This window comes from Hymenobacter psoromatis, assembly GCF_020012125.1.
Lineage (GTDB): Bacteria > Bacteroidota > Bacteroidia > Cytophagales > Hymenobacteraceae > Hymenobacter > Hymenobacter psoromatis.
The window spans coordinates 3,382,554-3,497,896 of record NZ_JAIFAG010000001.1 but is presented as its reverse complement, the minus strand read 5'-3'; the positions used below and the strand labels follow the sequence as shown (position 1 = coordinate 3,497,896).

The window sequence follows — 115,343 nt, the reverse complement described above, 5'->3', positions numbered from 1 at the left end:
AAACCGTGGATAAAGCTCTGGCCGCTCAGCCCTCGCCTTTTGGGGTGCAAACGGGGCCCGCCGTGCGCCACGACGCGCCCACGCTAGCCGCCCACGCGGCGGCCCTGGCGGCCCACCCGGCCTGGCAGGCGCTCTACGCCGGGCTCACGGCCAGCATTCAGGCCGCCGCCGCCGCAGGTGAGCCACCGCCGCAAAAATCGTAACTTTGTGCTTTCTGCGCACTCATGCAGGAGTGAGCCAGCTGCTTATTTTCGACAATCTGTTGTTGGTCAAATATGAAAGCTGGCAGCTACTAGCTAAGGGCCGCTTAAAGGCCTCCGCTTACGGCTTATTACTTAAAGCCCACCGGGCCTTCCAATTTTGACTCCTTCGACTATCATTTTTCAGTTTCAGGACGGCCAGCCCGCCCAAACCCACGTGGCCGCCAGCGGCGAGTCGGTGCTCGACGTGGCCCTCAACAACGGCATTCAGCTGCAGCACAACTGCGGCGGCGTGTGCGGGTGCAGCACCTGCCACGTGTACGTGGACCAAGGCGGCGACGAGCTGCCCGAAATCTCCGAAAAAGAGGAAGACTTCATCGACCGCGCCATCAACCCGCGTCTCAGTTCGCGCTTGGCTTGCCAGTGCGTGCTACCCAACGCGGCGCTGGCGCTCGTCGTGACCCTACCCCCCCAGCACTTCTTGGGGCATTAATTTTTTAGTGATTAATGGTCAGGGCTTAGTGGTTAATGAACCATTGGCTACCTACTACCTGCTGAATATTACTCATTAAACATTGACCACTAATTATTAAAAAATGAACCACTACGAGCCGCCTATTCAATGGGCCGACCACGAAGACGTTGCCATCGCGCTGTATGAAAAGTTTGGCGACGACTTTGGTGAGTCCAAAATCTATCGTATTCGCTTTACCGAGCTGCTGGATTGGGTGCTGACGCTGCCCAATTTTGAAGGTACCCGTGAGCAAGCCAACGAAGGTCATCTGGAGCAGATTCAGGCCAAGTGGGTGTACGAATGGCGCGACCACCAGTAGCCCCGGTAAACCACAACGGTGCAGGTTGCGTATGAAGAAGCCACGAGCGGGCGCGCACATTGCCCGATACTTTTCCCCGCGAGTGGCTGACTGTTTTTTTTTCTTTGCCAACCACCATGAAAACGGGGACCGTAAAATTCTTTAACGAAGCCAAAGGCTTCGGCTTTATCACCGACGACACGACGAAAGAAGATTTCTTCGTGCATATCACCGGCCTCAACGGCGGCCAGATTCAGCAAAACGACCGGGTAGAATTCGAGACCCAGGAAGGCCGCAAGGGCGTAAATGCCGTGAACGTGCGCCGCGTATAGCTCGGCTTTTCCAACCGCTAACACCTTGTATAAAAGCCCTTACCAATTGCTGGTAGGGGCTTTTTGCTGATAAGGGCCAGTGGTGGCTAGCGGCCGGTGTGGCGTACCTTCGCGGCCCAGCCCCACTGCCATGCCTAGCGCCCCTACCCCCCTGCCCGCCGCCGGGCCCTCGCCCGCCGGTGGGGGCGATGAGCTGCCCCTGGCTGGCCCCGGCCAGGCGGGTCGCCTGGCGCGGGCCGTGCCGGGCCTGGTGCGCTGGCCCAACCTGGCTATTATGCTGCTGAGCCTGGTGCTGGTGCGCGCCATGCTGCTGCCGGGCCAGCCGCTGAGCCGGGTGCTGCTGGCTCCGCGCTTTGGGCTGGTGGTGCTGGCGGCGCTGCTAGTGGCGGCGGCCGGCTACATTATTAATGATTATTACGACGTCAAGATTGACGCCATTAACCGGCCTGCCCGGCTGGTAGTGGGGCGGCTGCTGCGCCGCCGCCACGCCATGCTGGCCCACTTGGTGCTGAGTGGGGTAGGGGTGGCGCTGGCGCTGGCCATGTCGCGGGCGGTGGGGGCGGTCACGCTAGGTGCGGCTTTGTTACTGTGGGGCTACTCGGCGCGGTTCAAGCGCCTGCCGCTGGTTGGCAACGTGAGCATTGCTACCCTCACGGCGGCGCTGGTGCTGCTGCCCGAGTTGCAGTTGCGCACCGGCCGCGAAGCGGTGTGGCTCTACGCCCTGGCCGCGTTTCTGCTCACGGCGGTGCGCGAAATTGTGAAGGACCTCGAAGATATGCGGGGCGACGGGCAGCACGGCTGCCAGACCCTGCCGCTGGTGTGGGGGGTAGCGCGTAGCAAGGTTGTGGCGGGGTTTTTTCTAGCGTGCCTGGCGGGGCTGGTGCTGGGCGCGGCCGGGCAGCTGCTGGCCTGGGGCCGCTGGGGCCTGGCCGCCTGGCTGCTGGGGCTGGTGCTGCTGCCGTTGGGCTGGCTGGCCCGCCTACTGTGGCGCGCCGACCGCCGCCGCCACTTTCGCCAGCTTAGTGCGTGGTGCAAGGGCATCATGCTGGCCGGCGTGCTGAGCATGGTGCTGGTATAAAGTAAAGGTTTAGTAGCATTATACTTAGCCACGTTGGGGATAGGCTTATTCGTTTGTAGGTGGACCCGTGCGGCGGTTATTGCAAAAATTAAGGACGAAATAAGCCCGGCCAAGTTTGGATTCTAACTAGCCGTGTCTCACCTTTACGTTTTATGCGAACGAACTTTAATAATCGATTATTACGAGAGAACGAGAGGCTTTTTTAGGACTGAAAATTAGTTAAAGCGCGCTGCATATCTATTTTATCATCAACTGATTTGTATTAATTTCTGTATGCCTGGTTTTATTCCAGTGCGGTTGGGTGGGCGAGCTGGCTGGGGGAGTTGGTGGCTGGTAGCAATGCTGTTGTTGGGCAGCCCTTGGGCGGCGCGTGCCCAAACGCGCGCCACTGTGCGCGGCCACGTGGCCGACCCGGCTGACGCGCCCGTGGAGCTGGCCACCGTAACGCTGCACCGCGCCGCCGACTCGATGGTGGTTAAAACCGAATTTACGGACGCGGCCGGGGCTTTTGAGCTGGCGGCGGTAGCTGGGCAGCGCTACCTGATATCGGTGGCGCAGGTAGGCTACCGGCGCTACTGGAGCCCGGCCTTCGAGCTATCGGCGGCGGGCCTGGCCCTCCCCCCCGTGCGGCTGGCAGCCAGCGCCGCTACAGCCCTGAAGGAAGTGACCGTGACCGGCCGCAAGCCGCTCTACGAGCATCGGTTCGACCGCACCGTGCTCAACGTGGCCGATAACCCGCTCTCGGCCGGGGCCACGACGCTCGACGTGCTGGGCCGCGCCCCTGGCGTAACTACCGACGCCGCCGACAACCTGGCCCTGCGCGGCCGGGAGGGCGTGCTCGTCGTTATCGATGGCAAGCGGGTGCCGCTGGCCGGGGCCGAGCTGGCTGACTACCTGCGTGCCCTGCCCGCCGAGCAGGTGCAGAGCATCGAGCTGATAACCAATCCGCCCGCTAGCTTCGACGCCCAGGGCGGTGCCGGCGTCATTGCCATCAATCTCAAAAAAGACCAGCGCCTGGGCACCAATGGCAGCGCTAACCTCAGCTACGGCCGCGGCCATTACGGCAAATTCGTGGGCGGGCTGGCCCTGAATTACCGGCGCAAGGGCCTAAATCTGTACGGCAACTATACTTACAATGACCGCCGTGGCTTCAATCTGCTGGATTTCGACCGGCAGTACGCCGCCACGGCCGCCCTACCCGCCGCCCGCAGCCAGGTGGGTAGCGACCAGCTCACCCACCTGCGCTCGCACGCCGCCAAGGTGGGCCTCGACCTGACTCTGAGCAAGCGCACGACGCTGGGCGCGGCCGTGACCGGGCTCGCCAGCCAGGCCAATAACAATACCAATAGCAATACGCTCTTCACCGACCCGAACGGGCAGCCTACCCAGCGCTTCAGCTCCATTACCGCGCAGGACGTGCGCCGGCCCAACGGTAGCGCCAACCTCAACCTGCGCCACGCCTTCGCCGACTCGGCCACTGCCGCTACCCTGGCCTTCGATGCCGACTACGCCCGCTATCAGACCACCCGGCTGACGGACCTGTTTACGTATTTTGAAGCGCCTACCCAGCCGACTAATCTGCTCTATGGCGACCAGCGCAGCAACCTCGACATCGGGGCTTTCAAGGCCGATTATAGCCAGCCCCTGCCCGGCCGGGCGCGGCTCGATGCCGGGGCCAAGGTGACGCGCATCGCCTCCGACAACGACGTGCAGTTCGTGCGCACCGCCGATGGCGTAACCGCCGTGGACCCCAGCATCTCACTGCGCTTTCGCTACCACGAGAACGTGAACGCCGCCTACGCTACCCTGCGTGGCACCCACGCCGGCACCCAGGTGCAGGCCGGCCTGCGCGCCGAGCAAACCAACAGCCTGGCCGAAGTAGTAGACGGCACCAGCCGCGAGCGGCACTACTTGCAGCTTTTCCCCAACCTGGTGCTGGAACGGAATCTGAATAAGGATAATGCCCTGGCCTTGACCCTGGCGCGGCGCATCGACCGGCCCAGCTACGGGCAGCTCAACCCGCTGCGCGCCTACCTCGACGCGACTTCGTTCTCGGCTGGCAACATCAACCTGGTGCCCCAGACCAGCTACAACGCGGAGCTAACCCACACTTACCGGGGTAAGTACAGCGCGGCCCTGGCCTATGCCCGCACCAGCAACCCCTTCGTGCTGGCCTCCCAGCCCGCGCCCGACGGCAACCGGGTAGTAGTAAACCAGCCCGTGAACCTGAGCCGGCAGGATTTTTACACCCTGACCCTGACTGCCCCGCTGGAGCTAACCAAGTGGTGGACGCTCTACGCCAGTGGTATCTTTTACTATAATCACTACCTGGGCAGCCTCAACAGCACCGCCCTCGACCGGGGCCAGGTGGCCTGCAACCTGACTCTAAACAATAGCTTCACGCTGCCCGGCGGCTGGGCCGCCGAGCTGAACGGCTTCTATGAGTCGCGCGAGGTGGGCGGCTTCCAGCGGCTGCAAGCGCGGGGCCAGGTGGCGGCGGGCCTGAAAAAAAGCCTCTGGCACGAGCAGGCTACCCTGCGCCTGACTATGAGCGACATTCTCTACACTACGCCTTTGCGGGTAACCTCAACCTACGTCAATTTTAGCGAATACTTCCGCGCGCGGCAGGATGCGCGGGTGGGCACGCTGGCTTTTATCTACCGCTTCGGCAACGGCAAGGTGGCCGCCGCTCGCCGCCGTGCCGCCGGGGCCGATGAGGAGCTGCGCCGCGCCAGCAGCGGCCAGTAGCCGCCCCGCATGAACGGCAGCTGAATAAGGTAAAAGACTGACTTTAAGGGCCTGAGAAATAATAAGGTACCGGTAAGTAAACTGCTGGACCTACTTTTGCGTTGTGGGCCCACACAATTCTATTACTTGTCGCATATGCGCATTTTTCCACTGCTACTGGCCGGGTTGTTGACAACCGCTTTGATAAGCCAAGGGCAGACCCTGCCCCCCACCAGCCTGGATACGCTGGCCAAAAATCCCCCGGCTGCCAAGTCGGCCAATAAGATTACGATTTTACCCGTGCCCGTCCTGTTTTACCAGCAGGAAACCGGGGCTGGCTACGGCGTGGGCGGCCTGCTGAGTGGGCGCTTGGGCACCGACACCACCACGCGCTCTTCCAACGCCCGCGTGCAGTTCTGGACTACTCAGAAAAGCCAGTCGCTGGTGCAGTTTGTGCACACCATTTATTCGCCCGGCGAGAAATATTACCTGAACGGCGAAATCAGCTCCTACAAGAATCGGCTCTACTTTTTTGGGGTAGGCAACGACGCGCCGCAGACGCAGGATGCTAATCGCTCGTTTCTTGATTTTCAGCTGTTTATTATCAATCAGCGCTTCCAAAAAAGCATCGCTAAAAACCAGTTTTTAGGCTTGCAGTACCGCCTCGCGCGGGTGTACAACCTGAATCAGGAGCCCGGCCGCGTAGATAATAACGGGGATGCTATCCCAGAGGCGCAAAGCGGGCCGAACTACTTTTTGCACGACCCCCGCGTGGACCTGCGCCAAACGCGCAATTTTAGTCTCTCGGGCCTGGGTCCGGTGTATACCTACGACAGTCGCGATGTGGCTCTGGGTGCTTCTACAGGCAGCCTGCTCGATTTGCAGGTGATGTTTAATGGCAAATTTGTGGGCTCCGACTACAACTTTGTGCGCTACCAGCTTGACGCCCGGCACTACCAGCGCATATTTGGCGACAAAACCATTTTGGCGACGCAAATTTTTGGGCAGTTCCACTCCGGTGACGTGCCGTGGTACGGGCTGGCGGGCCTGGGGGCCAACCTGGGTGGCACGCTCTACAACAACTCCAGTCTGATGCGCGGCATTTATGAGCAGCGCTACCGCGACCGGCAAATGGTGACGGCCCAGGCCGAGCTGCGGCAGCACCTGTTTTGGCGCATCGACGGGGCCGCATTCCTGGGCGTGGGCCAGGTGGGCTATAACCTCAGCGACTACAGCTTCGGCGGCCTGCACACGGCCGGCGGCGTGGGTGCCCGCTTCAACCTTATTCGGCGTGACCGTGTGAACCTGCGCTTCGACTACGCTTTCGGCAAAGACCCCGGCTTCTACTTTGCCATTGGGGAGGCGTTCTAGGTCTACCCCCACCGCTGGCCCTAAGCCGTGCTATTCGGACAGAATAGCACGGCTTTTACTTTTTAGCTAAAAATGTTAGCTAAACAATTTTTAGCTAAAAATCATTGACTATCAATGAATTAATCTAAAAAATACTTTGTTTCGCCGAAATGGCAAACGAAGTTTTTTGCTGCTATTGCTATCCTTGCGCGTACTCGGGCGTACACTGGTTTCATTATGGACCAACTTGCCACGCCGGCCCGCTTTCACGCTACCCGTGAGGCGATGGCCGCCGCTCCGCCGGCCCTGCTGCCCCATCCGCCTACTACTGAGCAGTTGCTCTGCCAGGTCGCGCGCGCGCTTCGCCAGCAGCTACCCCCCCCACTGGCGGCACTCCAGGCCTGCGTCATCATTCCAGCCAAGGATGAAGCCGATGCGCTACCTGCTACGTTGGCCGCGCTCGCTGCCCAAATAACTCTTGGCGGCCAGGCGCTACCAGCCGGCATGATAGAAGTTATCGTGCTGGCCAACAACTGCCTCGACCAGACGGCCGAGGCCGTTCGCCAAGCTATGCACCATCACCCCGGCCTAGTGTTGCACGTAGCCGAGGTCCACCTGCCGCCTATCGACGCCCACGTGGGCCGGGCCCGCCGCCTGCTGCTCGATGAGGCTGCCCAGCGCCTCGAAAGCACTATCGGGCCCACTGGTGTGCTGCTTAGTACTGATGCCGACACGCTGGTAGCCCCTACCTGGCTGGCCGCCACGCTCTCCGAAATTGAGGCCGGGGCCGAGGCCGTAGGTGGGCGCATCCTAACGCAGGCCACGGCCGCCACTCACTGCCCGGTGCGTCGGATGCAGCTCAGCGATGCCGTCTACCGCGTGCTGTTGCGCCAGCTCGAAGACCGACTTGACCCCTGCCCCACCGACCGCTGGCCCTGCCACCACCAGCACTATGGGGCTAGCTTGGCCCTCACCGTGCGCGCCTACCGCCGGGTGGGTGGCCTACCTGTGGTGCCTTTTCTGGAAGATGAGGCCCTGTGGCAACAACTGCTGCGCCACGACCTGCCGGTGCGCCACAGCCCTCAGGTACAGGTCTATACCTCGGCCCGGCGCTGCGGGCGCGTGGAGGTAGGGCTGTCGTGGCAGCTGCGCGAATGGGAAGCCCTGAGCGCCCAGCACCAGCAGCCCCTGGTGCCTTGCCCGCACGAGCTGGTGCGGGTGTGGCGCGCGCGCCACTGCCTGCGCGCCTGGTGGCAGGCCGGCGCGAGCCAGCCCGGCCCCGAGCTGGCTCGCCTGGCCCGTGCCGTCGAAGTGCCCTTAAAAGAATTGCTGCTCCAGGCACGGCAGTGCTCCACATTTGGCCAGCTTTGGCAATGGATTGAAACTACTCGCGGAGCCGTATTACCCGTGCCGCTCTCAGGCGCATTGCGCGACCTGCGCGCTTATCTGCGTAAAGGGGTTCCTGGTTCGTAAATTTTTGGGTTCTTGGTTTGTGGTCAGATAGTCTGTCACTGCGGGTGGCGCGAAGCAATCGCAGTAGAACGATACCCGAACGAGTCGTTCTACTGCGCTTACTTCGCGCTACTCGTAGTGACAGACCTCAAAAATTAGCAACCCAAAACCTACAAGCCAGAGGCCTCAAATAAATCGAGCCGGTACTTATCGGCGCGGTGGCCGTGCAGGTGCTTGAGGGGCCCCTGCGGCCCAGTTTTTTGCAGGAAGAAATCGTGTACCTCGTCGCCGGTCTGGGGGTAGTCGGGTACTACGGGCGTCCAGTGCACCAGCAGCAGCTGGCCGCCGGGGGGTAGGGCCGCCAGCAGCTGGTCGGCGGCGCGGGCCAGGTCGGCAGGGCTCCAGTAGTAGCCCACTTCCGAAAGCAGTATGAGGTCAAATTTCCCGTGGGGAAACTCGTTGGGTACCTGCAGCTTGCGCAGCTCTACCTGGGGTAGGGCGGCGCAGCGCTGGCGGGCCTGGGCCAGGGCGGCCTCGCTCACATCCACGCTCAGCAAGTGGCCGCAGCGCGAAGCCAGCTGTGCCGTGAGTACTCCAATGGAGCAGCCAATCTCAAAGGCCCGCCCGTAGTGCGGCCGGGGCAGGGTAGCCAGCGTATCAGCGTATTTGGCGCGCTCGTAGGGGCTGCTGGCGAAGGCCCAGGGGTCATCGCTGGCCCGGTACACGCCGTCGAAGTACTCGGGGTTAAGGGTAGCAGGCTGGTTGATATTCATGGGGTAGGGGCTTCGATAAAAACCTCAACGGGCTGGGCAAAATGCGCTAGCATTGCCTCAGATAGCAAAAATCCGCCGGGGTCGTCGGTAATAGTACCCGGCGCGAGCTGCGAGCGGTGCGCCGCAATGGCGCGCTGCTTCTGAGCGAGTACCGACCCAATATCGAGCCGAAAACCGATGCCTTCGTCGGGTCGGGGCAGGTCTTCAGGCGCGGCGCGCTCCCAGGCCCATACCACGTATTCAAGGCGGCGGGGGGGGGTAGGGAGACGGGCCAGTGCGGCGCTGGCTAGTGCTGAGCTGGCCCGATGGTCGGGGTGCGGGTCGCGCCGCCAGGGCACCAGCACGGTTTCGGCCTGCTGCTGGGCGATGAAATCAGCTAACTGCCTGGCCGCCGCCTCAAAGGCCGGGCCGGCGCTAGGTACCTGGCTGTCGGGTAGGCCCAGGTACAGCGTCTCATTTTCAGCTACATCCAGTACGGCCAGCGCGTGGCGCAGCTCCGCGTAGCGCAGCTCGCGCCGGGCCGCCACTGAAAATTCCTGCGAGTGCGGGTGCGACATCGTGCCATCGCTCACCAGCGCGGCAGCCACTGGCTGGCCCGCTTGGCGCAGCAGCGCCAATAGCCCGCCGCAGCCCAGGGCCTCATCGTCGGGGTGCGGCACCACGATAACCGTGCGCCCCAGCGTAGCTGCGTAGCTGGCCGGCCGCAGGGGGTAATTATCAAATGTGCTGCTGTTAATATGCTGATTGGTTGATGTGCTAATGGGCTGCTTGGCTTTCAAAACGCTGAACAAGAATGAATAAAGTATAACGTGAAACAGATTCTACTAATCAGCTTCATATTGAGCGGGCTTTTGCTCGCAGCATATCAGCACATCAACAGCTGGTAGCCCGGCTTATCCGAGCCCAGCGCAAAGCGCCCGGCTTCGGCCAGCACGGCGTCGGGAGCGGGCTGGCGCAGGTAGTGGGTCAGGTCGCGGTGCAGGCGCTCGAAGGGCTCGGGCTGAAGCAGGCCGCGCGCGCCCACGCAGCGCTCGGCCAGGCGCAGGGTGTCGAGGCAATGGTCTTCCACCACCGTACGAAACGTGTTAATGTAGGCTCCCAGCGCAGCCAGGCGGGCCGGCAGCAGCGGCTCGGTGGGTGGGGTGGGGGGTAGGGCGGCGTGCTCGGCCGCCCCGCGCAGCCACAGCTGGCCGGTCTCGTGCAGGGCTAGCAGCTGGCCTAGGCGCTGGCGCTGGTAGGGGTCGTCGGTGCGGCCCAAACGGCGCAAAAAGCGGCGGGTTTCGTCAAATACGGCCGCGGCCCCGCCCAGCTGCACGGCCGCAAACCGCGCCGCGCCGCCCCCAAACCATGGGGCGCGGTAGTAGTCGTTGGGCTGGCCGATGAGGTCGGCCGTCCCTACTTCAAGGCCCGTAAAATCGGCCCGGAAGCTGGCCGTGGCCCGCATGCCCAGGGGTCGCCAAAAGCTGCGGTCCAGCACCGGGGGCTGCTCATCGGCGCGCAGCAGCAGCAGCTGCCAGCCGCCCGGCGCGGGGCCGGCTGCCAGTGGCGCGGGAGCCTGGTCGCGGCGCACAGGGGGGGTAGGCAGCGCACCCGTGAGCACCGGCCGCGTGATGTGGCCCGACCCGGAGGCAAACGTTTTGGCCCCGCGCAGGCGGTAGCGGCCGGGCGTGGCCGGCAGCGGCTCCAGGCGCACGCCGTCGGCTGGGTTTTCGGTGTTCCAAACCCCGAATATGTGGCCGGCGCGGGCATCGGCGGCGGCGCGGGTTAGCTGCGCCGGGCTGCCAAAGCAGCGAATCAGCAGCAGGGCATTCACGTGGCCTTCCCAGAGGCGGCCCACTGCCAAGTTGCCCCGCCCGATGTGGTAGAGCGCTTGCAGCAGCGCCTGGGCCGCGGCCGGCTCGCCCAGGCCCGCGCCGCCCAGGCTGGGGGGTAGGGCAGCCGTGAGCAGCCCGGCCTCGCGCAGCCAAGTCATTTCCAGGGTCGGGAAGCCGCCTAGCTGGTCGGTAGCGGCGGCCTGGGCCAGCAGGCGCGGGGCCAGCTGCGCGGCGGCCGCCACAGCGCTGGCCGGGGTAATGGGGGTAAGAGGCCCCGCATCGGGCGGTGGCGAGGGAGTAAGCAGGTCGGCGGCGGGCGTAAATTCGGTCATCAAACGGGGGCACTATGAGCGGGCGGTTAAGACTGCATAACTCCAAATCGGGCGCGGGAGTTATCGACTAGCTTAACATACTGTTTTTAAGCTGGGCTGTCTCGCGCCCCGGTCGGCCGGGCTACCTTTGCCGGGCCAGGCCCTGCCCGCGATTGGCGGGGTAGGGCAAGGCAGCAGCTGCTACCGCGCGGCTTCTTACTCCTTCATTTTTTTCCTCGTCCATGACCGACGCTCGCCCTATTCGCGCCGCCCTGCTTTCCGTGTACCACAAAGACCGGCTGGCCCCGCTCGTGGCTACTCTGCGCCGCCTCGGCGTCACGCTCTACTCCACGGGCGGCACCCAAAAGTTTCTCGAAGAGCAGGGCGCGGAAGTCACCGCCGTGGAAGACCTCACCGGCTTTCCCGAAGTATTCGGCGGCCGCGTCAAAACACTGCACCCCAAAGTATTCGGCGGAATTCTGCACCGCCGCCACGAGGCCGGCGACCTCGCCCAAGCGGCCGAGCACGGCATTCCGCCCATCGACTTGGTAGTGGTTGATTTATATCCCTTCGAGGAAACCGTGGCCAGCGGCGCGCCCGAAGAAGAAGTGATTGAGAAGATTGATATCGGTGGTATCGCCCTGCTGCGCGCCGCCGCCAAAAACTATCGCGACGTGCTGGTCGTTAGCTCGCGCGACCAGTATGAAGCCGTGACGCAGCTGCTCGAAGAAACTAATGGCAGCCCCGGTTACGAGGAGCGTCGCCGCTACGCCTCATTAGCTTTTGCCATTACTAGCCACTACGACGCAGAAATTCAGCGGTACGTGCGGCAAGGTGTTGCAATGGGCTCTGGGACAGTGACTGCTATTACAGTAGATGTAAAAAATTCGGAGGGTAGGGCCACCCGCACACCGTTGCGCTACGGCGAAAACCCGCACCAGACGGGCTCATTTATTGGCGACCTGGGTGCGTTGTTCGACCAATTGCACGGTAAGCAATTGAGCTACAACAACCTGGTGGACGTAGACGCCGCTGTACAGCTGATGCGCGAGTTCTCTGAGGATAAGCCAACCGTGGCCATTCTCAAGCATACCAATGCCTGCGGCGTGGCCCAGGCCGACAACCTGCACGACGCCTACGCGCAGGCCCTGGCCTGCGACCCGGTTTCGGCCTTCGGCGGCGTCATTATTATGAATAAAGAGGTAGACCTGGCTACCGCTCAGGAACTGAGTAAGCTGTTTTTTGAAGTGCTCATTGCGCCCAGCTTCGCGGCCGATGCACTACCCGTTTTGCAAAGCAAGAAAAACCGTATTCTTTTGAAGCAGAAGCCGGTAGCGTTACCCGCTAAGCTCTTCAAAACCCTGCTCAACGGCGTGATTGAGCAGGATGCCGACCTCGCTACCGAGACGGCACGAGACTTTCGCACCGTTACTAAATCGGCCCCTACCCCCCTCGAAGTGGCCGCCCTGGAGTTTGCCGGCAAAATCTGCAAGCATACCAAGAGCAACACCATTGTGCTGGCCCGGCCCGGCCAGCTGCTGGCCTCCGGCGTGGGCCAAACCTCGCGGGTCGATGCCCTGCGCCAGGCCATTGAGAAGGCCGGCAGCTTTGGCTTTGACCTGCACGGCGCGGTGATGGCCTCGGATGCGTTTTTTCCGTTTCCCGACTGCGTGGAAATCGCCGCCGCCGCCGGCATCCGGGCCGTGGTGCAGCCCGGCGGCTCCATCAAGGACCAGGACTCGATTGATGCCTGCGACCGCTTGGGCCTGGCTATGGTGCTGACCGGCGTGCGGCACTTCAAGCATTAACCTTTTGCTGGGTTGAGTGATAAAATAAGAACGTCATGCTGAGCTTGCCGAAGCATCTCTACCGCGTAGCTAACTTCAATTGTTAGGACTACTTACGCGGTAGAGATGCTTCGGCAAGCTCAGCATGACGTTCTTTTGTTGCTTTCTAATTCCGCCCTACCCCCTGCCCTATGCACGAAGTCGAACTCCTGGTAATTCTGCTGGCCGTGACTACGGCGCTGGCTGAGGTAGCTAACCGCCTGCGGGTGCCCTACCCGGTGGTGCTGGTGCTGGCCGGCCTGGGGCTGAGCGTGCTGCCGGGCCTGCCGCGCGTGTCATTGGCCCCGAACCTGGTATTCTTCGTGTTTCTACCGCCGCTGCTGTTTTCATCGGCCTGGCAGCTGTCGTGGTCCGCTTTTAGGGCCGAGCTGCGGCCCATTTCCACACTGGCCATTGGCTGCGTGCTGTTTTCATTGGTGCTGGTGGCGGCCGTGGCGCACTACGTGCTGCCGGGTTTTGGCTGGGGGCCGGCCTTTGTGCTGGCGGCCATCATCTCGCCTACCGATGCCGTATCGGCGGCTGTGGCCACCAAGGGGCTACCCATTTCGCGGCGCATTATTTCCATTCTGGAAGGCGAGAGCCTGGTGAACGACGCGACGGGCCTCATTGCCTACCGCTACGCAGTGGCGGCAATTCTCACCGGGCAGTTTGCGCTGGGCGCGGCGGCGGGCGAGCTGCTGCTGGTGGTGGGCGTGGGCATTGCGGTGGGGCTGGCAACCGGGTTTGTGTTCTACGTCGTGCACCGCCTCTCGCGCAGTAGCGTTACCGTGGACACCAGCCTGAGCCTGCTCACACCCTACGCGGCCTACCTGCTGGCCGAAGCTGCCCACGGCTCGGGCGTGCTGGCCGTGGTGGTGGCGGCGCTGTTCGTGAGCCAGTACGCGGCGCGCATCTTCAACCACGAGGGCCGACTGCAAGTCACGGCCGTGTGGGATTCGCTCACATTTTTGCTCAATGGCCTGGTGTTCATCTTAATAGGCTTGCAGCTGCCGGTTATTCTGATGGGCGTGGCCCCCGACCTGCGCTGGCCGCTGCTGGGCTACGGCCTGCTGATAAGTGCCGCTATCATTGGGGCGCGCATGCTGTGGGTATATCCCACTTCCTACTTGCTGCGGCGGCTGGGCACGGCCATCAAATCGGAGCAGCCCAGCCTCTCGCTGGGCGAAATTACACTCGTTGGCTGGGGCGGTATGCGCGGCGTGCTCTCGCTGGCCGCCGCCCTGGCCCTACCCCTGACCCTGCCCTCGGGCGCGGCCTTTCCGCAGCGCAACCCTATTTTGCTGCTCACCTTTATTGTTATTCTGGTGTCGCTGCTGATGCAGGGCCTCACGCTGCGGCCCCTCATCGGCTGGCTGGGTCTGGAGCCCGACACCCAAGCCGAGCGCGAGGAGCAGCAGTTGCGCATCAGCCTGGCCCACCGCACCGTGGAGTACCTGGGCAGCCCCGAAGCCGCCGGCCAGGCCCCACCCGAAATTCTGGCCCGGATGCAGCACCGCTACGCCCAGCGCCTGGAGCGCCTCCGCCAGCGCGCCAACAGTCCCGACGACCTGCCGGCCGTGACGCTGACGCCCTTCCAGCAGCTGCAAGAAATTGTTATCCACTACGAACGTGACGTGCTCGCCAAGCTGCGCCGCGAGCAGCACATCAGCGAAGAGGTGCTCCGCAAGCTCGAAAACGAGCTGGACTTGGAAGAAGGCCGCCTGGCTCTGGACAAGGCGCAGTAGCGTTTGGGTGGGGTAGGGGGAAGTAAACTTTTGTATTTCGCTTATTTAACTAACTCCTACCCCCTTCCCACAACCAATACTACGGCAGCCGCTCGCGCAGGGCGCTGTAGGTCCAGGTGCCGGCCAGGGCGGCCACAATAAGCACCGCCGCCGCGCCCACGCCGCTGCCTAGCTGCGCGAACATCGGGCCGGGGCACGCGCCGGTGAGGGCCCAACCCAGGCCGAAAAGTAGCCCGCCAATCCATATGCCGGGACTGAACTGCTTGTCAGCCAGCCGGATTTCCTCGCCGTTTATTGTGCGCAGCTGGTAGCGCTTGATGAGCTGCACGGACAGCATGCCGACGACCACGGCCGAGCCAATGACGCCGTACATGTGGAAGGACTGAAAACGGAACATCTCCTGAATCCGAAACCAACTGATGACCTCGCTCTTGGTGAGAATAATGCCGAATAAGGTGCCGAGCACCAGGTATTTAAGATTTTTCATAGAGCCGACTTAAAAAAGGAGCGGGTAGATAAACCAGGTCATCAGCAGGCCGCCCGCGAAGAAGCCGACTACCGCCACCAGCGACACCCACTGCAAATTGGCCAGTCCCGAAATGGCGTGGCCCGAGGTGCAGCCGCCCGCGTAGCGCGTGCCGAAACCCACCAGAAACCCGCCCAGCTCCAGAAATACCCAGCCGCGCCAGTGAGCCAGGTTATCGAGCGCGAACAGCTCGCGCGGAAGCAGGCCCGTGAAATCGGTGAGGTGCAGCTGCGCGCGCAGGTCGCGCACCGTGGCCGCCGAAATGGCCACCGCGTCGGGGTGGCCCAGCACCCGGTAGCCCACGAAGCCGCCCAGCGTGATGCCCAGCACAAACCACAGGTTCCAGGCTTCGGCCCGCCAGTCGTAGCGCAAAAATGGGATGCCGGCTGGCACGCAGGCGGCGCAGATGTGCCGCAGCGAACTGCTGATACCCAGTGCTTTGTTACCGACTATCAGCAGCGCCGGCACCGTGAGGCCAATGAGTGGCCCGGCCACGTACCAGGGCCAGGACTGTCGCAAAAAATCAAGCATACGGAAAAGTAGCAGGGGTAGGGCCAGCCGAAACTGGCTGTGAAATCTCCTGAAAAAATAGCTCCCTGGTCAGGATAAACGTGTCCATCGCCAATGGGTAAGCTAAGCCGAGGTGTTCTACTGTACCTTTGTTTATTGCTACCAGCCTTTTATTTTTCGCCGAGCTATCTTAAATGGGTTTCTTCAATTTCCTGACCAGCGACATTGCCATCGACCTAGGCACTGCTAACACGCTAATCATTCACAATGATAAGATTGTGGTGGATGAGCCCAGCATTATTGCCAAAGACCGCACCACTAATAAGGTCATCGCCGTGGGCACCAAAGCCCAGCAGATGCACGAAAAAACCCACGATAATATCAAGACTATCCGCCCGCTTAAGGATGGGGTTATTGCTGACTTCCACGCGGCGGAGGAGATGATAAAGGGCCTGATTCGGCTCATCGACACGCGCAACCGGCTCTTCCAGCCCTCGCACCGCATGGTTATCTGCATCCCGAGCGGCATCACGGAAGTGGAGAAGCGCGCCGTGCGCGACTCGGCTGAGCACGCCGGGGCCAAGGAAGTGTGGATGATTCAGGAGCCAATGGCCGCCGCTATCGGCATTGGTATCGACGTGGAACAGCCGGTGGGCTCGATGATAATCGACATCGGTGGCGGCACTACCGAAATTGCGGTTATCGCCCTTTCGGGTATCGTGTGCGACCAGTCTATTAAAACGGCGGGTGACGTCTTCAACCAGGATATTCTGGACTATATGCGCCGGCAGCACAACCTGCTCATTGGCGAGCGGAGCGCCGAGCGCATCAAAATCGAGGTGGGCGCGGCCCTGACCGAGCTGGACGTGACGCCGCCCGACTACGAGGTGCGCGGCCGCGACCTGATGACGGGCATCCCGAAAGTAATAAAAGTAACGTCCTCCGAAATTGCCATCGCCCTCGACAAGTCGGTGGCCAAGATTGAGGAAGCAGTACTCAAGGCGCTAGAAATCAGCCCGCCCGAGCTATCGGCCGATATTTACGAGAACGGCATACATCTCACCGGCGGCGGTGCCCTGCTACGCGGCCTCGACAAGCGCCTGGCCGCCAAAACCAAGCTGCCCATCCACATTGCCGAAGACCCGTTGCGCGCCGTCGTGCGCGGCACCGGCAAGGCCATCAAGGATATTCGGGGCTTCCGGGGCGTATTACTGACTTAAGTTAAAAGTTAAGAGGTAAGAGTTAAAAAGTAAGGGCTGGCCTAAGGTATTCGTGGTCAACCTTACTTTTTAATTCCTACCTCTTAACCTTTAACTCTTACCTGTTTATGCGTAATCTGCTCGCGTTTCTGCTGCGCTTCCAGGGGGTGATGCTCTTTGTGCTGCTGGAAGTGGTGAGCTTGTTTTTGTTTATTACCAACAGTTCGTACCAGCGGGCGGCATTCTTTAATTCAGCCAACGCTTACGCCGGCGTGGTGCTGGCCCGGCGCACGGAGGTAGCCGATTATTTCCAGCTTGCGAACCTGAATAAGCAGCTGCTGGCTGATAACGCCCGGCTGCGCCAGCGCCTCTACCCCCCCGATTTTACCCGCCGCGAGGCTGACTCGCTGCCCGTGGGCCGCGATACACTGGGCCACATTATCTACCGTCACCTGCGGCCCGACCTGGCTACGTTGGCGACCCAAGTAGCTGCGCCAGCAGCCGGAGATAGAATGGCAACTTCTAAACCTGATACCCTACTGCTGGGTAGCGTGCGCCTGGCGGCCCGCGACGACGCCTACCCTCTGCTGCCGGCGCGGGTTATCAGCAACTCTTTGCGGGCCGTAGATAATTACCTGACCCTGAACGTGGGTGCGGCCGATGGCGTGCAGCCGGGCCTGGGCGTGCTGAGCGCGGGCGGCGTGGTGGGGCAGGTGAAGGCCGTGAGCCAGCACTACGCCACGGTGTTTTCGCTGCTGCACTCCAAGATGGCCGTGGCCGCTAAAATCAAGCGCGACGGTACCTTTGGCAGCGTGAAATGGCCCGGCGATGACTACAGCTCCGCGCTGCTCGACTACATTCCGCGCCAGAACCGCCTGGTGCGCGGCGACTCGGTGGTGACGTCGGGCTACAACTCGGTGTTTCCGGAGGGTGTGTTCGTGGGCACCATCGAGTCGTTTGAGAAGGAGCCGGACAAGAATTTCTGGACGGTGCACCTGCGGCTGGGCGTCGATTTTAGCCGCCTCACCTACGTGTACGTGGTGCACAACCGCCCCCACACTGAGCGTGACTCGTTGGAGGCGACTCTAACTGCGCCCGAGCCCAAGCCAGCCAAAGTTCCACTCACCAAGCTGCCCCGCCGATGAGTGCGCTGGGAGAAGTGCTGCGGCAGCTGCTACGGTTTGGGCTCTACGCCGGGGTGCAGGTGCTGCTAGTGGGGCAGCTGTCGCTGTTTGGGCTGGGCTGGTGCCTGCTGTATCTGGGCTTTATCTTGTTTTTGCCGCTGCGCACGCCCATCGCGGTGCTGCTGCTGCTGGGCTTCGCGATGGGCCTGGCAATGGATATCAGCTACAACACGGGTGGGCTGCACGCCGCCGCCGCCGTGCTGCTGGCCTACCTGCGCCCCTGGGTGTTACGCCTGCTTACGCCTCGCGACGGCTACGATGCCCAGGATACCGTGAACGTGCACCAGATGGGCTGGCAGTGGTTCCTAGTGTACCTACTGCTGCTGGTGAGCCTGCATCACCTGGCGTATTTTTTCCTGGAGTTAGGCTCATTTCAACACCCGCTACGCACACTGGCGCGGGTAGGGGTTAGCATTTTGTTCACCAGCACGGCGCTGCTCATTGTGCAGCTATTGTTCTTTCCGGTGCGGCGCAGCCGCAGTTAAAAATCGGTCCGTAAGTGCGTTAAGTAGTTAGAAACTGCTATCCTGAAGCTTGACTCTACTTTGGCAATGTGGGCCTGCGCCTGTGGAGCTACGACAGTGGCGCGGTACTGTGGCCGAGTGTTGCGCCTGCCACGCCTCGCATACCCGTAATGCCACCGTGCGCTGCCCCAGCCTGCCCAGCCCCGTGGCTAGCCAGGTATTTCTATTGTCGTCCAAGGAATTGCTTTCGCTCTAATAAGTTGCTATGGAGTGCTTCGCTTTTGCTGGAATTGGATACGATGTTAGAGCGGGCGGTAGAGTTATGAAAAGCCTTTCGACTTATCCCTAACTTGGTAGTACCCCTACCTGCCTAACTAGGGCTAGGCAGGTAGGGGTACTTAGTGGCGCAGAGTGGTCTAGTGTACAAACTGTCCTCAAAAACGGCATCGGTTTGTTTGTAGAGAAGGCGAATAAATCGGCTGCCGTGGCAAACCAATGAGCTTGGGTCAAGCCAAGAGGTTGGACAGGTCTAAAAAATATTTTATTCACTAATATTAAAAATTAAATAATTATAAATTTAGAATATAATACTTATCTATCTGGGGCGTGCAGGTACAGAAACAAGCTACTATCACCGCTATCCCTCGCGGATGGCATGAATTTTGGTGCCCGCTACGACAGCCTCGTTAAAACCTATAGTCATTATTGACCTAGCGCAAAATGTGACGAGCCAACATCAATAACCCTGAAACGAGCGCATAATTACCTGTTTCTCCGATTCTCTTAAAAGAGTACAAGCTACTAAGGGGCTACGCAAAGCCTTGCGCTTGTTGTTCTCCACAGGGCTCTCAAAACACAGGTGCGACAATGCACAGTCTCGTACAACGCAAAGAAATAAGGTGAAGAGATTTTGGTTCTATTGGGCACCCTTATTAGTCCTTTTGGAAGGGTGCGCGGGACCACTTGCGCCACTGGCGGCCGTACCGAATAGGCTAGCTGCAACTCGTGAGTTGGGTAAGCTACTCTTCTTTGAGCCGGCCCTCTCGGGCAACGGCAAACGTAGCTGTGCCTCGTGCCACCGGCCCGAAAAAGCATTTACAGACCACCGGGGAACATCACGAGCGTTGCGCTTTACAGCCAACCTTACGCGCAACTCGCCTACGCTGCTTGCGTCGGCGAGGCAGAAGACCTTCTTTCACGATGGCCGGGCTGCCAACCTGGGCGAGGTGGTGCGTCAGGTGGTTGAAAATCCTCAGGAACTGGGCAGTAGCTACGCCCAGCTAACGGGCCGGCTGGCCGAGAGCCCCGCTTACCGGTTGGCTTTTCGGCAGGCGTTAGGGACCGATATTACGGAGGCCAGCGTCAATAAAGCTTTGGCGGCTTACGTGACCAGCCTCATCAGCAACAATGCGGCCTACGACCAAGCCCGGCGCGGCCAACAGCCCTTGCCCACTATTGCCTTGGCCGGCAAACGGCTGTTTATGGGACCGGCTGGCTGCGTGGGCTGTCATGCGGCCCCAGATTTTCGGGATGGTCGCCGCTACCTAGTGCGGCCCGGCGAGTGGGTGAAAACCCCAACCCTGCGCAACGTGGCCCTCACACCTCCCTACGGTGCCAATGGCCAGGCCGCGACCCTGCTCGATGTGCTGGGCGATGCCTTCCATGCGGCGCACCGTCCCCGGCCACTGGCCCCGGCCGAGGCCAGCCAGCTACTAGCCTTTTTGGCCGCGCTTACTGATACGACTTCCGCCGAGCACCGCCCCCCGCTAGCGCTACCCGCCCTGCATAGCCTACCCGACCGCCGAGTAGGTGGCCTATACTGATACTATTGCTTACTTCTTGCCATTTACTACTTTATGCGTTCTCTCTTACCCATTGGCTCCGGCCCTATTTTTTTCTCCTGCCGCTTGGTGGCCGGCCTTAGCGTGGTGCTACTGGCCGGCTCGGTGGCTCAGGCGCAGGCCCCTGCTGGCGCGGCCGTTTCTATTCAGCCCGCCATGATTCAGCCCGGCTCGGCCCTGTTGATTGATATTGATACGAAGTCGCCGCTGCTGGGCGTGGACTACAGTCCCGACGGCAAGCGCATAGTGGCTTGTGGCCTGGGCCATTCAGTGGTAGTGTATGAGCTGGCTACCCACCAGCCGGTACTCACGCTGAAAGGCCACACCGACGATGTAGTGGCCGTTAAGTACAGTCCTAATGGCCGCTATATTGCCTCGGGGGGCGTGGACCACGCACTCATTCTCTGGGATGCCCTTACGGGCGAGCTAATACGTAAAAATACAGAACATACTGATTATGTGCGAGATGTTGCCTTCAGCCCCGACAGTAAGCTGCTGGCTACTGCCGGGTGGGACGGCCAGTCGCTCGTGTTTGATACCTTTAGCGGGCAGCGTGTGGCGGCCCTCAAAGAGCCCAAGCTAACCGATGCTGCGGTCAACGTGGCCTACAACCCTACCAAAACCACCCAAGGTCGCTCCAATGCCATTACGTCGGTGGCCTTTAACCCGGCCGGTACCGAACTGCTGACGGCCAGCGGCGACCATACCCTGCGCGTGTGGAATACCGCTACCTGGGACCAAAAGAACGTGCTCAACGGCCACGCCGACGAGGTGTGGGACGGCCGCTACTCGCCCAACGGCCGCTACGTAGTGAGCGGGGCCTGGGATAATACCGCCCGCGTGTGGGAGCTTCGCACTCAGCAATGCACGCAGGTGCTGGCCGCTCATGTTTCCGACGTATGGGCGACCACCTTCAGCCCCGATGGGCAGCTGATTGCCACCGGCGGCGGCGACCGTAAAGTAAAAATATGGGATGCCGTGACGGGCCTGCTCGTGGCCGACCTATCGGGGGAACTGCACACGGCCGAAATCGAAAATCTGGCCTTCAGCCCTAATGGCCACAGCCTGGTGAGCGTCAGTCGCGATGGCCACCTCAAGGTCTGGCGTATTCCCGGCGTGGCCGACCGCGTGGGAGCCTACGCTCGCTACAACTACGAAAAGTGGGCGCGTAAAGGTGAATTTGAAAAAACGGTAGATTTTGAGGCCCGTACTTCGCACAAAATGGAGCGCGTGCAGGCATTTCAGCAGCAAGGCTTGGCCCAAATGCTAACGGCTTACGCGACAACTGGCAGCTGGCAGGATTTTGCGCTTAAAGATTATAATGCTGATAACGAGTCGTTTGCAGTAGTCTCTAGCGCGTTCCCAACTACTACCTATCGCGTAAAAGTGACTCCTAAGGAAGCTGAGCAGTTCCGGGTCAACTTCGGGCGCGCCACCTACGGAACACCAGTCTTCGAGGTTACCGATAGTGCAATCGCTCTAGGAAACGTGAGCGTGAGCGTAGCTCAGGGTACTGCCAGTCGGCAGTACGTTATCCTGCATTGAGTAGCAAGCGTTTCCGCTGCGGGTACTGGTATCACGCTGGCTCGTTGCGCTACGCCTGAATCTCGGCCACGATGGCTAGGGTAATCCATAAATAACGGAGCAGGCGGCGCGTTGAATGACTACCCGCCTACCTGATGATAGAAAACTTAGCTGATGGTGTTTGGGGTATGCTAGGAGAGGCGCACGATGGCCGGCGCAATGCAGTACTGGCTGCGGCTGCGTAGTACTCGGCTTAATGGCTCGGGTCGTTGAACTCGGTATTGGTGCGGAAGTGGTAAACCTCTCACTCTACCCTGTTAGGGTCGTTGCCTCAGAATTTACTCTGCTTGTCGTAGCGGCTAATTGGGACTGGTTTCTTCGTGGCTGGTGAGGCAGGCCGCCTCGGCCCACGTCCATCCTTCGCTGGGCCAACTCGCCCTAGCCCTCAGTTTCGACCTGCAAGCCCAGATAGCTGAACTGCGCCCATATTCAGTCGGTGTTTTTTATAAAGGAAGTAACGAACGCAGGTCGCTCCAAGGTGAATTTGGTGTAGCAGAGGCGTACTTTAGCCGGCTCCTGGTCAAAAAAAGTGATATAGAACACCAGCGTTGTGACAAAATAGACTAAATATATGCATAAATTTATGCGAAGAAAAGAAGATTTTGCTATTGGTAGGAGAGGGTAGGAGGTAGTGTTCCGCAAGCTGCTCAGAAGCGGCCGGCCGAGCGCCCGCGGCGCAGCCGCCACTGGTGCCAGGGCTGCGAGTGCCGCTCCAGGTAGGGCACCAGCCAGGCCAGCAGCGCCAGCGTGAGGCCCGTGCCCAGGATGGAGCCGGCAAATACGTCCTCTACAAAATGCTGGGCCAGGTACACTCGCGAGTAGGCCGCCAGCGCGGCCAACAGCAAAAATCCGTAGCCCCATCGCTTATTTTTTACCAAAAAAGTGAGCAGCAGAAACACCGAAAAGGCCGACGTGGAGTGGCCCGACGGAAAGCTCTTGAGCGTGCCCATCACTACCCCCTCCACCACGTGCAGCGGCGGGAAGCTGGGGTGTTCGCTGAAATAACGGAACGGCCGCGGGTGGCCCGTGAAAATAAGCTGCTTGCCTACCTGGGCCGCCAGCGAAGTAACGGCAAAGCACACTAGGCTCAGGAAGGCCCAGCGGAAGCGCACGAAGAGCAGGGCCAGTGTCACGAATACGTAGAACAAACCGTCGCCCACGTTGGTAAAGGCCCGGAAAAACTGGTCGAAAAATGGCGCGTAGTGGCCATTGACCCAGAAGAACGCCGTTTGTTTGGGCGTGGCGAATAGTACGCCACCGATGGCCAACAGTAGCGCGGCGTAGGGAAGCAAAAAGGTGCGGGTTTGCCGGAGCATAAGTAGCGCGACTTGAAAAGGGCGTAGCCAATTTTGTAATTCGCATCCTTGCGCCGTTCGCATTAGTAGAACGGCGCGGGGGCGCGGACTACAAAGTTCGCGCTACTTTGCGCGCTCAACCTGCTCCCTACCCCTACTTATGCGCTACGGCCCCATCGCCCCCGAGTTATTCGTCGAAAATCGCCGCCGCTTCCGTGAGCTGCTGCCGCCGCGGTCGCTGGCCATTTTTAATGCCAACGATATTCTGCCCACTAACGCCGATGGCACGCTGGCCTTCCGGCAAAACAATGACCTGTTCTACCTCAGCGGGGTAGACCAGGAGGATAGTATCCTCGTCATTTGCCCCGACGCGGCCCTTGAAAAGCACCGCGAGATTTTATTTCTCAAGGAAACCTCCGAGCACATTCTGGTTTGGGAAGGCTACAAGCTAACTAAGGAGCAGGGCCGCGAGGTGGCAGGCATCAAAACCATCATGTGGCTCGATGCCTTCCCGGCCGTGCTGGCTGCTCTGATGAACGAGGCCGAATCGGTGTATCTGAACTCCAACGAGCACATTCGGGCTGTGGTGGAGGTCGAAACCCGCGATGCCCGCTTTATTCGCGATATGCAGCGGCGCTACCCCCTGCACCAGTACCGGCGTGCCGCGCCGCTGCTACATCAGCTGCGCGCCATTAAGAGTGCCGAGGAAATCCGGCTTATGCGCCGGGCCGGCGAAATCACGGGCAACGCCTTCCGGCGCGTGCTGGGCTTCGTGGAGCCGGGCGTGTGGGAGTTTGAGATTGAGGCCGAGATTGTGCACGAGTTTATGCGCTCCGGCTCGCGGGGGCCGGCCTACGGCAGCATCATTGGCAGTGGCGAAAGCGCCACCATTCTGCACTACGTCAGCAACGACCGCCAATGTCAGGCCGGCGACGTGCTGCTGCTGGATTTTGGGGCGGAGTACGCTAACTACGCCGCCGACCTCTCGCGCAGCATCCCGGTGTCGGGTACGTATTCGCCGCGCCAGCGCCAGGTATACGAGGCCGTGCTGAGGGTCTTCAAGTTTGCCAAGACTCAGCTTGTAGTCGGCAACGAGATTGAAGTCTATCACAAAGCAGTAGGCGAGGTGATGGAGCAAGAATTAGTGAAGCTCGACTTGCTGAACGCCGGCGACGTCAAAAATCAGGACCCCGACGCGCCGCTCTACAAGAAATACTTTCCGCACGGTACCAGTCACTACCTGGGCCTCGACGTGCACGACGTAGGCTACAAGTACCGCAAATTTGAAGCGGGCATGGTGTACACCAACGAGCCGGGCATCTACATCCGCGAAGAAAAGCTGGGCATTCGGCTAGAAAACGATATCCTCATTACCGCCACCGGTAATGAGGACCTGATGGCTAATATTCCGCTAGAATTAGCTGATATTGAGCGATTAATGAAAAAGTAGCGCGAACTTGCGTTACTGCGGTTTGCGAAACAGTAGCAAATGCTGCTGCGGCAGCTTTTCGTCTACTTTCACGAACTCAAGACCGATGGCTGCCATCTCTTTCTTAGCCTGGTCCACGGTCATTTTATGAATCTCCTTAATGGGTACCGCAGGGTCTTCAGCGCGATACTCGACCAGCGCCAGGCGGCCGGTGCCGGGTCGCAGTGCCCGCCTGATGGCCAGGCCCATCTCGCGCGGGTGGTCAAACTCGTGGTAGGCATCCACGATGAGCACCAGGTCCACGGCATTGGCGGGCAGGTGCGGGTCGCGGGTGGTGCCAAGCACGGGGCGCACGTTATGCAGGCCATTTTTGGCCTGGCGCTGCTTTAGCTCAGTAATCATTTCGGGCTGAATATCGACGGCCAGCACCTGGCCGCGCGGCACCAGCGGGGCCATCCGAAACGAGAAAAACCCCGTGCCCGCCCCAATATCGGCCACCGTATCGGTGGGCTTGAGATGCAGCTCCCGAAGCAGGGTTTCGGTGCCTTCCTCCTGGCTGCGGTCGTCGCGCTCCAGCCAATCGGCCCCCTCGTGGCCCATAACGTGGGCAATCTGCCGCCCTTGATAGTAGCGGCCGATGCCGTTAGGGTCGCGCGGTGGGCGGCGCTCGTAGCCCTGCGAGTCTGGCAGGTGGGTAGGCGTGGCGGCAGTAAACCCCTGCGCCCGTAGGCCAGTGCGGCCGGCAGTGCTTGATTCCACTGGCAACTGGGTGCAGGCCCCAGCAGCGGCTAGCCCGGCCAGTCCTAGCCAACGTGCAACGGTATGATTCATAAATAAGCGAAAGCAGACGAGATGCGTAGCGCGGCAGTACAACAAGCAGCAATGACCAGTCGTTCAGCCCGGCGCAGTGTGAGAGGGGGCTGAATGACGAAAAAAATAGTCGTCAACCCAACCATTATTATCCGCTTTAACGTATCCCGCGCAGTTTTCTTTCACCACCCTTCTTTCTTTTCACCTTATGAAGAATTTGATTTCTACTCTGGGCCGCTTGGCGGTGGTCCTCACCGGCGCGCTGGCACTAGGCTCGTGCAGCCGGGCCGAGTATGCTTTTCTACCCCGCTCGGCCTCGTACCTGGGTGCCCCCACGGCCGCCCCTAAAGCCCGCATAGCTGCTACTGCAGTTGCTACCCCCACCCCCTTGGCTCAGGCATCTGCCACGGCCGTGGCCCCCGAAATTACGGTGGCTACAGCCCCGGCTCCGGTAGCTACGGAGGCCGCTGCCTCGGTAGCCGCCCGCCCCGCTGCCGTGCCTACCCCCCCCACCGCGGCCGAAGTAACCACCACTGCTCCGGCTACGGCAGCCGCCGCGCCGCAAAAGCTGAGCCTAGTGCAGCGCCTAGCCTTGGCCAAGGTGACCAAGAAGTTCAACAAGATGGCGGCTAGAATGCCGCAGCTCAAAAAGGGTGATGTCACCGCCAGCACGGCCCGCCTCGACGGCAACCTGCGCTACGCCATCATATTTGGAGTTATTAGCTTGATTTTCTTTGCGATAGGTGGTAGCCTCCTCAATATTATCGGCACTATTCTGCTGATTATTGGTTTGCTCTTCCTGTTGTTCTGGGTGCTCGACGCGCTATAAGTCAATCACCAGTTGTCAATTATCAGTTAACAGTCGTTCCACTAGCGCATTTTGCGCTAGTGGAACGACTGTTAACTGATAATTGACTTACATAGGGTCCACGTCTACCACCAAGCGAGCCTGACGGTATTCTTTCTGGTCGCGCACCACGTCGAGCGCCGCGCAGATGGCTACCTTGGCCGCCTTCAGCACCGTGTGCTCGCGGCTGAGCTTGATGACGATTTCCTGCAAAAAGAAATTGCGGATGCGGAAAATGTAGGGCGCTTCCGGCCCCAGCACCGGGCCGCGGCCCAGGCGTTCAATCAATTCTTGGGTAAGCAGGATGGCGGCTTTTTGGGCTAGCTCCTGGTCCATATGCTTCACCGTCAGCTTTATCATGCGGGCGAAGGGTGGGTACTCGTGCTCACGGCGCTGGGTTATTTCATACTCGTAAAATTCGAGGTAGTCGTTGCGAATTACCTTGTCAAAAATAACCTGGGTAGGGTCGCCGGTCTGAATCAGTACTTTACCTTTCTTACCCTTGCGCCCGGCCCGGCCGCTTACCTGCACAAACATCTGGTAGGCGCGCTCGTGGGCGCGGTAGTCGGGGTAGTGAATAATGGCGTCGGCATTCACGATACCCACTAGGCTCACGTTCTCGAAATCCAAGCCCTTGGTCACCATCTGGGTGCCCACGAGCACGTTGGTTTTCTGCTGCTCAAAGTCGCCGATAATCTGCTGGTAGGCGTTTTTGGCGCGGGTCGTGTCCAGGTCCATGCGCTGCACATTAGCCTGGGGCAGCATTATTTTGAGGTCGTCTTCCAGCTTTTCGGTGCCGAAGCCCTGGGTGCGCAGCGCCCGCGAGCCGCAGGCCGGGCACTGCGTGGGCATGCCCTCGTGATAGCCGCAGTAGTGGCAGCGCAGCTCGTGGGCGTGCTTGTGGTAAGAGAGCGACACGGCGCAGCTCTGGCACTTCGGGATGTAGCCGCAGTCGTTGCACTCGGTCACGGGCGCGTAGCCGCGCCGGTTCTGGAAGAGGATAACCTGCTCATTCTGCGCAATTTTACTTTCCATCGCGCTCAGCAGGTCGGCCGAGAAGTGGTTGTGCATCTTCTTCTCGGCGCGCAGCTTGCGGGTGTCAATCAGCTCAATCTCCGGCATCCCAGCCTCACCGAAGCGCTTGCTGAGCGTGACCAAGCCGTAGCGGCCCAGCCGCGCCTGGTAGTAGGTTTCCACGGCCGGCGTGGCCGAGCCCAGCAATACCTTGGCACCCTGAAAGTTGCCCATCATCAGGGCCACCTCACGGGCGTTGTAGCGCGGGGCGGGGTCGTACTGCTTGTAGGAGCTTTCGTGCTCCTCGTCTACGATGATAAGGCTCAGGTTATCAAAAGGTAAGAACACCGCCGAGCGCACGCCCACTACCACCTGAAAGCGGCCCGAAAGCACGCCGTTCCACACCTCCACCCGCTCGTTGTCGGAGAATTTGGAGTGGTACACGCCCAGCCGCGAGCCAAACACGCGCATCAGCCGGGTCACAATCTGGGCCGTGAGGGCGATTTCCGGCAGCAGGTACAGTACCTGCCCACCACCGTCCAAGGCATTGCGAATGAGGTCGATATAAATCTCTGTCTTGCCCGAGCCCGTGACACCGTGCAGCAGCACGATATTCTGCTGGTCAAAGAGCGTCATTACCTCATCGCGGGCCACTACTTGTGCTTCATTGAGCTGGTAGGGCATCTGGGCCACCGGGTTTTCGTCGAGCGGAAAGCGCGACACAATCTGGTCGAACTGCTCCAGGATACCGTTCTTTATCAGCGTGTTCACCGCCGAGGCCGAGAGGTGGGGCGAGCTGGTGAGGTAGGCTTTCTCGATGCCCAGGTGGTTGAGGTGCTCGTTGTGGTGCACCGGTACGCGCTGTAAGTATTTCAGCAGCACATCCACCTGCTTGGGCTTGGCGGCCAGGTCCTCAAACAGCCGCTCCACGGCGGCGGTGCTCACGTAGTGGTGCGCCAGCCGAACCTTTTTCAGCACTTTGGGCGAATACTTGTCGGCCATTTGCTCAAACAGAAAGATAACATCCTTCTGCATCAGCGACTTAATAACTTTATGAAACGATGCAATACCTAGTAAGTCGCCCACTTCGGTAAACGTCAGCGCCTTGCCGTCCTCGGTGCGCAGGCTGTCCACAATGCGCTGTTCCTTGTCGTCGAGGGGGTAGGGGCTGCCTTCGTTGAGGTACGCCGGGTGCAGCTGAATGCGTGACTCGGAGCTGAGCTTGAGCGCGGCTGGCAGCGCGGCGTTTATCACCTCGCCCAGCGTGCAGAGGTAATACTCACTTATCCAGCGAAATAGCTTGAGCTGCGGCTGCGTCACCACGGGCGCATCGTCGATAAACTCCAGAATGTACTTGGCCTGGTATTCCTTGGGCGGCGTTTCGTGCACGGCTGCCACAATGCAGCTCAGCGTGCGCTTAGCCCCAAACTGCACAATGACCCGGCCCCCAATTACTACGTTGTCATTCAGCTCAAACGGTACCCGGTAAGTGTAAAGCTTAGGCAGGGGCAGGGGCAAAATCACATCCACGAACAGCGTTACCCGGTCGGGCATAGCCGCCGGGGCGGGGGTAGGGGCAGCAAATTCGAAGGTAAGCGACACGGGAAACAGCTAGCAGCAGGCGAATAGTAAAGATAACCCCGACCAGCGGCCAGTAGTGCGAACCGGAAAGTTTACCCTACTGTGCCAATTGTGCCAGGGCCTCGGGCACCGAGTGCACCGGCAGCTGGCAGGAGTGGTCGCGGCACACGTAAAGGGTGGTTTGGTCAGTGCCTGCTCGGCCTTGGAGCAGGGGTAGGGCGCTGGTCGTGGAACTGCCAGCCAGCACGTCATTAGGCAAAAAATGCCGGCTTAGCTGCGCACGAAATGCCTCAGCCTGCGGACCAGTGATGGCCACTTCGGCACCCGGCCGCAGCAGCGCTACATAGAGACTGGCCCAGTTAGTGAGGTGCTGCGGCTCTTTGGCCGCTAGGGCCTGCACCTGGCCCAGCATAGCAGCCGCCAACGCTTGATAATCGGTGTTTTCGAGGTGGCGACCCAGCCGCAGCAGGTTGTGGGCCATCACCGAGTTAGAGCCAGGAATCACGTTGTCGAACAACTCCTTTTTGCGGGCGATGAGCGGCTCGGCGCTGGCATCGGTGTAGAAAAACTGCTGCTCGGCGGGGTCGAAGAAATTATCGAGCACGTAGGTCGTCAGCCCCTGCGCCTCGCGCAGCCAGCTTTCCGCGAAGGTCGCTTCATAGAGACTGATGTAAGCTTCAATCACTAGCGCGTAGTCTTCCAGAAAGCCGTTGATAGTGGCGCGGCCGTTCTTCCAGGTGCGGTAGAGGCGCGGCCCGTTGCGCAGGTTGGCCCGCAAAAACTCGGCATTGCGTAGCGCTAAGTCCAGGAACTCCTGCGCGCCAAACGCCCGGTAGGCAGCCAGCAGGCCGCTGAGCATAAGCGCATTCCAGCCCGTTAGTACCTTGTCGTCGAGGCCCGGCCGCACGCGGTGGGCGCGGGCGGTCAGCAGCTGCTTTTGCCAACCGTGAATGAGCTTGGCCAGCACGTGCGGCTCCAGCATGTGCTCGGTGGCGAAGTCGGCATCCGATTGTCGGCGGTGCAAAATGTTGTTGCCGTGCTCCCAGTTCCCTACCCCCGTGCACTGGTAGTAAGCCGCCGCCAGCGGCTCTTCCTCACCTAAGATAGCCTGCAATTCGGCGCGGGTCCAGACGTAAAACTTGCCTTCTTCGCCCTCGCTATCGGCATCGAGCGACGAGTAAAAGCCGCCCTCCGGGTTAGTCAACTCGCGCCGCACCCAGTTCACAGTCTGGAAAACGACCTCGCGGTACAGCGGCTCCTGCGTCACCTGAAACGCCTCGCTGTAGAGGCTCAGCAGCTGGCCGTTATCATACAGCATTTTCTCAAAGTGCGGCACTAGCCACTCCGCATCGACTGAGTAGCGCGCCCAACCGCCGCCTACCTGGTCATAAATGCCGCCCCAGGCCATTTCGCGCAGCGTGAGGTTGACTTGACTCAACAGCTGCTGGCTGCTCGAGATGTGATGCGCCCGCAGCAAAAACCGCCAGATGCTGGGCATCGGAAACTTGGGTGCGCGGTTGGTGCCGCCCCGTTCGCGGTCAAAGCGCTGAGTCAGGTTATAGGCCATTAGCTTGAATTTCTCATCATTAACGGCCGTGCTAACCAGCTCGCCGGCCGCGCCATACTTCTCCAGCTCACTCGCTTGCAGCACCTGCACAAAGCGCTCGGCCGAGCCTTCCAACTCGGCGCGGTGCTCACCGGCGTAGGCCTGGGCTACATTTTCGAGCAGCTTCACCCAGTTGCCGGGTGGGAAATACGTGCCGCCATAAAACGGCTTAGCCTCGGGCGTCAGCAGCACGTTCAGCGGCCAGCCGCCCTGAATACCCATCGCCTGCACCGCGTCCATGTAAATCTGGTCCACGTCGGGTCGCTCCTCCCGGTCCACTTTGATGCACACGAAATATTTGTTCATCACCCGCGCTACCTGCTCATTCTCAAATGACTCGCGCTCCATCACGTGGCACCAGTGGCACGCCGCATACCCAATGCTCACCAAAATGGGCTTTTGCTCAGCCTGGGCGCGCCCCAGCGCCTCCGGTCCCCACGGGTACCAGTCCACCGGATTATGGGCGTGTTGGAGCAGGTAGGGGCTGGTTTCGTGGGCTAGGCGGTTGGTGGAGGGGGTAGGGGCGGAGTTAGACATAACTTCGGATGCGATGGGTAAAACAAAACCCAGCCGGCGGGGCTGGGTTTTGAGAAAGATTAAGTGGCCGGCGAGTCGCCGGCTGGTGCGGCAGGGGTAGGGGGCTTTTTCGCAGCCGGTTTCTTAGCCGCGGCCTTTTTGGGAGCCGCCTTCTTCGCGGCAGCGGGCTTGGTAGCCTTAAGGGCTGCTTTAGGGGCTTTTTTAGCCGGCTTGCTGGCGCTCGCTTCGGTGGTGGCAGTGGCAGTTCTGGGTCGGCTACGCCGCGTTGTGGGCTTCGGGGGGTCGGCCGCTGGCACAGTTTCCGGAGTTGCCGGCGGCTCCGATGTGGTCGGCGTAGTTTCAGCTAGGTCGGGCGGACTGGCATAAATGGCCTCGGCTACCGCAGGTCGTTCCAGCAAGATTTCGGGAATGATGGGTGGCGAGATAATCGGTGCGGAGGCCGGCCGCGGCGCGGCCACGGAGGCTTCCGGCTGGTCAGCCGCTCGAAATAAGCTTGTCCGTTTCCCTCGCTTTACCAAACCCGACTTAGTAATGACCTTCGATTTTTTAGGTGTCGGCCCGGTGCCGCGCTTATGGGGCTTGAGCTCGCTGGTGGGGGGTAGGACTTCCAATTCAGCAGCCTCAGGCAGGAAGCCAGTCATTTCGTGGGCCAATTCTTCGTCCAACTCCTCTGCTGCCAGCGAACCGGTTTCCTCGCCTGCCTGCTCAGCGGCTAGGCGCGCCGCGTTCTTACGAGCCGTGCGTTTGGCCCCACCCCGCGAACGGCGCTTCTTCTTCGTGGCCGGGTAGCCAGCGCTGTCCGCTTCCGCTTCTGGCAACAGCTCGGCCGTGGGGTCAAGCAATAGCTTCTGCACGGCAGTAGCTACCGATTCCACAACTGGTTCTTCAGCCACGGCAAAAACCTCGGTTTCTACCGGTGCGGCGGTAGGCCGGTCGTCGCGCCGGTCCCGGTTCGAGCGGTCGCTGCGGCTATCGCGGCCGTTGCGCCGGCCGCGCGGGTTGTCGGCGCGGCGCTCAACCGGTTGTGCTGGTGCGCTAGTCGGTTGGCTAACAATTATTTGATTGTCAGAATCTTCGTCACCGATATCAATGCGCTCCTCGTTATCTTCCGGCAGTGGCGGCACGTAGGCCGGCCTGGGGGGGGGTAGGGCTGCCAGTTGGCGCTGCACATCTCGCAACTCTTGGCGTACTTCCACACCCTGCGCGAGCAGCTTTTCCAGGCGCTCGCGGGTCTGGTCCAGGAAAGTGCGGTGCTCGGGAGCACCCAGATGCAGCGGCCGGTGGCCCAGCGACTGGCGCACCGCCGCCCACTCCTTGCGAAAACGGCCAAACTCGGCGTCGAAATAAGCCCGCGCAAACTTGTCCCAGACGTAATCCTCGGCCACTGGGGACGGGTGCAGCATATCGGCCGCGTAGAAGCGATAGTCGCGCAGGTCGTCCGTCAACAGCTCATAAGCCGGGAAGTAGCTCACGCCCGGCAGCAGCTCGCCGAGGTAGTGGCAGGCCACACGTAGCACCGACTTGCTCACCGCGCTCAGCGGCAGCGTATCTTTCAAATGCCGCACTGGGCTCACGGTCAGTATGATGCGAACGTCAGGATTAATGCGGCGCAACAACGCGTGCACCTCAGCCAGCCCGTTCACTATCTCGTCAGCCGTCAGCAGCTCTTTCTCAAAAAGCGCGGCTGGCAGCTTGTGCAGGTTACTCACCAGCTCGCCGGTTTCGCGCAGTCGGTAGGCCCAAGCGGTACCCAGGGTCAGCACCACGGCGTCGGCAGTACGCACGAAGTCTCCTACCCGCCGCACAGTTTCCTGAATGACTTGTAGCAGCTCGACGGGCGAATCAGCCCCCACGCTGCCGTGAAAATCAAAGCTTTGCCAGCGGCCCCGTGCTTCTACTACGTGCTGCTGCCAGTCCTGCGCTTCGCCAGCGGCGGCTCGTAGCAGCTGCGCTAGCGCCAGGGGCTGAAACACCGTTCCGAAGGGATTAGCCAGGGTAGTCACCTTATTCAGCCGCAGTCGCTCGCCGAGACTATCGGCAAAGCAAGAGCCTATCGTGAGTACGCGCGCCGTACGCGCCAATTGCCGCTCCTGCGGCGCAATAGTTAAGTCAGTTCGAAACATGAACTACAAAGGTAACCCTCCACTAGCTGATAGCTAGTAGCTTTTAGCCGTTAGCTTCTGGCTTGACAGCTAGCTAATTGTGAGGAAAATATAAAGCAACGAGCCCCGACGCAGCGACCTACCTGTTCGGGAGGCCGCCCCGCCGGGGCTTTTAACAAGTGAATAGTTAGTGGCTATTAGCTTATCAGCTAAGCTGCTTCTACCCGGAATTTTACCGTATGCTTCACTTCTTTGTGCAGATTTAGCGTGGCAGTATAGTCGCCAGCGGTAGTAACCTCCTGGTCGAAACTTAAGCGCTTGCGGTCCACATCGATGCCCTTGTTCTTGAGCGCTTCCGATAATTGCAGCGTGGTTACGCGCCCGAAAATCTTGCCGGTTTCGCCAATCTTGGCGGGCAGTTCAAAGACTTGGTCGCCTACCTGGTCGGCCACCGCTTGCGCGTTGGTTTTCACCTTTTCAGCTTTGTGGGCTGCTTGGCGCACGTTCTCGGCCACGATTTTCTTAGCCGACTTGTCAGCCAGCATCGCCAAGCCTTGCGGCAGCAGGTAGTTGCGGCCGTAGCCGGATTTTACCGTCACGAGGTCGTTCTTGTACCCGAGCCCCTTAACGTCGTCTTTCAGAATGATTTCCATGATTCTTGTCAGGATGATTGTTGATTGTTGATTGTTAGGTGTTGATTGTCAATTGCTAATAGCCAAAAACAGAACGTCTGGCCAGTAATAATCAACAATCTGCTAGCAACAATCAGCCTATTTAAGAGCGTCCGCTACGTAGGGCATTAGGGCCAGGTGGCGGGCCTTAGCCACGGCCTGGGCCACTTTGCGCTGGAATTTCAGGCTGGTGCCCGTGATGCGACGGGGTAGCAAGCGCCCCTGCTCGTTCACAAATTTCAGCAGGAAGTTCGGGTCCTTATAGTCCACGTACTTGATGCCGTTCTTCTTAAAGCGGCAGTACTTGTTGCGCGTGTCAACGGGCTTATTGCCGTTGTTGCGGTCGTTGCTGCGGTTATTGTTTCTCGTAGCCATCGTTATCTGTTAATAAGGTTACTGGGCTACGGTTTCGGCCTCTTTGGGGGCGCGCTGTTGGTTCATCTCCCCATTGCGGCGGCGCTCGTTATAAGTCACAGAATGCTTGTCGAGCACCGTGGTCAGAAAACGAATCACGCGCTCGTCGCGGCGGAAAGCCAGTTCGAGTACGTCCACGATGTTAGCTTCGCCGCTGTGATTGTACGTCAGCGTGAAGTAGTAACCAGTGGATTTCTTCTGAATCGGGTAGGCTAGCTTGCGCAGGCCCCAGGCTTCAGTTGAAATAAGGTCGGCGCTATTTTCCTTAAGCACCTGCGAGAACTTCTCGACCGTCTCTTGCACCTGGCCCTCGTTCAGCACGGGAGTCAGGATGAAGACCGTCTCGTAATTTCTTACGTCCATTGACGGGGTTGATTTTAAAAGTGAAAAAAATGAATCGGGGGGCAAAGGTACTGATTTTTTGGGGTACTACCAACGCATGGTGCTAAGTATCTAGTTAAATGTCCAGCTTAACTGCCAGGTTGGTAAACAAGCTCGCTGATTTTTATTCCAAAGGGTAGGATTTTCTACTCAAAATAGAAAACCAAAACCGCAAAAAACAGGTTGCCCAATCAGTCAATACCTTAGTAAGATAATAGCAGCCTGCAGAGGTCAACCAACCTATTTAGTCTGCTTCCAAATTAAGCGGGGCCTTGCGCAAATGGCTTTTCTGCCTTTGCCGCCCGCGATTCCTAGCCTACATTTGTACCCCGGAAAGGGTACGCCCGCAATCCGTTTTACCGGTTCGTTTGGATGATGAATAGCTTTCTATCACGCCCCACTTCCTGGGTGCTCGCCTTATTTCTGGCCCTCGCGGCTCCTGCCCTAGCCCAGACTGCCAACGTCACTAAAGCTGGCGTAACGCCTGGTGCAACCGCCGGAGCCACGGCTGCTGGGGCTAACGCCGCGGCATCGGCCGCTCCGCAAGGCTCTGGTACGCCCGATGCTGCCGCTATCGCGGCGGGCGACGCGTTGTTTAAAAACAACTGCGCGCAGTGCCATGCCGTCAATGAGAAAGTCGTGGGCCCAGCCCTCGGCGGCATTCTCAAACGCCGTACTATTTCCTGGGTTATCCCGTGGGTTCACAACTCGGCCAAAGTTATTGCCAGCGGCGATGATTACGCTGTAAAGCTGTATGAGGCCAATGGCAAGCAGCAGATGCCGGCTTTCCCGCAATTGACGGATAAGGATATAACCAGCGTCATGGCCTGGATTACCTCGCAGGAGGGTGGGGCTACGGCTACCGCCGGCGGTGTAACGGCCGGAAATGCTACGGCTGTTGATGGCCAAGCTGCTGCGGGAGGTGCCGCTAACGCGGGGGGCTCCACCGATATTCTGCTCATTGTGCTGGTAGTAGTACTGATTGTGCTGGTTGTGACGCTAGCTATCATCGCCAACTTGATGAAGGATGTGTTGCAAGGCCGTAAGGACCTGGATGGCCGTGATATCGAAGTGCTTAACCAGCGCTTCGATTGGGCACGGCTGTATCAGTCGCCAGTGTTGCGCGGTATCGTGGGTACTGTGGTCGGCTTAGTGCTCCTCTACGCCGGCGTGCAGAGTGTGATGGCCGTGGGCCTGACCCAAGGTTACCAGCCTACTCAGCCGATTGCATTCTCTCATAAAATCCATGCAGGCGAAAACCAGATTAACTGCGCCTACTGCCATACGTCGGTGTACAAGGGGAAGTCGGCTAACATTCCGTCGGCCAACATCTGCATGAACTGCCACTCGCAGATTAAGACGGAGTCGCCGGAAATCAAGAAAATCTACCGGGCTATTGAGCGCAAGCAGCCCATTCAGTGGGTACGTATCCACAACCTACCCGACCTAGCCTACTTCAACCACTCGCAGCACACGCAGGTAGGCGGCATCCAGTGCCAGACTTGCCACGGCCCTATCCAGAACATGGAGGTGGTGTATCAGTACTCGGCCCTCACGATGGGCTGGTGCATCAATTGCCACCGCGAGACGCCGCTCAACACCAAGGGCAACGCTTACTACGATAACCTAGTGAAGCTGCACGACCGCTCGAACAGCGCCGTTCCCTTCACCGTGTCGTCGAACGGTGGCACGGAGTGCGCTAAGTGCCACTACTAGAAAAGGTACCACTAAATTTTTCTTAGCTAAGCTTTATATAAAAGACATATCGCATGGCCGAAGCCGCCGACCAGAAATCGGCTCAGCGGTTTCGGCTATATGTTACTGAAGATGTCTCATACCTGATAAAATGAAATACTGGAAGGGAATTGAAGAGCTGGACCACTCGCCGGAGTTCGTAAAAAACGCTTTTGCCGAGTTTCCCGACTTTTTGCCGGTAAAAGAAGGCCGTGCGGGCCACACCGACGATGCGTCGGTAGCACCGCGCCGCGACTTTCTGAAGCTTATGGGTTTCAGCGTGGCTGCGGCTACGCTCGCGGCTTGCGAAACGCCGGTTCACAAGGCCATTCCTTATCTAAACAAGCCGGAGGAGGTTGACCCTACCATCTCCAACTTCTACGCTTCTACTTATTTCACTGGCTCAGATTATAACGCGGTATTGGTCAAGACCCGCGAGGGCCGGCCAATCAAGCTGGAGGGTAATCCTGAATCGCCAGTAACGCGCGGTGGCCTCTCGGCCCGCGCTCAAGCGGCAGTTCTTAACCTTTATGACGGGGCTCGTCTGCGACAATTCGCTATTAAGGATAAGCCGGCTGATTTTGACCAGGTTGACCGCGCTGTGCGCGCTGGCCTTGCTAATACCACCGGTAAAATCGCGCTGGTATCGCCTACCATAATCAGTCCTAGTACTAAGCGTGCAATTGCCGCGCTGGCCAATCGCTATCGCAATTTCGAGCACATTACCTACGATGTAAACTCGGCTTCGGGCCTGTTGCAAGCTAATAGTGGCGTATTGCCGGCCTACGATTTCAGCCGTGCTAACGTTATCGTTGGCCTAGGGGCTGATTTCCTAGGGACGTGGATTTCGCCCGTGGAGTATTCGCGCCAGTACGTGACCAATCGGAAGATAAATACCGACCGGCGCACGATGTCGCGGCACTTTCAATTTGAGACGGCTCTTTCGCTCACCGGCTCTAACGCCGATGTGCGAGTGCCCGTGAAGCCTTCCGAAATGGGAGCGATAACGTTAGCGCTGTACAATGCCGCTACGGGCGGTGGTTCTCCGGTCGGGCTTTCGGCCGTTGCTCAGAAGCAGGTAGCGCAGGCTGCGAAGGAGTTGCAAGCCAATCGGGGTGCATCCTTGGTGGTATCGGGCTCTAATGACCCAGCCGTGCAAACGGTAGTAGCGGCTCTCAACCAAGCCCTTGGCAACGTAGGGACTACGCTGAGTTTGTCGGCACCTTCTTTCGTGCGTCAGGGCGACGATGTGCGGATGAATCAATTTGTTGATGAGTTGAAGAGCGGGGCAGTTAGTACCGTTATCTTCTACCACGCCAACCCGGTCTATAATCATCCGCGTGGCGAGGAAATTCAGGCTGCGCTAGCCAAAGTGACGCTGAGCATCTCGCTCAACGACCGGCTGGATGAAACTGGGGTGCTATGTCAGTACCAGGCTCCCGACCACCACTGGCTAGAATCTTGGAATGACTATGAGCCTCGGCAAGGTGCGCTCAGCTTGGCGCAGCCCGCTATTACGCCGCTGTTCAAAACTCGCCAAGCTCAGGAAAGCTTCCTGCGATGGGCGGGCTCCAATGAGAATTATTACGAGTTTCTGCGCGCAGGTTGGCGCACCGTGCTGGGTGGTGATGACTTCCAGACTGCCTGGGATAAGGCAGTGCACGATGGGGTAGCAAACGGCTCCGCGCTGACTACTACTGCTTTCTCGGTTGCGCCTATGAGCTTGGCCGACGCTACGGCCCGCCTCAGTAGTGGGGCCAAGGCTGGTGGTATCGAGGCCGTACTTTATGAGAAAGTAGGTATTGGCCAAGGAGGCATTGAGGCTAACAACCCTTTTCTGCAAGAGTTACCGGACCCCATTTCTAAAGCTACATGGGGCAATTACGTAGCAGTGCCGCGTAAGATGGCCGTGGAGCAGAAATGGAGCCAAGGCGATGTTCTGAAAGTAACGGCTAATGGTAAGAGCATTGAGGTGCCCGTGCTAGTGCAGCCTGGCCAAGCCGATGGTACGGTTAGCATTGCGCTCGGCTACGGTCGCACACGAGCCGGTAAGGTTGGCGACGCGGTAGGGGCCAACGCTTTCGTGTTGGCGCAATCAACGCCTAGTGGTACGGTTTATACGACCACTGTTACGTTGGAGAAAACCGGGGCAGTTAACCCAATTGCGCAAACCCAGACGCATCACACTATCATGGACCGCCATGAGGTAGTGCAAGAAAATACGCTGGCCAAGTACCGCGAGAACCCAAAGGAAGTTACCGAGTACGAGCGTATCGCTACCCCAGAGGGTCTGGAAAAGCCTAACAAAGTATCGCTTTGGCAGGACTACCAGTATAACGACCACCACTGGGGCATGGCCGTTGACCTTAACTCATGCATTGGCTGCGGCTCGTGCGTAATTGGGTGCCAAGCTGAAAATAACGTAGCGGTAGTGGGCAAACAGCAGGTTATTAATCGCCGCGAGATGCACTGGATGCGTATCGACCGGTATTATAGCTCAGACCACCACGAAGACGAGTTTGAGACGCAAGGCAAGCTGAAGACTTACGGTACGATGGAAGACCCCTCGGATAATCCGCAGGTTATTTTTCAGCCGCTCATGTGCCAGCACTGCAACCACGCACCTTGCGAGACAGTATGCCCAGTATTGGCCACTACGCACAGCTCGGAGGGCCTGAATCAAATGACTTATAATCGGTGCGTAGGTACCCGTTATTGCGCTAATAACTGCCCATATAAAGTGCGCCGTTTCAATTGGTTCTCGTATTATTCTAACGAGAAGTTTGAAGCCGTAAATGGGCACATGTTTACTGACTTAGGTCGTATGGTGCTGAACCCCGACGTGACGGTGCGGGCCCGCGGAGTAATGGAGAAGTGTTCACTCTGCGTGCAGCGCATTCAGCTGGGTAAGCTCGAGGCTAAAAAACAGAAGCGCCGCCCGAAGGATGGGGAAATTGTGACAGCTTGCGCGCAGTCTTGCCCTACCGAAGCAATTCTGTTCGGCGACATGCGCGACCCAAGTAGCCGCCTCAGTCAACTCCTACGCCGTGAAGACGGGGAACGTGCGTTCCACGTGCTAGATTCCCTCAATGTGCAGCCGAACATCACGTACCTAACTAAGATTCGCAACGGAGTGGCCGAGTTCTTCCCATCGGAAGAAAATGCTTAACCAGCCTGAATTTGTTATAGATTAGCTAAACCACTAATAATCATCTTTATGCAGCACGTATCACCAGTACGCGAACCGCTCGTAACGGGTGGAAAAACGTACCACGACGTTACGCAGGACATCTGCTACCAGGTAGAGGCCGCACCGAATATCCGGTGGATGGCCGCGCTCTCGGTAGCGCTGATTCTGTTAGGCGTTTTTTTCTATTCTGTGTACCGTACCCTATGGTTTGGTATTGGAGAATGGGGACTAAATAAAACCGTTGGGTGGGCTTGGGACATCACCAACTTCGTATGGTGGGTAGGTATCGGCCACGCTGGCACGCTGATTTCGGCCGTGTTGCTGCTGTTTCGCCAGAAGTGGCGGTCGTCCATCAACCGGGCGGCGGAAGCTATGACCATCTTCGCTGTAATCTGCGCGGCTATGTTTCCCGTGTTGCACATGGGGCGTCCGTGGTTGGCTTACTTCGTATTCCCGCTGCAAAACACCTTCGGTTCACTGTGGGCGAATTTTAATTCGCCGTTGCTCTGGGACGTGTTCGCCATCTCTACTTACTTCACGGTGTCGCTGGTATTCTGGTACACGGGCCTAGTACCCGACTTCGCTACCATCCGCGACCGTGCAAAGGGGAAAATTGCTAAGTTCAGCTACTCGATGCTGAGCATGGGCTGGACCGGCTCTGCCAAGCATTGGTCGCGTTACGAAACAGTATCGCTAATTCTGGCCGGTGTTTCTACCCCCCTTGTGTTGTCAGTACACACCATCGTTTCGATGGACTTTGCAACCTCGGTGGTACCGGGCTGGCACACGACCATTTTTCCGCCCTATTTCGTGGCTGGCGCTATCTTCTCAGGCTTCGCAATGGTACTAACGTTGATGCTTATCACGCGGGTAGTGTTCAAACTAGAAGATTATATTACGTTGGAGCACATCGCGCTCATGAATAAAATCATGCTGGTGACTGGCTCTATTGTGGGGGTAGCTTACATCACTGAGTTTTTCATCGCTTGGTACTCACAGGTGGAGTATGAGCAGTACGCCTTCATCAACCGCGCTACGGGCCCTTACTGGTGGGCTTACGCCAGCATGATGAGCTGCAACGTGATTTCGCCCCAGGTGGTCTGGTTCCGTCGGATGCGCTACAGCATTCCGCTGACGTTTATTCTTTCCATCTTCGTGAATATCGGGATGTGGTTCGAGCGTTTTGTAATTATCGTAACCTCGTTGCACCGCGACTACCTGCCTTCTTCGTGGGCGATGTTTTCGCCTACCCGCATCGACGTGGGCGTATACGTGGGTACTATCGGGCTATTCTTTACTCTATTCCTATTATTCGCCAAGTTCTTCCCGGTTATCAACATGGCGGAAGTGAAAGCCATTCTGAAGTATACGGTTAACGATGGTCCTACTTACGGTGGTGCCAACGAAGGTGGCGGGCGGTTCAAAAGTCACACTTCGCCCGCGCCTTATGCTACCCCCGGTGTGCCGGCTTCCGCTCCTGTAAACTACGATAAGCAAAATGACTAGCCCTGCCGTTACTTCCGCGCCAGTAGCTGTTGCTTCAGCCACTAGCACCACTACCAAGCGCTTTGCCCTCGGTATTTTTGAAGATGAGGATGTACTGCTGCATGCCGTTGATAATGTGCGGGCAGCCGGCGTAAAAATTTACGAGGTTTTTTCGCCCTACCCCGTACACGGCATCGACGATGCCTTAGGCATTGAACGCTCGCGCCTGCCTATCGCTGCCTTTTTCTACGGGTTGTGCGGGTTGTCTTTCGCATTGTGGATGCAGATATATATGCTGGGTTTTGACTGGCCGATGATTATCGGAGGTAAGCCGGCCATATCGTTGCCCGCTTTTATTCCGGTAAGCTTCGAGCTAACGGTGTTTTTTACCTGCCACGGCATGGTTATCACCTTCTATACCATCTCGAAACTCTACCCGCGTTTTAAGACGCCCATGCTGGATGTGCGTTCAACCGATGATAAGTTCGTTATGGCAATCGAACTAGATGAAAGCAGTTCGCAGTTGCCTAAGTTGACCCAACTACTGCGCGAAAATGGCGCTAGTGAAGTCAATCACAAGGAAATGACTAAATTTTAATGATGTCGCTGTCACTTAAATATGGCTTGTCCGCGGCCTCGCTGGTGCTGAGCCTGGGCGTTGCCTCCTGTACCCCCGAAGCGGGCGACCCTGGCGTAGAATACGCGCCGGAGATGTACGAATCCATTCCTTATGAGCCCTTGCGGCAGTTAACTTTTAATTCAGTTAACTCCTTCGGAATTAATGAGCGCACGCCGGCCACTGGCACCGTGCCACGAGGAAAGCTAGCTTATTTCGACCACATTCCGAAGGATAGCGTGCGTATTGCGGAGCGGACTTTGCACAATCCCTACCCCTATACTAAAGCCAATGTGGAAGAGGGACAAGTCCTTTTCTCGCGCTATTGCCAGCACTGCCACGGTGAGAAGGGCGATGGGATGGGCCCGGTAGGAATGAAGTTCAAAGGCGTGCCCAACTACGCGAACGGCGCTTACAAAACGATGAATGATGGGCATATCTTCCACGTCATCGAATGGGGCCGCAACCGCATGATGCCACATGGCTCGCAGGTGAACCCGGAGGAGCGCTGGAAAATCGCGATGTACGTACACGTACTTCAAATTAATAACGACCCCGCTGACCTGCCTAAAGTTGTGAAAGTGACGGGCCCTACCCCCGACACCGACGCTACAATGGGTAACGCTTCAGTGATGACGGACGGTAACAACCAAAAAGCCGAGGGTAAGGCTGGCTCGCACACTATGTCTAACGCCCCCGGCCAAGGCAACGAAGGCCGCAACGGCTCCATGTAATTTATGGCAACTCTGACTCACCATCACGAACCCGCCGCTGTTGAGCAGCTAGCACCTAGCCCTAAAGCGCAACGAACGTTCCTAACAATCATTGGGGCTGGTATTCTTTTATTGATTATCGGCATAATTGCGGCCATACTGCATACTGGCGAGCATCAGGATAAAATTCCGCTGGTTGGCAGTACCGGAGCCCTACACGATGCCGACGTATCGGACAAGGGCCATTCGGTTTTGATTCGCCGCATCGTGGTCAGTCTTTGGCACAGTAATCTGTTCTTCGTTGGTATTTCCGCGGTCGGAACGGTATTTATGGCCATCCAATACGTAGCTTATGCTGGTTGGTCAGTGGTGGTAAAGCGTATTAATGAGGCGCTGGCAGCTTGGCTGATTCCGGGGGCCGTTATCATGGTATTACTATTTATTCTGGGTCGTCAGGATATTTTTCACTGGACCCACGATGGTATAATGACTAAGGGCTCACCTACCTACGATAAAATCGTGGCGGGCAAAGCGGGCTTTCTTACCTTCTGGTTCTACCTGATTCGGATGGTATCTTACCTCACCATCTGGGGTGTATTCTCTTGGCGTCTACGTCAGTTATCGTTGCAAGAAGACCTATATGGCGGTACGCGCTACTTCCATAAAAGTGTTACGACATCAGCATTGTTCCTAGTCTTATATGGCATAACTTCCTCCATGTCGGCTTGGGACTGGGTAATGTCAGTTGACGTGCACTGGTTCAGCACCATGTTTGGGTGGTATGTATTCGCTTCCTGGTGGGTATCAGGTATTGCTGCTACGGCACTAATTGCCATTTACCTGAAGCAAGCTGGCTACCTGCGCTTCATGAACGCTAACCATTTTCACGACTTGGGAAAGTTGATGTTCGGCTTCAGTATTTTTTGGACTTATGTTTGGTTTTCGCAGTTCATGCTGATTTGGTATGCCAACTTACCTGAAGAGGCAGTATACTTCAACCAGCGCTTAGGGGGTTTTGACGGTCAGTACACGTGGATGTTCTACTTCAACCTGGTTATCAACTTTGCCTTCCCCTTTTTGGCTCTGATGACCCGCGACGCTAAGCGCCAAATGATTGTCATGAAAATCGTCTGTATCGCTATCCTCATTGGACACTGGTCTGACTTTTATTTAATGCTCATGCCGGGCACTATGAAGGGCGATAACGGGTTTCTGATTGAGATTGGTATCGCCATGATATTCCTCGGTTCGTTCCTGATTTTGCTGACGCGCCGCCTGTCCGAAGCCTCCCTCATTCCGGTGAACCACCCGTTTGTTGACGAAAGTGTTCACCATACCACTTGAGCAAAGAATCTGAATTCTTTATAGAACTTAGTGCTTGGTTGTCGGTTTAAGCCATACGCTGGGCCTTCGCTCTGTTTACTATCTCCGCATAATGAGTACTCTAACTATTTTGCTGGTCGCGGTTCTATTGCTGGTCGTATTTGGCCTGCTATTCCGCCTCCAGATTCTGACTGCGATTTTCTCGGGCTCTTACGTTCGGCAAATTGGCACTAGCAACCGTGTGAATGCCGCGTTGATGCTGGTATTTATGGTAGTTGGCGGGGGGCTATTCTTCTGGTCGTTTGCAAACAATTACGGGAAGATGAACCCACCCATTGCTTCCGTACATGGGCACGCGATGGAGCGGATGTTCTGGACCACCATGGTTGTCATTGGGATTGCCTTTGTTATCACGCACGTTCTACTTTTCACCTACGCTTATCGCTACCAGTATAAAGAAGGACGCCGGGCTTATTTTTTCTCGCATAATAACACTATCGAGGTTATTTGGACGATTATTCCGGCAGTAGTGATGGCCGCGCTAATTTTCGCTGGTTGGAAGGCTTGGACTCGTATTACGGGCCCGGCTCCAAAAGATGCGGTGGTAGTAGAAGTAATGGGTAAGCAGTTTAACTGGCTGGTGCGTTACCCTGGCCGCGACATGAAGTTGGGGGTAGTAAACTACCGGTTAATTGATGCTTCCAATGACTTCGGCTTTGACCTGAGCGACAAAGCTGCGCTAGATGACTTCACAGCTTCCGAGATTCATGTGCCGAAGGGCCACCCGGTTCTGATTAAGATTCGCTCGCGTGATGTGTTGCATGCTGTATATATGCCGCAGTTCCGAGTGCAGATGTATGCGGTGCCGGGGATGCCGACTCGATTTTGGTTTACCCCAACTACTACTACCGACGAAATGCGCTCGCAATTGGGAAATCCCAACTTCAATTACGAGTTAGCCTGCAATCAGATATGCGGCAAAGGACACTTCGCAATGAAGTTCACCATTGTGGTAGATGAGCCAGATGACTACGTAGCTTGGTATGCGGCACAGAAACCAGTTTCGCAGAATGCCGACCTTATGGCTTCTTACAAGCAGATGAGCCAACAAACTGGCTTAGGTAAGGGCGGCAGCAAAGGGGCTCGTGCTAACGCTATCGAAGAAACCGGTGAGGAGCCAGTTGCTACACCCTTAGCCGCTCAGGCGTCGCTTTAGAACTACTCATTCCAAGCATTATTACCTTAGCACATGGCTACTAATCTTCCGGCTTCCGCACAGGCTCAGGGTGGGATAGGCACCGCGGCGGCCCCCCATACCACGCACGAAGACCACCTGCACGACCACGACCACCAAGACCAGCATTGGCTCTGGAAGTATGTGTTCAGCCAAGACCATAAAATGATTGCCCGGCAGTTCCTCATTTCAGGGATGATGTGGGCCATCGTGGGTGGTATTCTTTCTAGCTTATTCCGCTTGCAGTTGGGGTGGCCAGCAGCTACTCTAGACTGGCTGCAACCCATTCTTGGTAAGTGGGTAGCTGGAGGTAAACTCGACCCGGAGTTCTACTTGGCACTGGTAACAATGCACGGCACTATTATGGTGTTCTTCGTGCTGACGGCCGGTTTATCAGGTACGTTTTCTAACTTCTTGATTCCGCTGCAAGTAGGTGCTCGTGATATGGCTTCTGGCTTCATGAACATGCTCTCGTATTGGTTCTTCTTCGTGTCGAGCATCATCATGTTCAGTTCGCTGTTCATTGAAACCGGGCCGGCTGCTTCAGGCTGGACTATTTATCCACCGCTATCGGCATTACCGCAAGCCATTTCCGGCTCTGGTATGGGTATGACGCTGTGGCTGGTGAGTATGGTATTCTTCATAGTGTCGCAGCTATTAGGTGGTGTTAACTATGTAACGACCGTCATCAATCTACGGACTCGTGGTATGAGTATGAGTAAGCTGCCGCTTACTATCTGGGCGTTTTTCCTGACGGCAATTCTTGGTATCCTAGCCTTCCCGGTGCTATTTGCAGCGGCACTGTTGCTTGTCTTTGACCGTTCGTTCGGGACGTCTTTCTTCCTTTCGGATATTTATATTGCTGGTCAGGCTCTCCACAATCAAGGTGGTTCGCCGGTACTTTTTCAGCACTTGTTCTGGTTCTTGGGTCACCCCGAAGTATATATTGTAATCATGCCGGCAATGGGCATGGTATCAGAAATTCTGGCTACAAACTCGCGCAAGCCAATTTTCGGCTACCGCGCCATGATTGGCTCACTGATTGGTATCTCATTGCTATCGTTCGTCGTGTGGGCTCACCATATGTTCGTAACGGGCATGAATCCGTTCCTGGGTTCAGTCTTTATGTTCTTGACCCTGATTATTGCGGTGCCATCGGGGGTAAAAGTATTTAACTGGCTGGCTACGTTGTGGCGCGGTAACATCCGCTTCACGGCCGCTATGCTGTTCTCGATTGGCTTCGTATCGCTATTCATTTCGGGTGGTCTGACGGGTATTATCCTGGGTAACGCTACCCTGGATATTCAGATGCACAACACCTACTTTGTGGTGGCTCACTTTCACTTGGTGATGGGTTCCTCGGCGTTCTTCGGATTATTTGCAGGTATATATCACTGGTTCCCAAAGATGTTTGGCCGCATGATGGACGAAAAGCTGGGTTATATTCACTTCTGGCTAACCTTCGCCGGCGTGTATCTGGTGTTCATGCCGATGCACTACGTAGGTATCGCTGGCTTCCCGCGTCGTTACTATTCTTGGACTGGCTTTGATGCCTTCTCGCAATTCGCGGACTTGAATAAGTTCATCTCGATTGCGGCTATTCTAGCCTTCTTCGCACAGTTCATCTTCATCTTTAACTTCTTCTACAGCATTTTCCGGGGCCGCCGTGCTACCCAGAATCCGTGGAACTCGAATACGTTGGAATGGACTACTCCCATTGAGCCTGGTCATGGCAACTGGCCTGGTGAGATTCCGGCTGTGTACCGTTGGCCTTACGATTACAGCAAGCCTGGTGCTGAGGAGGATTTCATCCCGCAGAACGTGCCGTATTCGCAAACGCCCGCGTCGAACCTGCCATACGAGAGAGAATTGGCTGAATAAATGGCTTGCATAGCTTTTGCCTAAATGGGCCGCCGTACCCCGGCGGCCCATTCTTTTTGGACCACATATTAGCGAGAATTTTAACAGATTTCGCGGATTTTGTGCGTGATTTTGGTGTTTAGGTACAGATGACTATGATGAGCGAACCAGGATTTATGCGGCGTTTCCGGTTTTGGAGTGTGCTGACGGTTGTGAGTATTTACTTGTTAATTCTAGTGGGAGGCGTGGTGCGAGCTACGGGCTCAGGAATGGGTTGCCCCGATTGGCCAAAGTGCTTCGGGCAGTGGGTACCGCCTACGGAGGCTAGCCAGCTACCCGCCGATTACAAGCAGGTATATACTGCGCAGCGAGTCGCCAAAAACCAGAAGTTAGCCCGCACGTTGGCTAGCCTGGGCTTCAGGCAGGTGGCCGGCGAGATTTTCGCGCACCCGACGCAATACATCGAAACGGATTTCAATGCGACTAAGACTTGGATTGAGTACCTAAATCGATTACTGGGTGCTTTAATTGGAATATTCGTATTCGTGGCGGCCGTAATGGCACTGCCCTACTGGCGGCGCGACCGGACGATAGTGTGGCTGGCCGTGGCTGGCTGGCTACTTACGGGCGTGCAGGGCTGGCTGGGCTCGCTGGTAGTTTCGACCAATCTCCTACCCGTGATGGTGACCATTCACATGGGGCTGGCGCTGCTCATCGTGGCGCTGTTGCTATACGCGGCGCACCGGGCGCGTTGGGGTAGAACCGAAGAAGCAGGCTTGGCTTATCAGGCCGAAGTGCGGACGCTGGGCCAGCAGCCCGACGAGCAGACGGCGGCTACCACCGGCCTGCGCTGGCTACTGTGGGGCGCACTGGCGCTCACATTCGTGCAGATTATCCTGGGTACGCAAGTGCGGGAAGCTGTGGACCGCATCGCCGCTGCTACCGATTATGGGCAGCGGGATACGTGGGTAGACCGGATTGGTAGCGTGTTTGAGACGCACCGCACGCTGGCAGCTATCGTAGTGCTGGTTAATGTATACGTAGGTTATCAGCTCTGGCAGCTACTGCCGGGGCTGCGGCGATTGGTGACAGCTACCTGGGTAGTGCTGGGGCTGGAAATGCTGGCCGGCATCACGCTGGCGTATTTTGCCCTGCCGGCCTGGGTGCAGCCCGTACACCTTACGCTGGCTACGTTGCTCTTTGGTACGCAGTTTCTGGCGCTGCTGGCGTTGCGCCAGCGGGTGGGGGTAGGGGACCGGCCCACCGCTATTGCTATACCGCAGGCGCTGTCGCCTTTCTAAGCAACGTGACTCCACGCGGTGCTTCGCTGCCGGCCGTACCTTTGCGGCAGCAATTTCAGTTAGGTTAATGACCAAGGCCCGCGCCTATTTTCAGCTGCTCAAGTTTCGGCTTTCCTTCACGGTAGCTTTTTCCAGCGCACTGGGCTATTTACTGGGCCTATCCACGCCGAACTGGGGGCGGGCGCTGCTGGTGCTGCTGGGCGGCCTGCTGGTGACGGGCGCGGCCAATATCATCAACCAGATTTTTGAGAAGGACCTCGATAAGCTGATGAAGCGTACCGAGAACCGACCGCTGCCCACCGGCCGCATATCGCCGAACGAAGCCTGGGTTTTCTGTGGACTACTGGCAATAGCTGGGCTGGGTTTGCTAGCTTACTACTTCAACCCGCTCACGGCGGCGCTTTCGCTGCTCTCGCTCATCCTCTACGGTTTCATCTATACGCCCCTCAAAACTGTGTCGCCAGTGTGCGTGGCGGTGGGGGCCATTCCGGGCGGCCTACCCCCCCTCATTGGCTGGGTAGCAGCCACGGGCTACGTGGGCGAAGCCGCGTGGGTGCTGTTTGGAATTCAGTTTATGTGGCAGTTTCCGCACTTTTGGGCCATTGCCTGGGTAGCCGACGATGACTACAAGCGTGCCGGCTTCAAGATGCTGCCTACCCCCGGCCACCGCGACCTACGCACGGCTTTCCAGATAATGACCTATACGGTGCTGCTCATTCCGGTCTCGCTGCTGCCGCTGGTGCTGGGCATTTCGGGGCGCGTGTCGGCGGGTATCGCGCTGGTGTGCGGCGTGCTCTTCACGTTGCTTACCGTGCGGCTCATGCGCACGCAGGACCGCAAGGCGGCGCTCAGTATCATGTTCGCGTCTTTCCTATACTTGCCCATTGTACAAATCGCGCTGCTTTTAGATAAAGTTTGATTCTAAACGCGGAGTTTTTTGTTATCTAGGCAACCGGCCTCGAGTGGTAGCTAGCTACCCGGCCGCTTATCCAACTAGCTATTTAGTAAGTATTCTCTTATGAAACCAACCGAAGTAGTTTTGGCCGACGGCGAAAAGGAAATGGGCCTGGGCTGGCACCCAAAGCGCGTGCTGCTCATTCTTTTGATTTTCAGTATTGTGATGATGTTTGCGGCTTTTACCAGCGGCTACATTGTGCGGCGCGACGAGGGCAACTGGCGCGAGTTTGACCTTCCTGCCGCCCTGCTCGTCAATTCCATCCTTATTGCCTTAAGTAGCGCCACCATGCAGTGGGCATACTTTTCGGCCCGGCAGGACGAGGTAAAGCGCGCCAATTTATTACTGCTGGTAACGCTGGGGCTGGGGGTAGTCTTTCTGTTTGGGCAGGTACACGCCTGGGGACAGATGGTGGCGGGTCACACATTTTTTGGTGGGGCCGACGCTAATCCCTCCGGCTCGTTCGTGTACGTGTTGATGGGCGTGCACGCTTTTCACTTAGTTACGGGGCTGGTTTTCGTGGCCGTGGTTTTGAAGCGAAGCCTTAACTATCAGGTGCATTCGCGGGCAATGCTCTCGATTGGCAACGCTACCCTGTACTGGCACTTCCTGGGTGCGCTTTGGCTATACCTGTATTTGTTCCTACTTTTGAACCATTAAAGAGGAATCCGGCGTAAAGCCGCCCGACCAGCTATTGTCCGTTATGGCCCAAACTACCACCCTGCAGCCTACCGCTGCGCCCACCACCTCTGCCGACGCGCCCCGCACCGGCACCTGGGACGGTGGCAACGAACCCTTCAAAGCGAGTTACGGCAAGCTGATGATGTGGTTTTTTCTGCTTTCGGATACGTTTACCTTCGGCGCGTTTCTGACCGCCTACGGCCTCATCCGGCACAAGCACGGCGTGTATGAGGGCACGGCCAAAGCTTTTCACTTCAGCACTGCCTACTGGCCTACCCCCGAGAAGGTGTTCAACGCCTTCCCCGGCCTGCACGGCCTGGATTTGCCGTTGGCTTTTGTGGCTTTGATGACGATGATTCTCATCTTCAGCTCCGTGACGATGGTGCTGGCCGTAGAAGCCGGCCACCGCATGGATAAAGCCGATGTGCAAAAATGGCTGTTGTGGACTATTCTGTTTGGCTCGATGTTTTTAAGCAGCCAGGCTTGGGAATGGAGCCACTTTATTGGCGGCCATGAGGAAGGTACCCTGATGGCCGACGGCACGGTGATGCACGGTGCCAACCTAGCCATGAACCAGTACGGCCCACCGTTATTTGCCGACCTGTTTTTCTTTATCACGGGCTTTCATGGCACCCACGTATTCTCGGGCGTGTGCCTGCTGGTGTGGTGCTTTATCGCTACGACCAACGGCACGTTTGAGCGGCGCGGCCACTACGAAATGATTGAAAAAATCGGCCTTTACTGGCACTTTGTAGACTTGGTGTGGGTATTCGTTTTCACCTTCTTCTACCTTGTCTGATTGTTGAATGCTTGGAATAAGCACCTTACTTCAACCAAGCAGCCCAGGACTTTCAATCATTCAACAACTAATTTATCCATTCTATGTCTAATCACGCGGAAGAACTTTCCCTTAGCCCCGGCGAAATCGCCAAGCCGAACGTGGCCTGGATTTGGCGCACGTTCTGGGTGCTGGTCGGCATCACGGCCGTAGAGTTCGCCATTGCTTTCACAATGACTTCGCCGGGCCTGCGCACGTTGCGCAACAGCATCTTTATCGTGATGACGATTCTGAAGGCCTTCTTCATCGTCGGCGAGTTTATGCACTTGAAGCACGAAGCTAAAAGTCTTATCTGGACCATCCTCATCCCGACCGCGTTGCTGGTATGGCTGGTTGTGGCCCTCGTGACGGAAGGCTCTTACGTGGGCGAAGCATTGTCGCACATGTTCAGCAGCTAGAGTAGGGATGCGACCACGCCAGACCATTTTGCTGGGCCTGCTGCTGCTGGTGCCGGTGCTGGCGTTCCTGTTTCTTTACGGCTTCGGCCGCAACCATTACGCGCTGCCAACCTACTTGCCCGAGCGGGCGGACTCAGTCCGCGCCTCGGCGGGAGGGTGGCAGCGCGATACTGTTTTCCACCGGGTGCGGCCGCTACAGTTACGCGCGGCCGGCGGCCGGACGCTTAGCAATGCCGAGCTGAACCAGGGGATGTACGTGGTGCAGTTCTACGCGCCAGGGGGGGTAGGGGAGCCGGCAACCCGCGCGATGGCGCGCGTGCAGGAACACTTCCGGCCCGAGCCGCGGGTGCGGCTGCTGACGCTGGTGCCGGCCGCCGCTACTGCCGCTGCCACCGATACTGAGCTGGCCCGGCTGAGCGAGCAGTTCGGCACTATTAGCGGCAAGTGGTTTGTGGCCGCCGCCCCGGCCGACACCTTACGCCAGTTGGCGCAGTATGAGTTTGGAGCCACTGCTTTGCGGCCGGCGCGGCTGCCTTTCCGGCCCGCCACCGAGCCGGGGAACCTGCGGCCCGGCCAGCTGTTGTTAGTGGACCAGGCGCGGCACGTGCGCGGCTACTACGACACCGCCGATAAGTACGAAGTCGAGCGCCTCATCACCGAAATCAACGTTTTGCTCTATACCTATGACCACCACGACTGAGCAGCTGCACCCGCCCGTGCTGGAGCCGGGCGACTACACCAAATACAAGATTATTTTGGGGGCGTTGGGCGTGGTGGTGCCGCTGCTGGTGGCGGTGCTGTTTTACTACAAGAATATCTTCCGCATTGCCGGGGCCGGGCCCTACCTGCACGCGCTGCCGGCCGTGAACGCGGTGCTGAATTCGCTCACGGCCGTGGCGCTCCTGACGGGCTACTACTTCATTCGGCAAAAAAACGTGCTGGCGCACCGGGCGTCGATGGGCACGGCCTTTGGGCTGGGCGCGCTGTTTCTGGTGTCTTACGTGGCCTACCACTCGCAGGTCGAGAGCACCCATTTTGGGGGGGTAGGGGCGGCACGGGCGTTCTACTTTATTTTGTTGTTGACGCACATCAGCCTGGCGGCGGTGACGGTGGCGCTGGTGCTGTTTACGCTCTATTTTGCCCTCACGGGGCAATATATTAAGCATCGGCGCATTGCCCGCTGGACCTTTCCGGTGTGGCTCTACGTTTCGGTCACGGGCGTTATCGTGTACTTTATGATTGCGCCGTACTACCCGGCCGGCTAGCGCCACAACCTTCAGACTACCTAACCGTTCCATCTTTATGAAAAAGCTAATTTTTGGATTGTTGCTGAGCTTCGGGTTTCTCTTTACCTTGCTGTCGGCCAAGGCGCAGTGCGTAATGTGCGCTAGCCAGGTGGAAGCCGCCCGGCAGGAACGCGACGACTACGACGTAAGCGGCCTCAACAAAGGCATCGTGTATATGATGACCGCGCCTTACATCCTGATGGGAGCCGTGGGCTTTTTCTGGTATAAGCGCACGCACCCCAAGCGCCCCACGAAGATGTAATTCCTTTTTGTGAAGAGTAAAAAGCCGCTGGCTGCGCTGTTGAGCGCGGGCCAGCGGCTTTTTTGTGACCCAAAAGGCCGGGGCGAGCCAGGTTGGGTGCTAGCTTGCGGAGGGGTAGCCGGCTTGATTTTTGCCGGGTGCCGGCCCATTATCCTCACAAAGTAGGGTACGGGGGCAAGCCCCGCACCCTACCTCGGGCTCGCTAACCAGAATAAAAGCTAACCGCTCACGTTCCTCTCCTTGCTTGCTTACGTCCGTCGTTCTCTAGCCCGTCGTTGGCCCCTGTTATTGCTGCTGCTGGCGCTGCTCAGCTTCGAGGCGTGCTGGCTGACGAACACGCGGGTGCAGCTCAGCGACAGCGGCGATGCCTACCCCAACGTGGTGCGCCTGCAAAGCCTGGTGAGCCAGGCCGCCGCCACGGCCGGGCGCGAAGCCCAGCGCGTGGCCCGCGAAAGCCAGGCCCCTACCCCCCCGGACTTCAGCCGCCTGCTGGTGCAGTGCTCGTACCCCACCTTCGTGGCCCGCGAGGGGCAGCTGGTGGGCTGGTCGGCCTCGGGCCCCGCGCCCACCGCCGCCGAGCTGGCCGACCCTACCCCCGAGCGCCTCTCGCAAACGGCGCTGGGCGAGTTTCTGGTGGTGCGGCGGGCGCAGGGACCGGTGGTAGTACTGGCCTACGTGCCGCTGGCGCGGCATTATGGCATCAGCAACCGCTACCTGCGCGACGGGGCCGAGCCCGCGCTGCTGCAAGGCTTGCAGGTGCAGGCCGCGCCCGTGCTTCCCGGCGAAGCCAAGGGCCTGGTGGCCGCGATAGTCGATGCGCAGGGGCACTACCTGTTTTCGGTGGTGCAGCTGCCGGGTAGCGTGGTGGCTGGGCGGCTGGTGCCGCTGCTGCTGCTGCTGCTCAGCATTGGGTGCTACACGGCGGGCTGGCTGGGACTGGCCTTCCGCTGGTGGCGGCAGCAGCGGGTGGGGCTGGCGATGCTGGCGCTGGCGGGCGCGCCGCTGGCGCTGCGGGCGGCATTGCTTTACCTGAGCTTGCCCTACGCCTGGCTGGAGCTGCCGCTCTTCGACCCCCGCGTGTACGCCGTGTCGGGCCTGGCCCCGTCGCTGGGCGACTTGCTGCTCAACGGCCTGCTGGCGCTGCTGCTGGCCGGGGCGGCGGTGGTGTGCAGCCGCCACTACCGGCTGCCCACGCGGGCGCAGGTGGCCCCGGTGGGGCGCTGGGGCGTGCCGGCCGGGCTAGGGCTGCTGGCGAGCATCGTGGGCTTATACAGCTACTACACCAGCGCGTTCAGCAACAGCCAGCTCACGCTCGACATCACCCAGAGTATGCAGGTGAGCGGCTTCCGGCTGCTGCTGCTGCTGGCGGTGCTGCTGCACACGGCAGCATTTGTTGCGGGGTTTTATTTGCTGACCGGGCTGCTGGCCCCCGACCTGCGCCGCGTGCCCCGGCGGCGGCTGCTGGGGGTGGGGCTCACGCTGGCCGCCGTGCTGCTGCCCCTGGGCGCGCTGCTGCACGAAATAACGCTGCTGCTGCCCGGTCTGACGTGCCTCTACCTAGTGCTGGTGCGCGTTGGCGCGCTGCACTACCGGCCCGAAAAAGGGCCGCCGCGCTACCTGCTATTGCTGCTGCTGCTGGGGCTGGCCTCGGCCGTGGGGGCCACGGCGCTGTATGGGCAGTTTGAGCGGCAATTGCTGCTCGATAAGCAGCGCCTGGCGAGTAATTTATTGGTTGATAACGACCTGCAAGGCGAATTCTTGCTGGGCCAGCGACTGAAGCAGCTCGCGGCCGACCCCATTGTGGCGCGCCTGCTGCTGAGCAAGCCCGTGCGCACGGAGGCCCTGCGGCGGCGCATCGAGCGCCAATACCTGCGCACGTACTTCGACAAGTACGAGGAAGCCATTTACCTCTTTGACCCGAGCGGCCAGCCCGTGGGCGGCGAGGCCGACGATACCCTGACCTTCAACCAGACGCGCGCCGAGCTGTCGCGCACCGCTACCGCTACCGACCAGCCCGGCGTGTACCTGCTGAAGTCGGATAATTCCTTTAGCTCGCGGCGCTACGTGGCGGTGGTGCCCATTGCGCTGCCCGCCGGTGCTAATGGCAGCGGGTCGCCCACGCCGGCCGGCACCATCTTGCTCACGCTTAGCCTCAAGCAGCTGGCCAGCTACAGCGTGCTGCCCGAGCTGCTGGTAGACCAGAAGTTCTTTCAGCCCGGCCTGGCCACCGACCTCAGCTACGCTGGCTACGCCCAGGGCCGGCTGGTGTACAGTGAAGGTGACTTCGACTACGCCAACCTGCTCCCTGCCTCCGTGCTGCGCGACTCAAAAATCTACCAGAATGGGGTCGTGGTTAGTGATTTTCACCAGCTGGCCATGCACGATGCCAGCGGCCGGCGCGTGGTCGTCGTCACGACGGCCACGTACTCGGCGGCCGACTGGTTTTCGAATTTCTCCTTTCAATTGCTGCTCAACGTGGTGCTGTGGCTGCTGGCGGGCGGCGGCTACCTGCTGTGGCGGCGCAATGGCTGGGGCGTGCGCCTCAACTTTAGCGCCCGCATTCAGCTGCTGCTCAACCTGGGCATTCTGCTGCCGCTGCTGGTGGTGAGCGTGGCCACTACCAGCCAGGTGGTGTCGAGCTACCGCCGCGACTTGCGCCGCACCTACGAGCGGCGCGGCCACATTGCCCTCGAAAGCCTGCTGCGCCGCCGCGACCAGCTCTCCGACACCACCGCCCGGCCGGTGCTCACGGCCCTGGCCCGCAACGTGGCGGCCCTCACCGAAACCGACCTCAACCTCTACGACGCGCGCGGGCAGCTGCTGGTCAGCTCGCAGCCGCTCATCTTCGAGGCCGGCCTGCTGGGGCCGCTGCTCAACCCCCAGGCCGTGATAGACCTGCGCCAGCGCGGCCTCAGCCGCACGCTGCTTACTGAGCGGGCGGGCACGCTCTCGTTCAGCTCGCTCTACCTGCCGGTGCGGGCGGCCAGCGTCGATGGCCCGGCCGGGCCGATAACGGGCTACGTGGGCATTCCGTTTTTTGACTCGCAGAAGGAGCTGGACACCAAGCTGACCGAGATGTTCACGACCGTGCTGAACATTTTTACGCTCATGTTTCTGGTATTTCTGGGGCTGGCCTTTGTGGCGGCGCGCCAGCTCACGGCTCCGCTCAAGCTGCTGACCCAGCGCCTGAAGCGCACGACCCTCACCGGCCGCAACGAGGTGCTCGACTACCGCAGCAGCGACGACGAAATCGGGCTGCTCGTGCGCGAGTACAACGACATGCTGGGCAAGCTCGAAGCCAGCAAGCGCGAGCTGGCCGCCCAGGAAAAAGAAGCCGCCTGGCGCGAGATGGCCCGCCAGGTGGCCCACGAAATCAAGAACCCGCTCACGCCCATGAAGCTGAGCCTGCAGTACCTGCAAAAAGCCATTGCCGAGCGCCGCCCCAACGCCGAGGCCCTGATTGGGCGCATCTCCCAGACGCTCATTACCCAGATTGACGTGCTCTCCGACATCGCTACCTCGTTCAGCACTTTCACCAACCTGCCCGCCATGCGCCCCGCCCGCCTCGACCTGGCGGCCGTGCTGCGGCAGTGCACCGACCTGTTTCGGCAAGAGGAGGGCGACGAGCACGGCGAGCTGCACCTCGCCCTACCCCCCGATGGCAGCTACACCGTCTTCGCGGATGAAAGTTTGCTCATCCGCACCTTCAATAACCTGCTGCTCAATGCCCGGCAGGCCGTGCCGGCCGGCCGGCCACCGCGCCAGGAAGTGGCGCTGCGCCCCGACGGCCCCGGCAAGGTGCTCATCACCATCGCCGACAACGGCGCGGGCATTCCGGCAGCCGTGCGCGACCAGGTTTTTCAACCCAATTTCACCACCAAGGCCACCGGCTCGGGCATTGGGCTGGCGGTGGCCAAGCGCGGCATCGAGAGCGCCGGCGGCCGCCTCTGGTTCGAGACGGAGGAGGGGGTAGGGACCACGTTCTTTATCGAGCTGCCGCTGGCGGGGTAGGGGGGTAGGAGGAGCCAAATCAAGGACAAACGCTCTTTGTCACTTAATTCTTCATGCTTACCTCATTATTCTTACCTTGCGCACCGGCTGCGGCCGCTGGCAAGGCGCTGGCGGCGCGGCCCGTGGGCCCGGCAAGCGCGGGGCTTTTCATTCTCCTTTCTTGCCCAATGGCAGACTTAATTACGAAAGCCGTGCCGGCCAAAGCGCTGGCCGATGCGCTGGCCGCCATCCGCCAGGCGCGCCAGGCGCTGGCCCCCTACCTCGTGGCCCTCACCCCGGAAGAGCGCGCCAGCCTGCCCAAGATGGGCGACAAGTCGGTGGCCTTTGTCACCAAAGCCGCCGAGTTTGCTCAAAGCTTGCCCACCCTCATGCCGCAGTACCTCGACGTGGCCGGCCTGGTGGTGGACGCCGGCGTGAACGCCGACCTCCTACCCCTCTACCTGGAGCTGAACGGCTTTGCCACCGACGTGGACAGCACCCGCATGGAAGCCGGCTCCGAGGGTTACTCGTCGGCGCTGGTGGCGTATAGCGCCCTCAAAATCGCCGCTTCGCTCAACCAGCCAGGGGCGCAGGCCGCCGTGGCCGAGCTGGAGCCCCGCTTCGCCAGCCAGGGCAAGCGCAAAGCCGCCCCCGCCAAAGCCTGACACCGGGGCTGAGCGCCCAAAAAGGGGAGTGAGTTGGGGTCCGACCCTAACTCACTCCCCTTTTTGGGCACTCAGGTTCGCTTTGAGGGCACTCGGGTTCCCTTTTTGGGCACTCAGGTTCGCTTTTTGGGCACTCGGGTTCGCTTTTTGGGCACTCAGGTTCACTTTGTAGGCAGTCGGGTTCCCAAAAAGGGCACTCGGGTTCCCTTTTTGGGGAGCTAGGTGCTCTTGGAGGGCACGGGGGCCGGCTGTCCGCTCGCCGGGAGAACGACCGGCGCGCCCGACGAGCGGACAGCCGGCCCAAAAGCCGGCAGCCTGCCCCCGCCCGCCCCCACCCCAACCGGCGCGCCGCTCTACCTTGCGGGCATGAATGAATTGATATTAGGAGATAACCTGGAAGTGCTACGCCACCTGCCCGCCGAATCGGTGGATTTGATTTACCTCGACCCGCCGTTTTTCTCCAACCGCACCTACGAAGTCATCTGGGGCGATGCCGGCGAGCGCCGCTCGTTTGAGGACCGCTGGAGCGGCGGCATCATGCAATACATCGACTGGCTCAACGAGCGCGTGCGCGAGCTGCACCGCCTCCTCAAACCCACCGGCTCGCTGTTTCTGCACTGCGACTGGCACGCTAACTCCTATATCCGCGTGTTCATTCTCGACAAGCTCTTTGGGGAAGACAATTTTCGTACAGAAGTAATCTGGAAGCGCAGCAGCGCGCATAGTGATGGCAAGCAAGGTAGGCGTGTAGCAGGAAATATTACAGACACTATTTGGCATTACAGTAAAAGTCCTTCTGAATTTACCGCTAACGCCATTTTTCTTCCTTATTCTGCCGATTATATCGCCAAATATTACAGTCAAATTGAACCCGAAACGGGCCGCCGCTACACGTTGGGAGACCTATCAGGGCCGGGCGGGGCAGCGAATGGTAATCCTGCCTACGAAGTTCTTGGAGTGACTAAATATTGGCGTTATTCCCGCGAAAAGATGAACGCGCTTATTGCAGAAGGTAGGATTATAAAAACTACTGGTGATACGGTGCGCTTCAAAAGGTATTTGGATGAGATGCCCGGCATCCCGCTTCAAAATATGTGGGATGATATTCCTCCCGTTAATTCTCAAGCAAAAGAAAGGGTTGGCTACCCCACTCAAAAGCCGGTAGCCCTACTAGAGCGCATCATTGCGATGGCCTCGAACGAGGGCGACGTGGTGCTGGACCCCTTCGTGGGCGGGGGCACGACGGTGGTCGCGGCCGAGCGGCTGAAGCGCCGCTGGCTGGGCATTGACCAGAGCGTGCAGGCCGTGAAGGTGACCGAGCTGCGCCTGAAGCTGGGCAGCGACTTGTTCAGCCAGGATTTCGCGGTGCGCCTGCACAAATACGACGTGGAGGCCCTCAAAGCGCAGAACCCCTACGCCTTCGAGGGCTGGCTGGTGACGCAGTTTGGCGGCACGCCCAACGTGAAGCGGCGCGGCGACCTGGGCCTGGACGGCAGCAGCCGCGAGGGCCTACCCCTGCAAGTGAAGCAGAGCGAGGGCGTGGGCCGCAACGTGGTCGATAATTTCCGGGCCGCCGCCGAGCGCCACGACGCGGCGCTCTTTGCCCGGCAGCGCGCCAGCGGCGAGCCGGTGGGCTACATTCTGGCCTTCAGCTTCGGCCGCGGCGCGGTGGAGGAAGTGGCCCGCCTGCGCACTAAGGAAGGCATCCGCATCGAGCTGGTGCCCGTGAAAGACATTGTGGAGCTGGCCCACAAGCCCCGCCTCACGGTGCGGGTGGAGGCCATAGCCGCTGCCGCCGCGGGCACCAAGCGGGCCGTGCGCCTCACCGCCACCGGCGAGAGCCCCGCCGGCCTCGAATTCTACGCCTGGGATGCCCACTACGACCCCGCCCAAGGCTTCCGCCCCAGCATTTTGCTCGACAAAGCCGGCGTGCAAACGCTACAGCTCAAGCCCGGCGCGCACGTCATCGCGGTGCAGGTAGTAGACAATGATGGGTTGAGCGCGCTGGAGGTGGTGCGCCTGCACGTGAACGGGGAGGTGCGGGTTGGTTGAGAGTTGAGAATTAAGAGTTGAGAGAACGTCATTCCGAGCTTGCCGAGGAATGACGTTCTCTCAACTCTTAATTCTCCCCTAACTCCTCCAGGCACCAAAGTTGCCGCCCCCGGCGTTGTGCCGGCGCTGCTGCCGAACTTTACCCGATGACCCACTGCTACCGTTTTTGCGTTGCCCTCGTGGCCCTGCTGGCGGTAGCGTGGGGCAGCGGGCCGGCGGCGCGGGCGCAGACCGTTCCTACCCCCCCGCCCGCCGCCAAGGTTGCCCCCGCCCTACCCCCCGCCCCCGAGCCGATGCCGCCCAACACCCGGCGCTGCCGCTACGTGCGCCTGGCCCTGGGCCACGACACGACGAGCTTCGCGCTCAGCGACACGCTCACCATCGTGCCGGCCTCGGTGGCGGCCACCGGGCAGCCAGTGACCTACGATGCGGGGCGGGACCGCTACCAGCTGGTGCGGCCCGCCCCGCGCGACAGCCTGGGCGCGCCGCGCGCCGATTCGGTGCTGATTTGCTACCGGGTGCTGCCGCTGCCGCTGCTGCGCGCCCGCTACCGCCGCCCGCGCGGCCTCATGGACACGCTCGATTTTCGGGACCGGCCCATGCTGCGGCTCGAAGATTTTTCGCAGCAGGAGCAGATTCTCAGCACGCCGGGCATTAGCAAGACGGGCAATCTGAGCCGGGGCATTTCCTTCGGCAACACCCAGAACGTGTTCGTGAACTCGGCCCTCAACCTGCAATTGGAGGGGCAGCTGACGGAGAATATTCACCTCACGGCGGCCATCTCGGACCAGAACGTGCCGTTTCAGCCCGAGGGGAATACGCAGACGCTCCAGCAGTTCGATAAAATCTACATCACCCTCACCGGCCCGCAGTGGAACCTGACGGCCGGCGACGTGGTGCTGCGCAACAAGCCCGACTACTTTTTGCGCTATTATAAAAACATCCAGGGCGCGGCCATTGAGGCCAACCTGGGTGCGCCCGGCCCGCAGCCGCTGCAAGCCGGCACCACCAACAACAGCGTGAGCAACGCGCCGCCCTCGTCGTTCACGACCTACACCAACGGCGTGACCACCAACAGCGCCGCGCCGGCCGGCTCGGCCACCGCGCCGCTGCTGCCGCCCACCGCCGCCGTGCCGGGCGGCCAGCCGCTGCCCGGCGCGCCGCCCCCCGGCCCCACCGGCACCAGCAGCGTAACGGTGCTCAACAAGCTGGGCCAGGTTCGGTCCTCGACCCTGGTGGCGGGGGGGGTAGCAAAGGGTAAGTTTGCCAGCATCGACCTCACGCCGATTGACAACGTGCAGGGCCCGTACCGCCTCACGGGGCCCAATGGCGAGCAGTTTATCATCGTGCTGGCCGGCTCGGAGCGCGTGTACCTCGATGGCCGGCTGCAAACGCGGGGCTTCGACTTCGACTACGTGGTGGATTATAACCTGGCCGAAATCACGTTTTCGCCCCGCCACCTCATCACGGCCAACTCGCGCCTGAAGGTCGATTTTGAGTACTCGGACCTCAACTACTCGCGCTCGCTCTACACGCTGAGTCACTACCAGCAAATTGGGAAACTGAGCCTGCGCGGCAACTTCTACCAGGAATCGGACAACCCCGACGCCACGGCCAACCTCACGCTCTCGTACCAGGACCGCCAGCTGCTGCGCGGTGCCGGCAACGTGTCGGTGGTATCGGCGCCGGGGGCCGACTCGGCGGCCTTCAACCGCACGATAGTGCAGTATCACCGCGTGGCCCAGCTCAACACCACTACCGGCCTGCGCGAGTACGTGTACAAGTATGCCCGCGACTCGCTGAGCGGGGTGTATACGGTGCGCTTCACGCAGGTGGGGGCGGGGCTGGGTGACTACGCGCTGAGTACGACCAATGTGAACGCCAACGGCCGGGTGTATGAATACAAGGGCCATAACCAGGGCGACTACCGGCCGGTGCGCCTCCTCCCTACCCCCCTGCTCAAGCAGATGGCCACGGCCGGGGCCACGTTTCAGCTCGACCCCACCGCGGCGGTGTTCGTGGACCTGGCCACCTCGCAGCTCCAGCGCAACCGCTTCGACAGCACCGGCACGCGCAGCCAGAGCGGCGGGGCCATGCGCCTGGGCTACACCGTGCAAAACCGCGCCCTACCCACCTGGGCCCCGGCGGCCTTGCAGAAATACCGCCTGCGCTCGGCCCTCGACTACGAATACACGCAGGCCGGCTTTTCGCCGATTGACCGCTACCGCGACATCGAGTTTGACCGCAACTGGAGCGCCGCCAGCACTGCCAACGCCACCACGGCCGCGCCCAAAGAAGACAATATCTTCAACTTCGCGGTGGGCCTGAGCCGCGACGCTACCCACGCCATCAACTACCGCGTGAGCCGGCGCTACCGGCCCGGCGAGGTGAGCGGCGTGCAGCAGTGGCTCGACGTGGCCCAGCAGGTGGGCCGGCTCGATGTGCGCGGCTCGCTGTTTGTGCTCAACTCGCAGGCCGGGCGGTTCCACTCCAGCTGGGTGCGCGGCGAGGCTACCGTGCGCTACGGGGGGGGTAGGGTTATTCCGAGCTACACCTATCGGTTTGATAAAAACAAGGTTGTCTCGCCGCTGGGCGATACCATCCGCTCAGCCAACTACTTCGACGAGCACACCTTCGCCCTGCAAAGCCCCGACACCGGCCGCACGCGCTACGGCCTCAGCTACGGCTTCCGGCAGGACCGCACGCCCACCGCCGAGCAAAACAACCTGCGCGTGCACACCCAGTCGCAGACCGTGCAGGGCAACCTCAGCACCCACCTCAGCAAAAACCAGGACCTGCGCATGGTGGCCACTTACCGCGACGTGAACCTGGTGAGCCAGCCCGACAGCGCCCGCCAGCGCAACATTCTGGGCAAGCTCGACCACTCGCTCAGCCTGCTGCAAAACCAGATTCGCTCTGAGCTGACCTACAGCGTGCAAACCGGCCGCGAGCTGCGGCGCGACTTCTCGTTTGTGGCCGTGCCCGCCGGCCAGGGCACTCACTACTACGCCGGTGACCTCAACAAAAACGGCGTGCAGGACAAAGACGAGTTTCTGGAAGCCCAAACCCCCGATGCGCAGTACCGCACCTATATCAAAGTGTATTTGCCCACCAACGACTACCTCACGGCCTACCAAAACCGCCTCAGCTACCGCCTCACCGTGAACGCGCCCCGCGGCTGGCGCGAGGCCGGCAGCTGGCGCGCCGCCGTGGCGCGCCTCAGCAGCATCAGCAGCGTTACGGTAGATAGGCGCACCACCAGCCCAGCCCTTGTTAATCGCCTTAGTCCGTTTAGCTACGGCAAGGGCGATGACAAGCTGCTGGCGTTTAATCAGCTGCTGCGCAATACGCTGTATTTCAACCGGGCCAACCCCATTTTTGGGGCGGAGTTAACCGTGCAGCAAACTCAGCAAAAAACGCTGCTCACGGAAGGCTTCGACCTGCGCAACCTCCAGACCCAGAGCCTGCTGCTGCGCCGCACGCTGGCGCAGTCGTTCACGGGCCGCTTCACCGTGGCGCGCGACATTCGGGAGGCGCAGGCCACGTACTCCATTGACCCCACCAGCTCCAGCTACCGCAATTTCAGCCTGCTCATCTACACCGTGCAGCCCGAAATCAGCTACCAGCCCAGCCCCGCGCTGCGCCTCACCGGCTCGCTGCTGCACACCGCCAAAGGCAACACCTGGGCCGCCCGCGTGAGCGACACCAACGGTACCTTCGACGACCTGGGCCTCGAAGCCCGCGTGAGCCAGGTGAGCAAGCGCACCATCACGGCCGCTACCCACGTCACGCGCGTTAGCTTCACCGGCGACCAGTCCTCCGTAGTAGCCCTCGAAGTATTGCAGGCCCTGCGCCCCGGCACCAACTACACCTGGAACCTCAATCTGGAGCAGCGCCTCACCAACGGCCTGAACATCAACGTGGCCTACGACGGCCGCAAGGCCAGCGGCTCGCCCATCGTGCACACCGGCCGGATGCAGGTAGCGGTGCTGTTTTAGGCTGCTGATGACCTTGGTTGGTAGGTTGCTACCCCCTCCCGCGGGCGTGAAGTCGTCGCACTACCTTTGGCTGGCCTGCTGCGCGTTATGAAAAAGCTGGCCTGCCTGTTATCTTACCCATTCGTTTGTCCACTTTGGATAAGCACTTGCGGCTATGATTACCTTTTACCTCAACGACCAGCCCATCCACACCGCCGAGCCGGCCGCCAGCGCCCTACTCGACTTCGTGCGCTACCACGAGCACCTGATGGGCACCAAAATCGGCTGCCGCGAGGGCGACTGCGGTGCCTGCACCGTGCTGGTGGGCGAGCTGGCCGAAGGCAATCAACGCATTAACTACCAGAGCATGACGAGCTGCCTCACGCCGCTCGGCAACGTGCACGGCAAGCACGTAGTCACGGTGGAGGGCATCAACCGGGCCGGCGGCCAGCTCACGCCGGTGCAGCAGGCCATTGTTGACCACCACGGTGCGCAGTGCGGCTTCTGCACCGTGGGCTTCGTGATGTCGCTCACCGGCCACAGCCTGGGCGAGAAACCGGCTACCGAAACCAATACCCGCGCCGCCATCGACGGCAATATCTGCCGCTGCACCGGCTACAAGTCGCTGGAGCGCGCCGCCGCCGCCCTCACCGCTGAGCTGGCCGAGCGCCCCACCACCAACAGCGTAAAGTGGCTGAGCGAAAAACAGTTTGTACCCGCCTATTTCGAGGAAATGCCCGCCCGGCTGGCTGCCCTGCGCGTCGAAACGGCCGCCGCTGAGGCAGCGCCTACCCCCCCTGCTAACGGCCATGCTGCCAACGGCTACGCTGCATCGACCTCACCTAACGGCCACGCCCAAAGCCAGAACGGCCACGCCGCCAGTGCATTCCCGCACGCCACGCATCCGCTCCTGAGCGGCGGCACCGACCTATTGGTGCAGCGCCTCGACGAGCTGCGCCAGCAGCCCGTGCGCCTGCTCTTCGACCAAAGCGGCCGGCGCAGCGTGCGCCAGCACGGCGGCCGCGTGGTACTGGGCGCTGCCACTACGGCCAGCCAATTGCTGGAATCGGAGTTGATGTGCGCCCTACTGCCGCGCCTGCCCGACTACCTCAAGCTGGTGTCGAGCACGCCCATCCGCAACATGGGCACCATGGCCGGTAATTTCGTAAACGCCTCGCCCATTGGTGATTTAACGATATTATTTTTGGCCCTGGGTGCCGACGTGACGTTGGCCGCCGCCGGGGGGGTAGGGCGGGTTTTGCCGCTAGCCGAGCTGTACCTCGGCTACAAAAAGCTGGCGAAAGCTGCCGACGAGCAGGTAACCGAAATCAGCTTCCCCGCCCCGCAGGCCGGCGACTTGTTTAACTTCGAGAAAGTTTCCAAGCGAACCCACCTCGACATTGCCAGCGTGAATACCGCCGCCTGGCTGCGCTTCGAAAACGGCGTAATTACGGCCGCTCGCGTCTCGGCTGGGGGGGTAGGGCCGGTGCCGCTGCTGCTGCGCCGCACCGGCGAGTACCTGCTGGGCCGCGAGTTATCGGCCGAAACGGTGGCAGGAGCCAATGAGGTGATGCAGACAGAAATGAGTCCCATTGGCGATGTGCGCGGCACGGCGGCTTATAAGCGCCTGCTGCTGCGGCAGTTGCTATTCGCGCATTTTCTGCGCTTCGCGCCGGAACTGACGCTGGCAGAGTTGCTGTAAATACAGAGTGGCACTCCGTTAATCGTCCGCGCCATGAGGGCGCAAAAACCTATTCTATTGCTTTGCCCGGCGCTTACGGAAACGGAGTGCCACTCCGTTTTACAAGCCATGAACCACCTCGACCCCCAGCGCCACGTGCGCGGCGAATCGCAGTACCTCGACGATGTGCCCGAGCAGCAGGGCACGCTTTACGCGGCCGTATATGAGTCGCCGCTGGCCCACGGCGTGCTCAACAGCCTGGACCTGAAAGCCGCCAAAAAAGCGCCCGGCGTAGTGCGCATCCTCACCGCCGCTGCCATTCCCGGCCGCAATCAAATCGGTGGCATTGTGCCCGACGAGCCGCTGCTAGCCGAAGGCCACGTGCACTTTCGGGGCCAGCCGGTGGCGCTGGTGCTGGCCCGCACCGAGGCCCAGGCGCACGCCGCGCTCAAGCTCATCAAAGCCGATATTACGCCGCTGTCCATCATCACCGACCCGCGCCAGGCCGCCGCGCAGGGCGAGCTGATTGTGCCGCCGCGCACGTTTCGCATTGGCGACTCGGCCGGCGCGTTTGCCGAGTGTGCGCACGTGTTTGGGGGGGTAGCGGAGAGTGGCGGGCAGGAGCATTTATACATCGAAACGCAGGGTGCTTACGCTTTCCCGACCGAGCTGGGCGGGGTCAAAATTATCTCTTCGACCCAGGGGCCGACGGCCGTGCAGCGCCACTGCGCCGTGGTGCTGGGCATTGGTATGCACCAGATTGAGGTGGACGTGACGCGCCTCGGCGGCGGCTTTGGCGGCAAGGAGGACCAGGCCACGCCCTGGGGGTGCCTGGCCGCGCTAGGCGCTTTTTTGGTTAAAAAACCCGTGAAGCTGGTGCTCGACCGCATGGCCGACATGCGCATGACCGGCAAGCGCCACCCATACTCATCCGACTTCAAAATTGGGCTGAGCGCGGACCTTAAAATCCTGGCCTACGAGGTCACGTATTACCAGAATGCCGGGGCCGCCGCCGACCTCTCGCCGGCCGTGCTGGAGCGCACGCTTTTCCATACTACCAACGCCTACCGCATCCCCAACGTGACGGCCACGGCCAACTCGTGCCGCACCAATTTGCCGCCCAATACGGCCTTCCGGGGCTTCGGTGGGCCGCAGGGAATGTTCGTTATCGAGTCGGCCATCACTAAGGCGGCCGAGGCGCTGGGCGTGCTGCCCAGCGAGATTCAGCGGCTGAATCTCTTGCGCGAGGGCGACCCGTTTCCCTACCGCCAGCCAGCCGAAATGTGCCACGCCGAGCAGGCCTGGGACACGGCTGCCGAGTTATTTGACCTGGCCGGTCAGCGCGCCGCCGTAGCGAAGTTCAATCAAGAGAATCAGCTCTTTAAGCAAGGCTTGGCAATGATGCCCATCTGCTTCGGCATCTCGTTTACCAAGACGTTTATGAACCAGACGCGGGCGCTGGTGCACATCTACACCGATGGCTCGGTGGGCATCAGCACGGGCGCGGTGGAGATGGGCCAGGGCGTGAACACCAAAATCGCGCAGGTGGCGGCCCGCACGCTGGGCATCTCGATTAATCGCATCAAAATTGAAAGCACCAACACCACCCGCGTGGCCAACACCTCACCTAGCGCCGCCAGCGCCACCGCCGACCTTAACGGCAAGGCCACTGAGCTAGCCTGCCAGGCCCTGCGCGAGCGCCTGCTGCGCCACGCCAGCACCGAGTTTGCTACTGATTACGAAGGAATTACCATCGAAAATGAGCAGGTACTGGCCGCCGGTATTCCCGCCGAAACCACTTGGGAGAAGCTGGTAAGCAGCGCCTTCTTGCGGCGCGTGGCGCTCACCGAAAATGCTCACTACGCTACCCCCGGCGTGCACTTCGATGCCAGCACCGAAAGCGGCTACCCCTTCGCTTACCACGTCTACGGTACGGCCCTAACCACCACCACCGTCGATTGCCTACGTGGTACCTACACCATTGATAACGTGCAGATTGCCCACGATTTCGGCCAGAGCTTCAGCCCCGACATCGACCGCGGGCAGATTGAGGGCGGTGCCGTGCAGGGCATCGGCTGGATGACGCTGGAAGAAGTGAGCTACAACGACGAAGGCCATCTGCTCAGCAACTCGCTGAACAGCTACAAGATACCCGACCTCTACTCGGTGCCGCAGGTACTTGATGTGCACTTTCTCGACACGCCCGGCCACCCCCATGCCATCCTGCGCTCCAAAGCCGTGGGCGAGCCGCCGCTGATGTACGGCATCGGCGCGTACTTCGCCCTGCGCGCTGCCGTGCGGGCATTTCAACCCGGTCTATCTCTACCCCTCGTCGCGCCCATGACGCCTGAGCGCGTACTCTGCGCGCTCTACCCCGAGTTCGTGGCCGAGCCAATGGCTAGGCAGCGGGTGTAACGATGCCTTGTTTCGCTTCTACTACCGGCGTGGTTTTGGTTTTTGCGGTTTCGGTGGCCTGCCTGGTTTCAGTCTCGCGTAGTTGCTGGCGCGATTGGGGCACGTCGCCTTCACCGGCGGGCCAGCCTTCACGCTGAGTTTTGCGGTCGCCGTCCGTGGCCTCGGTCTGGTCGTGCAGCAGGATTTGCTGGGTTGGGAAGGGTAGGTCGATGCCGTGGGCCGTGAGCGTATTTTTGATGGCTTCGAGCCCTTTGTCCTGCGCCGCCATGAAGTCGGCGCGGCGCGGTGGGTTTATCCACCAGCGGGCCCGAATGTTGACGCTGCTGCCGGCCAGGTCCACGACCAACGCCTCGGGCGCGGGGTCGGTCAGCACGCCCTCAATGCCGCGTAGAGCTTCGATTATCAGCTTACGGGCCGTGGCAATGTCGTCGCTGTAGCCAATGCCGATATCATACTGCAAGCGGCGCTTATCGTAGGCCGTGTTCACGGTGACGGCATTGATAAACAGCTCGGCGTTCGGAATAACTACCCGGCGGCCATCGTAAGTCATGATGGTAGTGGCGCGGGTTTGAATCGACTCCACAGTGCCCTCAAAGTCCTTGTACTGAATTTGGTCGTTGATGCGAAACGGCTCTGTGAGTAGCAGCAATACGCCAGCCAGGAAGTTCTGAAAAATATCCTTAAACGCGAAGCCGATGGCCACGCCGCCAATCCCCAGCGCGCTTACCAGGCTGGCCGGCGTGAAGCTGGGAACGATGATAGTGACCGTGACCAGAATGCCCATGATGAGCGTGGCCACGTAGGCCAGGCGGCTCAGCAGCACCCGCAGGCTTTGGCTGTCTTTGCGGTGCTGGGTCAGGCGCTCAACCAGCGAGCGCACCCCGCGGGCAGCAAACAAAAAGGCAACAAATACAAGAAAGCCGAAAATCAGGTTGGGCAACAGCGCCATGAACTCGCGGCCGATGTTGTTGATTTGCTGCCAGGCAATTGAAAAATCCATACTGGAGGTAAAAGATAAAGTGCGGGCGCTACCGCGCTGCTATCCCCCACACGCAATTAACCCGCCAAGGGTTGTCGATAACGAACTGCCGGCTCGCGCTTACCCCCGCCAACGAGCGGCGTCCAGGCCCAGCGTAACAAGCAGCGCGTGGGGTAGGGTCACCACCGAAGCCACCAGCAGCGCCAGGCTGATGAGCACCGTCCCGCTCGCCGCTCGCGCCCACGCCAAGCCATAAAGCACCGCCAGCGCCGCCACGCTAATGGCCAGCAGTGGTGCCGAGCGCCTTAGAAAGAAACCCAGCCCGGCCCACAGCGAGTGCCCGGCCAGGGGGTAGCCCATTAGGGCATTCATGCGCAGCACGTGCTGCAAGCTGTGCCAGAACACGAAGTATACGCCCGCCGACAGCACCGGTGGCAGCGCCGCCAGCAAGCAGCTGAGTAGCAGCGCTTCCAGGATATCGGTGAGGGCCAGCTGGCGCTGATTAGTCGCCAAATAGCTAGCCCATAGCAGCGCGTGGCCAGCCAGCACCAGTAGTCCTAGCCAATGCGCTACTGCTAGCAGAGCCGCTGTGCTCACCGGGGCGGCCCCAGCCAGAGCTAGCAGGCCGTTAGTAAGGGCACGCGTTTCAGCAGGCCAAAACCAGAGCGGCACCGTAAAGATGAGCCCGCCGCGCAACAGGCTGTGCGCCAGCCACTGCGCTCGGTAGCGGGCCGCCGCCGGCGCATCGCCCGAGCCCCAGTGCCAGGCCGACAAGCCAAAGAAAAATGCTACCGCCAGCGCCGGCTGCCACCACCACAGCAGCCCTACCCCCCCTGCCAGCCCCAGGTAGCCACCCAAAAACACCGCCCAGTAGCGTACCCGGTCGTGGGCTAGCGCGGGGTGCGTGGCGGGCACCACGTACTGGTCGCAGGCACCGTGGGCCACGCCCAGCAGTACCAATCCCAGCAGCAGCACCGGCCCCAGCACCCAGTTGGCCGCGCCCGGCAGCAGCCAGCCCACGGCCACGGCCACCAGCACTACCCCGTAGGAGTATAGCTGGGGCCGCACCGTGGGCTGGCGCAGACTACCGGCCAAACTAGGCCGTGGCATAGCCATCGAGCACCTTCTTCTCGTTCAGGCGCTCATCGAGCAGGCGCTTACCTACCAGGTAGGCTACTACCGAGATACCTACTTTGTTGAACACGTCGAAGATGCTGAACGAGATGTGGATGTAATTCAGGTCGATGTTGGTCATGGTCAGCATGTAGCCCAGCGGGTACACGCCCCAGGTCGTAACGGTGGTGATGCCGATGAACTTAAAGCCCCAACGCTCGGTGTCGGTAGCCCGCGCCGCGAATTTCTTGTATAGCCCGTACAGCGCCACCACAGCTACCACGTAACCTACCGTCGAAACAGCGCCCCACAGCAGTTTGCCGCTGTTAATAATTTCGCCATCTGCCGTCAGTTGCTGCTCCCCGATATAGCCCGTCACCACCATAAATAGGTCGGCCAGCAGCATCACCAGGATGGCCGTAGCTGCCTCCTTAAACTGAATGCGCAGCATCGACGAAGCCTTCAGCAGCAGCAGGGGGGTAGTCACGGCCCAGTCCATATAGCGATACTGCCCGATGGCCTGGTAGCTGTGCCGGATGAGGGCCGCCCGCGCCTCGGGCGAAGTCAGGTGCGTGAGGTCTTGCAGCATCCCGTGGTAAAACCGCGTGATGAGCAGGTACGACACGCCCGCCACAATGGAAATAACCCCGCCGTAAGCCCGCGAAATCCGGTGTTCGGGGGCTACGCTCTGATTAGTAAGAAAGCTAAAAATCACGTTGCCTAAAAAGCAGTAGGCCGCGAACGTCATGAAAAAATACGTGAGCATGGATAGCATGCCCACTTCCCCGGCGGTCGGAACGAATGTGTCAGCGAAGGTCATATCTGGAAAAGGAAAAAGGAGTGAAAGAACAAGCTGTCAAGCTACGTTTTGCTTACGGCCCAAACCGGTCAATCGTTGACAGTAACTCCTTCATTCCGTGCCCATTATGCGTGAACTTTCCATGAGTATGTTTAATTTTGAAATAATTCAACTACCTGATTTTCAGTAAAAATTACTTCCTAATCAACTCTCTGGCCAATAGGCCAGCAGCGGCAGATGGCCAAGAGGCAGGATAATAAATGCCGGAATTATATACGATTGGTGGTTACCTTATTCCGCTCTGCTGCTATGCCTTACGACGGCGGCCCTCCAGAATGCGGTAGAACGAGCGGGTTTTAATTTCCTCCACCGTGAGGCCAGTGGGCACGATGTCTTCCTCCGAAATAGCGCCGCAGTTCAGGGCTTTTAGAAAGAAATTGAGCAGTCCCTGGCCGGTAGCAGCGTCGTCGAAAATATCGCCGGTGAGGGTCGAAATCGCGGCCCGGTCCACGAAGGTTTTGAGGCGGTGCACGGCGCTTTCGTAGGCGCTGAGGAAGAAATGGTAGGTGGCCGCATAGCGCATGGGCAGCTGCGCGGGGTTCAGGTCCCAGCCCTGGTAAAAGCCGTTGATGAGCGAGTGCGTGGTGTGGTGGTAGGCCTGGCGCCAGCCGCTGTGCACGGCCTCCTGGTTTTCGCGTAGCTGCGCAAAGCTCAGGTTATCACCCCGGTGCGGGCCAATGGGCATCACGTTGGTGGCCCCGTCGCTCAGCCAGATGCCGGTGCCGCCCAGTGCCACCTTGGTCATGTGGTGGGCAAAGTCGCACACCGGATGCGCCATGGTCTGATATTTGGCCGTGATACCGGCCGAGGCCGTGTAGTCGTAGGTGCCGAAATGCGCCGCAATGCAGCGCCCCTCACTGGCCCGGATGATGCGCATTAAGGGATTGCGGCCCTCATCGTCCATCACAAGCTGGGTGGCCTCCACCATCGTTTCCATCTTTAACGTGCCGGGCGCTAGGCTATTAGCCTTTTCCAGCAGCTCCAGCAGGCGCACCATTGTGGTCATCTGCTCCGGTATCGTCACCTTGGGCAGCATGATGACGAAGTTGGGGGGTAGGGCACCGCCGGTGGCTTCGAGCAAAGTGCTCAGAAAGATGTCGAGGGTGCGCACGCCGCGCGCCTTCAGGTCTTCGGTAAAGGGCTTGATGCGGATGCCGATGAAGGGCGACAAGGTAGTAGCCGCCATACCCTTGGCTACCTCATGGGCGGCCTGCGCGGCGGTGGCGTCTTCCTCAGCGTCGGGCCGGTTGCCGAAGCCATCCTCAAAGTCAATGCGAAAATCCTCGACCGCCTCAGTCTTGAGCTTCTGCACAATTTTATTGTACACCGTGTAGGCCAGCCAGGCGGGCTCCTGGCGGCGCTGGTCGGCGGGCAGCTTGTCGAGGTAGTCGGTGAGGGCGTGGATGTCTGTTGAGAGGGTAGGCAGGTGCTCGTGGCCGGCCAGCGCCAGCACCCGCGCCAGCTCCACGAAGTTGGAGGCGTAAGTTTGAAGGTTGCGCAGGGCAATTTCGCCCATCCGCCCGCAGGTATCAGCCTTGAACAGGTTGGCCCCGCCATACACGGTGTGCACGGGCTGGCGGTCGGGCCGGTCGCCGGGGTAGGTATGCTGAAAGTGTAGGTTGGCCTCGCCCAGCTGGTCGAGCAAAGCGGTTTTATCGGAGTCCTGAAGGCTGAGTTTCATGAGGTAGTGAAGGAATTAAACAGACAATAGCGCGAAGTTTCCACTTCGTGCGCGAGCGCAGCGAGCAGGCGGAACCGGGCGGCGCGAACGACCATGCTCGCTTTGCTCGCGCACGAAGTGGAAACTTCGCGCTACGGCTCACGAGCCGCGGTACGTGCTGTAGCCGAAGGGATTAAGCAGCAGCGGCACGTGGTAATGCGCCGCGTCGGCCACGGTAAAGCAGATTTCCACGAAGGGATAAAAATGGGCGAGCCCGTCGCGCTCAAAATAATCCTGGGTGAAAAATTTGAGTTTATACATCCCCGTGGCCAGGATTTTAGCCTCGGGCAATAAATCGGGAATGCGACCATCGGCGTTAGTAGCGCCGCGCGCAATTTCGAGCCACTCGCCGCCATTCGGCTCAAATAACGCGATGGTAACGCCGGTCGCCGGCCGGCCCTTGGTCGTGTCGAGAATGTGGGTGGTAAGCTGGCTCATACAAGTAGTTTTTCGAGACGCAAGCGCGTGATTTTAGCCTGCTCGCCCATCGCAATATGAATTTCAGTAGCTGGCTTATGCGGCAGCCGAGCTTGCAGCAGCGCCAGCATCTCCGCCGCCGACTTACCCGTGGCGCACACGATAAAGATGTAGCCGAATTTGGCTTCATAAGCCGCATTGCCCGCCGTCAGCGCCGCCAGCGTGTCATCCGAAGCCTTGCGCACCGCGCCCTGCTCGCCCGCCGCCCAGGTGGCCGTGCTGGCAAACTTCTCGCGCAGCGCGCCCACATCCCCAATTTTTGGATGGTGCAAAAAAGCCTCGCGCCAGTCAGCCTCGGTCAGGTTGTACCACGTGCGCCCGGCCGCCTCGTAGAGCGCCGCCGCCGAGGCGAAGGGAAACTGCTGATTCAGGGTGGTGACCCAGGCGGTGGCCCCGCAGCAGGTAACCAGCACCTCGGCACGGGTGCCGGAGGGTAGGGCGTTAAGGTCAGGCAGGGTCATTGGACTAGAAAATTTGCGCAACTCAGGATACGCCCGAATGCGTGAAATAAAGGCTACGGTGCCAGTTTGGCGGCGGGCTTTCTCAGCCAGTCTAATCCCGGCTATTAGGCCAAGGCCGGCCACCGCCGCGCCGGTACCTACCCCCACCGCGCCGCCCAGCGCTGGTGCCAAAAGGCTCCCCGCTGCTACCCCAATAAGGGTAGGCGAAGCGGCGATTTCCAACCAGGCCACCGCTGCTACCAGCCGGTCGGGTAAGGAAGTCATACCACCGTTGGAAAGCGGTTCACGTTCTTGTAATAGATGTACACCGACGGCTCCTTGCCAATCGAAGCGGCCCACTGCTGGCAGAACGGGGCCATCCAGATAGCATCGCCCTTCTGCACCGGGTACCACTGCTGGTCAAGCATATAGATGGCCTGGCCCTGTAAGTAGAGCAGGCCGTGCTCCATAATGTGCGTCTCGACCATCGGCAGGTTGCCGCCGGGCTGGTAAGTGAAAATGTTGACGGCCATATCGAAATCCAGCTCATTGGGCAGCAATTCCTGGATGCGCAGCGCCTCGTCGTTCAGGTAAATGGGCGCTTTGCTATCGTCCTTTTCGCCCCAATGCACGCCCGGCACGGCGTGGCCCGCCAGCGGCTCATACACCTTGTGGAAGGTGAGAATCTGCGTGTTAGCCGTAGGGTTTTTGAAAACATAGGACTGCCTCACGGGCACGTACACGAACTTGCCCGCCGTCAGTATCCGGCTATCGTCGCCGATAGTGGCCTGCACCTGGCCCTGCACCACGTAGAAGAAAATCTGGCTGGCCTCGGTACGGCCCGTCAGCTGCCCGGCCTCGGTGAGCGTCACGAGCGTTTGGCAGAGCCGCGCGCCCATTTGCTCGTTAATAATGACGTTGACGGTGCCGCCCGTCCAGCCGGGCACGTTGCTGTTGATGTAGCCATCGGGCGCGATAATGGCGTGGTTGCGCCGGGTTACGGAGCGGGTAGCCGAGCCTAGTTGCATAAGGTGGGGGTAGGGAAGGGGGTAGGAAGAAAACCAGTTGTCTTTGCGAGCGCAACGAAGTGAAGCGCGGCAATTTTTCCTTCACGCAAGGAATGCTAGCTCAACAATTAGAGGGGATTGCCGCGCTCCACTCCGTTGCGCTCGCAAGGACAAATGGCTTAGTTATGCGCGTCTTTTAATTCCAACAAAAATCGCTCGGCCACTGCCATCGCCGCCGCTACATCGGCCGCTTCCACGTTCTCCAACGGATTGTGGCTGATGCCTTTGTAGCAGCGAATAAAGGCCATTGTGGCCGGCGCTACGGCCGAGGCGGGCACCGCGTCGTGGCCCGCGCCACTCACCAGGCCTACCACTTCGTAGCCGCCGGCCGCGATGGCTTGGCCCAGCAGGCGGTTCAGCTCATGGTCGCACTGCACGGGCGCGGTGGCCTGCACCAGCTGCCAGGTCAGCCCTACCCCCCGCCGAGCGGCCAAGGCTTCGGCCTGCGTCTGGATGCCGGCGTAGGCCGCCGCGAGCTGGTCGGCATCGGGGCTGCGCAGGTCGAAGCTGTGGATGACCTGGCCCGGAATAACGTTGCTGGCCGAGTACGGAATGCGCAGCTGGCCCACCGTGGCCACCAGCCCGTGGCCGTGGGCCAGCGCAAAGGCTTCGGTGGCGAGCACAAATTCGGAGGCGGCGGCTAGCGCATCCTGGCGCATGGGCATGGGCACGGTGCCAGCGTGGCCGGCCATGCCCGTCCAGGTTAGCTCCATGCGCTGCTGCCCAGCAATGGCCGTGACCAGCGCCACCGGCACGCCGCTTTCCCACAGCACCGGCCCCTGCTCGATGTGCAGCTCGAAGTAGCCCAGCCACTCGGTGGGGGGTAGGGCATCGGCGGCGAGCTGCGCGGTGTTGCCACCCATCTCATCAATGGCCTGGGCTAGGGTAATGCCGTCGGCATCGATGCGCTGCAACAGCGCCGGGTCGAAGGCGCCCGTTACCACCTTGCTGCCCAGGTAGGTGATGTGAAAACGCACACCTTCCTCGTCGCTGAAAGCAATTAATTCCAGATGGAACGGTAAGTCAAGCCCTTGCTGAATAATACTTTCTACCAAATCCAACCCCATCAGCACGCCCAGCGGCCCGTCGTATTTGCCGGCGTTCACCACCGTGTCGATGTGCGAGGCCAGCACAAACGTCTTAGCCCTCGGCCGCCGGCTGGCGAGCCGCCCGCGCAGGTTGCCGATGCCATCGAGGCGGGTTTCGAGGCCGGCGGCCTCAAACCAACCCTGCACCAAATCGCGGCCCTTTAGAAAAGCCGGCGTGCCAAACCGGCGCGTCACGGTCGCGCCCGTGGCGTCTTCGCTGATGGCGGCCAGCTCGTGAATGCGGCTGAGAATATGGGCGGTGCGGGTGGAGTAGTCGGGCATTAGAATAGAATTTACTTCGCCCTCCGCGAGGCACCTCACCCCCTAGCCCCCTCTCCAAAAGAGAGGGGGACAAGCCCTAGTTTTAGAAAATAGAAGCTAAGGCTAAAAACTAGTTCCCCCTCTCTTTTGGAGAGGGGGCTAGGGGGTAAGATGCCGCGTGAGGCGAAACCGCAAACATACGCGCTTACCGCGTCAGCAATTGCCCCCGGTTCAAGTGCAGAAAATCGGGGTGCCGAAAAACTTCCTCGCCCGCCAAAAAAGTATGCGTGACCACGCCCGCCAGCTCGCAGCCCAGGTAGGGCGACACCTTGTGGCGGTGGTGCAGCAACGCCTCGGTCACCACGAATTTTTTCTCGGCGGCCAGCACCAACAGGTCGGCGTCGTAGCCGCTGATAATCTGGCCTTTGCGGTGGCTTTGGCCGATGAGCCGGGCGGGGTTGGTACTAAGCCAGCGGGCCAAGTCGGGCAGGATGGCGCCGCGCGGGCGGGCGGCGGTCCAGAGTACGGGCAGCGCTAGTTGCAGCGAGGCGATGCCGCCCCAGGCGCTGGCAAAGTCGCCGCTGGCCAGCTGCTTGAGGTCGGGCGGGGTGGGCGAGTGGTCGGTAGCCACGAAGTCGATGAGGCCGCTTTGCAGCGCCTGCCACAGCTGCTCGTTATTAGCCCGCTCGCGGATGGGCGGCGCGCACTTGAACTGCGTCTGGCCGTCGGCGATGTCTTCGGCGTTGAAAAACAGGTAGTGCTGGCCGGTTTCCACCGTCAGGGGCAGGCCGTTGGCCTTGGCTTCGGCGAGGAGGGGTAGGGAATTGGCCGACGAAAGATGCACAATATGCACCGGGCAGCGGTACTCGGCACAGAGCCGAATCATGAGCTTAATAGCCTCGTCCTCCCAGCTTTTGGGCCTTGAAGCCAGGTAGTTGGGGTAGGCGCGGGTATCGCCTTTTTTCCACTCGTCATTATCCTGCGATAGCTCGCAATGCACCAGCAGCGGCAGGCCGTAGCTGGCCAGCAACGGCATCACTTTGCGCAAATCGGCCTCCGTAGCATTCGGAAAATCATCAATGCCCGAGTGCGTCAAAAATACCTTAAACCCCAGCACGCCCGCCGCGATGAGCGGCCCCACTTCGGCCGCATTGCCAGGCACGATGCCGCCCCAAAAGCCCACGTTGGTATGTAGCTGGCCTTGGGTAGCGGCCTGCTTGATGCGCAGATTTGCCACCGAAGTTGTAACCGGCGCCGAGTTCAACGGCATGTCTACCAGTGTGGTGAGGCCGCCGGCCAGCGCGGCGCGGGTGCCGGTATCGAAGCCTTCCCACTCGGTGCGGCCCGGTTCGTTGAGGTGCACGTGCGGGTCGATAACGCCGGGCAAAATGGCCGCGTCGCCGAGGTCTAGCACCGGGCCGGCCACGGGCGCATCGTAGGGCAGCACGGCGGCAATGCGGCCGTGCTGCAGCATCAGCTGCGCCGGGCACTGGCCTTCGGGCAGCACCACGGCAGCGCTTCGTAGGAAAGTAGTAGGCATGAGGCAGATGGCAACTATATTGCCGCTGCGCAAGCTACGCGCCGATACTTTATAAATTGCACTCGTTGCCTTAGTAGCGGCCAAATCAAACCGGGTTAGCTTCATGAACGTAACGCAGCAGGCTATCAGTGAATTACTGCAAGAAATAGCAGCCGAACGGCCGGACCATTATCTTGTTCAGTCCGCCGATGAGCAGGCCCTCGCCACGTTTGAGCAGCGAGCCGTTACCCAAGGAGTGCCCACGGAGGTAATTCGGCAACTACTAGATTTTTACCAGGTTGCCAACGCCTTTTCTTACGAGTTCTGCCTGGGCTTTTTCGCGTGTGAAGACGAAATAATCTTTGAATGGTGGAAAAAAGGGGATTTGTGGCTGAGCTTAATGCACATGGACATAATTCGCTGGTCAGCAGGCAAGTTCTGCGTGGGCGATGCCAGTAACGTAAGCTACTCTGCGGCTGACGAATATGAAACGCTGCTCGCGCTGCTAATAGGTTGCCGCAATTATATTAAAGCAACGGAAGCTGAGGAGCCCGAGCCTGACGACGACTATTAGCCTTGAGCTCTTGGAAACAATAGCCACTTGAATTACTCACAAAATGCCCATTAAACTCGCCGCCAACGCCTACGGCAAAAATGCCGTCAACCTCTCGCGCGTCATCCGCCACGCCGGCCACCACGAGTTTCGGCAGGTATCAGTGAGCGTGCGGCTGACCGGCGACTTCGATGCCGCCCATACGCTGGGCGACAACGCGCACATTCTGCCCACCGATACCCAGAAAAACACCGTCTATGCGCTTGCCAAAGAGCATTTTACGGGTACCATCGAGGCGTTTGGGCTGGTGCTGGCGCGGCATTTTGTGTTGCGTAATCCGCAGGTGAGCCAGGCCCGCATCGAAATTCTGGAACACGCCTGGCAGCGCATGAGCTTCGATGGCCAAGACCATCCGCACGCTTTCGTGGGCGGTAGTAACGAGAAGCGTCGCGCCGTGGTAGAGCTGCCCGCCGACGGCCCCGCCACCGTCTGGGCCGGCCTAAAAGGTCTGATGCTGCTCAAAACTGCCGACTCAGGCTTCGTGGGCTACCCCAAAGACGAGTACACCGTGCTGCCCGAAACCACCGACCGCATCCTGGCCACCGAGTGCGAGGCCGAGTGGGAATACACCAGCGCCGACCTTGATTTTGAGGCGCTCTACGGGCAAATTCGCACCTCGCTGCTGCGCACATTCTCCGAGCACCAGAGCCTCTCGGTGCAGCACACGCTCTACGCCATCGGCGAAAATATCCTGGAAGAAACCGCTGAGGTGAAGGAAATCAGCCTCATCATGCCCAACAAGCACCACATTCCCTTCAACCTGGAGCCCTTCGGCCAGGAGAATACGAATGAGGTGTTTATGGCTACCGATGCGCCGTTTGGCTACATCACCGGCACGCTGGTGCGGGGGTAGCATGATAATTTAGGTTAACTAAAATCAAACAGAACGTCATGCTGAGCTTGTCGAAGCATCTCGCTCGTGTCGTTGAACAATGCCCGAACGATGCGAGCGAGATGCTTCGGCAAGCTCAGCATGACGTTCTTTCACTGCTCACTGCTCACTGCTCACTGCCCACTGCTCACTGCTCACTGCCCACCATGCCCGCTACCCCCCGCGACCTGCTCGCTTGGACCCTCGCTGCCAGCGCCCTGCGCGCCGGCCAGCCGGCCGCGCTGTTGTGTGTGGTGCGCAGCGAGGGCAGCAGCCCCGGCCGCCAGGGCTTTAAGATGGTCGTGACGGCCGAGGCCGTGGCTGGTTCCATTGGTGGCGGTATTATGGAGCATAAGTGGGTAGAACTGGCCCGCCAGCGCCTACGCGACGCCGACCCTACCCCCCTGCTGCGCCCCCAAGTGCATCGGCGCGAGGTGCCCGCCAACCGCTCGGGCATGATGTGCGCCGGCGAGCAGGAAGTCCTGCTGTGGCCCCTGCAACCAGCTGATTTGCCAGTGATAGCGGCCATCGAAGCCGCCTTGCAAAGCCTCAGCGGCGGCACCTGGGAAATAAGTGAAGCTGCTGGCTTGCAGCTAGCTAGTGAAAAGTCGGCCGGCTTTTACGCCTATCAATCCGGCCCCGCGTGGAGCTACCGCGAGCAGCTGGGCTTCCGCGACCAACTCACGATTGTGGGCGGCGGGCACGTGAGCCTGGCATTATCACAAATTACTAGTAATCTGGAATTTGAGATAACCGTGCTCGACGACCGCGCCGACCTGCCCACCCTCGACGCCAACCACTACGCCCACCACCGCCGCCGCGTGCCCTACGAAACCCTAGCCCTACCCCCCGGCCCGCACCACTACGTAGTGGTCATGACCGTGGGCTACCGCACCGACGCCGTGGCCCTGCGCCGCCTGCTGGGCCACGCCTACCGCTACCTCGGCGTGATGGGCAGCGCCGCCAAAGTAGCCGAGCTACGCCGGATGCTGCTGGAAGAAGGCTTTAACCTAGAAGGCTTGCACGGCCCCATCGGCGTGCCAATAAACAGCCGCTTGCCGGAGGAAATCGCGGTGAGCGTGGCGGCGGAGTTGATTCGGGTGCGGAATAGGCAGTAGCGCGAAGTTTCCACTTCGTGCGCGAGCACCGCGAGCAGGCGGCACCGGGTGGCGCGCACGACCCTGCTCGCTGCGCTCGCGCACGAAGTGGAAACTTTGCGCTACTGGCTACTGGGCCCAATAGGTGTAGGGCCATTGCTGCCAATCTTCAATCAGGCCCGCTTTCACTGGATTATCTACTACGTAAGCTATTACCCGCTCTAATTCCGATGTGCTCCGAATAAGGTGGTCGTAGCTTTCGCGCTGCCAGAACTGCCCCTTGCGGCCGAGTAGTTGATTGCCCAGTTTGGCGGTGTAGCCCTTGAGTGCTTGCAGCGTGTGGGCCAGCGGCTGAGCTTCGTCTGGTAAGGTTGCTACCAGGTGCACGTGGTTGGCCATAATACAGTAGCACACCAAGGTGTATTGCTTGCTATCGTAGAAATGCAGCGCTTGCTGCACTAGCTGGGCCACTGCTGGCTGCCGAAGCCAAAGAGGGCCGGTAGTGGCTCCGTCTAAGTGCCTGTCAAACCGACCGAAATAACGCCGCTGCCGGGCATATTTCTCATCCTCGTCTTCGTTTTCATCAGCCTTTTCAAAGCTAACTTTTAGCTGCTCTATCACCTCAAGCGGCAGGGAGTCAGCCAGGCGAAACGTTATAAAAACTGTTCCGCCTGGCGGTAGTCGATGCGGTAGATTACGCTCATAATGAATAAGATTGGTAGGCATAACCGAAAGTAGCGCGAAGTTTCCACTTCGTGCGCGAGCGCAGCGAGCAGGGTCGTGCGCGCCACTCGGTGCCGCCTGCTCGCGGTGCTCGCGCACGAAGTGGAAACTTCGCGCTACTGTCTTGCGGCGCGCACGAACCTGCTCGCGGTGCTCGCGCACGAAGTGGAAACTTCGCGCTATAGCCCCATCAGCCGGCGCGCCGGGCCAATAATGGCCAGCTCGGCTTGGCCGGCGGGCTTCTGGGCGGCGTCGAGCTGGAGCTTGGCGGCGGCTTGCCAGCCGGACGGCGGAGCCTGGCCCTGCGCCAGCTGCGCGAGGCGCTCGCTGAGCAGGTTGGCGACGATGCTGAGCTGGGCGGCCAGCGGTGAATATTCGGCCAGGCTGGGGCTCAGCACAAACAAGGGGGGTAGGGCCTCGGTGGCGCGCTGCCAGCCGGCGAGCTGGCTTTGCAGGCTGGCCAGCTGGCGCCGGGCGGCCAGTGAAAGGGTAGGGGGCACGGCCGGAAAGGTGGGCACTGCGATGCTCAGTTCAGCCACCAGGCTATCGGCGGTGGCGCCGAAGCGGCGGGCCACGTCCGACTCGGCCGGGGCGGCATCCACGAGGCGAGTCAGCGGGGTTTCGGTAGTGTATTTAAAGCCTTGGAAATGACGCTTATATTCTTTCACCGGCTCTATCACTGAGGCCAGGGTTTGCAGGGGGGGTAGGGCGGCCGGGTAAGGCGCGGCCAGCTGGCGCAGCAGCGCGGCCGGGGCACGGCGGTGGCGCAGGCCCAGCGCCTCCAGCTCCTCGCTCACGAAGGCCAGGCGGCGGTACATATCGGGCACGTCCTGGCTCAGCGCGGCGGGGCTCCAGAGGCGCTCGGCCACGGCGGCGGCGCGGGGCCACACCCGGCTCTCATAGATAACGCTGTCGGCAAACTCGCTCCACATTTCGGCCTCGCCGCCCAGCACCCGGCTTTGCAGCGAGTCGGGGATGCCCTGCAGCGGGTCGGCGGCGTAGTGGCTGGCGGCCGTAAAATACAGGTCGATATAATAGCCATTGGCCCGCAGGGCCGGATGGCGCTGGCTCACGGCCTCCAGCACGCCCTTGGGGCCGCGCCAGCTCTCAATCACGACCGGCGCGGGCAGGTCGGGACCCAGAATCTCATCCCAGCCTACCATCGTCTTACCCAGCCGTTGCAAAATGGTCAGCATCCGGCGGTTGAAGTAGTTCTGCAGCTGGTGCTTATCCACTACCCCCTTCGCCGTCACGAAGCCTTTTTCTTTCATAAATGCCGCAATGCGCGGGTTGCGGCGCCACTGCCGGCCATCGTTCTCATCGCCGCCAATGTGGAAATACTTATCGGGAAACAGCCCGCTCATCTCCGTCAGCACCGAGTCGAGCATGGTATAAGTGCCCTCGCGGGTGGGGTCGAGGGCAATGTTGAGCACGCCCCATTTAACGGGCACCGCTTTGATGGAATCGTTGGTGGCCAGGCGGGGGTAGGCGGCCAGCAGCGCGCCGGTGTGGCCCGGCAGGTCGAACTCGGGCACCACCCGAATACCGTGTGCCATGGCGTAGCGCACCACCTCGCGCACCTCGGCCTGGGTGTAGTAGCCGGTGGCGCCGGCCACGGTGTGCAGGCGCGGAAACAGCCGGCTCTCCACGCGCCAGCCCTGGTCGTCGCTCAGGTGCCAGTGCAGTACGTTGAGCTTCACGGCGGCCATGCCATCGATATTTCGCTTGATGACGGCCACCGGCAAGAAGTGTCGCGCCGGGTCAATCATCAGCCCGCGCCAGGCAAAGCGCGGCTGGTCGCGGATGTCGCAAAACTGCGCCTGCCAGCCACGCGGTGTGCGCTCCAGCACCTGCCGAAACGTGGCCAGCCCGCGCTGAATTCCCAGCGTACTCACGGCCGTGAGGCTGGCCCCCGCCGCCGTAATATGCAGGCGGTAGCTCTCGTCAACGGAGCCGGCCGGGCCGGTAACCTGGCGGTGCAGGGCCAGCAGCAGCGCGGTGGCGAAGCGGTAGTGGCCGGCCTGCCAGGTAGCCTGCGCGGGCACCGGCAGCAGCGGGCGCTGGGCGTGGGCAATGAAGCTTGAAAAAACCAGCAGAATTTTCGCACAGAGTTTAACGGGAGTTAAAAATGAGTTCCACCGAGAAAGTCGTTGCAAAACGCTGTGAAACTCCTTTTTAACTCTTCTTAAACTCTGTGCGAAATAACTCATATCAGTCCCCTGGCCTTGAATTCCAGGTATTTATTTATCGTGTTCACCGTCAGCAATTGCGGTGGGGTAAGAAGCGCCTGAATGCCGTAGCGCTGCAATTCGAGCACAATTTGGCGCTTTTCCTGCTGAAATTTCTCGGCGATGGTTTGATTATACACGTCGGCCGTGGTGTCGGCCGGCGCGTCGAGAAAGGTGCGCAGCTCAGTGTTTTCGAAGAAAACGACCAGCAGCAAATGTGCCTTGCTCAAAGCCCGCAGGTAGGGTAATTGCCGTTCCATTCCCTGCAAGGTCTCAAAGTTGGTGAACAAAATTAGCAAGCTGCGCTGCTTAATCTTGGCGCGCACCGTGGCGTAGAGGCGCTCGTAGTCGGTTTCGAGGTACTGCGTTTTCTGGCGATACAGCACTTCCAGGATGGTACGCAGGTGGCCCGGCCGGCGCTCGGCGGGCACCATTGCCCCCGGCTTATTCGAGAACGTAATCAACCCCGCCTTATCGTGCTTGATGAGGGCAATGTTGCTCATGACCAGCGTGGCGTTGATGGCGTAGTCGAGCAGGCTCAGGCCCGCGAAAGGCATCCGCATCACCCGGCCCTTGTCGATGAGGCAAAACACCTGCTGGGCGCGCTCATCCTGGAAGTGGTTGACTACCAGCGTATCGCTACCCCCGCCGGCGCGCCGGGCGCTGGCCTTCCAGTTGATGGTGCGCGGGTCGTCGCCCGCCGCGTAGGGCCTGATTTGCTCAAACTCCATGCTCTGCCCCACCCGCCGGATGCGCTTCACGCCCACCTCCGTCAGCCGGTTGTGAATGGCCAGCAGCTCGTACTGCCGCATCTGCAAAAACGACGGGTACACCGGCACCACCCGGCTTTGGTCGAAGCGAAACCGCCGCCGCACCAGCCGAAGCGGCGACGCCGCGTACACGTTCAGCGCCCCAAACTCGTACTCGCCACGCTTCACGGGTCGCAATTGGTAGGTGATAACCTGCGTCTGCCCCGGCGCGATGCTAGCCTCAAATAGCACGTCGCGCCGCTGAAACTGGTGCGGAATCTCGTCAATCACTTCTGCCTGAATGCCAAAGCGGTAGCGGCTTTCCAGGAATAATTTTACCTCGTTGTCGTCGCCGTTCGAGAGCTTGTCGCCCAGCACCCGCCGCCCAAAGAGAGGGGTAGGGCTGCCCTTGGTGGGCGCGTAAAGCAGCGCCGCGTCGAGCAGCGTCAGCAGCCCCGCCGCGCCCAGCAAAATTTCCATCGGCCCCAAAAGCCAGGGTAGGAAAAACGCCACCACGAAGCCCGCAATGAGCGCGGTGAAGAGGTAGAAGAAGCGGCGGGTGAGGAAGAGGGACAAGGATTTTTAATTAAAAATGATAAATTAAAAATTAAAAATAGCTATTCTGGCGCGCGTCGAGCGGTAAGGATGATAGCGGCTAAAATCCGTTTTAATTCTTCAGCATCACCGAGCAATGAGTCTGCTAGTCTTGGCTCTATGCATTCGGTATCGCGCAGCAGGCGCAACCAGTAATGGGCCTCGCGGGCTTCTTTGTAGGCAATGCTACATTTGGCTGCAAAGTCACGGCGCGAAAATCCCCCTATTGCTTCTTCCACATTTGCGCCCACCGACGTGCCACAGCGCAAAAGCTGGTCGGCCAGTGAGCGGGGTTGCTTGTTCTTAAGCAAGAACTTATAAAGCAGTACGGTACGCTTAGAAAAGGCGTAGCTCTTTGTCAGCACAACGTTCTCCTCTTTCATAAGCCACCCTTCATTTTCAATTTTTAATTCATCATTTTTAATTAAAAATCCCTACCGCGGCACCTCCACCGATTGCACAATCGCCCGCACCACCTCATCGGCCGTGCCGCCCTCCATCTCACGCTCGGGCGTGAGCATGATGCGGTGGCGCAGCACCGGCGCGGCCAGAAACTGCACGTCCTCGGGCGTCACGAAGTCGCGACCGCGCAACGCCGCCAGGGCCTTGGCCCCATTGAGCAGGGCGATGCTGGCGCGGGGCGACGCGCCCAGGTACAGGGCTTTGTTCGCCCGCGTCTGGCCCACAATTTTAGCGATGTATTCGAGCACGTTGGCCTCCACGCGCTGCTGGCCCACCTGCTGGCGCAGGGCGGCCAGGTCCTGGGCCGTGAGCACGGGTTTTACTTTCTCCAGCGGCGTGCCGCCAAAGCCACTATGGTGGCCTTGCAGAATCTGGATTTCCTCGGCCAGCGTGGGGTAGCCTACGTTCAGCTTAAACAGAAAACGGTCGAGCTGCGCCTCGGGCAGGCGGTAAGTACCTTCTTGTTCGATAGGGTTTTGGGTGGCCAGCACTACGAAGGGCGTCGTCATGCGGTGGGTAGTCCCGTCTTGGGTCACGGTGCGCTCCTCCATCACCTCAAACAGCGCCGATTGGGTCTTGGCCGGGGCGCGGTTGATTTCGTCAATCAGAACCACGCTGGCGAAAATGGGGCCGGGTCGAAACTCAAAATCGCCCTGCGCCGGCCGGAAAATGCTGGTGCCCAGCACGTCGGCCGGCATCAGGTCGGGCGTAAACTGAATGCGGCTGAACGGCACGTCGAGCGTGCGCGCCAGGAGCTTGGCGGTGAGCGTTTTGGCCACGCCCGGCACGCCTTCCAGCAGCACGTGGCCATCGGCGAGCAGGGCGGTTAGCAGCAGCTCCAGCAAGTCCTGCTGGCCCACGATTACCTGGCCAATCTGCTCGCGCACGGCCTGGGTACGGGCCGTGAGCTGCGCCAGGTCGGTGCGCGGGGCAAAGGCTTCGGCCGGCGCATCAGTGACTGGCACAGCGGCTTCGGGCGTGAGCGGGGGGGTAGGGTCGGGTAAGGTAGTTTCGGGTTCCATAGAACGTGGCGAATCTGGATAAGTAAGTAGCGAATGACAGGAGGTTGTCTACCGCGCCGGACCCTAACTTGCGGCCCGGCAGGAGCATGAAACAGTCGAAAAAGGGCGCAAAAAGCGCCTCAAATAAGCGCTAAAGGAGTTTTATTAGTAAAGTGCAATTCATTAAAAAAGCTACTTCTTAGCACAGTGCAAAAGCGGTTTTTCATCGGCTTTCGCGCTTAAAATCCTGGATGGCGCGGCTCAAGATAAGCAGCTCGCGGTCCGTCACAGCGGGCGCGGTGCGGGCGAAGTTGATGAGCCGCACCAGCTCGTCCACACGGGGACGCGGCACGCCCGCCTTCTGGCTTAGGCGCTCGCGGAAGGCGTCGTCGGCCAGGTCGGGGGTAGGCTCCTGAAAGCGGGTGCGCAGATAATCCAGAAAGAGGGTAGTTTTTTTCTCGGCAATCTGGGCGTGGTTGCGGCCCTGCTGGTAGAGGCCCGCCACGGTGCGCGTAAACAGCAACGTCGTATTGGGCAAGGGCTTGATAATGGGAATAATGCGTTGCCGCCGCCGCGCCTCCACCAGCACAAACAGCAGGCCCGTAGCCAGCAATAAGTAATAAGCCGTGCGCAGCGCCGGGTGGCCCATCACCACCCGCAGCACCGACTGCTCGCCGGCGCGGCCCTGCTTCTGGTACTCATCCCACCACACCGGCTGGCCGGTGGGCAGCTGCGAGAGCGCCGCAAACGCAAAATCGGCGGTGCGGGGCCGTAGCAGCCAGTAGTTGCCGAAGGCCAGCGGCACTGAGCACAGGTAAAAATGCCCGCGCCCGTGGTCGAGGCGCAGCAGCACTGGCCGGCCCTGGGCATCGGCGGCGAGGGTAGCGCCGCGGTGCGCCCGCCGCTTGGTAAGGGCCAGCCGGTAGCCCGCCGCCGAGGCATTGAACCAGAACGGCGCGCCCGCCGCGCCCGCGCCCAGCAGGTGCAGCGCCACCGAGTCGCGCCGCCCCAGGCCGGGGGCCAGCACGCGCCCCAGCGTCGAGTCGGCCGGGTAGGTGCGGAAGCCCAGCGTGTCGGCCAGCGAGCCCGCGCGGCCGTTCGCTGGAAAATCTTCGGCCGCGATGAATACGTCGTGGCCCTGCGCCACGAAGCGCAGCAAGGCGTTTACCTCCAAGTGGCTGGCCGTAAATTCCTGGTTGATAAAAATATACCGCGCGTGGGTAGCGGCCAGGGGTAGGGCCTCGGCTTCGAGCGTGGCCGCCGCCTGGTCGTTGGCGGTATCTACCGAGTCGTCATCGAACGTGACGTTGGTGGGCCGGCCGTTGCGCAGCTGCGGCTCTTCGCTGCCCAGCAGCTGGTTGAAGATGGGTAGGCGCACATCAGCCACTGAGTCGGTGCCTAGCACCTCGGGCAGCACGTCGAACAGCACGTAGGTGCCGTACGGAATCTTGTCCTTGCTGCTGAGCGTGGGCGACCAGTCGAGGGGCTTGGGGCGGTAATATTCCAGCGCCACGTAGGCCCCAAACAGAGCCAGGATACCAAGCAGATACCAGCGGAAAGTAGTCAAGGGTGCAGTAAATTAACGGCCTAATAATTCCTGATAAATAGCTAAATACCCGGCCGCCGCCTGCGGCCAGCCAAACTGCCCGGCCTGGGCCCGCGCCGCCGCCGCCCGCTTGGGCGAGTGCCCGGCCAGGCCAGCGGCCAGCGTCTGCCGCATATTCTCGGCCGAAAAATCGTCGAAATAGTATGCCGCGTCGCCGCCCACCTCGGGTAGCGAGGTGAGGCGACTCAAAAAAACGGGCTTGCCCAGCTGCATGGCCTCCACCACCGGCAGGCCAAAACCTTCAGCCAAAGACGGTTGCATATAGGCCGCGCAGTGCTGGTAATACCAGGTTTTATCGGCCTCGCTGATACCGGTGAGCACCGTGAGGCGGTCGGCCACGCCGGCCAGCGCGGCGGCGGCGCGCAGGCCGGCCACGTAGTCGGCCTCGGCAAAGCTACCGGCGATAACCAGCTCATAATCAGTGTCTGGCAGCAGTGCAAGGAGCGTGTGAAAATTCTTCTTCCTATTAATAGTGCCCAGCCCAAACAGGAAGGGCCGGCGCGGCGCGTAGGCCGGCGCGTGGCCGGGGGGTAGGGGTGCCAGCGCCTCCACGCCGCGCGGCACGTAGCGCAGCGGCTGGCGGCCGCGGTAGCCCAGCAGGTCGGCGTGGCGCAGGATGTCCTGGCGCACGAAGTCGGAGATGGTAGCCAGGTAATCAGCGCGTTGGATATTGCGGCGCACTATTGCCAGCTGCCGCACGTAGGTGCGCTCGTCGGGGTTTTCGTGCAAAAAATTGAGGTCGTGCACCGTCAAAACCACCTTTGTAAACGGGCTGGTGGGCACGTACCAGCTCAGCTGCGAGGTGGCGTGCCACAGCCGAAAGCCGTAGCTGGGCGGGTTCAGGTACTTGTGAAAGCTGCGCTGCGTGAGGTAGCGCACGCCCGCGGGGCCCAGTCCGCCCACCTCGCTTGACGGCACGTAGCAATACAGCCGGTAGCGGTGGTTCTGCCGAATAAGCTCGTGGGCCAGTGGCACCACAAAGTGGCTAAAGCCGCTGTTACGGTCTTTCAGCGGCTCACAGTCGAGTAAAATACGGGGCAACAACATCAGGACGAGCGGGGCAGAAAAATCAGGCGGGCTGCGGGCGGCCCGGTACCGCGGTGGCGAGCTGCCGGGCCAGCTGCTGCTGCGCCTCGCGCGCCGAGCGGTAGCCGGTGGCGTTCAGCGGCAGCTCGCCGTACCAAACGTACTCGAACTGCCGCGTCAGCTCCGCGAAGGCGGGGTGGGCGGCGGGGTAGTGGGCGGCCAGCTCGTGCAGGTAGTCGTGGTTGGTTTTGTCGGGCTGCCAGGCAATGAAGTCGCGGTCAGTGAGCTGCTTGAGCAGCTGCAGGTAGCCCAGGCGCAGCGCCAGCCGGCGGTTACCGGCCGCCTCGGCCTGCGCGATGGTTTGGTTGAAATCCAACTCGTGAATGTTTTCCTGGCCTACCTCATAAGTGAGGGGTAGGCGCCGCGGAGCCCGGCCAAACATCCGGGTGAGGTCCACCTGCAAAAATTTTAGCACCCCGTACACCAGTGCCGCCGTCATCAGGCCGTAGAAAACGACATCCCAGGCCGTGCGGCCGCCCTTGGTTTCGCCCGTGCTCGCCAGCTGCCGCCACAGCCAGGCCAGCAGCCGCTGCCAAAGACTGGCTGACGTTGGCTCCTCGCGCCCTTCCACGTAGCGCAGCTCGCGCTGGCCGCGCAACGCGCGCAGGCGGGCGTCGGGCCGGCGCACGGCTACCGGCGTGGTAGGGGGGGGTAGGGGCGCGGCCGTGCTGGTATCGGCGCGGGCCTGCGCCAGGCGGTGCCACGCCGGCGGCTTCTGGGCCACGGCGGGCGCACTGGTGACCAGGGCCAGGGTCAGCAGCAGGACACGCCGGGCGCTGGTGGTAGAGGCAGGGGCGAATTTCAATTAGCTGTTAATCAAAATAGTAGAGCCTAATACTCGCCTTCCTCATCGGGCCGGTAGTGGTCGGCGAGCGGCAGGGGCGCGGCCTGGCCCTGCCCCAGCTGGCTCACGAGCAGGCGCAGGCCCTGCCCTTCGCGCCGCTCCACGAGGTTGAAATACTGAAAGACCAGCGCCAACAGCGGCAGGGAGTACGTGAAGATGATTCCTACCGCGTACACGCACTGGGCCACCAGCCCCAGCACGTCGGAATTCAGCCCCGGCAGCTGGAGCATCTTGCCAAACATGACGGCATACTGCGGAATTGCAAACACGATGGCCAGCATTGATTGCAGAAACGTGGCCACCAGAATGAGCCCGAACGTGGCCCACCAGTGTCCCTTTATCAGCTGGAAGCACCGGCCCACGCTCGCAAACAGGCCCCGGTCTTCGAGCCACAGCACCGGAAACAACAGGCTCAGGGCGATGCTTGCGTAAACCAGCAGGCAGTAAAAAACCGGGATGAGAATAAACCCGAATGCCACCCCCGCGCCGCTGCCTCCCAGCACCTTGCCAAGGCCCGCGATGCCGCCAATCACCATAACCAAGACCAGGGCCAGCACGAGGTAGCCGCCGACGAACAGCCCCACTACGCCCAGCATCCGGCCCAGGCGGGCGCGCAACTCGGCCCACACCTCGGTGGGCGTAACGGGGGTAGCGGCCGGCAGCCGCAGCCGCGCCCGCACGTAGGCGTGCACCGTGCCCACGAGCAGCAAAAAGGCCAGTATCGCGCCCAGCATCGCTACCCCCAGCCCGCCGAGACCCAGCGCGCTAAACGCGGCGAAAGGATTGCTGGCCCTCGGCACGGCCCCGGCCCGCTGAGCCGCCAGCGCGTTGCCCGACAGGTTAAACATGGTGTTCGTAAACATGCCGAGGCCGATACCCAGCAGCAGCGCTCCCGGCAATACGAAGTATACCAGGCACTTACCCAAGGTTCGCCAGTGCGCCCCGATAAAGTCGAAGGCGGCCGAAATCTTGGCCCCAAAGTCGCGCTCCTGCCAAAAGTCGGCCGGGGTAGTGTAGGTGTTTTTCATAGATGAACGGGTAACTGTTAATGGCTGATTGTTAAGGCTTAATCGTTGACTGCTAATCGGTTGTCCTTGCGCGCACAGCATGGCAAGAACAACCGATTACCCATCACCCATTACCCCACCACCCACTACCCGCCGCGGGTAAATGCCAAAGTACCAGATGATAAACGCCGCCGAGCCGCCAATAATGCTCAGGCTCAGGGCTACGGGCATCTCGGTGTGGCGCGTCACGAAGCCTTCCAGAAAAGCGGCGGCTACGATGATGGGCACCAGGCCCAGCGCCAGCTTCAGGGCATCGCGGGCGGCGCGGGCCAGCGACTCGCGCCGCCCGTAGGTGCCCGGAAACAGCAGCCCGCCGCCCAGAATAAACCCCGCCCCGCCGGCCAGCACGATGCTCGGAATTTCGAGCGTGCCATGAATCCAGATGGTGAGCAGCGAGGGCAGCAGCACGTGCTGCTGGTAAAAAAAATACTGGAACGCGCCCAGCATCAGGCCATTAAAAAAAAGTGAGTACAAGGTGCCTACCCCCAGCGTGAGGCCCAGGGCGAAGGTGCGTAGCGCCACAAACAGGTTATTGGCCGCGATGCCTACGAACATCACCGACGAGCCGCCCGACTTGTAAATGGCCATCGGGTCGCCGCGCCGAATATTAGCCAGCGTCTGGTTCACGTAGTCGTCGCCGAGCACTACCCTGATAAAGTCAGTGTCGTAGGCCGCCGACAGCGCGCCCAGGAGCGTGAATAAAATGAACAAACCCGCCGCCCAGGCCAGCGCCTGCTGGTGCCGGGCCACCACCAGCGGCACTTCCACGGCCCAGAAATGCCCCAGACGGCGCGGCTGCTCGGCTTTATTTTTATAGAGCGACTGATGCAGCCGCCCGGCCAGCGCGTTGAGGTAGGCCGTGGTGTCGGAGGCGGGGTAGAAGGTCTGGGCGTAGGCCAGGTCGTCGGTGAGGGCCACGAAGCGGGCGGCCAGCTCGTCGGGCGTGGTGGCCGGCCGGGTCTCGTACTGCTGCCAGCGGGACTGGTTTTGACGCAGAAAAGCGGCTTCGCGCATAGATAGGCGGGGATTAGACCTTAAAGATAGGCCGCCGCCGCCCAGCTGCTGCGCGTAGCCGCCGTATTTTACGGCCCAATTTCTCAGCTCCGGCTTTATGGCGACCATCCGCATCCACACCACCCAAAACGTAACGCTCGAATACGAGGTCGCCAGCGTTGGCGACCGCATCGTGGCCACGCTCATCGACTACGTGCTGCTGCTTGCCTGGGGTATCCTTTGGGCGGTTATCATCACCTCGCTGGCCCGCGGCGGTCATGAGTCGGATGGCTCCACCAACTGGGGTGGGCTGACCAGCATTATCACCGTTTTATTCTTTTGCCTCATCTTCGCGCCCTATATTTTCTACTTCCTGTTCAGCGAAATCTTCTTCAATGGCCAGACGCTGGGCAAGAAGGCCCGCGACCTGCGCGTGGTGCGCCTCGACGGCACCGCGCCGCGCGTGGGCGACTACTTTCTGCGCTGGCTGCTGCGGCTGGTCGATTTTGGGATTGGCGGCGGCATCGTGGCGGTAGTGGCCATTGCCGCTGGTGGCAAGGGCCAGCGCCTCGGCGACCTGGCCGCCGGCACTACCGTTATCAGCCTGCGGCCCCGGCCCGCCCGTGCGGCCGACCTGCCCGGCCCGGCCGCGCCGGCCGGCTACCAGCCCGTATTTCCGCAGGCTGCCGACCTCAGCGACCACGACGCGGCTCTGCTGCGCCAACTGCTGGGCCGGGGCCTGCAACAAGAAAATTACGTGGTAATCAACGAAACGGCTAGTAAAATCAAGCAGCTGCTCGGCGTGCAAACCGACCTGCCCGACGAAGCCTTCCTGCGCACCGTGCTGCGCGACCACGCTTACCTTCTGGCGCAGGAGTAGGGCGGCCAACTTACGCGGCAAGCAACAGGTAGTGCCCCAAAAAAGAGGCTTGCCCAGCACTGGACAAGCCTCTTTGAAGCCAGAAAGGGGGGTAGGCGCTAGCGCGCCAGCAGCACCGCCTGGCGCGTGCCGGCCGGCTGGCCGTCGAAGCGAAGGCGGAAGAAATACAGGCCCGCCGCCTGGCCCTGCCGGTTCCAGCGAATGGCCTGGGTGCCGGCGGGCAGCTGGCCCGCGTCGATTGTATGGACCGTGCGGCCCAGCGCGTCGGTTATCAGCAGCTCAACGCGGGCGGCGCGGGGTAGGCCGAAGCTTATGCTGGCCGCGTTCGCTATCGGGTTGGGGTAGAGGCCAAAGTCGGTGGCCAGCTCGGTAGGCCGGGCCGCCGTAGCCACGCCCGTAGCGGCCGCCACGGCAATGTCGCGGGCCGCAATGCCGTTGCCGATGGCACCCACCAGGGTGGCGGCCCCGGTCGTCAGGTTCACGGTGTAGAGCGAGGTATTGGCCGAGGTGCCGGTATTAGCCACCAGATACGCCATATTCACACCCACACCGGTGCTGTAGATGTCGAGGTCCACGTGGGGGGTAGTGGTGTTCACCACGATGCCCGAGGCACCCACGCTGTTCAGGGTACCGTCGTTGGGCGGCAGCTGGGTGTTGAGGGTGTTCAGTAGCTCGTCGTAGTCGTAGAGGGTAGTGCCCGAGGTAGCCGTAGCCCCCATAAAGCTATTGGTATAAGCGGCCGCCCCAATGCTGGGCGTGCCGGTAGCGTAAGTGAGGGTGCCATCGGTGGCCGCAATGGTACCATCGTTGGGGTTGAGGCGGTAGTTGGCGCGGTTGGCCGCTACCACCCGAATGCGGTCCACGGTCGGGTTGAAGTCAAACCCAATGCTGCCCGTGCCCAGCTCCAGGCGCACGGCCGGCCCGGCCGGCGTGGCCACGCCCGTAAGCGAGTTGAGGGCGTAAACCTGCGCATTGGCTACCCCCGTCACGGCGGCGGCATTATAGCCCAGAGCGTAGAGCGTGCTGGTGGCGGGCCGCACGTCGAGGCCGGCCAGCGTCTGGGTCGCGTCTACCCCCGTAATGCCCACCGATGTGCGAATGCTGTTGGGCAACGCCGTGTCAAACGTCAGTAAGTTAGTGCCAGCCAGCGCGTAGGCCAGCTGCCCGGTCACTGCTGGCTGGGTTGCCGGGCGGTCGATGGCAAAGGCAATATCCGTGACGGCCACCAGCGGGCCGGTACCGATAGCGCCTACCGCCGTGGCCGCGCCGGTCGTTAAGTTCACCGTATACAGCGTGGAGGTAGCCGCCGTGGGGCTGGTCGAGATGGCCGTGGTCAGGTAGGCCACGTTGATGCCAGTCGTAGCGTCAAAGTAAATATCGAGGTCTGAGGCTTGGCTCACCCCGTTGGTGGCTACGCCCAGCGGCCCTACCGTTACCAGGGTGCCGTTGTTGGGCGGGTTTTGTATCACTAGGCTGCTATTGGCCTCGTCGAGGTCGTAGAGGGTAGTAGCGGTAGTCCCGATGTAGCTGTTGGTGTAGGCCGATGAGCCCACGCCCGGCGTCTGGCCGGCATTGGCATCGGTAGCGGCGTAGGCCAGGGTACCATCGGTGGCGGCGAGCGCGCCGTTGTTGGGGTTCAGGCGGAAGTCGGCCTGGTTGCCGGCCGTCACCCGGATGCGGTCCACGGTGGGATTAAAGTCGAAGCCGATGCGCGAGGTCGTGGTGCCCAGGTTCAGCGTGAGCGCGGGGCCCACGGCCGTTGCCGCCCCGGTGGTTGGGTTAATGATGTATAGCTGTACTTGCGTGCCGGTAGCGGCGTAGCCCAGCGCGAATACCTGGCCCGTATTGGGCCGCACGTCGATGCCCACAATGGCCTGGCCCGCAGTGAAGCCCGTAACAGGCACCGTGGCCGTGAACGTGCCCGGCGCGGTAGCCGCGAACGTGACCAGGCTCACCACGGCCGGGTCGCTGGTAATAGAGAGACCGTAAACAGTTTGGGCGGCGGCGGGCAGCGCGGCGGCCCCAGCCAGGAGCGCGCTCAGCGCGAGGCGGTTGCGGAGCATAATCCAGCGAGTAGAGCGTATCAGCATGGGCAAGGGAAGAGATGGGTTGAAGGTTAAAAATGAATTATTGATGAATTTTTAATTCCCTCCCGGCATCTACGCCTTTGCCTCACGATTGGATGAAGTATTTATGAAATTAAAATCGGTTTAATTTTGATGAGAAAGCAAAATAATGTTAGTCAAGAGCTTACATAGCTGTTTCAGTTCGTCATAAGCTAGTCAATAGCTAAAGTCATTTTATTGACTGACAGCGTCTAAAAAAAGAGCCGCTCCTTACGAAGCGGCTCCCTGACTTTGAAAGAGAAACGATGCTATAGACCCTACCCCGCCGTGATGGCCTTGCGGCGGCTGGGCTTGGTGGCCGGCTGGCGCTCCTCACCCTGCGAGAGCAATTCTTCGTCGCGCTCAGTTTTCTTCGGTACCCAACTCACGCTGTAAAGGTCCTTGCGGCGGTCGCGCAGGTTGCGAACGGCACCGCTGGTATTCAGGTCTTTAAGTAAATCCAGGTCGAGGTCGGCGATGAGAGTCATCTCCGTGTTGGGGGTAGCCTCGGCCACGATGGCATCGTGCGGAAACGCGAAGTCGCTGGGACTGAATACGGCCGACTGCGAGTACTGAATATCCATGTTTTCGACGCGCGGCAGGTTGCCCACCGAGCCCGTAATGGCCACGTAACACTCGTTTTCGATGGCGCGGGCCTGCGCGCAGATGCGCACGCGCTGGTAGGAATTCTTGGTGTCGGTCCAGAAGGGCACAAACAAGATTTTCATGCCCTCGTCGCTCAGAATGCGCGCTAGCTCCGGGAACTCCACGTCGTAGCACACCAGGATGCCGATTTTGCCAAAGTCGGTATCGAAACACTTGATTTTGTCGCCGCCGCGCATGCCCCAGTAGCTGGCCTCGTCGGGCGTCACGTGCAGCTTGTACTGCTCGTCCACGGTGCCGTCGCGCCGGCATAAGTAGCTGACATTGTAGAGCATGCCATCTTCATACACCGGCATCGAGCCCGCGATTACATTGATGTTGTAGCTCACCGCCAGCTCCATCATGCGCATTTTGATGGGCTCCGTAAACGCCGCCATGCCCCGAATGGCCGCCGACGCCGCCGACTCGCCGGTGAGCGCCATCATGGGGGCGTTGAAAAACTCTGGAAACAGCACGCAGTCAGCCTTGTAGCCGCTCACGGTATCTACGAAGAACTCGATTTGCTGGAAAAAGTCTTCCAGGCTGGCCGTGGCCCGCATTTGCCACTGCACGATGCCAATGCGCACGTTTGACTTCTGGTTGCCGATGAGCTTGTCAAATTCCTCGTCGTAGTATACGTTAATCCACTCCAGCAGCGTCGCGTAAGCCTTTGACTCCGAGTCATAAGGCAAATAGCCGCGAATAATTTTGCGCACGTGGAACTCGTTCGAGAGCTGAAAGGTCAGAATCGGGTCCACCAGCTCCTTGTTGCGCACCAGCTCCACGTACTTGGCGGGCGTCATCTCGCCCGCGTAGGCGGCGTAGCCCGGAATACGGCCGCCGGCCACCATCGCGCGCAGGTTCAGGTTTTCGCACAGTTCCTTGCGGGCGTCGTAGAGGCGGCGGCCCAGGCGCAGGCTGCGGTACTCAGGGTCCACGAATACGTCCACGCCGTAGAGGGTGTCGCCGTCGGCGTCGTGGGTGTCAAACTTGCCGTTGCCCGTGATTTTGGCGTAGGTGTGCTTATCGCCAAACTTCGTGTAATCCACGATGATAGCCAGGGCGGCGGCCACCAGCCGACCGTTATCTTCAATGCCAATCTGGCCCTCCGGAAACTTGCGGATGAGCGCCGCGAACTCGTCGGCTTTCCATGCGCCTTCCATATTGGAGTACACCTTGTCCATGATTTCCTCAATGGCCTTGAAGTCGGAGCGGCGCAGCTGGCGCAGTACCAGCTTGTGGGCCGGCACGGCGGTGGGCGTCAGGCGCTCATCGAGCGCGGGCTTGCCGTTTTTCTTATGATGTGCGCCGCCGGGTGTCGCTTTGCCGTTGGAGGAAGTAGCCATTCAGGTAAAAACAAGTAAAAATAAAGAGAGTAAGCAGGTAAAATTACCCCAAAAAAGCCCGCTGACGGAAGCCAACGAGCTTTTCATAACGATTGGATAAGCTGATAAGTGCGAAAAGCGGCCCGCGCCCAGCGTGGCGGAAATAATTTTTTGAGACGTCTAAAAATCAAAGTAGCTTTTCAGAGGCCGTATGCTACAATAAAACGGGGGACGTTCTCGGGATTTTTTCTAATTCTGTTCAGTGAGCGACTGGTAGCTGTGGGTCTGGCTGCAAGATTAAATTCGGCGGGGTCATCAAATTGCCGTTATCATCATAGGTGGGGGCCTCGGTTGGGGCTGGCCCTTGTAAGCCTCTGCTCAACTCTATCAAGTGAATAACCGGGCGAGTTTGCTCGCGGGTGGCTACCACTTTATCACATTCATCCATGCCTTCGGTAACGAAGCGACCGGCTATCTGTCGTGCCTCCGGCTGCGGAAAGTCGGCATTGAGTTGGGCTAGCAACTCAGCTATTTTGACGCTTCGCAGGCTGTCCGCCAGCAGCAGGGGCCGCAGTAGTTCGTGGCTGCGGTCAGCGTATTGCACCCGAGTTTTAATGGTGCCCGCCTTTATCTCCGCGGCCACTTGCCTATGCAGCGCATACACTTTATCTGACTGCAGCTGATACGCCTGGCACATGGTATCGGCCATTTGCTTACCTGCTATTTCAGGGTCCTTTGAGTTGCAGCCCGCCAAAAGCAGGCCGCAGGCTACCGCGAGCGCCACCAGGCGCGACGACTGGGTAAAGCGATGTTTCATCCTATATAAAAGGCCGGGAATAATTGGGCAAGAAGCTTATACGGTAGTTGCTGGTAAACAATCAAAAATTGCTATTAGCTAGTAGAAAGCGACTTATTCGCGCACCACGCGCTGGGTAGCTACGCCCTGCGCCGACTGCACCGTGAGCAACGCCACGCCCCGAAAAGCGCCGAATAAATCGGCCCCCAGCGTGACCTCACCGGCCGGCGCGGGCAGCACCACCGCAAACAGCCGCCGCCCCAGCAAATCGGTGCCCACCACGCGCAGCGGCCCGCCCCCGGCCGGGGCCGCCAGCCGCAGCGCCGTGCCCACGGCCGACGGGTTGGGGTAGGCGCTGAGGCCGGCTGGGCCGGCCGCGCCGCGCGTGGCCAATGGCACTAAGTGCCGGTAACTATCCCGGTACTCCACGCCCGTTATTACCTCGCGGCCCGCCACGGTGGCCGTGGTAATGGTCAGCACGGGCACGTGCTGGCCCGTGGCCAGCCACTTGTACTCCCGCACGAGCGGCAGGTCGAGGCCCTGGCCGGGGCCGGCCCCCACCACCACGCTGTCGTGGTCGGCCAGCGAGGTAACCACCCGTAACGCCTGAAACGTGCCGTAGGGAGTAGTAACCGTGCCCCACGCATCGGCCCGGTTAATGCGCTGACGCTGGCGGCTGAGGTAGCCCGTGCCGGGTAGTGAAGCCGTTATGAGCGAGTTGCTTAAGAAAAAATCGGTGGTAGAGTTGCTGCTGTACGTCACCGGCAAGGAGTAAATGACGTCGTTGTTCTGCGCGTAGAGCACGGGCAGCGCCGTGCCGCTCACGGTGGCCCCAAAGCCAACTGAGTAGAAGAGGTTGTTTGCCAGGTTGAAGAACTCCTTGGTGTCGGTAATCGGCAGCGCGGCCCCGGCCCCGGTGGGTAGGAGCTGCGGGGTAGAAATACTAGCCTTGTTGGCCCCGGTAAAGAAAAGTAGCTGTAACCCCGTGGCCGAAGCGGCAAATGCATTATAGCGCTGCACCCGCTGGCTGGCGGGCATCAGCCCCGAGTAGTCCCACGTTTGGCTAGGGCCGCTCATGGTGAGGGCCGGCGCGCTGGCCGGCAGCACCACGGCCGCCTGGCTCAGGCGCAGCGAGTCGCCGGCCACAGGCATATCGGCCGCCGTGATGGTGGGGGCCGTTTGGGCCAGGGCCCCGCCGGCCAGGGCCAGAAGGGGGGGTAGGAGGAGGGCGTAGCGGTGCGTCATGGAGCTAATTTACAGTAGTTTTCAGGTCCGCGCTACTGCCCGCCTGGCTACACGCCCGTCATCTCGGGCACCGCGTCGTCGCCGCCCGGCACTACCAGCCGGCCCGTGGTGGCGGCCCGTATCTGGGCCACGCTTACGCCGGGCGCGCGCTCGCGCAGCACGAAGCCATCGGGGGTCACATCGAGCACGGCTAGCTCGGTCACGATTTTCTTCACGCACCGCAGGCCCGTGAGGGGTAGGGTGCAGTCGGGGAGGAGCTTCGAGGAGCCGTCGCGGGCTACGTGCTGCATGGCCACGATAATATTTTTGGCCGAGGCCACGAGGTCCATCGCGCCGCCCATGCCCTTCACCATCTTGCCGGGAATTTTCCAGTTGGCGATGTCGCCGCGCTCGCTCACCTCCATCGCCCCCAGGATGGTCAGGTCCACGTGCTCGCCCCGAATCATGCCAAACGAGTCGGCCGACGAGAACAGGCTGGAGCCCGGCAGCGTGGTCACGGTTTGCTTGCCGGCGTTGATGAGGTCGGGGTCCACCGCGTCCTCCGTCGGGAAAGGCCCCATGCCCAGCAGTCCATTCTCACTTTGCAGTTCCACGTTAATGCCCACCGGAATGTAGTTGGCCACCAGCGTCGGGATGCCGATACCGAGATTAACGTATGAATTATTTTCTACTTCTTGCGCGATGCGCTTGGCGATGCCGTGTTTGTCGAGCATGAGTGAAAAAAGGGGGTAGGGATAAAGTAAAAGACAGCTGGCAGTAGCGCGAATTGGAAAGTTTGCGCTACTTGGCCTGGCGCTTGGCCAGTGCTGCGTACACGGCTTTGCGGAAGCGGGGTACCAGGTCGGGTGTGTTGTTGTGCGGAAATTTCTGGGTGTAAAGCAGGACTACCAAGTGCTCTTTGGGGTCCACCCAGTAGTCGGTGCCAAACGCGCCGCCCCACTCGTAGCTGCCCACCGACTGCCCGGTTTGGGCTGCCTCAGCCGGGGTTACGATGCTGAAACCCAGGCCGAACTTGTTCAGCCCCTGGTTCACTTCGCCAATCTGGTTCTGGGTCATCAGGGCTACCGTGCTGGGTTTTAGCAGGCGGTGGCCGCCGTAGGTACCGCCGTTGAGCATCATTTGCAGGAAAACGGCGTAGTCGTCGATGGTCGAAGACAGGCCGCCGCCGCCCGAAAAGTACGTGCCCGCCTGGTTCGGGAAGTCGGGCCGCAGCCCCAGCATACCGGTCGTCGGCATGGCTACCGTGCGGTGAGCTGCGTCTTCGCTGTAAAGCGGCACGAGGCGGCTTTGCCGGTCAGTGGGCAGGTAGAAGTAGGTGTCGCGCATGGCCAGCGGCTCAAACACGTGGGCGCGCAGGTACTGGTCGAGCGGCTGCCCGCTCAGCACCTCAATCAGGCGGCCCAGCACGTCCACGCTCAGCCCGTAGGTGAAGCGTTCGCCGGGCTGGTTCATCAGCGGCTGCCGGGCCAGCGCGTCGATGGCCGGCCCCAACGTGCCCTGCGGCGACCCTACCCCCGACGGAATGTGCGCCTTGGCATAAATGGCCCGCGCCTCGGCCGAGCCAATTACCGCGTAGCCAATGCCCGATGTGTGCGTCAGCAGCTGCCGAATGGTAATCTCACCGCGCGCCGGCACCGTCGTAAACGTCGAGTCCTTGGCATGGAAGGTGGCCAGCACCTGCGGGTGCGCAAAAGCCGGCAGGTACTTGGCGATGGGGTCATCAAGCTGAAACTTGCCTTGGTCATATAGCTCCATCAGCCCCACGCTCGTGATGGCCTTGGTTTGCGAGGCAATGCGCTCGATGGCGTCGGGGCGCAGGGGCGTTTTGGCTGCCGCGTCGGCGTAGCCCAACGCTTTGCGGTACACCACCTTGCCATCGCGCGCTACCAGGGCAATCACGCCCGGCAGCCGGCCATCGTCCACGTAGCCTTGCAGCAGCTGGTCAATTTGCTTCAGCCCCTCGGGGCTGACCCCCACGCTAGCAGGTGCCGCCATCGGCAGTATCGCCGATGCCGGCGCTGCTGATTGGGCCATTGCCGGTGCCACAGCGCTAAGCGCCAGCACCCAGGTCAACATGTTGCTGCGCATAGCTTTCATCTACAAAATCCGTGTCGCCTACAAAACTTGTGAAATCCGCTAAAATCCGGGCTAATTAGTGTTCCTGACCGTGCGCTGCTCAATGCGTTTCTCGTAATTCTCACCCTGAAAAATGCGCTGCACGAAGATACCCGGCGTGTGAATTTCATTCGGGTCCAGCTCGCCGGCCGGCACCAGTTCTTCTACCTCGGCCACGGTAATCTTCCCGGCCGTCGCCATCATGGGGTTGAAATTGCGGGCCGTGCCGCGGTAGATGAGGTTGCCAGCCGTGTCGCCGCGCCAAGCTTTCACGAACGCAAAATCGGCGGTGAGGCCGGTTTCGAGCAGGTACATCTTGCCGTTGAACTCGCGGCTTTCCTTCCCTACCCCCACCTCGGTGCCGTAGCCGGCCGGGGTAAAAAAAGCCGGAATGCCCGCCCCGCCCGCCCGGCAGCGCTCGGCCAGCGTGCCCTGCGGAATCAGCTCCACGTCCAGCTCGCCGGCCAGTAGCTGGCGCTCAAACTCGGCGTTCTCGCCCACGTAGCTCGAAATCATCTTGCGCACCTGCCGCCGCTGCAGCAGCAGCCCAATGCCAAAATCATCCACGCCCGCGTTGTTCGAGATGCAGGTTAAGTCCTTCACGCCCAGCCGCAAAATCTCCTGAATGGCGTTTTCGGGGATGCCGCAGAGGCCGAAGCCGCCCAGCATCAGGGTCATGCCATCGGCGAGGCCCGCGAGGGCGGCGCGGGCATCAGGTACCGTCTTAGTTATCATGCAGCGAGGACTTCGCAAGCGAAGTCAGTGAGTGGGAAAAGCGGGCGGAAGATAGTCAAGGGGCAGTAGCTCGCCGATTTTCTCAAACCCCCAGTAGCCTTCCGTAACGAGGGCCAGCGGCCGCACGGGCACGCCATTGGGCGCTAGCTCGGCGGCCGGGGGCGGCTGCAAATGCACCACCGACTCTTGGTAGCGTGGCCCCGCCCGGCCCGATACGGCCCCCGGCAGGTGGAAGTTAGCATCGGGCCGCTCGCCGTCGTAGGTCACGGCCAGCAGGTCGCGGAAGCGCAGCCACACCCGGCCGGCCGCGTCGGCGCGGCGCACGCTGTCGGGCGGCAGGTAAGGTTCATAAAGTATCGAGATAACGTGCGGCTCGGCCAGGTGCTGCCACACCGAGGGGGGTAGGCTACTCTGGTTCAGAATTTGGCCCGCGGCCTGCCGGGCGTGCACCAGACTATCGGCGGCGGCCCAGCGGCGGTTGGGCAGGCGTTGCAAGCGTTGCAGCCGGAAGCCCTGCTGCACCACATCGCCCACGTAGGCGCTACGCAAAAAGTGCATAAACGACCCTTGGTAAGCCCGTAGGCGGTTGGCCGCCCACTGCTTTTGTTGCTTAGCAGTGCCGGCCATCTCCTTGAAAACCACCTGGCTGAGCGTGGTAAGCGTGGCCGACTGGTCGGCAAAATCGGCCCGGAAAGACAGGTTATAAAACGTGAGGCGGTAGCCCAGCGCCAGGTTATCAATCAGCAGCGGCTGCCGCGCCGCGCCGGCCGTGAGCGCCCGCGCCGCGGGGTCGTAGTCCACTTGCACCGCGCCGGGGTTGCGCACCTGGCACTGGCGCGCGAAGGTGGACGTGCCCACAAATAATTCCAGAAAGCGCTGGTAGTCATCGGCCAGCGCCAGGCGGGGCCGCACCACTACTTCGCCCAGCGCCTGCGCGGCGGGGGGTAGGACCAGGTCGACGGTGAGCGGCGCGCTGCCTGCCACCGCCGACTGCTGCCGCAGCCGGTGGCCCAGGTACGTGGCGGCCACCTCGTAGCGGCCCGCCGGCACGGCCGGCAGCACGTAGTGCCCCTGCTCATTAGTAGTAGCCCCCAGCGTGGTATTCACCAAAAACACGCTGGCAAACGGTAGCGGCTGCCGCGTCACGGAGTCGCGCACCGTGCCGCTGAGGCTGGTTTGGGCCAGTGCCAGCCCTGGCAATAGGCACAATAAAAAGAGCCAGCCAGCGCGCATAGGTAAATGCAAAAGCCCGGAATGGAAAGAGCTTTTTGCAAAAATAGGTGCGCCCACCCAGCCGGGCTTACCGCATTTGCGCCCGGCCGCTGGCCGGCTGCGCGCGCGGCGGCGCGGCGGGGGTAGGAGCTAAGGTAGCTGGCGGCTCGTAGTCCAGGGGCATAAACTCGCCGATTTTCTCAAAGCCCCAGTATTCGCCCAGTGCCACAGCCTCGGAGTCGTGTAGCGAGCCATTGGGCAGAATTTCGACCTGCCGGGCCAGCAGGCGCACCTTCGATACCTCGCGCTCGGCGGGGTAGGGCGTGCGCGAGTAGCCCAGCGGCGACATAGGCTGGCCATAAGCTGGGTCGGGCGTTTCGCCAAAATACGCCACTTGCAAATCGCCGGTGAAGCGCAGGTACGTGTGCTGCCGGTCGGCCGACACGTGCCGGATGCTGTCAATCGGCCGCACCCCCGGATACACCACCGCAAAGGCCGGCTGCACGCCGCCCCACTCATCGAGTGAGTCCTGTTGGGCAATCGAGTAGGGGCCGTTGGGCCGCTGGCCCAGCAGCGCCTGGCGCTGCGCCTCGGCGCGGGCGTAGGCCGGGTTGGGCTGCAGGCGCACGCGCTGCGCGAGAAAGCCCTGCGCCTTTAAGGTATTAGTATACACGCTGCGCAAAAAGTGCGTGAAAGAGCCCGCATAGGCTTTAGCGCGGTTGGCGGCCCACTGCTGGCGCTGCTGGTCGTCCTGCGGCGTCATTTCCTCAAATACCGGCTGGCCGTCGAAGCTGCCGGCCCGGCCGTCGGGGCTGAAGCGGAAGCTCATGCCGTAGTATTTCAGGCGGTAGCCCAGGGCGTCGTTTTCCACCTCCACAAAGTTCTTGGCCGAAGCCACCAGCTCCTGCGTCGAGTCGTTGATAAACACCACTACGTTCTTTGGATTAGTGATGCGGCACTGCTGCGAAAACGCCGTCTGCCCCAGAAAAAGCCCCGAAAACTTGTCATAATCTTCTTGGCTATGCGGGCTGGCGTGCACCACCACCTCGCCCAGCGTCGGCCCCGACGCGCTCAGCGTCAGCGTGATGCTCTGGGGCGCAGCCGCCTTGCCCACCGTGACGGGCTGCTTGCTCAAATTATAGCCCACGTAAGAGCCCACCATGTCGTAGCTGCCCGCCGGCACCTTCGGGAACACGAACTCGCCCTGCTCAGTGGTCGTCGCGCCCAGCGTAGTATTGGCCAAAAACACGCTGGCGAACGCCAGCGGCTGCCGGGTAGCCGAGTCCAGCACTACCCCCGTTAGCTTGCCCTGCGCGTGAGCGGCGAGGGTAGCGATAAAGAGTAAAAAAAGGAAAGGAAGTTTTTTCATAAATATTTGACAGGTAGAAGCGTAAGCCGCTTGTCATTGCCGCGCTGCGCTCGCAATAACAAGCGGCTTACGCAACCCTAAATTGACAAAGCCGCCCGCGTAGCCTCCGCATCCAGCAACAATTGCGCCTGCAAGGCGGGCAGGCCGTCGTACTTTTCTTCGCCCCGCAGCCAGGCAACGAACTCCAGCGTCAGGAATTGCCCGTACAGGTCGCCACTGAAGTCCAGGATGTTCACCTCAATAGTTTGCGCCAGGTCCGCGCCGATAGTCGGCCGCACGCCGATGGACAACATGCCGGGGTGCCTAGTGCCCGCCGCCGTGGTGGCCCACACCGCGTAGATGCCGATGGCCGGCACCAACTTGAGCGGCTCGGGCACCTGCAGGTTGGCCGTGGGGTAGCCGATGGTGCGGCCCAGCTGCTGGCCCGTCACCACCAGCCCGGTGAGGGGGTAATGATAGCCCAGGTAGGCGTTGGCAGTAGCTACCTCGCCGGCCCGCAGCGCCCGCCGAATGCGGGTGCTGCTCACGCCCACGGCATCCACGTCCTGCCGCGGTATTTCCTCCACCGTGAAGCCGTATCGCTCGGCATGTTGGCCCAGGTAGTCGAAGCCACCCTCCCGATTTTTACCAAAGCGGTGGTCGTAGCCAATGACTAAATGCTTAGTGCCCACCGTTTTCAACAATAATTCCTGCACGTATTCTTCCGAAGTCCACTGCGCAAACTCACGGGTGAAGGGCATCACCAGCAGGTAGTCCACGCCGTGCTCGGCGAGCCGGGCCACCCGCTCCTCCAGGGTGTTGAGGAGCTGCAATTCGAGCAGTTCGGGGTGCGAGGGCGGCGGCCCCAGCACCAAGCGCGGGTGCGGCCAGTAGGTGATAACCACCGCGGGGCCGCCCACCGCGTCGGCCACCTGCCGCAGCCGCGCCAAAATGCGCTGGTGCCCCAGGTGCACCCCGTCGAAGGTGCCGCTGGTGACCACGGCATTCGCCAGGCGCGGAAAGTTGGCAGGGTCGGTGATAACTACCATAAATCGCAGATTGACGCGGATTTTTAGGATTACGCAGATGCGGGCGACGGCGCTGCCTCCGCCTCCGCAGGGGGGGTAGGCGCGGCCGTTTCGGCTTGCTGCGCAGCGTAGTAGGCTAGGCCGGCGCGGGGCGCGGCGGGGCGGCGCTCGCGGGGGGCAGGGGCCGCGCCAGCGGCGTTGGCAGCTTCGGGCCGGGGCGGACGCAGGGCCTCAAGTTGGGCGATGGTCCAGGCATCGGCCAGGCGATAGTCGCCGATGCGGGTGCGCACCAGGCGCGTGAGGTGCGCGCCTACCCCCAGCGCCGCGCCCAGGTCGCGGGCCAGGCTGCGGACGTAGGTGCCCTTCGAGCACACTACCCGAAAATCAATTTCCGGCAGTGCAATGCGCGTTAACTCAAAAGTCTTAATCTCAATGGTTTTGGCTTTTATCTCGGCCGTCTGGCCCTGGCGCGCCAGCTCGTAAGCGCGCTTGCCAGCCACCTTTACGGCCGAAAATAGCGGCGGCGTCTGCTCGATTTTGCCCAGGAAGGGCAGCACGGCGGCGCGGATTTCCGCTTCCGTGAGGTGGGCGTAGGGGCGCTCGGCGTCCACGGCCGTTTCGAGGTCGAAGCTCGGGGTGGTCTGGCCCAGGCGGAAGGTACCTTCGTATTCTTTTTCCTGCGCCTGAATCTGGTCTATCTCCTTGGTTTTCTTGCCGGTGCAGAGAACGAGCAGGCCGGTCGCCAGCGGGTCGAGCGTGCCGGCGTGGCCGATTTTGCGCGGCCGCAGCGCGTTTTTCACCTTGCGCACGATGTCGAAGGAGGTCCAGGTCAGCGGTTTATCAAGTAGCAACACTTCGCCCGTTTCAAAATCAAAGTCGGCCAGCTGCTTTTTCGCACTCATACTAAACCAGTTGCAAATTGAGGCCCAGCCCAATCATCAGTAAGAGCAACCCACCCACGATAATGCGGTAAATGCCAAAGGCGCGGAAACCATACTTCGTCACGAAGCCCACGAACAGCCGGATGGCCAGCAGCGCCACCACGAAAGCCACCACGTTGCCGAGCAGCAGCAATTTTACTTCTTGACCCGTGAAGAGGTTGCTTAGGCTCGTGCCCTGCGCGTGCGCGTCCTTGTAGTAGTCATACATATCCTTGGCCGAGGCCGCCGCCATGGTGGGCATGGCCAGGAAAAAAGCAAATTCGGCCGCCGCTTTGCGCGTCAGCTTCTGCGTGAGGCCGCCGATGATGGTGGCCGCCGAGCGGCTCACGCCCGGCACCACGGCCAGGCACTGAAACACGCCAATGGTGAACGCCTCCCGAAAGCTGGGCGTCGTGACGGGGTGGCCGCCCGCCTGCGAATCCTCCTGCGGAAACCACTTATCAATGAAAACCAGCACGATGCCGCCCAGCAGCAGCATCACGGCTACCGTCGTCACGGATTCCAGCAGCGCATCAATGTATTTTTTGAGCAGTAGCCCCACCACCACGATGGGTAGGAACGCCACCAGCAGCTTCAGATAAAAGTCGATGCTCTGAAAAAAGCGCTTCCAGTACACCACCAGCACCGATAAAATGGCCCCGAGCTGAATTACGACCAGAAAAAGCTTGGCAAAGGGTGTCATTTCCACGCCCAGCAGCCGGGCAGCAATAATCATGTGGCCAGTGCTCGATACGGGCAGAAATTCGGTGATTCCTTCCACTATTGCCAGCAGCAGCGCGTGCCAATAAGTCATTTTTTGTTGATTGTTAATTGTTGATTGTGAGCTGTTTGACCTTGCCGCGCTGCGCTCGCAAGGCCAAACAGCTCACAATGACAGGCGGCGACAAGCCAAAACCTAGCCAGGGCGCTTGTAGGCCGGCTTGGCCGGGCGTGGGGGGGTAGGGGCCGCCGCGGGCGGGGCCACCGGCGGAGCGGCCGGCTTGAGGCTGGCCACGAAGGGCGCGGCGGCCACCACCGGCGCGTCCGGCACCAGCTCGCTGGGCGTGTGGCGCACTAGAATGGCCGCGAACTCAATTACGAAGCCCACGAACAGCAGAATTGGCCCCAGCGTGAGGCCCAGGAAACCTTCGCCGTAATCGGCTCCGTCGAGCATCATGGTGATAAAGCCGGCGGCCAGCACGGCCAGGCCCAGCCACATCAGGCGGTAGTTGCGGGGCCCGAAGGCGAAGCGAATGGAAGGTTGCATAGTTTCTTTCTAATTCCTTTGAGTTCCTATTACCTGGTTTCTGGTTGTCGTCCAAACTAGGAACTAAAAACCAGGAACTTAGGAACCAGAAACCTAATAAAGCTCGTCGAGCGAGACGTTTAAGTATTTAGTAACGGCCCAATACGAGCTGAAAAAGCCGATGGCGGTGCCCAGCCCCAGCACGCCCAGCAGCAGCGCGCCGAGGAGGTAGTCATCGCGCAGCAGGCGCAATTGGGTGACTTCAAGGTAAGCGTATTGCAGCAGCCCCAGCAGCACCAGCGCGGCCAGCAAGCCGCTGGCCAGGCCCTGCCAGGTAGCCCGCCGGATGAACGGCTGCCGGATAAAGAACCGCGTTGCGCCCACCAGTTGCATGGACCGAATAAGCAGCCGCTGCGAAAACATGGCCAGCTTTATCGTATTATTTATCAGAATGACTACCGCCAGCACCAGCACCGCCGCGAAGGCCAGCAGCAGCAGACTCACCCGCGCCAGGTTCTGGTTGATGCTGGCGTAGAGGCTCTTGGGGTACTGCACCTCAAACACGCCGCGCTGCTGCTCCAGGCTGCGGCCCAATTGCCGCAGGTGCGTGGTATCGGTGTACTCAGGCCGGATATTGAGCACGTAGGCATCGCGCAACGGGTTGTCATCCAAGAAATTATGGAAGTCCTCGCCCGTGGTTTGCAGTAGCTGGCGCGCGCCTTCCTCCTTGCTCACGAAATGTATTTGCGGGCGGCCGTTCTGCTCAGCCACGTAGGGCTGCCCGGCCAGGTCTTGCTGCAAGCGTAGCAACTCGGTTTCGGGCAGGTCACGGTCCAGGTATACCTGCACCTCCAGGTTGCCGCGCACGGCCTCGCCCAGCTTGTGGGCGTGCAGCAGCAGCAGACCAAAAAGCCCGGTCACCACCAGCGCCAGCGTGATGCTGAACACGACCAGTAGGGTAGGGTAGGAGCCGAGTTTCTTCTTGCGGGGCCGGGACATAGCGGCGCAAAGGTAAGCTTTGCTTTAATTGGAATGACGCGCTTGCCGTCTGTCAGTACCGCGCTTCGCTCGCAATAACAGTTCCGACCCAACTTCTATAAAGTGGTTCTTTTATCTTCATCCACCGTCAGTACCTCTTTGGCGCGGTCGGCATCGCGTTGGCGGCGGGTGGGCTGGTCGCGGCCAAACAGCTCGCCGAGGTTATTAAACTCCTTGGTGTGCAGCAGCGAGATGCCGGCGCGGGGCTGGTTCACGGTCGTCACGATGTTGTCGCGCGGAGTGGTTTCGTAGCGCAGCTTGGCCCGAAATTTTCCGTCGGTCCGCAGGGAATATTCCAGGCTGAAATCGCCGACCAGTGACGACTGCGCGTAGGGCAGGCCGGTTTGCGGGTTGATGGCCCCCGAGCTGGTATTGCTGATGCCGCCCTCGCGGGTCAGGCGCAGGCGGCCGCCCAGGAAGGAGTAGCTCAGGCGCACTTGCAGGGCTTGCAGCTGGTCGGCGGTGAGGCCGTTGATGTTGAAGTCAATTTCCAGGTTTTGGTCAATCTGGGAGGTGAGCGCGCCGAGCTGCGAGGAAATAATCTGGCCCAGACTGTTTTGCACGGCATTGCCCTGCGTAAGCGAAATACCGCTAAAGCTGCTGTTATTAAGCGGCGATAACGTGCGGAATACCAGTAGACTGAATACCTGGCGGTTCAGCTCCTGCTCATTATTGCTCAACAGCGCAATAAACGAGGCCAGGTCGTTTTGCAGCGAAGTGGGTGCGTCTTCAAATTCCAGCGCCAGCTTGATAACCGGCTGCAAAAGCGGTCCGGTCAGGTTGATAACGGCCGTCACGGGCACCACCGCGCCGCTGGTGCCGGAGGTGCCGTTTTGCAGAATCGGGGCCAGCGAGGTACGCTGGGTGTAGGTGGCCGTCACGTTCATCTGGCCGTCGAGCGGGTCGCCGTTCCAGGTGATGATGCCGCCCGGCCGCACTACGAACTCCTTGTTTACCAGCCCTTGCAGGGTAAAATTATAAGCCCCGCGCACGATTTCAACCTGCCCGTACATGTTGAAATCGCCCCGCGTATCAATGTTCAGGCGCAGCTGGCCGGTAGCGCTGCCCCGAATTACGTCGCCAGTACTCTCATCCAGCAATATTTCGAGGTAGGCGTCGGGGGTCACCGTCAGGTTCATGTTCAGCCGGATGCCCGATAGGTCCACCTGGCCCTGGGCGGCTACCACGGCGGCCCGTCGGGCCTGCTGGCGGCGTGCCGAGTCGGTCAGGTTGCGGTTCACGAAGCGGATGTAGCTGGCCTGCTCGGCTTTGGCGGCGTTATCGAGGGGTAGGGCCAGGCGGGTGCCGGCCTCGGAAGTGGCCTGCACGTCCACCACCAGGTCGTCGGCGGGGCCGCGCACGGTGGCCGTGCCCGTGGCGTAGGCCGTGCCAAAATACAGGTCATTGTCGCGCCGCGTGGTGTGCAGCACCTGAAACTTGCGAAAGCTGGCATTCATACTCAGCACCATATTCTGGAAGCCCTGGTGCCGGATGAGGCCGGTCACGGTACCCAGGTTGCTCTGCGCGTCGCGCAGTTGCACGTTATCAAAGCTAATAGTAGTGGTCGTAAAGCTGATGCGGTCCGCAAAGCGGTAGGTCGTACCCAGGTAGCCGAACGTGAAGCGCCCGTCCGCCACGTCCACCGTGCCGGCCAGGGTAGGGGCGCTGAACAAGCCGCCCAACTGCAAGCTGCCCCGCCCGGTACCGCCCAGGTTTTGCAGAATGCTTTCCAAAAACGGCTGGGCCAGCACCACCGGCGCGTCGTTCAGCTCGCCGGTCAGGTTGAATTGCTGCGTCGCGGAGCCAGGCGCGAGGTAGCCCGTCACGGTCAGTACGCGCTGCTGCTGGCGGGCCACGTCGAGGTTCACCCGCAGCTGGCCGCTGGGGTTGTCCCAGTCGCCGCGCCCCGCCACCTGCCCAATGGGCGTACCCTGGTACACGAGCGAGTCCACGGCCAGCGTGCTGTTGATAGCCAGCTGGTTATAAATACCGCTCACCGTGGCCTGCATATTGAGCCGCCCGCCCAGCCGCTGGCCGATGACCGACGTGAGCGAGGCCAAATCGAAATTTGCTACGTCGAGCTTGAGCGGCGGCTGGTGCGCATCGGGCGAGATAAATCCCTGGGCGCTAATGTGCTCGGCTCCGCTGGTGAGCGTGAAATTTTTCACGTCAAATTCCTTACCCCCCTTGCTGATGCGCACCGAGTTATCGGCTCCAAGCACGTAGTCCTGGTCCAGCAGGTGCAGCGCGCTCTTGCGGAAAACCACTTCCACGGCATCGGGCAAAAAGCCCAGCGCCCCGTTGATGTTGGCCCGGTTGGTAGTGCCGCTCTGGGCCAGCGAAGTCGAGAAGTTGATGTGCTGCTGGTCCCACACGCCTTCCACCACGAACTTCTCGGTGCGGCCCAGCCCCGGCAATACCTGCTGGGCTGAGGTCACGCTGGCCTGCGCCAGCACCTCGGGCTGGTAGGGTAGTTTGGAGGTGGTGAAGTCGAACTCGGTGCCGGCCGTGCGCACTGGCCCGTACCAAATGCTGTCGAACTTACCCCCGAGCTGCAAAATGGACGTTTCATCCTGTCGAAATGAGCCGTCCAAATGGCTGTTATCCGCGATTTGCAGCTCCGGCATAAACAGATTGAGCACGGGATTAATATGCTTCAGCTTGACTTCCAGTTCAATCGCATAAATAGGCAGCTTCACCTGGCGTTTGCGGCGGTAGTAGTCAGCGGTGGCGGCGGCATTACTCTCAAAATTAAGCCGGTACTCGTGCCAGAGCGTGGTGAGGTCGCGCGTCACGGCCGCCACTTCAAAGGTGCCGCCGGCCGTGAGGTCCAGCAATTCCGAGCGCAGCGTCACCTCACGCTGACCCTGGCGGTTGCGGGTGCTGCGCACATCCAGCGTGTCGAGGTCCAGGGTCTGGCCGCGCAGCGCGAAGTGCGAGCCGCGCAGCTCAGCCGAGCCCAGCAGCGAGTCGAGCTGCGTGCCGCGCAGGTTCACCCGCGCCGTGGTGCTCATGGTCAGCGGCACGCCCAGTAGGCCCAGCGTGCCCAGGTTGGCGTGGGCCACCGTGGCCTGCACGTCAATGTGCTGGTGGCGGGGGTCAAGGTTGAAATCGCCGTTGGCGACGAGCCGCACGGCCGGGTCGTCGGCCGTCACTTTACCCTTGAAACCCTGCCCGGCAAAGTCACCGTCGAGGCTTAAATTGTGGTAGCGGTAGCCCCGCAGCCAAATGGCGGGCACCGTTACCACGGCGTGCCCCTTAGCCACCGGCGGTACAAAGCCCGTGCCCTGCACGCGCCCGCTCAGCGTCACGTCCCGGATAACTGACTCATCGCCAATGAACTTACCCAGGTTAAAAGCCGTGCTCTGAATGGTGCCCTCGTACACGGCGTGGTCGAAATCAGTCTTGGTTTTTAGGTTGACATCGGTCGAAATCGCGCCCAGCGCCGTGTCGAAGCTGGCCTTGCCCACGAAGTCGTTGTAGAAGCCCACGAATTCTCCGTTCAGCTTTATCAGCCCCAGCCGCTGCACCAGCTTATTAGCCGAGGGGTTCAGGAAGCGGCGTAAGTCGGCGGCATCCACCTGCGAGGGCCGTAGGTGCAGGTCAATCAAGCTTTCACGCCAGTTGGGCAGGTTGTTGGCCGAGGCGCGGGTGGCCAGAATATGCGTGCGCCGGCCGTAGCGCACGTCCAGGTTCTTCAGCTGGAAGTCGCGCACGTAGCCCTTGGCATCGCCCGAAATGAATACAGAATCCTTCAGCGCCGCCAAATCGGGGGCAAATTTGGCGATGTCGTCGGAGTAAAGCCTGGTCCCACGCAACCGCGCCACCACTCGCATCGAGTCGTTGAAATCCGAGAAATTGCCGAAGCGGTGGTACTCAAACCGCACGAAATTTTGCAGTACCGAGCGTCCCACCCGCAGCTTCAGCCCGCCAAACTCCCAGAAGTGCCGCTGAAAAATAATGTGGGCCGTCAGCTCCTGAATGCGCGTGTGCGAGGGCGTATCCACGAGGCGCAGGCCCGTCACCTGCACGCCCGTGGTGTCGCCGTGGGTAGTCAGGTTGGAGAAGTTGGCGTAGATGCTATCCACCAGCATGTGGCCGTAGTCGACGCTGCGGCCGTAGTGCGGCTTGCGCGGCTCATCCACCAGGTCGCGCACGAAGCGGCCGTTGCGAATAGCTACATCTTGTAGCTGAAAATCAAATAGTTGACTGGTCGTCTTGGTCGTGTCGGGCGGCCCACTCAGGCGCTTGAGCGCCGCCAGAAACTGGTCGAGGGTAGTCGAGTCGGGCTGCCCCGCCACGGTACGCAGCACAAAGCGCGGCTCGGTGAGCGTGAGCGTACCCACGTGCAAATGCCGCGGGTCAAACACCGAAAACAACTTAATATCCGCATCGGCCCTACCCACCCCAAACAGCTCGCCGCCGCGCCGGTCCAGCACCCGCACGCCCTCCAGCAGCACGTGCGAAAACGGCCGCACGTCCACGCTGCCAATAGTTACGGACTGCCCCAGCTTGCGCGTCAGCACATCGGCTACCTCGTGGGCCACGCGCGTTTGCACGCTCGGCACGCGCAGCGCCAGCAAAATGCCGCCCACCACCAGCACCAGTATGATTACTAGCCCAAGCAATATTCGGAGCAGAATACGAAAAGCGCGGCGCACTAAAGAAACGGCGAAAACAAAAGGAGTGAAAAACCCGGACCAGCGGTTACTAACGCAAAGGTGCGGCTTTTCGCACGCAATCGCGGCGCTAACGTACCCAGCTACCCATCGGTTCGCCCGACCTTTGTGGAAACAACCAGCCGCTTGTCCTTGCGAGCATGTTACCGCGTCTTTACTTGATGCGCAACATGCTCGCAAGGACAAACGATATTAATTGCAAATTCAAAAAATGACCCTTCTCGCTATTGAATCCAGCTGCGACGATACTGGCGCGGCAGTGTTCCAAAACGGCCAGCTATTGAGCAACGTGGTGGCCGGCCAGGCCGTGCACGCCCAGTACGGGGGGGTAGTGCCCGAGCTGGCCTCGCGGGCGCACCAGCAGCACTTGCTGCCGGTGGTCGCGGCCGCGCTGCGCCAGGCGGGCCTCACCAAAAACGACCTCGATGCCGTGGCCGTAACGCAGGGGCCGGGCTTGCTCGGCTCCTTATTGGTAGGGAATTTATTTGCCAAGAGCCTGGCGCTGGCTTTGGGCAAGCCGCTGCTGGCCGTGAACCACATGCGGGCGCACATTCTGGCGCATTTTATCCGGGAGCCCAAGCCGGATTTTCCTTTCCTGTGCCTCACCGTGAGCGGTGGCCACACGCAGCTGGTGGTGGTGCGCTCGGCGCTGGAGATGGAAATCATTGGCCAGACGATTGACGACGCGGCCGGCGAAGCATTCGACAAAACGGCCAAGCTGCTTGGCCTGCCCTACCCCGGCGGCCCGCGCCTGGACAAGCTGGCCCAAACCGGTAATCCGCACCGCTTCGCCTTCCCCGAGGGTGCGCTCGATGGCTACAATTTCTCCTTCAGCGGCCTGAAAACGGCGGTGCTCTATTTCCTGAAAAGAGAAACCGCCGCCTACCCCCCCTTTATCGAAGAAAACCTGGCCGACCTCTGCGCCAGCATCCAGCACACCATCGTGCAAACGCTCCTGCGCCAGCTGCGTAAAGCGGCCCAGGCCACTGGCCTGCGCCAGGTAGCACTGGCCGGCGGGGTAGCGGCCAACTCGGGTTTGCGCCAGGGCTTGCAGGCGCTGGCCGCCACCGAAGGCTACTCGGTATTTATTCCCGACTTCGAGTTTTGTACCGACAACGCGGCAATGGTGGGCCAGGCGGCTATTTTTCAGTACGAAGCCGGTGACTTCGCCAGCCAGCTCACCAGCCCCGACCCACGCCTGAAATTGTGAGGGTAGGGGAAGCCATAGCTTGCCGCGCTACCGTATGAATAGCGTTAAAAGGGTAAGCTAAGCTTGCCCTACCCCCTCAATACCTTTACGCCCGCGCCAATTAAATCCGCGGAATCTGCTCCATTTGCAAAATCTGCGAGTTGTATGAAAGACAAAACTCCCGCCAACATCAACATTAAAAACCGCCGCGCCAGCCACGAATACACCTTCCTGGCCAAGTACGACGCGGGGATGATGCTGCACGGCACCGAAATAAAGAGCATTCGCGCCGGCGAGGCCAACCTGCAGGATGGCTACTGCACCTTTGACCACAAGGGCGACCTGTGGGTGCACAGCCTGCGCATAGCGCCCTACGTGCTAGGTACTTACAATAACCACGACGCCATGCGCACCCGCAAGCTGCTGCTGAACAAGCGCGAGCTGAAGCAGCTGGCCGGCAAAATGGACGCCGGCCTCACCATCATTCCGCTCCGCCTGTTCGTGACCGACCGCGGCTTCGCCAAGCTCGAAATCGCGCTGGCCCAAGGTAAAAAGCTTTTCGACAAGCGCGAAGACCTCAAAGCCAAAGACCAGAAGCGCGAAATGGAGCGCTTTATTCGGTAACGAACTGAAACCGTTTGTCATTGCGAGCGCAGCGCGGCAATCGCACCCAAACGAGCGGCGCGGGTATCGTGCTGGTGCGATTGCCGCGCTGCGCTCGCAATGACAAACTATTATTTATATTTAGCCTCCTACCCCCCTTGAACCACGGTATTTGCGGCCTGAGCGCCGTACCCGTCCGCGCCGAGCCGACCGACCGCGCCGAGCTGGTCACCGAATTGCTATTTGGCGAGTGCTACACGGTGCTGCAAACCCAGGGCAGCTGGCTACGCATGGAGGCCGCCGCCGACAATTACCTGGGCTGGATAGATGCCAAGCAGCATCAGCCGGTGAGCCCCAGTTACTTCGCCGCCTGGCGCGCCCAGGACCACCCGCGGGTGCTCGACGTGGTGCAGGTCGTGTCCAGCGCCGAGCGCCGCCAGCCCATCACCCTAGGCTGCCGCCTACCCTTCTTCGACGGCATGACGCTGCAGTTGGGCGATGATAACCCACTGTTTTTCAACGGTACGGCTACCAACCTGGCGCAGTGCAGCCTGCCCGAGCGCCAGTTGGTGGTGCTGCGCAAGATGGGCCAGCAATTTCTAAAGGCACCCTACGTGTGGGGGGGTAAGAATATTTTTGGGGTGGACTGCTCGGGTCTGACGCAGACGTTGTTTGGCCTGGTCGGGATGCAGCTGCCGCGCGATGCGCGCCAGCAAATCGCGCTCGGCGAGCCCGTGGATTTTGTGACCCAGGCCCAGCCCGGCGACTTGGCTTTTTTCGACAATGCCGACGGGGCCATCGTGCACGTGGGCCTTGTGCTGGACGATGGCTTTATCCTGCACGCCTCGGGCGAGGTGCGCCTCGACCCGCTCGACCACCACGGTATTTTTGACCGCGAGCGCCAGAAATACAGCCACAAGCTTCGCCTAATCAAGCGGCTGCTGTAGCGCGAAGTTTCTGCTTTGCGCGCGAGCGTAGAAAGCAGGCGGCACCGGGCGGCGCGAACGACCATGCTCGCGACGCTCGCGCACGAAGTGGAAACTTCGCGCTACTTACCACGCAATAGGCGGCTCGCTGTGCTTCTCCAGCCAGGCGTTGGCCTGGCTAAAAGGCTTGGAGCCGAAGAAGCCGCGGTCGGCGGAATAGGGCGAAGGGTGTGCGGCCTTCAGAATCAAGTGCTTGCTGGCGTCAATCAGCTCCGATTTCTTTTGCGCGTAGGCTCCCCAGAGAATAAAAACCACGTGCGGCCGGCCCGCCGACACCCGCTGAATGACGGCATCCGTAAATTCTTCCCAGCCTTTCTTCTGGTGCGAGCCGGGCGTGGCGGCCCGCACGGTGAGCGTAGCGTTGAGCAATAAAACGCCCTGCTGGGCCCAGCGGTCGAGGTTGCCGTTGGGGGGTAGGGGCGTGCCGGGAATATCGTCCAGCAATTCTTTGAAAATATTTTGTAGAGAAGGTGGCGTGCGTACGCCCTCGTTCACCGAAAAAGCCAAGCCGTGGGCCTGGTTTTTGCCGTGGTAGGGGTCCTGTCCCAAAATCACCACTTTTACTTCCTCAAACGGACAGGCGTCGAAGGCATGAAAAATCTGCGAGCCCAGGGGGTACACGGTGGTGGTGGCGTACTCGCCGCGCACCCAGGCCGTAAGCTTCTGGAAATAGGGTTTTTCAAATTCGGCGGCGAGCACCGGCTGCCAGCTTTCAGCGATTTT

General features: G+C 60.6%; 95 protein-coding genes (2 of these 95 cut by a window edge). 47 read left to right on the top strand and 48 right to left on the bottom strand.

Annotation, left to right across the window (positions count from 1 at the left end):
* The 8 genes from LC531_RS15125 to LC531_RS15090 all read left to right on the top strand — a co-directional run.
* A protein-coding gene (locus tag LC531_RS15125) for a Rossmann-like and DUF2520 domain-containing protein (RefSeq protein WP_223651659.1) crosses the window boundary here: on the top strand, positions 1–203 show its end. It extends 634 nt beyond the left edge of the window; the window shows 203 of its 837 coding nt (coding positions 635–837); the start codon falls outside the window, past its left edge; its stop codon occupies positions 201–203.
* A 157-nt stretch (positions 204–360) separates the two neighbouring features.
* Positions 361–693 (top strand): 2Fe-2S iron-sulfur cluster-binding protein, encoded by a 333-nt coding sequence (locus tag LC531_RS15120; protein WP_223651657.1) that lies wholly within the window; start codon positions 361–363, stop codon positions 691–693.
* A gap of 103 nt (positions 694–796) precedes the next feature.
* Complete coding sequence (iscX, locus tag LC531_RS15115; protein ID WP_223651655.1) at positions 797–1,033, top strand: Fe-S cluster assembly protein IscX; 237 nt, start codon at positions 797–799, stop codon at positions 1,031–1,033.
* A 116-nt stretch (positions 1,034–1,149) separates the two neighbouring features.
* Entirely contained in the window at positions 1,150–1,344 is a 195-nt protein-coding gene (locus LC531_RS15110; RefSeq protein ID WP_223651647.1) for a cold-shock protein, read from the top strand.
* A gap of 130 nt (positions 1,345–1,474) precedes the next feature.
* Positions 1,475–2,422 carry a geranylgeranylglycerol-phosphate geranylgeranyltransferase gene (locus tag LC531_RS15105; RefSeq protein ID WP_223651645.1) on the top strand — a complete coding sequence of 316 codons (948 nt, stop codon included), beginning with the start codon at positions 1,475–1,477 and terminating at the stop codon, positions 2,420–2,422.
* Between the two features lie 273 nt (positions 2,423–2,695).
* Positions 2,696–5,170, top strand: a complete 2,475-nt coding sequence (locus tag LC531_RS15100) for an outer membrane beta-barrel protein (RefSeq protein WP_223651642.1) — start codon at positions 2,696–2,698, stop codon at positions 5,168–5,170.
* A gap of 135 nt (positions 5,171–5,305) precedes the next feature.
* The gene (locus LC531_RS15095; RefSeq protein ID WP_223651640.1) at positions 5,306–6,520 is read left to right on the top strand and encodes a BamA/TamA family outer membrane protein; all 1,215 of its coding nucleotides are present in this window, start codon (positions 5,306–5,308) and stop codon (positions 6,518–6,520) included.
* A 216-nt stretch (positions 6,521–6,736) separates the two neighbouring features.
* On the top strand, positions 6,737–7,972 hold the full coding sequence (locus LC531_RS15090) for a glycosyltransferase family 2 protein (RefSeq protein ID WP_223651638.1): 1,236 nt from the start codon (positions 6,737–6,739) through the stop codon (positions 7,970–7,972).
* Positions 7,973–8,121: 149 nt separating this feature from the next.
* Here LC531_RS15090 and LC531_RS15085 read toward each other — a convergent pair whose 3' ends face one another.
* The 3 genes from LC531_RS15085 to LC531_RS15075 form a co-directional block, all read right to left on the bottom strand.
* A complete protein-coding gene (locus tag LC531_RS15085) occupies positions 8,122–8,724 on the bottom strand; it encodes a class I SAM-dependent DNA methyltransferase (RefSeq protein WP_223651637.1) in 603 nt (200 codons plus the stop codon).
* The gene (locus LC531_RS15080; RefSeq protein WP_223651636.1) at positions 8,721–9,503 is read right to left on the bottom strand and encodes a PIG-L deacetylase family protein; all 783 of its coding nucleotides are present in this window, start codon (positions 9,501–9,503) and stop codon (positions 8,721–8,723) included. Before LC531_RS15080 ends, LC531_RS15085 begins: the two co-directional genes overlap by 4 nt.
* A gap of 86 nt (positions 9,504–9,589) precedes the next feature.
* Positions 9,590–10,870 carry an acyl-CoA dehydrogenase family protein gene (locus LC531_RS15075; protein WP_223653976.1) on the bottom strand — a complete coding sequence of 427 codons (1,281 nt, stop codon included), beginning with the start codon at positions 10,868–10,870 and terminating at the stop codon, positions 9,590–9,592.
* A 221-nt stretch (positions 10,871–11,091) separates the two neighbouring features.
* Between LC531_RS15075 and purH the strand changes: the two genes are divergently transcribed.
* Positions 11,092–12,657 carry a bifunctional phosphoribosylaminoimidazolecarboxamide formyltransferase/IMP cyclohydrolase gene (gene purH / locus LC531_RS15070; protein ID WP_223651631.1) on the top strand — a complete coding sequence of 522 codons (1,566 nt, stop codon included), beginning with the start codon at positions 11,092–11,094 and terminating at the stop codon, positions 12,655–12,657.
* 170 nt (positions 12,658–12,827) lie between these two features.
* A complete protein-coding gene (locus tag LC531_RS15065; RefSeq protein ID WP_223651628.1) occupies positions 12,828–14,420 on the top strand; it encodes a Na+/H+ antiporter in 1,593 nt (530 codons plus the stop codon).
* Between the two features lie 79 nt (positions 14,421–14,499).
* On the opposite strand, the gene LC531_RS15060 is transcribed toward LC531_RS15065, so the two are convergent.
* Together LC531_RS15060 and LC531_RS15055 are read right to left on the bottom strand one after the other, a co-directional pair.
* On the bottom strand, positions 14,500–14,907 hold the full coding sequence (locus tag LC531_RS15060; protein ID WP_223651626.1) for a DUF6691 family protein: 408 nt from the start codon (positions 14,905–14,907) through the stop codon (positions 14,500–14,502).
* Positions 14,908–14,916: 9 nt separating this feature from the next.
* On the bottom strand, positions 14,917–15,477 hold the full coding sequence (locus LC531_RS15055; RefSeq protein WP_223651625.1) for a YeeE/YedE family protein: 561 nt from the start codon (positions 15,475–15,477) through the stop codon (positions 14,917–14,919).
* Between the two features lie 173 nt (positions 15,478–15,650).
* On the opposite strand from LC531_RS15055, the gene LC531_RS15050 reads away from it, so the two are divergent.
* From LC531_RS15050 to LC531_RS15025, 6 genes are all read left to right on the top strand, one after another.
* Positions 15,651–16,676, top strand: a complete 1,026-nt coding sequence (locus LC531_RS15050; protein WP_223651623.1) for a rod shape-determining protein — start codon at positions 15,651–15,653, stop codon at positions 16,674–16,676.
* Positions 16,677–16,783: 107 nt separating this feature from the next.
* Entirely contained in the window at positions 16,784–17,800 is a 1,017-nt protein-coding gene (mreC, locus tag LC531_RS15045; RefSeq protein ID WP_223651621.1) for a rod shape-determining protein MreC, read from the top strand.
* On the top strand, positions 17,797–18,324 hold the full coding sequence (locus LC531_RS15040) for a hypothetical protein (RefSeq protein ID WP_223651619.1): 528 nt from the start codon (positions 17,797–17,799) through the stop codon (positions 18,322–18,324). Before mreC ends, LC531_RS15040 begins: the two co-directional genes overlap by 4 nt.
* 49 nt (positions 18,325–18,373) lie before the next feature.
* Positions 18,374–18,559, top strand: coding sequence for a hypothetical protein (locus LC531_RS15035; RefSeq protein ID WP_223651617.1), 186 nt, complete (start codon positions 18,374–18,376; stop codon positions 18,557–18,559).
* A gap of 754 nt (positions 18,560–19,313) precedes the next feature.
* On the top strand, positions 19,314–20,126 hold the full coding sequence (locus LC531_RS15030) for a cytochrome-c peroxidase (RefSeq protein ID WP_262903291.1): 813 nt from the start codon (positions 19,314–19,316) through the stop codon (positions 20,124–20,126).
* 33 nt (positions 20,127–20,159) lie between these two features.
* The gene (locus LC531_RS15025; protein WP_223651613.1) at positions 20,160–21,689 is read left to right on the top strand and encodes a WD40 repeat domain-containing protein; all 1,530 of its coding nucleotides are present in this window, start codon (positions 20,160–20,162) and stop codon (positions 21,687–21,689) included.
* Positions 21,690–22,375: 686 nt separating this feature from the next.
* Here LC531_RS15025 and LC531_RS15020 read toward each other — a convergent pair.
* On the bottom strand, positions 22,376–23,044 hold the full coding sequence (locus LC531_RS15020) for a phosphatase PAP2 family protein (RefSeq protein WP_223651612.1): 669 nt from the start codon (positions 23,042–23,044) through the stop codon (positions 22,376–22,378).
* A 139-nt stretch (positions 23,045–23,183) separates the two neighbouring features.
* On the opposite strand from LC531_RS15020, the gene LC531_RS15015 reads away from it, so the two are divergent.
* Positions 23,184–24,473: an aminopeptidase P N-terminal domain-containing protein gene (locus LC531_RS15015; RefSeq protein ID WP_223651609.1), complete on the top strand. Its 1,290-nt coding sequence runs from the start codon at positions 23,184–23,186 to the stop codon at positions 24,471–24,473.
* Positions 24,474–24,485: 12 nt separating this feature from the next.
* Here LC531_RS15015 and LC531_RS15010 read toward each other — a convergent pair whose 3' ends face one another.
* On the bottom strand, positions 24,486–25,283 hold the full coding sequence (locus LC531_RS15010; RefSeq protein WP_223651607.1) for a class I SAM-dependent methyltransferase: 798 nt from the start codon (positions 25,281–25,283) through the stop codon (positions 24,486–24,488).
* 187 nt (positions 25,284–25,470) lie between these two features.
* Between LC531_RS15010 and LC531_RS15005 the strand changes: the two genes are divergently transcribed.
* Entirely contained in the window at positions 25,471–26,091 is a 621-nt protein-coding gene (locus tag LC531_RS15005) for a hypothetical protein (RefSeq protein ID WP_223651605.1), read from the top strand.
* 87 nt (positions 26,092–26,178) lie between these two features.
* Here LC531_RS15005 and priA read toward each other — a convergent pair whose 3' ends face one another.
* The 6 genes from priA to rpsF form a co-directional block, all read right to left on the bottom strand.
* Entirely contained in the window at positions 26,179–28,725 is a 2,547-nt protein-coding gene (gene priA, locus LC531_RS15000; protein WP_332874871.1) for a replication restart helicase PriA, read from the bottom strand.
* 76 nt (positions 28,726–28,801) lie between these two features.
* On the bottom strand, positions 28,802–30,847 hold the full coding sequence (locus tag LC531_RS14995; RefSeq protein ID WP_223651603.1) for a thioredoxin domain-containing protein: 2,046 nt from the start codon (positions 30,845–30,847) through the stop codon (positions 28,802–28,804).
* A gap of 59 nt (positions 30,848–30,906) precedes the next feature.
* On the bottom strand, positions 30,907–32,970 hold the full coding sequence (locus tag LC531_RS14990) for a GSCFA domain-containing protein (protein WP_223651601.1): 2,064 nt from the start codon (positions 32,968–32,970) through the stop codon (positions 30,907–30,909).
* Positions 32,971–33,158: 188 nt separating this feature from the next.
* The gene (gene rplI / locus LC531_RS14985) at positions 33,159–33,602 is read right to left on the bottom strand and encodes a 50S ribosomal protein L9 (RefSeq protein ID WP_223651599.1); all 444 of its coding nucleotides are present in this window, start codon (positions 33,600–33,602) and stop codon (positions 33,159–33,161) included.
* Between the two features lie 117 nt (positions 33,603–33,719).
* A complete protein-coding gene (gene rpsR / locus LC531_RS14980; RefSeq protein ID WP_223651597.1) occupies positions 33,720–33,995 on the bottom strand; it encodes a 30S ribosomal protein S18 in 276 nt (91 codons plus the stop codon).
* Between the two features lie 18 nt (positions 33,996–34,013).
* The gene (gene rpsF, locus LC531_RS14975; protein WP_223651595.1) at positions 34,014–34,397 is read right to left on the bottom strand and encodes a 30S ribosomal protein S6; all 384 of its coding nucleotides are present in this window, start codon (positions 34,395–34,397) and stop codon (positions 34,014–34,016) included.
* Positions 34,398–34,823: 426 nt separating this feature from the next.
* On the opposite strand from rpsF, the gene LC531_RS14970 reads away from it, so the two are divergent.
* The 22 genes from LC531_RS14970 (at position 34,824) to LC531_RS14865 (ending at position 67,071) form a co-directional block, all read left to right on the top strand.
* Positions 34,824–36,131 (top strand): cytochrome c3 family protein, encoded by a 1,308-nt coding sequence (locus LC531_RS14970; protein ID WP_223651594.1) that lies wholly within the window; start codon positions 34,824–34,826, stop codon positions 36,129–36,131.
* Positions 36,132–36,261: 130 nt separating this feature from the next.
* A complete protein-coding gene (locus tag LC531_RS14965; RefSeq protein WP_223651592.1) occupies positions 36,262–39,318 on the top strand; it encodes a TAT-variant-translocated molybdopterin oxidoreductase in 3,057 nt (1,018 codons plus the stop codon).
* 48 nt (positions 39,319–39,366) lie between these two features.
* The gene (gene nrfD / locus LC531_RS14960; protein ID WP_223651590.1) at positions 39,367–40,845 is read left to right on the top strand and encodes an NrfD/PsrC family molybdoenzyme membrane anchor subunit; all 1,479 of its coding nucleotides are present in this window, start codon (positions 39,367–39,369) and stop codon (positions 40,843–40,845) included.
* Entirely contained in the window at positions 40,838–41,422 is a 585-nt protein-coding gene (locus tag LC531_RS14955; protein ID WP_223651588.1) for a DUF3341 domain-containing protein, read from the top strand. Before nrfD ends, LC531_RS14955 begins: the two co-directional genes overlap by 8 nt.
* Positions 41,422–42,174, top strand: coding sequence for a c-type cytochrome (locus LC531_RS14950; RefSeq protein WP_223651586.1), 753 nt, complete (start codon positions 41,422–41,424; stop codon positions 42,172–42,174). The genes LC531_RS14955 and LC531_RS14950 overlap by 1 nt, the downstream gene beginning before the upstream one ends.
* Positions 42,175–42,177: 3 nt before the next feature.
* On the top strand, positions 42,178–43,497 hold the full coding sequence (locus LC531_RS14945) for a quinol:cytochrome C oxidoreductase (protein ID WP_223651584.1): 1,320 nt from the start codon (positions 42,178–42,180) through the stop codon (positions 43,495–43,497).
* Between the two features lie 91 nt (positions 43,498–43,588).
* Positions 43,589–44,692, top strand: a complete 1,104-nt coding sequence (locus LC531_RS14940; RefSeq protein ID WP_223651583.1) for a cytochrome c oxidase subunit II — start codon at positions 43,589–43,591, stop codon at positions 44,690–44,692.
* Positions 44,693–44,725: 33 nt separating this feature from the next.
* Positions 44,726–46,591, top strand: coding sequence for a cytochrome c oxidase subunit I (locus tag LC531_RS14935; RefSeq protein ID WP_223651581.1), 1,866 nt, complete (start codon positions 44,726–44,728; stop codon positions 46,589–46,591).
* Between the two features lie 128 nt (positions 46,592–46,719).
* On the top strand, positions 46,720–47,871 hold the full coding sequence (locus LC531_RS14930; RefSeq protein WP_223651578.1) for a COX15/CtaA family protein: 1,152 nt from the start codon (positions 46,720–46,722) through the stop codon (positions 47,869–47,871).
* A gap of 67 nt (positions 47,872–47,938) precedes the next feature.
* Positions 47,939–48,790 (top strand): heme o synthase, encoded by an 852-nt coding sequence (gene cyoE / locus LC531_RS14925; RefSeq protein ID WP_223651576.1) that lies wholly within the window; start codon positions 47,939–47,941, stop codon positions 48,788–48,790.
* A 99-nt stretch (positions 48,791–48,889) separates the two neighbouring features.
* Positions 48,890–49,486, top strand: a complete 597-nt coding sequence (locus tag LC531_RS14920; protein WP_223651567.1) for a cytochrome c oxidase subunit 3 — start codon at positions 48,890–48,892, stop codon at positions 49,484–49,486.
* A gap of 43 nt (positions 49,487–49,529) precedes the next feature.
* Positions 49,530–50,306 (top strand): cytochrome c oxidase subunit 3, encoded by a 777-nt coding sequence (locus tag LC531_RS14915; protein ID WP_416138701.1) that lies wholly within the window; start codon positions 49,530–49,532, stop codon positions 50,304–50,306.
* An 83-nt stretch (positions 50,307–50,389) separates the two neighbouring features.
* Positions 50,390–50,743, top strand: coding sequence for a cytochrome C oxidase subunit IV family protein (locus tag LC531_RS14910; protein ID WP_223651563.1), 354 nt, complete (start codon positions 50,390–50,392; stop codon positions 50,741–50,743).
* Between the two features lie 7 nt (positions 50,744–50,750).
* Positions 50,751–51,443: a hypothetical protein gene (locus LC531_RS14905; RefSeq protein WP_223651562.1), complete on the top strand. Its 693-nt coding sequence runs from the start codon at positions 50,751–50,753 to the stop codon at positions 51,441–51,443.
* Positions 51,427–52,008 (top strand): DUF420 domain-containing protein, encoded by a 582-nt coding sequence (locus LC531_RS14900; protein WP_223651561.1) that lies wholly within the window; start codon positions 51,427–51,429, stop codon positions 52,006–52,008. Before LC531_RS14905 ends, LC531_RS14900 begins: the two co-directional genes overlap by 17 nt.
* A gap of 37 nt (positions 52,009–52,045) precedes the next feature.
* Positions 52,046–52,291 carry a hypothetical protein gene (locus LC531_RS14895; RefSeq protein WP_223651560.1) on the top strand — a complete coding sequence of 82 codons (246 nt, stop codon included), beginning with the start codon at positions 52,046–52,048 and terminating at the stop codon, positions 52,289–52,291.
* Positions 52,292–52,531: 240 nt separating this feature from the next.
* Positions 52,532–56,302, top strand: a complete 3,771-nt coding sequence (locus LC531_RS14890) for a sensor histidine kinase (RefSeq protein WP_223651559.1) — start codon at positions 52,532–52,534, stop codon at positions 56,300–56,302.
* Between the two features lie 167 nt (positions 56,303–56,469).
* Positions 56,470–56,946 (top strand): hypothetical protein, encoded by a 477-nt coding sequence (locus tag LC531_RS14885; RefSeq protein WP_223651558.1) that lies wholly within the window; start codon positions 56,470–56,472, stop codon positions 56,944–56,946.
* Between the two features lie 366 nt (positions 56,947–57,312).
* On the top strand, positions 57,313–58,998 hold the full coding sequence (locus LC531_RS14880; RefSeq protein ID WP_223651557.1) for a site-specific DNA-methyltransferase: 1,686 nt from the start codon (positions 57,313–57,315) through the stop codon (positions 58,996–58,998).
* A gap of 146 nt (positions 58,999–59,144) precedes the next feature.
* Positions 59,145–62,996 carry a hypothetical protein gene (locus tag LC531_RS14875; RefSeq protein WP_223651556.1) on the top strand — a complete coding sequence of 1,284 codons (3,852 nt, stop codon included), beginning with the start codon at positions 59,145–59,147 and terminating at the stop codon, positions 62,994–62,996.
* Between the two features lie 154 nt (positions 62,997–63,150).
* Complete coding sequence (locus LC531_RS14870; RefSeq protein ID WP_223651555.1) at positions 63,151–64,677, top strand: FAD binding domain-containing protein; 1,527 nt, start codon at positions 63,151–63,153, stop codon at positions 64,675–64,677.
* 108 nt (positions 64,678–64,785) lie between these two features.
* Positions 64,786–67,071 (top strand): xanthine dehydrogenase molybdopterin binding subunit, encoded by a 2,286-nt coding sequence (locus tag LC531_RS14865; protein ID WP_223651554.1) that lies wholly within the window; start codon positions 64,786–64,788, stop codon positions 67,069–67,071.
* On the opposite strand, the gene LC531_RS14860 is transcribed toward LC531_RS14865, so the two are convergent.
* The 9 genes from LC531_RS14860 to allB all read right to left on the bottom strand — a co-directional run bounded on the left by LC531_RS14860 (position 67,055) and on the right by allB (position 76,615).
* Positions 67,055–68,071, bottom strand: coding sequence for a mechanosensitive ion channel family protein (locus LC531_RS14860; protein ID WP_223651552.1), 1,017 nt, complete (start codon positions 68,069–68,071; stop codon positions 67,055–67,057). The genes LC531_RS14865 and LC531_RS14860 overlap by 17 nt on opposite strands.
* A 99-nt stretch (positions 68,072–68,170) precedes the next feature.
* A complete protein-coding gene (locus LC531_RS14855; RefSeq protein ID WP_223651551.1) occupies positions 68,171–69,160 on the bottom strand; it encodes a Brp/Blh family beta-carotene 15,15'-dioxygenase in 990 nt (329 codons plus the stop codon).
* Positions 69,147–69,983 (bottom strand): bacteriorhodopsin, encoded by an 837-nt coding sequence (locus LC531_RS14850; RefSeq protein WP_223651549.1) that lies wholly within the window; start codon positions 69,981–69,983, stop codon positions 69,147–69,149. Before LC531_RS14850 ends, LC531_RS14855 begins: the two co-directional genes overlap by 14 nt.
* A gap of 286 nt (positions 69,984–70,269) precedes the next feature.
* On the bottom strand, positions 70,270–71,703 hold the full coding sequence (locus LC531_RS14845) for a DUF6986 family protein (protein WP_223651547.1): 1,434 nt from the start codon (positions 71,701–71,703) through the stop codon (positions 70,270–70,272).
* Between the two features lie 138 nt (positions 71,704–71,841).
* A complete protein-coding gene (gene uraH / locus LC531_RS14840; protein ID WP_223651545.1) occupies positions 71,842–72,180 on the bottom strand; it encodes a hydroxyisourate hydrolase in 339 nt (112 codons plus the stop codon).
* The gene (gene uraD, locus LC531_RS14835) at positions 72,177–72,944 is read right to left on the bottom strand and encodes a 2-oxo-4-hydroxy-4-carboxy-5-ureidoimidazoline decarboxylase (protein WP_223651543.1); all 768 of its coding nucleotides are present in this window, start codon (positions 72,942–72,944) and stop codon (positions 72,177–72,179) included. The genes uraH and uraD overlap by 4 nt, the downstream gene beginning before the upstream one ends.
* A complete protein-coding gene (allE, locus tag LC531_RS14830; protein ID WP_223651541.1) occupies positions 72,941–73,687 on the bottom strand; it encodes a (S)-ureidoglycine aminohydrolase in 747 nt (248 codons plus the stop codon). Before allE ends, uraD begins: the two co-directional genes overlap by 4 nt.
* Before the next feature lie 158 nt (positions 73,688–73,845).
* Positions 73,846–75,096, bottom strand: a complete 1,251-nt coding sequence (locus tag LC531_RS14825) for a M20 family metallo-hydrolase (protein WP_223651540.1) — start codon at positions 75,094–75,096, stop codon at positions 73,846–73,848.
* 184 nt (positions 75,097–75,280) lie between these two features.
* Positions 75,281–76,615 (bottom strand): allantoinase AllB, encoded by a 1,335-nt coding sequence (gene allB, locus LC531_RS14820; protein WP_223651539.1) that lies wholly within the window; start codon positions 76,613–76,615, stop codon positions 75,281–75,283.
* 103 nt (positions 76,616–76,718) lie between these two features.
* Here allB and LC531_RS14815 point away from each other — a divergent pair, with 103 nt between their 5' ends.
* From LC531_RS14815 to LC531_RS14805, 3 genes are all read left to right on the top strand, one after another.
* Complete coding sequence (locus LC531_RS14815; RefSeq protein WP_223651538.1) at positions 76,719–77,168, top strand: hypothetical protein; 450 nt, start codon at positions 76,719–76,721, stop codon at positions 77,166–77,168.
* A 43-nt stretch (positions 77,169–77,211) separates the two neighbouring features.
* Entirely contained in the window at positions 77,212–78,060 is an 849-nt protein-coding gene (gene pucL, locus LC531_RS14810) for a factor-independent urate hydroxylase (RefSeq protein WP_223651537.1), read from the top strand.
* A 185-nt stretch (positions 78,061–78,245) separates the two neighbouring features.
* Positions 78,246–79,196 carry an XdhC family protein gene (locus LC531_RS14805; RefSeq protein WP_223651536.1) on the top strand — a complete coding sequence of 317 codons (951 nt, stop codon included), beginning with the start codon at positions 78,246–78,248 and terminating at the stop codon, positions 79,194–79,196.
* A 108-nt stretch (positions 79,197–79,304) separates the two neighbouring features.
* Here the strand turns inward: LC531_RS14805 and LC531_RS14800 are convergent, their stop codons facing one another.
* The 10 genes from LC531_RS14800 to LC531_RS14755 all read right to left on the bottom strand — a co-directional run bounded on the left by LC531_RS14800 (position 79,305) and on the right by LC531_RS14755 (position 90,549).
* Positions 79,305–80,060, bottom strand: coding sequence for an REP-associated tyrosine transposase (locus LC531_RS14800; RefSeq protein ID WP_223651535.1), 756 nt, complete (start codon positions 80,058–80,060; stop codon positions 79,305–79,307).
* A 17-nt stretch (positions 80,061–80,077) separates the two neighbouring features.
* A complete protein-coding gene (locus tag LC531_RS14795) occupies positions 80,078–82,054 on the bottom strand; it encodes a beta-N-acetylhexosaminidase (protein ID WP_223651534.1) in 1,977 nt (658 codons plus the stop codon).
* 50 nt (positions 82,055–82,104) lie between these two features.
* Complete coding sequence (locus LC531_RS14790; protein WP_223651532.1) at positions 82,105–83,451, bottom strand: DUF58 domain-containing protein; 1,347 nt, start codon at positions 83,449–83,451, stop codon at positions 82,105–82,107.
* A gap of 41 nt (positions 83,452–83,492) precedes the next feature.
* A complete protein-coding gene (locus tag LC531_RS14785) occupies positions 83,493–83,852 on the bottom strand; it encodes a four helix bundle protein (RefSeq protein WP_223651530.1) in 360 nt (119 codons plus the stop codon).
* 51 nt (positions 83,853–83,903) lie between these two features.
* The gene (locus tag LC531_RS14780) at positions 83,904–84,953 is read right to left on the bottom strand and encodes an AAA family ATPase (protein ID WP_223651527.1); all 1,050 of its coding nucleotides are present in this window, start codon (positions 84,951–84,953) and stop codon (positions 83,904–83,906) included.
* Positions 84,954–85,155: 202 nt separating this feature from the next.
* Positions 85,156–86,499, bottom strand: a complete 1,344-nt coding sequence (locus LC531_RS14775) for a DUF4350 domain-containing protein (RefSeq protein WP_223651524.1) — start codon at positions 86,497–86,499, stop codon at positions 85,156–85,158.
* 12 nt (positions 86,500–86,511) lie between these two features.
* Positions 86,512–87,585 (bottom strand): glycosyltransferase family 4 protein, encoded by a 1,074-nt coding sequence (locus LC531_RS14770; RefSeq protein WP_223651522.1) that lies wholly within the window; start codon positions 87,583–87,585, stop codon positions 86,512–86,514.
* A 22-nt stretch (positions 87,586–87,607) separates the two neighbouring features.
* Entirely contained in the window at positions 87,608–88,429 is an 822-nt protein-coding gene (locus LC531_RS14765; protein ID WP_223651520.1) for a DUF4129 domain-containing protein, read from the bottom strand.
* Positions 88,430–88,455: 26 nt separating this feature from the next.
* Positions 88,456–89,496: a hypothetical protein gene (locus tag LC531_RS14760; RefSeq protein WP_223651518.1), complete on the bottom strand. Its 1,041-nt coding sequence runs from the start codon at positions 89,494–89,496 to the stop codon at positions 88,456–88,458.
* Positions 89,497–89,592: 96 nt separating this feature from the next.
* The gene (locus tag LC531_RS14755) at positions 89,593–90,549 is read right to left on the bottom strand and encodes a stage II sporulation protein M (protein WP_223651516.1); all 957 of its coding nucleotides are present in this window, start codon (positions 90,547–90,549) and stop codon (positions 89,593–89,595) included.
* 97 nt (positions 90,550–90,646) lie between these two features.
* On the opposite strand from LC531_RS14755, the gene LC531_RS14750 reads away from it, so the two are divergent.
* A complete protein-coding gene (locus LC531_RS14750) occupies positions 90,647–91,408 on the top strand; it encodes an RDD family protein (protein ID WP_223651514.1) in 762 nt (253 codons plus the stop codon).
* A 98-nt stretch (positions 91,409–91,506) separates the two neighbouring features.
* On the opposite strand, the gene LC531_RS14745 is transcribed toward LC531_RS14750, so the two are convergent.
* From LC531_RS14745 to LC531_RS14675, 15 genes are all read right to left on the bottom strand, one after another.
* On the bottom strand, positions 91,507–93,498 hold the full coding sequence (locus LC531_RS14745; protein ID WP_223651512.1) for a DUF4394 domain-containing protein: 1,992 nt from the start codon (positions 93,496–93,498) through the stop codon (positions 91,507–91,509).
* A 293-nt stretch (positions 93,499–93,791) separates the two neighbouring features.
* The gene (locus tag LC531_RS14740; RefSeq protein ID WP_223653973.1) at positions 93,792–95,339 is read right to left on the bottom strand and encodes a carbon-nitrogen hydrolase family protein; all 1,548 of its coding nucleotides are present in this window, start codon (positions 95,337–95,339) and stop codon (positions 93,792–93,794) included.
* A gap of 400 nt (positions 95,340–95,739) precedes the next feature.
* Entirely contained in the window at positions 95,740–96,297 is a 558-nt protein-coding gene (locus LC531_RS14735) for a hypothetical protein (protein WP_223651511.1), read from the bottom strand.
* Positions 96,298–96,390: 93 nt separating this feature from the next.
* Positions 96,391–97,521: a hypothetical protein gene (locus tag LC531_RS14730; protein ID WP_223651509.1), complete on the bottom strand. Its 1,131-nt coding sequence runs from the start codon at positions 97,519–97,521 to the stop codon at positions 96,391–96,393.
* A gap of 47 nt (positions 97,522–97,568) precedes the next feature.
* Entirely contained in the window at positions 97,569–98,234 is a 666-nt protein-coding gene (locus tag LC531_RS14725; RefSeq protein WP_223651506.1) for a 3-oxoacid CoA-transferase subunit B, read from the bottom strand.
* A gap of 67 nt (positions 98,235–98,301) precedes the next feature.
* Positions 98,302–99,516: a serine hydrolase domain-containing protein gene (locus LC531_RS14720; RefSeq protein ID WP_223651505.1), complete on the bottom strand. Its 1,215-nt coding sequence runs from the start codon at positions 99,514–99,516 to the stop codon at positions 98,302–98,304.
* A 153-nt stretch (positions 99,517–99,669) separates the two neighbouring features.
* On the bottom strand, positions 99,670–100,371 hold the full coding sequence (locus tag LC531_RS14715) for a CoA transferase subunit A (protein WP_223651504.1): 702 nt from the start codon (positions 100,369–100,371) through the stop codon (positions 99,670–99,672).
* Positions 100,372–100,395: 24 nt separating this feature from the next.
* Entirely contained in the window at positions 100,396–101,604 is a 1,209-nt protein-coding gene (locus LC531_RS14710; RefSeq protein ID WP_223651502.1) for a carboxypeptidase-like regulatory domain-containing protein, read from the bottom strand.
* Positions 101,605–101,671: 67 nt separating this feature from the next.
* Entirely contained in the window at positions 101,672–102,952 is a 1,281-nt protein-coding gene (locus LC531_RS14705; protein ID WP_223651500.1) for a carboxypeptidase-like regulatory domain-containing protein, read from the bottom strand.
* A 77-nt stretch (positions 102,953–103,029) separates the two neighbouring features.
* A complete protein-coding gene (locus LC531_RS14700; RefSeq protein ID WP_223651498.1) occupies positions 103,030–103,980 on the bottom strand; it encodes a bifunctional riboflavin kinase/FAD synthetase in 951 nt (316 codons plus the stop codon).
* Between the two features lie 29 nt (positions 103,981–104,009).
* Complete coding sequence (gene truB, locus LC531_RS14695) at positions 104,010–104,861, bottom strand: tRNA pseudouridine(55) synthase TruB (protein ID WP_332874872.1); 852 nt, start codon at positions 104,859–104,861, stop codon at positions 104,010–104,012.
* A gap of 1 nt (position 104,862) precedes the next feature.
* Complete coding sequence (locus LC531_RS14690; RefSeq protein ID WP_223651496.1) at positions 104,863–105,693, bottom strand: undecaprenyl-diphosphate phosphatase; 831 nt, start codon at positions 105,691–105,693, stop codon at positions 104,863–104,865.
* Positions 105,694–105,795: 102 nt separating this feature from the next.
* Positions 105,796–106,146: a DUF3098 domain-containing protein gene (locus LC531_RS14685; protein ID WP_223651494.1), complete on the bottom strand. Its 351-nt coding sequence runs from the start codon at positions 106,144–106,146 to the stop codon at positions 105,796–105,798.
* Positions 106,147–106,239: 93 nt separating this feature from the next.
* The gene (locus tag LC531_RS14680; protein WP_223651492.1) at positions 106,240–107,124 is read right to left on the bottom strand and encodes a cell division protein FtsX; all 885 of its coding nucleotides are present in this window, start codon (positions 107,122–107,124) and stop codon (positions 106,240–106,242) included.
* A 95-nt stretch (positions 107,125–107,219) separates the two neighbouring features.
* Positions 107,220–111,824: a translocation/assembly module TamB domain-containing protein gene (locus LC531_RS14675; protein ID WP_463478257.1), complete on the bottom strand. Its 4,605-nt coding sequence runs from the start codon at positions 111,822–111,824 to the stop codon at positions 107,220–107,222.
* Positions 111,825–112,053: 229 nt separating this feature from the next.
* On the opposite strand from LC531_RS14675, the gene tsaD reads away from it, so the two are divergent.
* The 3 genes from tsaD to LC531_RS14660 all read left to right on the top strand — a co-directional run bounded on the left by tsaD (position 112,054) and on the right by LC531_RS14660 (position 114,581).
* Complete coding sequence (gene tsaD, locus LC531_RS14670) at positions 112,054–113,052, top strand: tRNA (adenosine(37)-N6)-threonylcarbamoyltransferase complex transferase subunit TsaD (RefSeq protein ID WP_223651488.1); 999 nt, start codon at positions 112,054–112,056, stop codon at positions 113,050–113,052.
* Positions 113,053–113,196: 144 nt separating this feature from the next.
* A complete protein-coding gene (gene smpB / locus LC531_RS14665; RefSeq protein ID WP_223651487.1) occupies positions 113,197–113,655 on the top strand; it encodes an SsrA-binding protein SmpB in 459 nt (152 codons plus the stop codon).
* Between the two features lie 137 nt (positions 113,656–113,792).
* Complete coding sequence (locus tag LC531_RS14660; RefSeq protein WP_223651485.1) at positions 113,793–114,581, top strand: C40 family peptidase; 789 nt, start codon at positions 113,793–113,795, stop codon at positions 114,579–114,581.
* Between the two features lie 105 nt (positions 114,582–114,686).
* Here LC531_RS14660 and LC531_RS14655 read toward each other — a convergent pair whose 3' ends face one another.
* Positions 114,687–115,343, bottom strand: partial view of a uracil-DNA glycosylase gene (locus tag LC531_RS14655; protein WP_223651483.1) — the 3' portion only. The gene runs 6 nt beyond the window's last position; the window shows 657 of its 663 coding nt (coding positions 7–663); the start codon falls outside the window, past its right edge — the gene reads right to left on this strand; the stop codon is at positions 114,687–114,689.

What these genes read in the sequence shown, in the direction of transcription:
- LC531_RS14930 (WP_223651578.1), top strand. Translation starts at nt 46,720, where the DNA reads ATGACTATGATGAGCGAACCAGGATTTATGCGGCGTTTCCGGTTTTGG.
- LC531_RS14735 (WP_223651511.1), bottom strand. Translation starts at nt 96,297, where the DNA reads ATGAAACATCGCTTTACCCAGTCGTCGCGCCTGGTGGCGCTCGCGGTA.
- iscX (WP_223651655.1), top strand. Translation starts at nt 797, where the DNA reads ATGAACCACTACGAGCCGCCTATTCAATGGGCCGACCACGAAGACGTT.
- rpsF (WP_223651595.1), bottom strand. Translation starts at nt 34,397, where the DNA reads ATGGACGTAAGAAATTACGAGACGGTCTTCATCCTGACTCCCGTGCTG.
- LC531_RS14805 (WP_223651536.1), top strand. Translation starts at nt 78,246, where the DNA reads ATGCCCGCTACCCCCCGCGACCTGCTCGCTTGGACCCTCGCTGCCAGC.
- LC531_RS15090 (WP_223651638.1), top strand. Translation starts at nt 6,737, where the DNA reads ATGGACCAACTTGCCACGCCGGCCCGCTTTCACGCTACCCGTGAGGCG.
- LC531_RS14940 (WP_223651583.1), top strand. Translation starts at nt 43,589, where the DNA reads ATGAGTACTCTAACTATTTTGCTGGTCGCGGTTCTATTGCTGGTCGTA.
- LC531_RS14955 (WP_223651588.1), top strand. Translation starts at nt 40,838, where the DNA reads ATGACTAGCCCTGCCGTTACTTCCGCGCCAGTAGCTGTTGCTTCAGCC.
- LC531_RS14870 (WP_223651555.1), top strand. Translation starts at nt 63,151, where the DNA reads ATGATTACCTTTTACCTCAACGACCAGCCCATCCACACCGCCGAGCCG.
- nrfD (WP_223651590.1), top strand. Translation starts at nt 39,367, where the DNA reads ATGCAGCACGTATCACCAGTACGCGAACCGCTCGTAACGGGTGGAAAA.
- LC531_RS14885 (WP_223651558.1), top strand. Translation starts at nt 56,470, where the DNA reads ATGGCAGACTTAATTACGAAAGCCGTGCCGGCCAAAGCGCTGGCCGAT.
- LC531_RS14690 (WP_223651496.1), bottom strand. Translation starts at nt 105,693, where the DNA reads ATGACTTATTGGCACGCGCTGCTGCTGGCAATAGTGGAAGGAATCACC.
- rpsR (WP_223651597.1), bottom strand. Translation starts at nt 33,995, where the DNA reads ATGGCTACGAGAAACAATAACCGCAGCAACGACCGCAACAACGGCAAT.
- LC531_RS14685 (WP_223651494.1), bottom strand. Translation starts at nt 106,146, where the DNA reads ATGCAACCTTCCATTCGCTTCGCCTTCGGGCCCCGCAACTACCGCCTG.
- LC531_RS14705 (WP_223651500.1), bottom strand. Translation starts at nt 102,952, where the DNA reads ATGAAAAAACTTCCTTTCCTTTTTTTACTCTTTATCGCTACCCTCGCC.
- LC531_RS14845 (WP_223651547.1), bottom strand. Translation starts at nt 71,703, where the DNA reads ATGAAACTCAGCCTTCAGGACTCCGATAAAACCGCTTTGCTCGACCAG.
- LC531_RS14860 (WP_223651552.1), bottom strand. Translation starts at nt 68,071, where the DNA reads ATGGATTTTTCAATTGCCTGGCAGCAAATCAACAACATCGGCCGCGAG.
- LC531_RS15085 (WP_223651637.1), bottom strand. Translation starts at nt 8,724, where the DNA reads ATGAATATCAACCAGCCTGCTACCCTTAACCCCGAGTACTTCGACGGC.
- mreC (WP_223651621.1), top strand. Translation starts at nt 16,784, where the DNA reads ATGCGTAATCTGCTCGCGTTTCTGCTGCGCTTCCAGGGGGTGATGCTC.
- LC531_RS14875 (WP_223651556.1), top strand. Translation starts at nt 59,145, where the DNA reads ATGACCCACTGCTACCGTTTTTGCGTTGCCCTCGTGGCCCTGCTGGCG.
- purH (WP_223651631.1), top strand. Translation starts at nt 11,092, where the DNA reads ATGACCGACGCTCGCCCTATTCGCGCCGCCCTGCTTTCCGTGTACCAC.
- LC531_RS14680 (WP_223651492.1), bottom strand. Translation starts at nt 107,124, where the DNA reads ATGTCCCGGCCCCGCAAGAAGAAACTCGGCTCCTACCCTACCCTACTG.
- LC531_RS14750 (WP_223651514.1), top strand. Translation starts at nt 90,647, where the DNA reads ATGGCGACCATCCGCATCCACACCACCCAAAACGTAACGCTCGAATAC.
- truB (WP_332874872.1), bottom strand. Translation starts at nt 104,861, where the DNA reads ATGAGTGCGAAAAAGCAGCTGGCCGACTTTGATTTTGAAACGGGCGAA.
- rplI (WP_223651599.1), bottom strand. Translation starts at nt 33,602, where the DNA reads ATGGAAATCATTCTGAAAGACGACGTTAAGGGGCTCGGGTACAAGAAC.
- LC531_RS14770 (WP_223651522.1), bottom strand. Translation starts at nt 87,585, where the DNA reads ATGTTGTTGCCCCGTATTTTACTCGACTGTGAGCCGCTGAAAGACCGT.
- LC531_RS15025 (WP_223651613.1), top strand. Translation starts at nt 20,160, where the DNA reads ATGCGTTCTCTCTTACCCATTGGCTCCGGCCCTATTTTTTTCTCCTGC.
- LC531_RS14915 (WP_416138701.1), top strand. Translation starts at nt 49,530, where the DNA reads ATGGCCCAAACTACCACCCTGCAGCCTACCGCTGCGCCCACCACCTCT.
- cyoE (WP_223651576.1), top strand. Translation starts at nt 47,939, where the DNA reads ATGACCAAGGCCCGCGCCTATTTTCAGCTGCTCAAGTTTCGGCTTTCC.
- LC531_RS15060 (WP_223651626.1), bottom strand. Translation starts at nt 14,907, where the DNA reads ATGAAAAATCTTAAATACCTGGTGCTCGGCACCTTATTCGGCATTATT.
- LC531_RS15005 (WP_223651605.1), top strand. Translation starts at nt 25,471, where the DNA reads ATGAAGAATTTGATTTCTACTCTGGGCCGCTTGGCGGTGGTCCTCACC.
- LC531_RS14945 (WP_223651584.1), top strand. Translation starts at nt 42,178, where the DNA reads ATGGCAACTCTGACTCACCATCACGAACCCGCCGCTGTTGAGCAGCTA.
- LC531_RS14715 (WP_223651504.1), bottom strand. Translation starts at nt 100,371, where the DNA reads ATGATAACTAAGACGGTACCTGATGCCCGCGCCGCCCTCGCGGGCCTC.
- LC531_RS14995 (WP_223651603.1), bottom strand. Translation starts at nt 30,847, where the DNA reads ATGTCTAACTCCGCCCCTACCCCCTCCACCAACCGCCTAGCCCACGAA.
- LC531_RS14700 (WP_223651498.1), bottom strand. Translation starts at nt 103,980, where the DNA reads ATGGTAGTTATCACCGACCCTGCCAACTTTCCGCGCCTGGCGAATGCC.
- uraD (WP_223651543.1), bottom strand. Translation starts at nt 72,944, where the DNA reads ATGACTTCCTTACCCGACCGGCTGGTAGCAGCGGTGGCCTGGTTGGAA.
- allE (WP_223651541.1), bottom strand. Translation starts at nt 73,687, where the DNA reads ATGCAACTAGGCTCGGCTACCCGCTCCGTAACCCGGCGCAACCACGCC.
- LC531_RS14730 (WP_223651509.1), bottom strand. Translation starts at nt 97,521, where the DNA reads ATGACGCACCGCTACGCCCTCCTCCTACCCCCCCTTCTGGCCCTGGCC.
- LC531_RS15050 (WP_223651623.1), top strand. Translation starts at nt 15,651, where the DNA reads ATGGGTTTCTTCAATTTCCTGACCAGCGACATTGCCATCGACCTAGGC.
- LC531_RS14720 (WP_223651505.1), bottom strand. Translation starts at nt 99,516, where the DNA reads ATGGCGGCACCTGCTAGCGTGGGGGTCAGCCCCGAGGGGCTGAAGCAA.
- LC531_RS14905 (WP_223651562.1), top strand. Translation starts at nt 50,751, where the DNA reads ATGCGACCACGCCAGACCATTTTGCTGGGCCTGCTGCTGCTGGTGCCG.
- LC531_RS14815 (WP_223651538.1), top strand. Translation starts at nt 76,719, where the DNA reads ATGAACGTAACGCAGCAGGCTATCAGTGAATTACTGCAAGAAATAGCA.
- LC531_RS14785 (WP_223651530.1), bottom strand. Translation starts at nt 83,852, where the DNA reads ATGAAAGAGGAGAACGTTGTGCTGACAAAGAGCTACGCCTTTTCTAAG.
- LC531_RS14895 (WP_223651560.1), top strand. Translation starts at nt 52,046, where the DNA reads ATGAAAAAGCTAATTTTTGGATTGTTGCTGAGCTTCGGGTTTCTCTTT.
- LC531_RS14965 (WP_223651592.1), top strand. Translation starts at nt 36,262, where the DNA reads ATGAAATACTGGAAGGGAATTGAAGAGCTGGACCACTCGCCGGAGTTC.
- LC531_RS14900 (WP_223651561.1), top strand. Translation starts at nt 51,427, where the DNA reads ATGACCACCACGACTGAGCAGCTGCACCCGCCCGTGCTGGAGCCGGGC.
- LC531_RS15015 (WP_223651609.1), top strand. Translation starts at nt 23,184, where the DNA reads ATGCGCTACGGCCCCATCGCCCCCGAGTTATTCGTCGAAAATCGCCGC.
- LC531_RS14755 (WP_223651516.1), bottom strand. Translation starts at nt 90,549, where the DNA reads ATGCGCGAAGCCGCTTTTCTGCGTCAAAACCAGTCCCGCTGGCAGCAG.
- LC531_RS15065 (WP_223651628.1), top strand. Translation starts at nt 12,828, where the DNA reads ATGCACGAAGTCGAACTCCTGGTAATTCTGCTGGCCGTGACTACGGCG.
- smpB (WP_223651487.1), top strand. Translation starts at nt 113,197, where the DNA reads ATGAAAGACAAAACTCCCGCCAACATCAACATTAAAAACCGCCGCGCC.
- tsaD (WP_223651488.1), top strand. Translation starts at nt 112,054, where the DNA reads ATGACCCTTCTCGCTATTGAATCCAGCTGCGACGATACTGGCGCGGCA.
- LC531_RS14740 (WP_223653973.1), bottom strand. Translation starts at nt 95,339, where the DNA reads ATGGACAAGGTGTACTCCAATATGGAAGGCGCATGGAAAGCCGACGAG.
- pucL (WP_223651537.1), top strand. Translation starts at nt 77,212, where the DNA reads ATGCCCATTAAACTCGCCGCCAACGCCTACGGCAAAAATGCCGTCAAC.
- LC531_RS14745 (WP_223651512.1), bottom strand. Translation starts at nt 93,498, where the DNA reads ATGCTGATACGCTCTACTCGCTGGATTATGCTCCGCAACCGCCTCGCG.
- LC531_RS15055 (WP_223651625.1), bottom strand. Translation starts at nt 15,477, where the DNA reads ATGCTTGATTTTTTGCGACAGTCCTGGCCCTGGTACGTGGCCGGGCCA.
- LC531_RS14910 (WP_223651563.1), top strand. Translation starts at nt 50,390, where the DNA reads ATGTCTAATCACGCGGAAGAACTTTCCCTTAGCCCCGGCGAAATCGCC.
- LC531_RS15010 (WP_223651607.1), bottom strand. Translation starts at nt 25,283, where the DNA reads ATGAATCATACCGTTGCACGTTGGCTAGGACTGGCCGGGCTAGCCGCT.
- LC531_RS15075 (WP_223653976.1), bottom strand. Translation starts at nt 10,870, where the DNA reads ATGACCGAATTTACGCCCGCCGCCGACCTGCTTACTCCCTCGCCACCG.
- uraH (WP_223651545.1), bottom strand. Translation starts at nt 72,180, where the DNA reads ATGAGCCAGCTTACCACCCACATTCTCGACACGACCAAGGGCCGGCCG.
- LC531_RS14935 (WP_223651581.1), top strand. Translation starts at nt 44,726, where the DNA reads ATGGCTACTAATCTTCCGGCTTCCGCACAGGCTCAGGGTGGGATAGGC.
- LC531_RS15040 (WP_223651619.1), top strand. Translation starts at nt 17,797, where the DNA reads ATGAGTGCGCTGGGAGAAGTGCTGCGGCAGCTGCTACGGTTTGGGCTC.
- allB (WP_223651539.1), bottom strand. Translation starts at nt 76,615, where the DNA reads ATGCCTACTACTTTCCTACGAAGCGCTGCCGTGGTGCTGCCCGAAGGC.
- LC531_RS14880 (WP_223651557.1), top strand. Translation starts at nt 57,313, where the DNA reads ATGAATGAATTGATATTAGGAGATAACCTGGAAGTGCTACGCCACCTG.
- LC531_RS14850 (WP_223651549.1), bottom strand. Translation starts at nt 69,983, where the DNA reads ATGACCTTCGCTGACACATTCGTTCCGACCGCCGGGGAAGTGGGCATG.
- LC531_RS15100 (WP_223651642.1), top strand. Translation starts at nt 2,696, where the DNA reads ATGCCTGGTTTTATTCCAGTGCGGTTGGGTGGGCGAGCTGGCTGGGGG.
- LC531_RS15105 (WP_223651645.1), top strand. Translation starts at nt 1,475, where the DNA reads ATGCCTAGCGCCCCTACCCCCCTGCCCGCCGCCGGGCCCTCGCCCGCC.
- LC531_RS14760 (WP_223651518.1), bottom strand. Translation starts at nt 89,496, where the DNA reads ATGAAAAACACCTACACTACCCCGGCCGACTTTTGGCAGGAGCGCGAC.
- LC531_RS14725 (WP_223651506.1), bottom strand. Translation starts at nt 98,234, where the DNA reads ATGCTCGACAAACACGGCATCGCCAAGCGCATCGCGCAAGAAGTAGAA.
- LC531_RS14920 (WP_223651567.1), top strand. Translation starts at nt 48,890, where the DNA reads ATGAAACCAACCGAAGTAGTTTTGGCCGACGGCGAAAAGGAAATGGGC.
- LC531_RS14825 (WP_223651540.1), bottom strand. Translation starts at nt 75,096, where the DNA reads ATGCCCGACTACTCCACCCGCACCGCCCATATTCTCAGCCGCATTCAC.
- LC531_RS14780 (WP_223651527.1), bottom strand. Translation starts at nt 84,953, where the DNA reads ATGGAACCCGAAACTACCTTACCCGACCCTACCCCCCCGCTCACGCCC.
- LC531_RS15020 (WP_223651612.1), bottom strand. Translation starts at nt 23,044, where the DNA reads ATGCTCCGGCAAACCCGCACCTTTTTGCTTCCCTACGCCGCGCTACTG.
- LC531_RS14710 (WP_223651502.1), bottom strand. Translation starts at nt 101,604, where the DNA reads ATGCGCGCTGGCTGGCTCTTTTTATTGTGCCTATTGCCAGGGCTGGCA.
- LC531_RS14865 (WP_223651554.1), top strand. Translation starts at nt 64,786, where the DNA reads ATGAACCACCTCGACCCCCAGCGCCACGTGCGCGGCGAATCGCAGTAC.
- LC531_RS14990 (WP_223651601.1), bottom strand. Translation starts at nt 32,970, where the DNA reads ATGTTTCGAACTGACTTAACTATTGCGCCGCAGGAGCGGCAATTGGCG.
- LC531_RS15110 (WP_223651647.1), top strand. Translation starts at nt 1,150, where the DNA reads ATGAAAACGGGGACCGTAAAATTCTTTAACGAAGCCAAAGGCTTCGGC.
- LC531_RS14950 (WP_223651586.1), top strand. Translation starts at nt 41,422, where the DNA reads ATGATGTCGCTGTCACTTAAATATGGCTTGTCCGCGGCCTCGCTGGTG.
- LC531_RS15095 (WP_223651640.1), top strand. Translation starts at nt 5,306, where the DNA reads ATGCGCATTTTTCCACTGCTACTGGCCGGGTTGTTGACAACCGCTTTG.
- LC531_RS14855 (WP_223651551.1), bottom strand. Translation starts at nt 69,160, where the DNA reads ATGCCACGGCCTAGTTTGGCCGGTAGTCTGCGCCAGCCCACGGTGCGG.